The sequence below is a fragment of the Streptomyces sp. NPDC002888 genome (assembly GCF_042888465.1).
In the GTDB taxonomy this organism is placed as follows: domain Bacteria; phylum Actinomycetota; class Actinomycetes; order Streptomycetales; family Streptomycetaceae; genus Streptomyces.
Genome location: NZ_JBIAPU010000003.1, coordinates 112133 through 224469 on the forward strand (window position 1 = coordinate 112133; position 112337 = coordinate 224469).

The window sequence follows — 112337 nt, forward strand, 5'->3', positions numbered from 1 at the left end:
AGCTGCTGCCGAAGGGGACGTTCAGCAACCCGCAGGCGCGCGGTACGCACGAGGACGCCCCGCTGCCGCCGTACGCGCAGGTCGTCTTCGACGACGGCAAGGGCGCCGCGGCCGTCTCCGTCGGCCTGAACCAGGTGCAGCCGGGCGGCACCCAGGCCCGGCAGCTGGCGGATTGCCCGGACAAGCTCCTCGCGGGATACGACAGTTGTGATGTGACCAGGCTGAAGGACGGGTCCGTCGTCAAGGTCGTCAAGGGGTACGAGTACCCGGACCGGCGCGTCGACACGAAGCTGTGGGCGGCGGACCTGGTCACCCCGACCGGGCAGCACGTCTCCGTGAGCGAATGGAACTCCGCCGCCGAGAAGGGCGCCGGGATCAGCCGGGACGAACCGCCCCTCTCTCCCGCCCAGTTGAAGGAGGTCGCCTCGGCCGAGGTGTGGCGGGGGGTCGTCGACGCCATTCCGGTGGACCCTCGCAAGCCGAGCGCGGAGCCGACGCCCACCGCCGCAGAGGCCAGCGGCAGGGCGGTGTCGGAGACGCTGGTCGGGCTGCTTCCCAAGGGGCTCACGCTGGTTGAGCGAAGCCATGACGAGGGCGGGTACGCCTATGTCGTGGTCGAGGACGGCAAGGGGCAGAGCTTCGTCCAGATCAACGTGCAGCCCGACATGCGGGATGTCGCCGACCAGCTCTACGGGGCCGGCTCCGAGACCCTTCCCGACGGCACGAAGGTCAAGGAGCGGCAGGGGCCGGGCGAGAAGGCCGGGTCGGGTGTCGTGATGTGGACCGTCGACACCTTGCGGACCGACGGTATGCGCGTGGTGATCAGCGCCTTCAACGCCCGTACGCAGAACACCGACGCGACCCGTCCGGCCCCGGCCCTGTCCATGAAACAGCTCCGGGAGATCGCCCTCAGCCCGAAGTGGCAGAACCTGTAGGGGGCGTCAGAAGAACTCCGACCACGGCTGGTCCCAGATCTGCTTCACGCACAGCACCAGGAACAGCAGCCCGGCCAGCGCCAGCATCACGTTGCTCAGCGGACCGTTGCGCCACTGGCGGGGGGTGCGGGAGGAGTTGAGGAGCCAGATCAGGGTGCCGGCGAGGAAGGGGAGGAACGCCGCGCCCAGGACGCCGTAGAGGATGATCAGGCGGAAGGGCTGGCCCTGGAAGAGGAGCACGATGGGCGGGAAGGTCAGCCACAGCAGGTACGCGCGGAAGGGCCACGAACGCTCGCGCTCGCCCGACGCGACCTCCTCGCCCCCGGCCTCACCCTCGCCCCCGGCCTCCTCCCCGGCCCCGCTCTGGGTCCCGCCGCGCTTCCGGTAGCGCGACACGAAGTCCGCGAACATCAGGCTCACGCCGTGCCAGACACCGATCAGCGAGGTGTAGGAGGTGGCGAAGAAGCCGATCAGGAAGAACTTGGCGGTGGCCGAGCCGTACTCCGCCTCCAGAATGTCGGTGAGCTGGATGAGGCCCTTGTCGCCGCTGGCGATGGCGACGTTCGCCGAGTGCAGCAGCTCGGCGCCGACGAAGAGCATCGCGATCACGAAGATGCCGGTCGTGGCGTAGGCGACGCGGTTGTCGAGGCGCATGACCTTCATCCAGCCGGTGTTCGTCCAGCCCTTGGCGTTGACCCAGTAGCCGTACGCGGCGAGCGTGATGGTGCCGCCGACGCCGCCGATCAGGCCCAGCGTGTTGAGGACGGAGTCCTTCTCGTCGGGCAGGACGGGGAGCAGGCCGGCGAAGGCGTCGGGGAGGTTGGGGGTGACGCGGATCGCCAGGTACACCGTCACCACGAACATGACGCCGACCAGGACCGTCATGACCTTCTCGAAGACGGCGTACTTGTTGAACCAGACGAAGACGAGGCCCACCACGCCGCAGGCGACGGCCCACCACTTGAGGTCCATCACGTCGGGGAACAGCGCCTGCAGGGGCAGCGCGCTCGACGACATCGCCGCCGCGCCGTAGACGAAGCCCCAGATCACGACGTAGGCGGCGAAGAAGTACGTGGTCCAGCGGCCGAGGCTCGCCCAGCCGTCGAAGAGGGTGCTGCCGGTGGACAGGTGCCAGCGGCCGGCCGCCTCGGCGAGCGAGATCTTCACCAGGCAGCCGACGATCGCCGCCCACAGGAGGGTGTAGCCGAAGTTGCTGCCCGCGATGAGGGTGGCGACGAGGTCACCGGCGCCGACGCCGGTGGCTGCCACGACGATCCCGGGGCCGATGTGTCGCCAACTCGATTTACGTGGGGTGGAGTCGATGTCGGATGGTGCCTCGGTGTCGGTGGGGTTTCCCGTGGTGTCCGCCATGGTGGTCAAGAAACCGCAAAGTACGGGAACTGACAAGAGGGCTTCGCGGGGACCGATCCAGAGTCGCGGGGAACCACGCGCGGGGCGCTACGGCTGTCGCCGACCGCAGCCGTCGCCCCCACACGTGCCGAGCTCGAACCAGACGGTCTTGCCCGGCCCGTCCTGGTGGCAGCCCCAGCGCCGGGCGAGCGCGTCCACCAGGAACATCCCCCGGCCGCTCTCCGCCCCGCCCGCCTGGAGCACCTGCGGGGTGCGGCGGCCGGTGTCGGCCACCTCGCAGCGCAGGACGCCGTGCGCGGCGGACAGCGTGAGCCGGAAGCGGCTCGCGGAGTGCAGCAGGGCGTTGGTGGCCAGCTCGCTCACGAGGAGTTCCGCCGTGTCCACCAGGTCCTCCTGCTCCGCAAGGCCCCATCCCTCCAGCTGTTTGCGGACCGCCGCACGGGCCTCGCGGACGGCGGCGGGGCGGGGGGCGTACTCGACGCTCAGGTGCCCTGCCCCCATGGGCGGCTGGGGGTACGCGCCGTACTGGGGATCGGGGTCCGCAGGGCGCCCCCCGGAGAGTCGCAGCATGCTTTCAGGGTGTCCGGCGGGGGCGTACGGCACACGGGGAGGACTACCTGATTCCATACCTGCGCCGTAGCCCGTCCGGGGGCACCGCCGCGAGCTCGTGGCGGGCTCCACGGCTACGCGTACTGCAGCCGTACGGTCGTTCCTTCGCCGTCGTCGCGGATGTCGACGTAGGCGCACACCTGCCGGGCGAACCACAGGCCCTGGCCGGGCTCCAGTTCGGCGGTGGGCGGCGGGACGAAACCGGCGAGGGGGTCGTCGACGCGGTGCGGTGAGCGCAGTTCGCAGACGCAGGCGGGTGCCTCGCCCCACAGCAGGGTGGCCGTGAGCGGACCGCCGAGGTGTGCGGCCGCCTCGGTGACGGACGTGGCGAACAGCTCCGCGTCCGCCGCGGGCAGTCCCCGCCCGACCGCCCAGGCACGTACGGCGTCCCCGTCCGGGCCCGGCTCGGGGAGCTGCTCGGTGTCGTACGAGGGCGGCGGCAGCGGTACGGCGTCCAGCTCGGCGGCGATGCGGACCGGGTCCTCGTAGACGCCGGTGTCGGGGTGGGTGCGGCGGGCCGCGGCGACGACGGCGGGGCCCGCGGTGCGCATGTCGTAGGCGCACAGGGCGGTGGTCGCCAGCGGGGCGAAGAGGAGGTTGGCGAGGGCCTCGTAGCGGATCCACTCGGCGCTTTCACGGGCGGAGCGGCCGGCGCGGCCGTTCCACACCGGTTCCATGAGGAGGTGGATTCGGCCCTGGGGTCCGGCGTGCGCGGCGACGTAACCGGCGCTGCGGGCCACGGCGTTGGCGGCGGATCCGGTGTACCAGTCGGTGTGCGGGACGAAGCCGACGTCCTGCGCGTCGGTGCCGAGGGCGTCGCGCAGGAGGTCGAGCTTGTCGGGGGCGGCGATGGCCACGGGCGGGGGTTCGGCGGGGGCGGCGAGGCCCTCGTGGAGGAAGGGCAGGGCGGCGGCGAGGAAGGCTTCGTCGGAGCCGTGGACGGCGATGCGGTGGTCGAACGACCCCTGGGGCGGGGTGGGTCGGGGGATCATGGCTTTCCTTGTGGTGGGTGGTGGGCGGTGGGGCTGGGGCAGGCGGTGGGGGTCAGCGCTGTGCGGTCACCCAGGCGGCGATCTGGCTGCGGTTGCTGAAGCCGAGCTTGCTGAGGATGCGTTCCACGTGGCCTTCGGCGGTGCGGCGGGCGATCACCAGGCGGTCGGCGATCTGCTGGTTGGCGAGGCCCTGGGCGACGAGTTCGGCGACCTCGGTCTCGCGCGGGGTGAGGCGGACCCCGTCGGCGGTGCGGTGGGGTGTGGCGTGGGTGGCCCGGGTCGGTTCGGAAGGGGGCTGTGCGGAGACGTACGCGTGCCCGTGTCCCTGCCGGGGCTCGCGCTCGCGTTCCTGTTCCTGTTCCTGTTCCTGCTTCTGCTGCTGCTCGTGATCGCTCAGCGCATAGCCGACGATGTCGCGCAGTCCGAGGGCCGCGCCGCGTTCGTGGGCGCGGTGGAAGGCGGTGTGGCCCACCGCCTCGCGCACACACGTCTCGCTGCTCAGGCGGGTGGAGTTGAGGGCGGCCGAGCCGAAGCGGTTGCGGTCGACGTCGGCCCAGGCGCGGTCGGCTCCGCCGAGCAGGACGGCGGCGCGGTCGTGGTCGCCGCGCTGAGCCGCGATCCTGGCGAGCAGGTCGAGGGTGAGGCCGATGCCGAGGACGTCGTGCACGGCGAGTTTGAGGGGCAGCGCCTCCAGGGCGTGCCGCTCGGCCTCCCACCAGTTGCCCTTCACGGTGTGGGCCAGGGCCAGTATCCGCAGGACGTACGACAGCACCCATTCCTCGCCATGCTCCGTACAGAGGCGGCGGGTCTCCTCGCAGACCTCGATCGCCTCGTCGGCCTCGCCGAGGAGGGCGAGGGCGCAGGCGAGTTCGACGTGGTCGAGGCCGACGACGCTGAGGTGCTGGCCGGGGGCGCGGCCGCGAGCGACGCTGGCGCGGAAGTGGTCCAGGGCGGCCGGCAGGTCGTCGCTGAAGAGGCGGATGACACCGACGACGTACTCGGCGTGGGCGGCCTCGGCGGCGTCACCGAGCCGTCGGGCCAGGTCGCGGGCCTGTGCGGCGCGGCGCAGGCCGCGGGTGAGGTCTTCGGGGCAGCCGGCGAGCAGCCCGGACACCCAGAGGGCGCGGGCGCGTTCGCGGGTGGGGGCGGGGCTTGCGTCGAGGGCACGGTCGAGCCAGTAGCGGCCCTCGCGCGGGACGCCGCTGGCGTGCCATTGGAACCAGAGGGTGCCGGCGAGGCGCAGACCGGCGAGGGCCTCGCCGGGGGCGGTGAGGCTGAAGTCGAGGGCGGCGCGCAGGTTGTCGCGGTCGGCCCGCAGCCGCGCGACGATCGCGGGCTGGCCCGGGCCGAACCAGGCCCGTTCGAAGGCGGCGGCCCGTTCCTGCATCCAGTCCCGGTGCCGCCGCCGCGCGGCCGGCTCCTCCCCCGGCCGCTCCCGCAACCGCTCGAGCCCGTAGTGCCGCAGCGTGTCCAGCAGCCGGTACCGCACCCCGTCGGGCCCCGCCTCCCGGCACAGCACGGACTTGTCGACGAGCCCGGCGACGGCTTCGAGAACGTCCTGTGCGCGGATGAGGGGGCCGGCAGCGGGGGTTCCCCTGAGGGCTTCCCCGGGGTGCCTTGTCCCGGCGCCGCCGGTGCCGGGTCGACCGCGCTCGCTCCCGCTCCCACCCCCACCACGACCACGGCCCGCGGCCCCACCCCGGGCCCCCTGCGGCACCTCCCCGGATAACGCTCCGCCCGCCCCCGCCCCGTCGGCACCGTGGCCGTCGCGCTCGCGCTCGCCCTCGCCCTCGCCCCGGCGGTCCCGCCCGTCGGCGCCACGGCCTTCGTCCGCCGCCACCGCCTCCGCCGTCTCCAGGTCGAACGTGCCTGCCAGGACCGACAGGCGGGACCAGACCAGTTGTTCCGCGGGGGTGCACAGTTCGTGGCTCCAGGTGACCGCGGCGCGGAGGGTCTGGTGGCGAGGGAGGACGGCGGGGCTGCCGGTGGTGAGGAGGCGGTAGCGGTCGTCGAGGCGTTCGAGGAGCTGATCGACGTCGAGGACGCGCATGCGGACCGCGGCGAGTTCGATGGCGAGCGGGAGTCCGTCGAGGCGGCTGCAGAGGCGGGCGACGGCCGCGCGGTTGGCGGAGGTCAGACGGAAGCCGGGGACGACGGCGGCGGCGCGGTCGGCGAAGAGGGCGAGGGCGGGGTAGCCGTCGGCGGCGGAGAGGTCGCCGTCCGGGTCGGGGACCTGCAGGGGCCGTACCTCCATGAGGTGTTCCTCGGTGAGGCCGAGGCGGTGGCGGCTGGTGGCGAGGATGCGGACGCCCGGGGTGCCGTGCAGCAGGGCCGCGGCGAGTTGCGCGCAGGCCGGCAGCAGGTGCTCGCAGTTGTCGACGACCAACAGCAGCCGGCGGTCCCGTACCTGTTGCACCAGCGCGTCCAACGGCGGCTGTGCGGAGTGGTCGCGCAGGCCGAGCGCGTCGGCGGCGGCGAGCGGGACGAGCGCCGGGTCGTGCAGCCCGGCGAGCGGTACGAAGCGCACGCCGTCGGGGAAGGCCCGCTCCAGGCGGGCCGCCATGCGCAGCGCGAGACGGGTCTTGCCGACGCCGCCCGGGCCGGTGAGCGTGACCAGTCGAGCGCGGGCCAACAGCTCGCGCCCGGCGGCCAGTTCGCTGCGCCGGTCGACGAAGCTGGTCGTCTCCACCGGCAGGTGGCAGTCCCGTCGTGGCGCTGATCCGCCCATGATCAGCCAGTCCTTCGGGGGTGTGGGTCTCTGCGCGGACTGCCACTCTCCCCTCGGCCCTACATATATGCACCTCACCGTCACACCCGCGGGTGCACTTTGCCGGGGACCGCTCCGGGAGCTGCGGTCGCGCGTACACTGCGCGGCCGGTTTCCGCTGGTTCGTACGGTCACCCCATGGCGCACTCTTGACCTGCTCATGCCACACGCCCACGATGAGCGGCACACCCGCACCAGCACGTCGCTGAACCACCCCCCGCTCCACTCCCCACGTCCGGAAGACCCCGGACTCCCTGGAGAAACAAGGAGATTTCATGCGACTTCGCATCCGCGGCTCGGGCGCCCGAAGCGGCAGACGCACCGCCGCGCTCGCCACCCTGCTGGCCCTGGCCCTCGCCGCACCCCTCACGGCGACCGCCACCGACGCGTCCGCCGACGGCGCCCAGAAGCCGGCCGCGTCCGCCGACGACATCCGGCAGTACGAGATCCACGTCCACCAGAACACCCCGGTCACGCGCACCGCCATCGCCGCGACCGGCGTGTCCGTCGACGAGGCCGACGAGGAGACCGTCGTCGTCTCGGGCCGCGCCGACCAGATCCGCAAGCTCCGCCAACAGGGCTACGAGGTCGCCCCGTCGGGTGCCGCGCCGGACCGGGTCGCCGGGGACGAGATGCGGCTCTTCGACTTCCCGTCGGCGGACTCGAAGTACCACAACTACGCCGAGATGAGCGCGGAGATCGACCAACGGCTCGCCGCCTACCCGAACATCATGAGCAAGCGGGTGATCGGCAAGTCCTACCAGGGCCGGGACATCGTCGCCATCAAGATCAGCGACAACGTGGCGACGGACGAGTCGGAGCCGGAGGTGCTGTTCACCCACCACCAGCACGCCCGTGAACACATGACGGTCGAGATGGCGCTGTACCTCATCCGCGAACTCGGCGCGGGCTACGGCTCCGACTCCCGGATCACCAGCATGGTGAACGGCCGCGAGATCTGGATCGTGCCCGACCTCAACCCGGACGGCGGCGAGTACGACATCGCGAGCGGGTCGTACCGGTCCTGGCGCAAGAACCGGCAGCCCAACTCCGGTTCCTCGTACGTCGGTACGGATCTCAACCGCAACTGGGACTACAAGTGGGGCTGCTGCGGCGGGTCTTCGGGGTCCACGTCCTCCGAGACGTACCGGGGCAAGTCCGCCGAGTCCGCGCCCGAGGTGAAGGTCGTCGCCGACTTCGTGCGCAGCCGGGTCGTCGGCGGGAAGCAGCAGATCACGGCGGGGATCGACTTCCACACGTACAGCGAGCTGGTGTTGTGGCCGTTCGGGTACACGTACTCCGACACGGCGACCGGGATGACGGCGGACGACTACAACGCCTTCAAGACGGTCGGGCAGAAGATGGCCGCCAGCAACGGGTACACGGCGGAGCAGTCCAGCGACCTGTACATCACCGACGGGTCGATCGACGACTATCTCTGGGGCTCGCAGAAGATCTTCTCGTACACCTTCGAGATGTATCCGTCGTCCAGCTCCGGGGGTGGGTTCTACCCGCCCGACGAAGTCATCGAGCGGGAGACGTCCCGGAACCGGGATGCGGTGTTGCAGCTTCTCGAGAACGCGGACTGCATGTACAGGTCCATCGGGAAGGCCGGCCAGTACTGCAGTTAGTCAGCGTCCCCTTCTTCGAAGTAGGCGTCCAGTACCGCGTCCAGTTGTTCGTCCCACTCCTTGAACGTGCTCCTGGCCGTCGCCTCGATCTCGATCGGGAACCAGCGGCGGTCAGGGGTGTGGACGGTGACGGTGTACCGCTTGCCGAAGCGGGCGGTCTCCGTCTCCACCGCGCCGATCTCGTCCCAGCGGAACTCGCACTCCTGGTCGTCCAGGGTGAGCCGGACGCCCTTGTGATCCGCGACGATCTTCGCGCGCCGGTCCGATGCCTCGAAGACGGGACCGTCGGAGGGCTCGTCAGAAGCCTCCCCGGAGGCCTCGTCAGAAGCCTCCCCGGAGGCCTCGTCGGCGACCACCTCCTCGGCGACCACCTCATCGGCCGAGGGCGCCTCCTCGGCCTCCTCACGCTTGGCCTTCTCCGGCTCCTCGCTCGCGGGCGACGTGAGCCCGGGAATGAAGGCCGGGTCGAATCCGGCGCCCTCCAGGGGCTGGCTGCTCGAACCTATACGCTGCTCCACACCGGGCAGTATGGTCGAAGATCCTGTGCCGGACATAGTCGGCCCCTGCATCGTTATCAGGAGCCCACCTCCGACGTCGACCGTTCATCCCAGGACGGCAAGAGCGTCGACCTCGATCAGCAGCCCTTCGGGGAGTCCGACATACACCGTGGTGCGCGCGGGTGCGGCCGCCGTGAGCGCCTGCTCCTCGAAGTAGCGGTCGTAGATCTCGTTGAACTCGGCGAAGTGACCCGTGTCCGTGAGGTAGACGCGGATCATCATCACGTCGTCCCAGCTCGCGCCGCCCTCCTCGAGGATCGCCTTGACGTTGGCGAGGGTCTGGAGGGTCTGCTCGCGCAGGGTGGGGCCGGCCGGCGTGGGGGGCTTGCCCTGCTCGGCGGGCAGGAAGCCGACCTGGCCGGCGACCTGGAGGATGTTTCCCTTCTTCACGCCGTGCGAGAACCTCGCCGGAGGAGTGGTGTGGGTCTTCGGGGTCAGCGCGATCTTGTCCGTCATCGAGATTCCTCCGTGGATACCCCCGCCTTCCGGCGGGAGGGAAAGGGACTCCTTCGGAACAGGGCAGGGAAAGTCGATTCGCCCTACGGGCGGATCGGCGTCCATCGCCGACTGTCACCAGGCGGTCACACGTTAGGCTGGAGCAGTAGTAGTAGTCCTGCCGGAGTACTCCCCGCTGATGGCGTCCGCGGTGCGGCGGACCAGCGGGAGCAGGGTGAGGAGTTCGTCGGCGGTGACGACGACGTTCGGCGCGGAGACCGACATCGCGGCGACCACCCGGCCGTCGGCGCCGCGGATGGGGGCCCCGACGCAGTTGATGGACTCCTCGTGGCCGCCGAGGTCGGTGGCCCAGCCCTGTTCGCGCACCTTGTCCAACTCCCTCAGGAAGGCGGGTGCGTTGGGGGTCGAACGGGCTGTGTAGAGGGGGTAGTCGAGCTTCTCCGCGAGGGCGCGCCGCTCGTGCTCGGGGAGATCGGCGAGGAGCAGTTTCGCCACGGCGGCGACGGTGATGGCGACGGGTTTGCCGATGCGCGAGTACATGCGCACGGGGTAGCGGCTCTCCACCTTGTCGATGTACAGGACCTCTTCCTCCTCGTAGACGGCGAGGTGGACGGTGTGGCCGCAGCTGTCGTTCAGCCGTACGAGGTGGGGGTGGGCGATCTCGCGGATGTCGAGGTTCTCCATCGCCTCCTGGGCGAGGGCGATGAGGCGGGCGCCGAGGCGGTAGCGCTGGTCGGACTGGCGGTAGACGAGGCCGTGCTCGTGGAGGGTGCGCAGGAGGCGCAGGGCCGTGGACTTGTGGACGCCGAGGCGGTCGGCGACCTGTCCGAGGTCGGCGGGGCCCTCGGCGAGCAGCGGCAGGATGCTCAGGGCGCGGTCGACGGTCTGGCTCATGGGGTGCGTACCTCCTCGTCGGCCCGGTGCGCGGCCGGGGTGGTCCAGCCGGGGCCGAGTCGAAGTGTCCCCCACGCCGTGTCGTCGAGGGCGGCCAGGCGGTCGGCGTGGTCCCGGGCGGGGGGCGTGGCGAGGTCGCCGGGGGCGGTGAGGGCGGCGGCCGCCATGAGATGGCCGTGGCGCAGCCGGTCGCGCACGGGCAGCCCGCGCAGGGTGGCGGAGAGGAACCCGGCGGCGAAGGCGTCCCCGGCGCCGACGGCGGCGACGATGTCGACGCGGAGGGCGGGGACGAAGGTGACGGTGCCGTCGGCGTCCTCGATGCCCTCCGGGCCGTCAAGGGACCTGTCGTACGCGAGGGCCCCGCCCCGGCCCTGCTTGACGACCAGGAGTTCCGGTTCGGGCAGCGCGTCGCGGATGGCGCGGGCGCCGTGCAGGCCCCAGGCGGCGCGTGCCTCGTCGGCGCCGACGAAGACGATGTCGGCGCGGCGGGCGAGGTCGAGCACGACGCGCGGGCCGTCGGCGTCGGGCCACAGCCCCGGCCGGTGGTTGACGTCGAAGGAGACGAGCGGCCGGCCGGGCCGGGGTTCGGTCAGCTCCCACATGAGGGCGAGGCAGTCGTCGGAGAGCGCCGCGGTGATCCCCGACAGGTGAAGTACGCGCCCGGCGCGCACCGCCGCCAGGTCCACGGTGTCCGCCGACATCGACGAGGCGGCCGACCCGGCCCGGTAGTAGGCCACCTCGTGGGCGTCGGTGGCCCGGTCCCCCGCCGTGCGGAAGTAGATGCCGGTCGGGCGCGCGGGATCACGCCGTACGGACGCGACGTCGACGCCGTAGGACCCGATCTCCTCGACGAGGTGGTCGCCGAAGCCGTCGGCGCCGACGCTGCTGACCCAGCGTGTCGGGTGTCCGGCCGCCGCCAGCACACAGGCGACGTTGGACTCCGCGCCGCCGATGGCGCGGTCGAAGGAGGGGACATCGGCGAGGCGGCCCGGCCGGGCGGGCAGGAAGGTGACCATGGACTCGCCGAGCGCGACGACGTCGACGACGTCGGGGGCATTGCGTGGTCCGGTGGGGGTCACGATCGTCGTAGCTCCTCGGTGGGGTCACGGCGGCCTCGTTGACCCCGCGTGGCCGAGATGTTAGACAGCAGTGAGCGACATACGCAATGCGTATTGCGCTTTGTGCAACGCACCAGATCAGGAGGGTCTGCATGAGCAGCGACGCACTCGCCCGCCTTGCGGAGGAACGTGTCGACCACCGCTTCAAGGGCCTCCCCCCGGACGCGGACGGGCTCACCGTGGGCGAGTTGGCCGCCCAGCGCCGCAACCTCTTCACCGACGGCTTCACCACGCCCGTCCTCACGCTGTCCGCGGAACGTCTGGAGCACAACCTGCGGCTCATGGAGGCGTACGCGGACCGCCACGGCCTCCTGTTCGCCCCGCACGGCAAGACCTCCATGGCCCCGCAGCTCTTCCGACGCCAGATCGAGTACGGCGCGTGGGGCATCACGCTCGCGGTGCCGCACCAGGTGCGGGTGGCGCGGGCGTTCGGGATCGAGCGGGTCTTCCTCGCCAACGAGCTGGTGGACCCGGCGGCCCTGCGCCGGATCGCCGCCGACCTCGCCGCCGACCCGGCCTTCCGCTTCCTCTGCTACGTCGACTCCGTGCGCGGGGTGGAACTGATGGACGCGGCTCTCGTGGGGGCACCGCGCCCGGTGGACGTCGTGATCGAGCTCGCCGCCGGCGACGGCGCCCGCACCGGTGTGCGGACCGAGGCGGAGTGCGCGGCGGTCGCGGACGCGGTGGCGGGCGCGGCGGCCCTGCGGCTGGTGGGCGTCGCGGGGTACGAGGGCGAGGTGCCCGAGGCCGATCCCGAGCGGGTGCGCGCCTGGTTGCGGCGGCTGGTCGCGCTGGCCGCCGACTTCGACAAGGCGGGGCGGTTCACCGGCGTCGAGGAGATCGTCGCCAGCGCGGGCGGCAGCGCCTGGTTCGACGCCGTCGCCGACGTCTTCGCGGAGATCCCCGCACTCTCGGTCCCCGTACTGAAGTTGCTGCGCTCCGGAGCGTACGTCTCGCACGACGACGGCCACTACCGCAGCCTGACGCCCTTCAACCGGGTCCCCGAGGAGGGCGCGCTGGAGCCCGCGTTCCGCCTGTGGGCGCAGGTGGTGTCCCGCCCGTCCACCGAGCAGGCCTTCGCCAACGCGGGCAAGCGCGACGCGGCATACGACCTGGACCTGCCCTTCGCGCAGGCGCTCCGCCGGGACGGCACCGAGCGTCCCGCCACCGGCGTCTCGGTCACCGCCCTGGCCGACCAGCACACCTGGCTGCGCACGACCGCGGAGGCGGACCTGGAGGTCGGCGACTGGATCGGCCTCGGCCTGTCCCACCCGTGCACGTCGTTCGACAAGTGGCAGCTGATCCCGGTGACCGAGGCGGACGGCACGGTCGTCGACTACATCCGCACGTTCTTCTAGGAGGTCCGGCGTGGAAGAGGTCGTCATCCGGGACGCGGATGTCGTGGACGGCTCCGGCGCACCGTCGTACCGCGCGGACGTGGTGATCGACCGCGGTCGGATCGTGGGAATCGTCAAGGAGGCAGCGGCGGCGGGCTGCCAACGGCCGAAGGCGGTCCGGGAGGTGGACGCCGAGGGTCTGGTCCTCTCCCCCGGCTTCGTCGACATGCACGCCCACAGCGACCTCGCCCTGCTGCGCGACCCCGACCACAGCGCGAAGGCCGCGCAGGGTGTCACCCTCGAAGTCCTGGGCCAGGACGGTCTGTCGTACGCGCCCGTCGACGACCGCACGCTCGACGGGGTGCGCCGGGCGATCGCCGGCTGGAACGGCCACGGCGACGACATCGACTTCGACTGGCGGTCGGTGGGCGAGTACCTGGACCGGCTGGACCGCGGCATCGCGGTCAACGCGGCCTATCTGATCCCGCAGGGCACCGTCCGCGCGCTCGTCGTCGGCTGGGAGGACCGTGAGGCGACGCCCGAAGAGCTGGACCGGATGCGGCAGTTGGTCGCCGAGGGGCTCGAGCAGGGCGCGGTCGGCCTGTCCTCGGGGCTCACCTACACGCCCGGCATGTACGCCGCCGACGCCGAACTGACCGAGCTGTGCCGGGTGGTGGCGTCCTACGGCGGCTACTACTGCCCGCACCACCGCTCCTACGGCGCGGGCGCCCTGGAGGCGTACGCGGAGATGGTGGCGCTGACCCGGGAGGCGGGCTGCCCGCTCCATCTCGCCCACGCCACGATGAACTTCGGCGTGAACAAGGGGAGGGCGCCGGAGCTGCTGTCCCTCCTCGACGACGCGCTGGCCGCCGGTGCCGACATCACCCTCGACACGTATCCCTACACGCCCGGCAGCACCACCCTCGCCGCGCTGCTGCCGAGTTGGGCGAGCGAGGGCGGCCCGCAGGAGGTCCTGCGCCGTCTCGCGGAGGAGGAGACCGCCGAGCGGATCCGCCACCACCTGGAGGATCTCGGCGCGGACGGCTGCCACGGTGTGCCCGTCGAGTGGGACACGATCGAGGTCTCGGGCGTCGGCGGCCCCGGACTCGACGCGTACGTCGGCCGTACGGTCCAGGAGCTGGCGGACCTGCGCGGCGAGGCCCCCTGGACGACCGCCCGCCGCCTGCTGCTGGAGGACCGTCTCGCCCCGACGATCCTCCAGCACGTCGGCCACGAGGAGAACGTCCGGACCGTCATGCGCCACCGCGTCCACACGGGCGGCTCCGACGGCATCCTCCAGGGCACCAAGCCGCATCCGCGGGCGTACGGCACGTTCCCGCACTACCTCGGCCACTACGTACGGGAGCTGGAGGTCCTGTCACTGGAGGAGTGCGTCGCCCATCTGACCTCACGCCCGGCGGCCCGGCTGCGCCTGCCGGACCGGGGTCTGGTCCGTGAGGGCTACCGGGCGGACCTGGTGCTCTTCGACCCGCGGACGGTGGCGGCGGGGTCGACGTACGACGCCCCGCGCACTCTGCCCACCGGCATCCCGCACGTCCTGGTCGACGGGCGGTTCGTGATCGAGGACGGCCGCCGGACCGACGTACTGGCGGGGAGGGCGGTCCGTCGCAGTCCCATGTGACGGAACGCCCCTCCGTGTCGCGTAACGCCCTACGGCTTGGGCAGGGTGCAGCCGCTCGCGCTGAGGTTCAGCTGGTTGCGGGTCGTGAAGCAGGCCGGGAACGTGTACGTCTCCTGGGCGTAGTTGATGCCCTGACGGACGGTGACGTTGCCGCTGGCGTCGACCTCGCAGGGGTTGTTCTCCGTGCAGCGCTCGCCGTCCTCGTTGCCGGTGTTGTTGACGGCGACGACCTTGCCGGTGGCCTGGTCGACGACCGGCGAGCCCGAGGTGCCGCCGATGGTGTTGCAGGCGGAGGTGTAGCGGACCGAGTCCTTCCAGGTCCAGTCGCCCTCCTTCATGCGGTACACGAACCCGTCGATGTTGCAGCTGTAGAGCCGCTTCCAGTAGCCGGAGGCGACGGTGATCGCGGTGCCGGCGGTGGGGTGGGTGTCCTGGACGGTGAGCGCGCTGATGCCGTAGGAGCTCTTGATGGTCGCGTATGTGCTGGTGAGCTGGTAGATCGTGGCGTCCGTGTCGGTCATCGTCGAGTACGCGATCTTGCTGGCGCGCAGCGTCGCGACCCGGGTGCCGGCGGAGTTGAGCAGGCCGAAGGTGCGGCTGGACGCCTGGTTGACGATGACCTCGCCGGGCTCCGGGAAGCCCGTCTCCAGGCAGTGACCGTTGGTGAGCACCAGCGCCGGGTCGGTGTCCAGGGAGTTCGGGAAGCGGACGACGGAGCCTGAGCAGTTGCTCAGCGCGACCGTCCCCGCGAGGGTGACGGCCTTGAGGGTGGGCGACGCGGCCTTGGCGTCGGCCGCCTGCGCGGGCGCCTTCTGTGCGGTTGCCTTCTCCGCGGTGGCCGGAGCCGTGGTCATCGGCGCCGCGACCGCGGGTGCCGCGCCGGCCCCGGCGATGGCCAGGGCGAAGAACGCGGCAACGAGAGGCTTTCTCATGTGGGGGTCCCCTCTTACGACGAGGCGACCGGAGATCTTCCGGCCGCCCGCTGTTTTGTCATGCACACTTTTTGTCATGCGCATTGTGATCGCAGAGGGGTGAGTGAACAAGGAGTTGTTTCCAGCCACGTGCGCTCCCGTGGCTACTTGGGGCCCTTCGTGCCGCCCTGGCCGCGCCCCTTGCCACCCGAGTTGCCGCGCGCGGAGGCGGTCGACTCGGAGGAGGACGTGGGGGCCGGCCGCGGGGCGGTGGACGTGGCGGGGTCCTGGGCGGCCTCGGCGGTCGCCTTCGGGTCCTGGGACACCGTGGGTGAGGCGCCCGCGTCGGACGACGCGCCCGCCGCCGGGCTGTCCGAGCGCGCCGAGCCCGTGTCGGTCGGATCGGTCCCGGCCCGGCGCGTGGAGCCGGTGGACTCGTCGTCGGCGGCGGAGCGCGTACCGGCGTCCGTGCCCGGCCGCCCGCCGGACGAGGACCCGGAGAACGAGAACCCCGCGATCACGGCGGCCACCGACACCACCCCCACCGCCCCCGCGGCCACCAGCGCCCGCCGCCGCCCACCGCGCCTGCGCCGCGCCCGCCGAGCGGAACGGGTGCCGCCCGGGGCGTCGTCGCCCCGGGCGACCCCGTCGACCACCGAGCCGTCACCCACCCCGGCTCCACCGGATGCCGGGCCGTCGACCCACTCGCCCCCGCCGGATGCCGCACCGTCGACCCACCCGGCGCCCTCGGCCGCCGGGCCGTCGACCCGGTCGGCTCCCCCGGATGGCGGGCAGGGGCCCCCGTCCGGGGTCTCCAGGGCCGTTCGGGGGAGCTCCGCCGTCTCGTCGTAGGCGTTCTGCCAGCCGTGGGCGGCCGCGGGGTCGGCGTACTCGTCGTACGCGGGGGTCGTGGGGGCGTACGGGTGGTACACGTTCGGCGGTACCTGGGGCACACCGCCCTCGCCGTGCGCACCGTGGACGCCGTACGCGCCGGTCGCGCTGTTCGCGGGATTCACGCCATACGCCCCGTTCTCGTACTCAGGTGGCCTGGACATGGCGGCGCATTGTAGAGACGGGTGGGACCCGTGGGACAGCCACGGAAGATAACCACACAAATCGACGCGTCCCACGTGGTGGAAAACACGACCCACGAGGCGTTACCGGGCCGTAAGCTCCCAGACATGCAGGTGATCCAGTCGACCAAGCTCGCCAATGTCTGTTACGAGATCCGGGGCCCGGTGCTCGAGGAGGCGATGCGGCTCGAGGCGGCAGGGCACCGCATCCTCAAGCTGAACACCGGCAACCCTGCCGCGTTCGGCTTCGACTGCCCGCCCGAGATCCTGGAGGACATCCTCCGCAACGTGTCGACGGCGCACGGCTACGGCGACGCGAAGGGGCTGCTCGCCGCCCGCCGCGCCGTCGTCATGCACAACCAGACCCTCGGCATCGAGACGGACGTCGAGCACGTCTTCATCGGCAACGGCGTCTCCGAGCTGATCGTGATGGCGATGCAGGGCCTGCTGGACGACGGCGACGAGGTCCTCGTACCGGCGCCGGACTATCCGCTGTGGACGGCCGCCGTCTCCCTCTCCGGCGGCACCGCCGTGCACTACCGCTGCGACGAACAGTCCGACTGGATGCCCGACCTGGCGGACGTGGAGCGCAAGGTCACCGACCGCACCAAGGCGATCGTCATCATCAACCCGAACAACCCCACGGGCGCGGTCTACGACGAGGCCGTGCTCAAGGGGCTGACGGACATCGCCCGCCGGCACAACCTCCTCGTCTGCTCCGACGAGATCTACGACAAGATCCTCTACGACGACGCCACCCACACCCCGACCGCCGCGGTCGCCCCGGACCTGCTGACGCTGACCTTCAACGGCATGTCGAAGGCGTACCGGGTCGCGGGCTACCGGGTGGGCTGGATGTCGATCTCCGGGCCGCGCGCGCACGCCGACTCCTACATCGAGGGTCTGACGATCCTCGCGAACATGCGGCTGTGCGCGAACATGCCGGGCCAGCACGGCGTGGTCGCCGCACTCAGCGGGCGGCAGACGATCAACGACCTGGTGCTGCCGGGCGGGCGCCTGAAGGAACAACTCGACGTCGCCTACGAGATGCTGACGCAGATTCCGGGCGTGAGCTGCGTACGGCCGAAGGGGGCGCTCTACCTCTTCCCGCGCCTCGACCCCAAGGCGTTCAAGATCAAGGACGACCGGCGGATGGTCCTGGACCTGCTGCGCCGGGAGAAGATCATGGTCGTCCAGGGCACCGGCTTCAACTGGCCGGAACCCGACCACTTCCGGGTCGTCACCCTGCCGTCGGTCGGCGACCTGCGGGACGCGATCGGCCGGATCGGCCACTTCCTGGACGGATACAGCCAGCCCTGACGCTCACGCTCCGTGTAGCATCCGTCCTATTTTGTGATCGGCTCAACTTTAGACGAAATCTAAGCTAGGATGGCTTCCTGTCAGAGCACAGGAGGCCATCTCATGTACGAACCGATCCGCAGCAAGTCGGTGCACAGCACGATGGCCGGCACCACCTCCGACTTCCCCCACCGGACGCGCGAGGAGGAGCTGGACATCCAGCTCGCCGGGCATCTCGCGGCGCTGCTCGCCGTCACCGACGAGCTGCGTGCGCTCGCCCCCGACGCCGGCCTGGACACCGCGGCCGAGCGGCTCGCGCAGCAGGTGGCCCGCCTTCGGGGCGGCCGCGCGCCGGTCCGGGCAGTGGCCTCCGGCAGCCGTGAGCCCCGCCTCGCCGCGCTCCACCAGCGGGCGCACACCCTCGCGGGCCGCGCCCTGGTCGTCGCGGCATCCCGAGCGGACACCGCGGCGGCGATCCTCGCGGCGGAGCGCATGGACGCGCACTCCGCCGCGCTGTCCGAGCCGCACCACCTGAGCGGCGCCCGCTAGTCCCGCCCGGGACTCCCCCGATCGGCCCCGGTCCGCGTGCACCCGCAGCGACGCGCGGACCGGGAGCCATGCACCGCGTTGGCCTCGGCCGCGGATCTTCGGTGGTCGTCGGAATCGGAACCGATGAGCGACGGCCAACAGGCCGGGCCCCGCACGTCTTTGTGCGGGGCCCGGGTCCTCTGTTCGGTGTTCACCGCGGCCGGCCGTGACGATCGCTGGTCAGGGCACATCCAAGCCGGCCGCGGAGTTTGGTGTCGGGCCGGAGTCAGCCCAGGCGCTGCACCAGCGCGTGGTACTCGTCCCACAGCTCCTTGGGCGTGTGGTCACCGAAGGTGTTGAGGTGCTCGGGGACCAGGGAGGCCTCCTCGCGCCAGACCTCCTTGTCGACCGTGAGCAGGAACTCCAGGTCGGAGTCGGCCAGTTCGAGGCCCTTGGTGTCGATGGCGTCCTTGGCCGGCAGGATGCCGATCGGGGTCTCGACGCCCTCCGCCCTGCCCTCCAGGCGCTCGACGATCCACTTCAGGACGCGGCTGTTCTCGCCGAAGCCGGGCCAGACGAACTTGCCCGCGTCGTTCTTGCGGAACCAGTTGACGTAGTAGATCTTCGGCAGCTTCGCCTGGTCCCTGCCCTTGGCGACGTCGACCCAGTGGCCCATGTAGTCGCCCATGTTGTAGCCGCAGAACGGCAGCATGGCGAAGGGGTCGCGGCGCAGCTCGCCGACCTTGCCCTCGGCGGCGGCGGTCTTCTCGGAGGCCACGTTGGCGCCGAGGAAGACGCCGTGGTTCCAGTCGAAGGACTCCGTCACCAGCGGTACGGCGCTGGCGCGACGCCCGCCGAAGAGGATCGCCGAGATCGGCACGCCCTTGGGGTCCTCCCACTCGGGCGCGATGATCGGGCACTGCGCGGCGGGAGTGGTGAAGCGGGCGTTGGGGTGGGCGGCCGGAGTCTCGGACGCCGGCGTCCAGTCGTTGCCCTTCCAGTCCGTGAGGTGGGCCGGAGTCTCCTCCGTCATGCCCTCCCACCAGATGTCGTTGTCGTCGGTCAGCGCCACGTTCGTGAAGACGGAGTTGCCCCACAGCGTCTTCATCGCGTTGGCGTTGGTGTGCTCACCGGTGCCGGGCGCGACCCCGAAGAAGCCGGCCTCGGGGTTGATCGCGTACAGCCGGCCGTCCTCGCCGAAACGCATCCAGGCGATGTCGTCGCCGATCGTCTCGACCGTCCAGCCGGAGATCGTCGGCTCCAGCATGGCGAGGTTGGTCTTGCCGCAGGCGCTCGGGAAGGCGGCGGCGACGTACTTCGACTCACCCTGCGGCGGCGTGAGCTTGAGGATCAGCATGTGCTCGGCGAGCCAGCCCTCGTCGCGCGCCATGACGGAGGCGATGCGCAGGGCGTAGCACTTCTTGCCGAGCAGGGCGTTGCCGCCGTAGCCGGAGCCGTAGGACCAGATCTCGCGGCTCTCGGGGAAGTGCGAGATGTACTTCGTGGAGTTGCACGGCCACGGCACGTCGGCCTCGCCCTGAGCGAGCGGGGCGCCGAGGGTGTGGACGGCCTTGACGAAGAAGCCGTCGGAGCCGAGCTCGTCGAGGACCGGCTGTCCCATGCGGGTCATGGTGCGCATGGAGACGGCGACGTAGGCGGAGTCGGTGATCTCGACGCCGATCGCGGAGAGGTCCGAGCCCAGCGGGCCCATGCAGAACGGGACGACGTACATCGTCCGGCCCTTCATCGAGCCGCGGAAGACGCCCTTCTCCCCCTGGAAGATCTCCCGCATCTCCGCGGGCGCCTTCCAGTGGTTGGTCGGGCCGGCGTCCTCCTCCTTCTCGGAGCAGATGAAGGTGCGGTCCTCGACCCGGGCGACATCGGTCGGGTCGGAAGCCGCGTAGTACGAGTTGGGGCGCTTGATGGGGTCGAGTTTTTTGAAGGTGCCCTTCTCGACGAGCTCCTCGCACAGTCGCTCGTACTCGGCCTCGGATCCGTCACACCAGACCACGTTGTCCGGCTGGGTCAGTTCGGCGATCTCGTTCACCCAGGAGATCAGTTCCTGGTGCTGGGTGGGGATGACGGTGGGAGCCGCGATGTCGCGCGCCACGATAGCTCCTAAATGAGGGATTTTGTTGCCTTGTTGCCCCGTGGGGGCTGCGACCCGGATGCTTCGATGTCGATCTCTGGCGCTCATCCGGTGCCGACCGCACTCATTTGATCATCCGACGGGTCCGCCCATATGTCCAGAGGAGCGCACAGGTGAGCGGAGTGAGGATCGCCACGTGTAACGAGGTCCCTTTGCGGCCACATTGCGTTCAGCTGAAGGTCCCTTGACCCGACGTCCGGTTCAGCTTTCGGGAGCCGAACTCCCGTGAGATGATGGCCACTCTTCGTCGACTCTCGTGCCCTACTGATTCGTAACTTACGGCTCCGTAGGTACGATGCGGTTCATGACTGCGCCCGTCCCCGACGCGCCCACGGACTCGCCGGCCGCCGGCCGCGTCTCCGCTGCGCTCTCACTGCCGCATCCGATCAAGCCCAAGCTCCGTGGCTGGCTTCATCTGGGCATGTTTCCGGCCGCACTCGTCGCAGGCCTGGTGCTCACCGCCCTGGCCGACTCGCCCCGCGGGCGCATCGCCTGCGGGATCTACGCGCTGACGGCCTGCCTGCTGTTCGGCGTGAGCGCGCTGTACCACCGGGGCACCTGGAGCCCGCGCATGGACGGCGTCCTGCGCCGACTGGATCACGCCAACATCTTCCTGATCATCGCGGGCACCTACACACCCCTGACGCTGCTGCTCCTGCCGCCGAGCAAGGGCCAGTGGCTGCTGTGGGGCATCTGGGGGGCCGCGGTGGCAGGCATCGCCTTCCGGGTGTTCTGGGTCGGCGCCCCGCGCTGGCTCTACACCCCCTGCTACATCGCGATGGGCTGGGCCGCCGTCTTCTTCCTTCCGGACTTCATGCGCACCGGCGGCATCGCCGTGCTGGTCCTGGTGATCGTCGGCGGTCTCCTCTACAGCGCGGGCGGCGTGGTCTACGGCATCAAGCGCCCGAACCCCTCACCGCGCTGGTTCGGCTTCCACGAGGTCTTCCACTCCCTCACGCTCGCCGCGTTCGTCGTGCACTACGTCGGAATCTCGCTGGTGGCGTACCAGCACGCATAACTCCCCCTTCTTCGAGACGGCCACGGCTTCCCAGCCGTGGCCGTTTTTCGTGCCCGCGCGGCCCCGCCTGTTGACCGTCACTACCTTTTGGCAGTTACTCTCATTTCATGGTTACTGTCACTCAAGGCAACGACGTGCCCCCCGACCCCCGCCGCTGGTGGGCCCTCGGCGCCCTGGTCGCGAGCATGCTGACGCTCGGCTTCGACATGACGATCCTCAACGTGGCCCTGCCGACGATGGCCGGCGATCTCGGCGCCACCACCGGCGAACAGCAGTGGATGGCGGACGCCTACGTCGTCGTCTTCGCCGCGCTGATGCTCCCCGCCGGGCTGCTCGGCGACCGGTTCGGGCGGCGGCTGATGCTGATCACCGGGCTGGGGATCTTCCTCGCCGGTTCCGTGGTGGGCGCGCTGGCCGACGGCGTGAGCGCGGTCGTCGTCGCCCGCGCGGTGATGGGCGTCGGAGCGGCGCTGGTCACCCCGCTCGCGCTGTCGGTCCTGCCCTCGCTGTTCACGCCCGAAGAGCGGACCAAGGCGGTCGGCATCGTCTCGGCCGGTTCGACGCTGGGCCTGCCGCTCGGCCCGATCATCGGCGGCTGGCTCCTCGACCACTTCTGGTGGGGCTCGGTGTTCCTGATCAACGTCCCGATGGCCGCCATCGGCATCGCCGCCTGCGTCCTGCTGCTGCCCGAGACCAGCGACCCGGCCTCCCCGAAGGTCGACACCCTCTCCACCGCGCTCACCGCGGCCGGCCTCGGCGCCCTGGTCTACGCGATCATCGAGGCCCCCACCCGCGGCTGGGGCGACCCGCTGGTCCTCGGCTTGCTCGGCGGGGCCGTCGTACTGATCGCCGCGCTGGTGCTGCGCGAACGGCGGGTCGTGCGGCCCATGCTCGACATGACGCTGCTCGCCCGCCGCGGGTTCCTGTTCAACGCCCTCGCCGCGACCCTCGTCATGTTCGTCCTCTCCGGCCTGATGTTCGTCCTGCCGCCCTACCTCCAGGCCGTCCTCGGCCACGACGCCCTCGGCACCGGGGTGCGGCTGCTGCCGATGATGGGCGGTCTGATGGTCGCCGCGCGGGCCGCGCAGCCCGTCGTCGCCCGGTTCGGGGCCCGCGCCGTGGTGAGCGCGGGTCTGGCGGTGCTGGCGTTCGCCGCCGTCCTGGGCAGCCGTACGACGGTCGACTCCGGCTACGGCTTCACCGCGCTGTGGCTGTCGGTCGCCGGGGTCGGCTTCGGCTTCTCGATCGTGCCCGCGATGGCCGGTGCCCTCGGCACGCTGCCCGCCGACCGGGCCGGCAACGGCTCCGGGCTGCTGATGACGCTGCGCCAGGTCGGCGGCGCGATCGGCATCGCCCTGCTCGGCAGCCTGCTCGCGGGCGCCTTCCGCGACCGGCTCGACGTGACCGGGCTGCCCGCCGCGGCGGCCGACACCGCCGGGGACTCCGTGGTCGCCGCCCACCTGGTCGCCGAGCGGGCCGGATCGGCGGACCTGATGGCCTCCGCGGACGGCGCGTACGTGCACGGCATGGGCCTCGTCCTACTGGTGTGCGGCCTCGCCGCACTCGTCGCAGCCCTGCTGGCGGCGGCCTTCCTGCCCGGGGCACCGGAGCGGCGGCGCACCGAGAGCGCGAGCCCTGACGTGGTCGCCCTCAAGGCGGATGCCCGACAATGACCCCCATGACGGCCGCACGCACCCCCACTTCCGCCGACCGCCCCCCGCTCGGACTCCGTGAACGCAAGAAGATCAAGACCCGTGAGGCGATCCGCACCGCGACGTACGGACTGATCAAGGAGCAGGGGTACGACGCCACGACGATCGAGCAGATCGCCGACCGGGCCGAGGTGTCGCCGTCGACCGTCTTCCGTTACTTCCCGACCAAGGAGGACATCGTCCTCACGGACGAGTACGACCCGATCCTCCTCGAGGAAGTGCGGGCCCGGCCCGCGGACGAACCCTGGCCGGACACCATCCGGTACGTCATGCGGGAGGCCGTCCGCACGGGCGTCGAGGAGGACGAGGAGGTCGCGCGGCTGCGCACCCACCTGATGGTCCAGGTCCCCGCGGTGCGCTCCCGGATGATGGAGAGCATGTCGGTCACCGGCCGCATGCTCTGCACTGCGATAGGTGAGCGCACCGGCCGCGACCCCGACAGCCTCGAGGTGCGGGTCTACGCGATGTCCCTCATCGGCGGCCTGATGGAGACCTCCCTGTACTGGGCGGAGAACGGGCACCGGGACGACTTCGCCACCCTCGTCGACCGCACCCTGGAGGTCCTCCAGCACGGCCTCCCGCAGGAAAACCCCTGAGGTCACCCCCCTCCTCCGTGCGATCCTGGCCGGGTGACCGCACACGAGATCCACGTCGAAGTCGCACCCGCCCTCGCCCTGTTCGTCCCCCACGGCCGACGCCGCGGCGCCACCGCGCTCGCCGTCGACGGCGTCTCGACCCTCGGCCATGTCGTCGAGTCCCTCGGTGTGCCGCTGACCGAGGTCGGCGCCCTGGTCGTGGACGGCCGCGAGGTGGCGGTCTCGCACATCCCGGCGGACGGCGAGTCCGTGACCGTCCGGGAGGTCGACCGGCCGCAGCGGGTCCCCGGCGCTCCGCTGCGCTTCCTCCTCGACGTCCACCTCGGCACCCTCGCCCGCCGGCTGCGCCTGCTCGGCGTGGACGCGGCGTACGAGTCGACGGACATCGGCGACCCGGCCCTCGCCGCCCTCTCGGCGGCCGAACAGCGTGTCATGCTCAGCCGCGACCGGGGTCTGCTGCGCCGCCGCGAGCTGTGGGCGGGCGCCTACGTCTACAGCACCCGCCCCGAGGACCAGCTCCGCGACATCCTCGACCGCTTCGCCCCCGAGCTGCGCCCCTGGACCCGCTGCACCGCCTGCAACGGCACGCTGAAGCGGGCCACCAAGGACGAGGTCGCCGACCAGCTCAAACACGGCACCCACCGCTCGTACGACGTCTTCGCCCAGTGCCGCGCCTGCGGACGCGCGTACTGGAAGGGAGCGCACCACGAACAGCTGGAGGCCATCGTGGAGCGCGCGTTGAGCCGGGGTACTCAGGACGGTTGAGTAGGCGGGCCGATCTCCGGCGCCCGCCGGCGCGGTGGGATGAAGGCATGAACACCGCGCAGCCCTCGGCCGACCGCCACCTGACCGGATGGTCCGTGGCCGGACTCGTCCTGCTCCTGCCGACCGTCGTCGTCGCCTGGCTCGCCGTGCTCTCCACCGAGCGCGGCAGCCGCTGCCTCACCTACGGCGAGCAGTGCTCCACCGTCCCGGGCACCGTCCTGTACGGGGTCTTCTACGCGTCCCTCGCGGCCGGCGTGGTGGCGCTGGCGTGGCCCCGGACCCGGTGGACTCCCGCCAGGTCCGGGGCCGTGGCCCTGCAGTGGGGCGCGCAGCTCACGCTGGGCGCGCTGATCCTCAGCGGCGCCTGACGTCCCGCCGAGGGGCGGCCGGCGCCCCGGCCGTTTCAGCTGGTCAGCGCCGAGCGCAGCCGCTCGGGGTCGGTCGTCGGGGCGTCGCACGTGAAGTTGCGGCAGACGTACGCGGCCGGTTCGCCGCCGACGAGCGGGCGCTCGGCGAGCAACGGGAACTCGTCGCTGTCGGGTGTGCCGTACACGACGACGGCTCCGGGGGCGGTGCCCAGAAGCGCCGTACGGTGCAGGGTCCTCGTGGCGGGGTCGTCGAGCGCGGGGCCGACGACGGCGACCTCGCGCGGCCCGTCGAGCAGCGCCTCGGCTGCGGCGAGCCCCCAGCCGATGAACCGGGGCACCCGCGGCCCGAGCGCCTTGACCACGCCCAACGCCCGCTCGGCGGCGGTGCGGTGGGGCTCGGAGCCGGTCTGGGCGGCGTACCCCAGCAGGGCGCCCGCGGCGGCGGTCCAGCCGGACGGGGCCGCGTTGTCGGTCGGGTCCTGCGGCCGGCGGATCAGCTGCTCGGCGTCGGCGGCGGTGTCGTACAGCGCGCCCGACTCCGGGTCGGTGAACCGGGTGAGGACGTGGTCGAGGAGGAGCCCGGCGAACTCCAGCCAGACGCCCTCGCCGGTCACGGACGCGAGCGCGAGGAAGCCCTCGGCGACGTCGGCGTAGTCCTCCAGCACGCCCGAATTCGCGCCCGCGTGGCCGTCCTTGCTGGTCCGGGTCAGGCGGGCCCGGTCGTCGAGGTGCAGGCGGACGAGGAGGTCGGCGGCGGTGACGGCCGCGTCCACCAGGTCGGGGCGGTCGAAGTAGGCGCCGGTCTCGGCGAGGGCGGCGACGGCGAGCCCGTTCCAGGCGGCGACGATCTTGTCGTCCCGGCCGGGCGCGGGCCTGGTCTCCCGGGCCTCCCTCAGCCGCCGCTTGATCGACTCGACCTTCTCGGCGTCGACGAACCCGTCCTGCTGCGGGAGTTGCAGCACGGAGGCGCCCTCCTCGAAGGTGCCCTCCTCGGTGACGCCGAAGTAGCGCGTTGCGAGCTCGGCGTCCTCCGGGCCCAGGACGTCGGCGAGTTGCTCCGGCGTCCACACGTAGTAGGCGCCCTCGACGTGCTTGCCGGTCCCGCCCTCCCGTCGCCCACCACCGCCCTTGTGAAGACGCGCTTCGCGCGGCACCTCCTCTTCGCTGTCGGCGTCCAGGGCGGAGGCGAACCCGCCCTCGGCGGTGCGCAGTTCCCGCACCATGAAGTCGGCGGTCTCCAGCGCGACGCGGCGCGCCAGCTCGGAGCCGGTGGACCGCCACAGGTGGGCGTACACACGGCACAGCAGCGCGTTGTCGTACAGCATCTTCTCGAAGTGCGGCACCACCCAGTCCCGGTCCACCGAATAGCGCGCGAACCCGCCGCCGAGCTGGTCGTAGATCCCGCCGCGCGCCATCCGCTCGCAGGTGTCCTGAGCCATCTGCAGCGCGCCCTCGGCGCCGGTGCGCGCGTGGTGGCGCAGCAGGAACTCGATGACCATGGACGGCGGGAACTTCGGCGCCCCGCCGAACCCGCCGCGCTGCTGGTCGTACTCCCGGGTGAGTCCGAGCAGCGCCTGCGCCGGCTCCTGCTCACCGGGGGCCTGGGTGCCGCCGTAGGCGATCTCCCGCTGCGCGAGGTCCCGGACGATCTTCCCGGCGACCTCGTCGACCTCGTCCCGCCGGTCGGTCCAGGCGTGGTGGACACCCTCCAGGACCTGCTGGAAGGAGGGCATGCCGTGGCGGGGGGCCGGCGGGAAGTAGGTCCCGAAGTAGAAGGGCTCGGCCTCCGGTGTGAGGAACACCGTCATGGGCCAGCCGCCCTGCCCGGTGGCCGCCTGCACGGCCTCCATGTACACGGCGTCGACGTCCGGGCGCTCCTCGCGGTCGACCTTGACGTTCACGAAGTTCTCGTTCAGATACGCGGCCGTGGTGTCGTCCTCGAAGGACTCGTGCGCCATCACATGGCACCAGTGACAGCTCGAGTAACCGACGCTGAGCAGCACCGGCACACCCCGCTCACGGGCCTCCTCGAAGGCCTCGTCCGACCAGGGCCACCAGTCGACGGGGTTCTCTGCGTGCTGGAGGAGGTACGGGGACGTCTCATGGGCCAGTCGGTTCGCCATGGGGTCCATCCTGCCGCAGTACACCCATCGGAGCCCGTCCGCACCCTCGCGCCATTCGGCCGTCCGCAGCACACTTGACCGGGAAAGCTGTTGTTGCCGGAGGGGGACGGGACATGCGGGACGGCCATCGGACCGATGCCGAGCGGCTGTTGGCACGGGCCGTGGAGGAGGAGATGCGCCGCTCGGGCGGCCGCAGCGACGCCCAGGTGCTCATGTCAAGGGCGCGCGGCGCACTGGACACCATGGCGCAGACCGCCGCCGAGGAGTACGAGGCCTACACGCGCGCCCTCGACGAGGCGGAGGCCGGACGGCTCAGCTTCGGACAGCGCTACGCCCGGGAGGGCGGGGGCACTCCGCTGCTGGTCGCGGGGGTCGCCGCGGTCACGGCCGCCGTGGCCGACCTGGCGCTCGGCACCGGCGCGAGCACCGCGCTGGGCGCGGGCGTGACCGTCGGGGTCGTCGGCGCGGCGGCCACCGTCGTCAAGGTCGCCGGCTCACACCTGCCCGCCGCGCACCACCGCGCGGGCGCGGCCGGCCAGCCCGGCGGCCCGGAGCAGCTGCGCCTGCAGTGGCTGACGGCGCTGGAGGTACGCGGCATCCGCCCGTTTTTCGACCAGCAGCGGGTGATCAGCGCGTCCACCGGTCCGACGAAGACCGGGCCGAAGCTGCGCAGCGTGGACAAGAGCGCGGCGGCCCGCGGGCGGAAGGTTCTGGAGCAGTCGTTCGGGCAACTCCCCGAGCCGAAGGGGGCGTTCGCGGGCCGTCGGCAGGAGCTGGCGCGGATCCGGCAGTGGGTGCAGGCGGCCCGCGCGAGCACGCAGACCCGGCCGACGGTGGTCGTGCTGCACGGGACGCCCGGCAGCGGCCGGACGACCCTCGCCGTGCGGGCCGCGCACGACCTGCGGGACCAGTTCCGCGGCGCGTGCGTCGTCGATCTGCGCGGCCACAGCGCGGAGCCGCTGTCCACGCGGGACGCGCTCCTGCATCTGCTGAATCGTCTCGGCGCACCGCGGGAGCAGCTGCTGTTCCGTGAGCGGTCCTCCGCCGAGCAGCAGGTCAAGCGCCTGAGCGACCTGTACCACCAGCACCTCACCGGCCTGCCGGTCACCGTGATCCTCGACGACGCCTCCGACCCCGAGCAGGTCCGCACCCTCGTCCCCGAGCGCTCCGACAGCCTGGTCCTGGTCACCGCGCGCGGCCCGCTCGACCTGCCCGACGGCCTCCCCGCCTGGGTCCACGAACTGCCGGTGGAGGCGCTGGACGCGGCGGGCGCGGAGGAGCTCCTCGGCGCGGTCACACAGGACGACCCGGGCCCGTACGACGCCGAGTCCGCCGACCGGATCCGCGAGCTGTGCGGCGGGCTGCCGCTGGCGTTGCGCGTCGCGGGCTCGTCCCTCGGCCCGCGCTCACCGCGCGGGCTCGCCTCCGACCTGGAGGCGTACGGCCCGGTGGAGCCGGTCGAGCGCGCCCTGTGGCTGCGCTACACCGACCAGCCCGACGCGGCACGCCGGCTGCTGCGGCGCCTCGCACTGGCGGGCCGGGCGTCGCTGGGCGCGGCCGCGGCGGCGGCCCTGCTCGCCACGGACCGGCCGGAGGCCACCCGGCACCTGGTGGCCCTCGCGCAGGCCGGCCTCATCGACCATGTGCGCGGCGACCGCTACCGCCTGCACGACCTCGTGCGGGCCTTCGCCCGGGCCCGCCTCCTGGACGAGGAGGACCCCGCCGAGCGCACGGCCGCGCAGGAGCGGCTGATCGTCAGCTACGCCGAGCTCGCCGACTCCGTGCTGCGCCTGGTGGACGGCAACATGTCGACCCGCTCGGACCGCTTCAGCCCGCACGGCTTCACCTCCCTCGACGAGGCGCTGCGCTGGCTGGACGACGAGTCGAGCTTCATCACGGCGGCACTGCGGCACGCGGAGGGCGTGAACGAGGCGGCCGTGCTGAACCTGCTGGGCGCCCTGTGCGACTACTGCCTGCTGCGCGGCGACCTCTACCGGCTCGGCGAGATCAGCGAACTGGCGCAGGCCGTCGACCGGGGCCTGCTGCTGCGCTCCGTGCAGTGGCGCACCGGCATCGCGGCCCGACAGCTCGGCGAGCTGGACAAGGCCCGCACCACCCTGACCTCCGTGGTCGACCTCTACATGCAGGCCCATCACGACGCGGGGGCGGCCCGCGCCCTGTGCTCCCTCGGCATCACCCTGCACCACCAGGGCAACCTCACCGAGGCGGCAGCCAAGCTGCGGGAGGCCCTGGAGCTGCAGGCCGCCCCCGAGCTGGCCACGGACCGCGCCTGGACGATGCACGCGCTGGCCGCGGTCGAGCGGGACCGGGGACAGCCCGCCGAGGCCCTGGACCTCCTCGGCCGTTCCCTGGTCCTGCACCGCGAGGGCGGTTCGGTGCACGGCGAGGCGTGGGCGCACTTCCAGCTCGGCCAGCTCAACCTGCGCCGCGGTGACATCGAGGAGGCGGAGAGCGAGCTGCGCCAGGCCCTCGACCTGTACGGCCGCACCCGCGACGCCCGCGGCGAGGCCTGGGCGCTGACCCAGCTGGCCCGCGCCCGCCTGGTCGCCGGTGACCCGTCCCCTGCGGTGGACGGACTGCGCCGCGCGGCCGCCCGGCACCGCGACAACGAGGACGCCCGCGGCGAGGCCTGGACGGCCTACTACCTGGGGCAGGCCCTGGAGGAGACGGGCGACCTGGACCGCGCGGTCAGGGAACTCGAGCGCTCCCGCACGATGTTCTCCCGCATCCGGGACGTCTACGGCCTGGCCTGCGCCCGCCACCACTCGGCACGCGTGACCAGGGACCAGCGGGCGGTCCAGACGGGCTCGCTGCGCAACTCCGGCTTCGCCCGCCAGCTCCTCGTGGACGCCCGCGCCGACTTCCAGCGCATCGGCGTCGCCCACGGCGAGGCGTGGACCTGCCTGGAGCTCGTCATCGTCGACGCGGGCAACGCCCGTGCCCAGCAGGCGCTGTCCCTGTGCGACGAGGCCGCGGCGCTCTTCACCTCGTACGGCGACGACCGCGGCGCGGACTGGGCCCGCTTCCTGCGCTGCACCCTGCTGCCCTACGCCGCTCCCGGCGGCGTCGAGATCGGCACCGCGGTGGCCCAGGAGGAGTTGACCCAGCTGTCCCGCGCGGCACATCCCCTGCGGGACGAGAAGCTCGACGACTACGTGGAGGCGTACCAGCTGTTGCTGGAACGCGGGGTGAGCCTGGAGGCGGGGTGGCAGGCTTGGCGACTGGGCATGGTGCCGGACCGGCATGCGCGGGAGGTCATGGGGGTGGCGGTCGCCGCCACGTCGTGATGGGCCCGGGCCGAGGCGGCCCCCGTACGGTGAGGAGGGCCCGGTGAGCGGTCGCAGGTGGCCGGGGGACCCGCAGGAGCAGGCGCTGCGGCACGCCCTGGACCGTGACCGGCGGCTCGTCGTCCTGGTGCACGACCGGCCGTCCGGATCCGAGCAGCCGGCGGCGCTCGCACGGCTGGTGTCCGCAGCCGGTGCCGCGCGGGGTCTGCCCGTGCACCGCTTCGCCGTCGAGGACCGCGCCACCGCAGCGGAACCGCTGCTGCTGCGCCTGCTGTTACGGACGGGGACCCGGCCCGAGAGCCTGCGCGCGGCGCTGCTCGCCACCCCGCAGCGCCTCGCCGAGCTGACCGCGTCGACGTGCCGCGAGGCGCTGGGGGGCCCTCGATCGCTGGTCGTGCTGGACGACGTACCGAGCGGCGGGCCCGGCGACGAGCTGCTGCGGGCGGTCAGCGGTGCGTTGGAAGGCACGGGCTGCGTCGTGCTCGCCACATCGCGGACGAGTCACTCGGCCCCGGGCGCCCTCAACCAGGCGTGGGACCCACCGTCGCAGACCTCGGCCCCGTGGGCCGAGGCCCTGGACGAGATGCGCGCCGGCCCGGACGCCGAGCCGCTGTCGGTTCTCGCGGCCTGGGACGGACGGGAGTTCTCCCCGGACCTGCCACTGCCGCTGCCCGTCGAGCGCTGGACGCGCGCCGACTTGTCGCGCCTGTTCCAACGGCTCCACCGTTCAGGACTGCTCGAGGAGTCCCGCCCCGGCTGGTACGAACTGGCCTTCGAGGTACGTGAGGAGCTCAGACGCCTCCGCGGCGCCGAAGACCTCCGACGGACCGCACGGCGGCTGGACTCCGGCCTCGCGGACGACCTCACGGCCAGGACCGGTGAACTCGGGGACGCCGCCGAGCCCGTGGTCGACCTCGCGCTGCGCCTGCTGCGCTCCGACGCCCCGCGGGCGCTGGACTTCCTGGCCCGGCTGGGCGGCCAACTGGCTGCCGAGGCCGCGATCCTGCCCCTGCTGATGCTCAAGGCCGAGCTGTCGCACGTGAGCAGCGCCGCGGACGCGCTCACCCCGGCGCTCGCCGCGGCGGCCCGCCAGACCGGCCGGCCGCAGGCCGCCGAACGGGCGCTGACGGGGCTCTCCTCGCCTGCGGCCGTACGGGAACTCGCCCTCACCCGGCACCACATGGGCCTGCTGGCCGAGGCTGAGGCCACGCTCGACGCACTCCCCGCCGACGGTCCGGACGGCTGGGCCCTGCACATCCGCGCGGCGATCCGTCTCGACCGGGGTGAGGTCGACACCGTCGGGCGGCTGCTGCGGCGGGCCATCGAGGCCCACCAGGTGCGCGGCGACCGGCGGGGCGAGGCCTGGGCCGTCTTCCACTACGGGCGCCTGCGACTCCTGCGCGGCGGGCTGGAGGAAGCACGCAAACGACTCGACACGGCATGGCAGCTGTTCCGTGACACCGGCGACGTGGTGGGCGCCGCGTGGGCGGACACCGAACTGCACCGGGTGGCCGTGCTGATGCACGGGGCGCAGCCCCGGCTGCTGCAGGAACTGGCGGCCATGCCCGAGGCGCACCGCGACCACGGCGACGTCCGGGGAGAGGCCTGGGCCACGCTCGTCGCGGGCCTCGCGTACGCGGACGCGGGGCGACACCCGGCGGTGGCGGCCCTGGAGCGGGCCTGGTTCCTCTTCGAGATGCTTCCCGACCGGTTGGGGCTGGCCTGGGCGATGCACCACCGCAGCCTCCAAAGACCCGCGATCGCCCCGTTCGACCGGGTCGCCGGCACCTTCACCGGGAGCGGCAGCGAGCGCGGCCGGGCCTGGGCGGAGCTGCGGGAGGCGGTGCTGACGACGCGTCCCACGGCACGCGGGCGGCTGCTGGGCAGCGCGCACCAGCACTTCGCGACGGTCGGTGACACGGCCGGTGAGCACTGGGCGACCGTGCTCGACCGGGAGCGCGGCCCCGACGAGCGCGCCGAGTCCATCAGGGTCCTGCGCAGCTGCTATCCACCCCATTTCCTCGCCGGTGTCGACTGGCTGGGGTCGAGGATCGACATCCCCCACGCCGTCCGCCACTTCGTTCCCGTGCCCGGCACCTTCACCGTGGACGACTTCGCCGACGACATACCGCCCACCGCCTCCCGGGTGCGCCTCACCCTCCTCGACGACTTCCCGGCCGTCGAGGAGTCGGCCGCCATCATGCTGATCATCGAGCCGGGCCCGGAGCACCCCTGGGCGGCGCGGGGCGCGGCCCGTCCCCTGCTGACGGTGCGCGCGGTTCCGCTGACGCGCGCCGACGTGGAACCCGCGCACGCCGTCCCGATCAAGCGAACCGCCACGTTCCACTTCACCGCGCACCGGGCGGGGCGCCATCGCATCCGCTTCACCGTCGAGCACCAGCGGTCGGGAACCGTCCTGCAGCAGGTGGAGACGGACATCGACGTGCAGGGGGCCGCCGAGGAGACGCCCTTCGCCGACCCACAGCCGCACGCCCTGTCCGCGTCCGCCCCCGAGCCCGCCCGGAGGGCCTAGTCCAGTGGCCCGCGAACTCCCGGTCCGCGTCGTGCAGGACCCCAGCCTCGGCTTCACCCGCCTCCCCCACCTCGTCACGCCGCCCGATCTGGTGGTGGGCATCGATTCCTACGGCGAGAACGGCATCCTGGCCCGCATGCACGGCCCCGTGGTGCCCGCGCTGAGCGGCGAGCACAAGACGTTCCTGGAGGCGACTCCCGCACAGGTGCGATCCGCTGCGGCACGCCTGCGGCGCCTGTGGAAGGACGAGTTCATCGACGTGCGGCGCCTCGACGCCGAGGGCCGCCCCGCCCCGGGGCGTGCCTCCCTGCCGTACGCGACCCGTGTCGATCTCACCGGCGAGCCGCAGGACGAACTGCTCGACGCGCTCACGGAACTCGCCACGTACGGCTCCCAGTTGCTGTTCGACGTGTTGTTGGGCGGAGAGGGTGAGCAGGTCAAGCTGTTCCGCGGGCTGCTCATCGAGGTGCTGCGCGTCGGCGCCCCGCTGCGGGTGCGTTTCGACTCCGACCTGTTCGTGCCCTGGCCCATGCTCTGCCTGCCCCCGGACGCGACGGACGAGCCCGGTGTGGACGGGGTGTTCCGGCGGTTCCTCGGGCACCGCCACCAGATCGAGCAGACCGGTGGCTACTACGCCGGGATCGCGGACGGGCGTGAGCAGCCGCCGCCCGCCGTCCCGGCCGTGAGCCTGAACCACGACACCGGTATCGACGTGCGCGGCCGCACCCGGGCCGCCGATGTCGCCGCGCTGCTGGCCCGCGAGGGAGTCCTGGCCGAGCGGACGACCCGGCGGGAGCTGGAGCGGGCGCTGCGGGACACGACGCTCGACGAGCAGTTGATGTACTTCTGGTGCCACGGGCACTTCCAGGGTGCCGAGCCGGAGCCGCCGGCCCTCGTCGTCAAGCTGACGGACCAGCGCCCCATAGACGCCTACACCGTCAAGGCGCACCGCCCGGATCGCGGGGAGTGCGCGCCGTTCCGTCCGTTCGTCCTGCTCAACGCCTGCTACGCGGGGCTGCCCGGCAACGCGGACCTCGCCTATCTGGGGCACGCCCTGATCGAGACCGGGGCCCGGGGCGTCCTGGGGCCGCAGATAGAGATGCCCCAGGTGTTCGCGGCGGAGTACGCGCTGGAGTTCCTGACCCGCTATCTGCCCGGCACGGGAACGGCCGGCGAGGTGGCCCACGCCGTCGCCCGGCACTTCGCCGACGAACTGCACAACCCGCTGGGCTTCGGCTACGCCCTGCACTGCGGCATGGACGCGCGCCTGCCTCGCGCGGAGCAGCAGGCCGACGCGGACGCCGGAGAGGAACAGGAGACGGCCGTATGAGCACCGCCCCCGCCGCGCCCGAGGTGCGGTCCGTCGACCTCTGCCCGGACGGCTGGCTGCTGCAGGACACCGTGCACGGCCCGCGGCCGGTGCCCGCGCCCCGGCTCCTCGACCACTTCGCCGAGCACCTGACACCGCCCGACTGGGCCACCGACCTGCTGGTGTACGTCCACGGCTGGCGGACCGGACCGGATTCGGCGCGGGCCGCGCTGCACCGCCTGCTGACGCTCTGCGCGCTCCAGTACGACCGTGACGGGGCGGCCCGCTATCCGCGGCTGCGGCCGTGGCGGCCCTGGAGCGTGCTGGTCCGCTGGCCCTCCCACTCGATGCCCTCGCTCGGCGGCTACCGCCGTATCCGCGACCGGGCACACGCCATGAGTACGCGGGGCCACGCGGCCCAGGTGATCGGGCAGCTGCTCGGATATCTGGACCTGCACCGCACCGATCCGGCCTCGGCGCCCGTCCTCGCCAACCGCGACGGCCAGTATCTGCACCTGGTCGGGCACTCCTTCGGCTGCCGGTTCCTGTGCGAGGCGGTCCAGTGGGCGGCGGACGGGCCGCTGACGCTGGGGTGGAGCACACCGGAGCCGCCGGGGCGGCCCTTCACCGTCGACTCGATGCTGCTGCTGCAGATGGCGGCCCCGCGCGACGCCTTCTCCTCCGGCTTCCCTGCACTGGCCGAGGCGCCCCTGCGGGGGCCCGTCGTGGCGACCTACTCGCACCACGACCAGGCCACCGGCTTCTGGCACCTGCGGGCGGAGAAGCGGGTCGGCATCGGCCACGCGGGCATCGGCACCGCGCCCGCTCCGGTCTCCGCGATCCGGATGCTGTCCGGCGACCAGGGCTATCCGCTCGACGCCCTCGACCACCGCTTCGTCAGCGTCGACGCGAGCCACGTCTACGTCCGCGGGAGCGGCCCGGCGGGGGCCCACTCCGACCATCTGCGGCCGGAGACGGCACACCTGCTGATGTCGCTGGCCGATCACTCCCGCTGATCCGGGCGCGGCGCACGGCGGTGAAACGCGCCGACCCCGCGCTCGGCCTCAGCCCTGGGCGGACGAGGGCTTCCCGGTCGGCTTCCCGGTCCCCTGCGTTCCCTTGCCGGAGGCTTCCGCCCCCTCTTCCGGCGACTTCTCGAAGTCGACCTTGCCCATGTGCCGGTTCATGGACTTCATCAGGCCCCACACCGCCAGCGCCATCGCCGCGAAGACGATGAAGCCGAGGACGCCGGGGGTGACCTTGTTCTCGTCGACCTCCTTGGCGAGGGGGGCGAGGTGCGTCATTGCCAGGCTCACGCTTGCGCTCATGTCAGGCATTGTCGCGGATGCCCGCAAAGAGGTCGTCCTCGGGGAGGGAGGTATCGACGAGGGACTTCGCGAGCTCGTACTCCTCCGTCGGCCAGACCTCCCTCTGCAGCTCCATCGGCACCCGGAACCAGCCCCCGTCGGGATCGATCTGCGTGGCGTGCGCGATCAGCGCCTTGTCGCGGATCTCGAAGAAGTCGGCGCACGGGATGTGCGTGGTGAGCGTGCGCTCGGTGCGCTCGAACTCGCTCCACCGCTTCAGCCACTCCCCGTACGGCGACTCCAGACCCCGATCCAGCAACGCGTTGTGCAGCGCCTCGGTGCGGGGGCGGTTGAAGCCCTGGTTGTAGTACAGCTTCCGCGCCTGGTACGCCGGGCCGAACTCCGCCTCCGGGTACTTCTCGGTGTCCGCCGCGCCCTCGAACGCCACCATCGAGATCTTGTGGGTCATGATGTGGTCGGGGTGCGGGTAGCCACCGTTCTCGTCGTAGGTGGTGATCACCTGGGGACGGAAGGAACGGATCTGCTTCACCAGCTCACCGGCCGCCTTGTCGACGTCCTCCAGCGCGAAGCAGCCGTCGGGCAGCGGGGGCAGCGGGTCGCCCTCGGGAAGGCCGGAGTCGACGAAGCCGAGCCACTCCTGCTTGATACCGAGGATCTCGCGGGCCTCGTCCATCTCCTTCTTGCGTACCTCGTGGATGTGCTCCTCGATGTACTTGTCGCCCTGGAGCTTGGGGTTGAGGATGGAGCCGCGCTCCCCGCCCGTGCAGGTCACGACCAGCACGTCCACCCCCTCGGACACGTACTTCGCCATGGTGGCCGCGCCCTTGCTCGACTCGTCGTCGGGGTGGGCGTGAACGGCCATCAGTCGCAGCTGGTCAGTCAAGACTCAATCCTCAGTGAAGTCGGCGCCCGGTGTGAGCGGGTGCGATCGGCGCTTCTATAGTGACCGAATCGGAAGGCGAATAATTCCGGGGCCCGGATCCGGCGGACCCACCGTCGGACAGCCGTCCGCCCCAGCCGAGAGGGACGATCATGACCACGGCGAGCACGGTGAGCACGCGAGTGCCCGAGGGCCGTTACGGCCGCTCCTCGGACGAGCGCGCCGACCGCAGACTCCGGATCACCGGAGCCGTGCTGGGCGCGGCCCTGCTCGCGTTGATCGGCTACTTCGCCTACCACTACGTCGGCCAGAACAAGATCAGCGCCGAGGTCATCACGTTCGAGGCCTCCGGCACCGCGGTCGAGGTGCATCTGGAGGTCCACAAGGACTCCGACACGAGCGGCTACTGCACGATCCGCTCTCAGGCCGGGAACGGCGCCGAGGTCGGCCGCGCGGACTTCCGGTTCTCCGGCGCGGACACCCGCATCGACAAGGTCGTGACGCTCCGCACCACGTCCAAGGGGACGACGGCCGAGCTGCTCGGCTGCCACGCCGACTGATGCCATTCGCAATACATAGCCACTGACCTGCGTTGACGTAATTCTGGTGGCATATGTCCTCCCCCTTCGGCCGCTGAATTGTTAGGCTCGTGGTTTCGCCCATCCCTGGAGGAACATGCTTCCGGGTAGGGCGACGCTTTTGTAGTCCCAGTACCGACGAGGAGCACCTGTGACCCAGACCAGCGAGTCTGTCACCTGGCTGACCCAGGAGGCGTACAACAAGCTCAGGGTTGAGCTTGAGTACCTTACTGGTCCTGCGCGCACGGAGATCGCCGCCAAGATCGCGGCCGCGCGCGAGGAGGGCGACCTGCGCGAGAACGGCGGGTACCACGCTGCCAAGGAGGAGCAGGGCAAGCAGGAGCTCCGTGTGCGCCAGCTGACCCAGCTCCTCGAGAACGCCCAGGTGGGCGAGGCCCCGACCTCGACGGACGGTGCGGTGGCGCCCGGCATGGTCGTCACGATCGCCTTCGACGGCGACGAGGACGACACGATGACCTTCCTGCTCGCCTCGCGCGAGTACGCGAGCTCCGACATCGAGACCTACTCGCCGCAGTCCCCGCTGGGCTCCGGCGTGATCGGCAACAAGGTCGGCGAGGACGCGGAGTACGAGCTGCCGAACGGCAAGAAGGCCTCGGTGCGGATCCTCAAGGCGGAGCCGTACAGCGGCTGAGCCCGCACGCCCCGCAGGACCCCGACAGCCCCCGGCGCCAATGCGGCGCCGGGGGCTTCGCCATACCCCCGGAGTCCGTGCGCCGCGGTCAGGCCGCCGCCGAGCGGTACTTGCGTACCGCCAGGGTCCGGAATATGGCGACGATCAGGACCGAGTAGATCAGCGAGGCCCAGACCGGGTGCTGCATGGGCCAGGCGTCCGAGGGGGAGACCCCGGGGTTGCCGAAGAGCTCACGGCAGGCCTGGACCGTGGCGCTGAACGGGTTCCAGTCGGCGACATGCTGCAGCCAGGGCGTCATCTTGCTGGAGTCCACGAACGCGTTCGAGACGAAGGTGACCGGAAAGAGCCAGACCAGCCCGCCCGAGGTGGCCGCCTCCGGCGTCCGCACGGAGAGGCCGATCAGCGCGCCGATCCAGGTGAAGGCGTACCCCAGCAGAAGCAGCAGGCCGAAGGCGCCGAGCACCTCGCCCACGCTGGTGTGGGTGCGCCAGCCGACCAGCAGGGCGACCACGGCCAGCACGACCAGCGTGAGCGCCGTCTGCACCAGGTCGGCGAGGGTGCGCCCGGTCAGGACCGCCCCCCGCGCCATCGGCAGTGAGCGGAACCGGTCGATCAGCCCCTTGTGCATGTCGTCGGCGATGCCCGCGCCGGCGCCCGCGGTGGCGAACGTGACGGTCTGCGCGAAGATGCCCGCCATGAGGAACTCGCGGTAGACGCCGGGGTCGGTGGTGCCGCCGATGTTCATGGAGCCGCCGAACACGTACGCGAAGAGCACGACGAACATGATGGGCTGAATCAGCCCAAAGATAATCATTTCCGGAATTCTGGACATCCGGATCAGGTTGCGTTTCGCCACGACCAAGGAGTCCCGGACGGACTGGGTGACCGGATTGCCCGGCGGGGCGACCCGCACGGTGTCGGTGACGGCGCTCATCGGGTGGCCTCCTTGTCGTTCTCCGCCTTCGTCTCGGCGACATGACCTGTCAGGGACAGGAACACGTCGTCGAGGGTCGGTCGGCGCAGCCCGATGTCGTCGATCTCGATACCGCGGGCGTCCAGCTCCCGGATGACCTCGGCGAGGAGCTTGGCGCCGCCGGTGACGGGGGTGGTGATCCTGCGGGTGTGGTCCTCGACGGTGGTGTCGCCCTTGCCGAAGCCGCGCAGACTGTGTTTGTCCAGGATGGCCGCGGCGGCCGCTATCCGTTCGCGCTCGTGCACGACGACTTCGACGCGCTCGCCGCCGGTACGGGCCTTGAGCTCGTCGGAGGTGCCGCGGGCGATGACACGGCCGTGGTCGACCACCGCGATGTCGTGCGCGAGATGGTCGGCCTCTTCGAGGTACTGGGTGGTCAGCAGCAGCGTCGTACCGCCGGAGACCAGTCGCTTGATGACCTCCCACAGCATCTGGCGGTTGCGTGGATCGAGGCCGGTGGTCGGCTCGTCCATGAACATCACGGGCGGGGAGACGACCAGCGCCGCCGCCAGGTCGAGCCGGCGGCGCATGCCTCCGGAGTAGGTCTTGGTGGGGCGGTCGGCGGCGTCCGCGAGGTCGAACTGCTCGAGCAGCTCAGTGGCCCGGGCCTTGGCGGCCTTCGCCTTCATCTGGTACAGCTGTCCGACCATCTGGAGGTTCTCGCGGCCGGTCAGGTACTCGTCGACCGCGGCGAACTGGCCGGACAGGCCGATCGAGCGCCGTACCTCGTTGGGGTGCTTGAGCACGTCGACGCCGGCGACGACGGCCTTGCCGCTGTCGGGGCGCAGCAGGGTCGTCAGACAGCGGACGGTCGTCGTCTTGCCCGCGCCGTTCGGCCCGAGCAGGCCCAGGACGGTGCCCTCGGGGACATCGAGGTCGACGCCGTCCAGAGCTTTTACGTCGCCGAAGGTCTTCACCAGACCTTCGGCGTAGATGGCGCCTGGCATATGAGTCTCCACGTCGTCGGGGATTTCTCAGGAAGCCTTGGTTCAGGAGTCTTGGTTCAAGAATCCTGGTTCAGTAATCTTGGTTCGCGACACACCATAACGCGATGTATCGCGTCACTCAATGGATTTGTCGGACCGCGACCCGATCGGGTGACAAGAGGGCCCTGACCTCAGTCGATGACCGTGTAGCCCGCCTCGTGCAGGGACTGCTCGACCTCGGCGCAGTGCGCCGGACCCTTCGTCTCCAGATGCAGCTCGACCTCCGCCTCCGTGAGCCCGAGCCGCGGGTGCGTCCGGACATGGCTCACGTCCAGGACATTGGCGTCGACCGCTGACAACACCCCGAGAAGCGCCGCGAGGGCGCCCGGCCGGTCCGTCAGCCGGACCCGGACGGCCAGGTAGCGGCCCTGCGCCGACATCCCGTGGCGCAGGATCCGCTGGAGCAGCAGCGGGTCGACGTTGCCGCCGGACAGCACCGCCACCACCGGCCCGTCGAAGGAGCCGGGGTCGCTCAGCAGCGCCGCGACCGGGCTGGCCCCGGCCGGCTCCACGACCAGCTTGGCGCGCTCCATGCACAGCAGCAGCGCGGTGGACAGCTCGTCCTCCGTCACCGTACGGACCTCGTCCACCAGGTCCCCGACGATCCCGAACGGCACGTCGCCGGGCCGCCCCACCTTGATGCCGTCGGCCATCGTCGCCGGGTGCTCGATCGCCAGCGGACGGCCCGCCGCCAGCGAGGGCGGGTACGCGGCCGCGCCCGCCGCCTGCACGCCGACGATCCGTACGTCGGGCCGCAGTGCCTTCACCGCGACCGCGATACCGGCCGCCAGACCGCCACCGCCGATCCCGACGACGATCGTGCGCACCTCCGGGCACTGCTCCAGGATCTCCAGGCCGACCGTGCCCTGACCCGCGATGATGTCGGCGTGGTCGAAGGGGTGGATGAACACCGCGCCCGTCTCGGCCGCGTACTCCTGCGCGGCGGCCAGCGTCTCGTCGACCACCTGGCCGTGCAGGCGCACCTCGGCGCCGTAGTCCCGGGTGGCGCTGATCTTCGGCAGCGGGGCGCCCTTCGGCATGAACACCGTGGAGTGCACGCCCAGCAGCGAGGACGCGAGGGCCACGCCCTGCGCGTGGTTGCCGGCGCTCGCGGCGACGACTCCGGCGGCCCGCTCCTCCGGCAGCAGCCCGGCGATACGGACGTACGCGCCGCGCAGCTTGAACGAACCCGTCCGCTGCAGGTTCTCGCACTTGAAGTGCACCGGCGCGCCCACCAGCTGCGACAGCCGTCGGCTGCCCTCCATCCCGGTCACCCGCGCCACCCCCGCGAGCATCTTCCGGGCGCCGCGCACATCGTCGAGAGTGACGGGACGCAAGGAGTCAGCCGTGCTGTAGCTCATGACTCAAGCATCGCAGTTCACAGGCGCGGACCGCGGTTGTGACCAACCACCGAGACCGGTTTGCGCAGCGCCCGTACGGCCCGCCTTCCAGCCGCGTAACCTGTCCCCCAACTCCAGCACTCTTCAATGAAGTGAGCCCCCGGCCATGCCGACAACACCTGAAATGTCGATGGACATGACGACCTTTGGTGACACCGGTCTCCTCGACACGCTGCAGCACGAGGTGGCGGTCTTCGCCCGCCGTGCCGAACAGACCCGGCTCGGCGGCGTCGGGCAGGTGCGCAACTCCATGGACCGCGCCGCGTACCTCCTGCTCAACCGGCTCGACAAGGAGGGCCCGATGGGCGTCAAGGCGCTCGCCGCGAGTATGGGCATCGACTCCTCGACGGTCACCCGGCAGGTGGCTCCGCTCGTCGACACCGGCCTGGTCAAGCGCACCTCGCACCCCGAGGACGGGCGGGCGGTCGTGCTCCAGCTGTCCCCGCGCGGGCTGTCTCGGCTGGAGGAGGTGCGCTCCTCCCGACGTCAGCTGATGGCCGAGCTGACACACGACTGGGCGCCCGAGGAGCGCGAGGCGTTCTGCACGCTCCTGACGCGCTTCAACACCGCGCTGTCCGCCCGGATGGCGGTCCAGGGGCTGCCCGGGGCGGAGCCGCCGTCCCCGTCCTGAGCCCAGGCGAATCCCGCCGTGCGCGGCCCTTGACCGGCGGGCCGCCCCTGACCTCATATGAGACACGTGTGAACCGGGTGCGAAGCCGGGTTCCTCCGAGGTCGTCCTCAGGCGGGAGGCGTGATGGGACAACGGCAGGCGGCCCAGAGCGCCCGTCGGGCCAGGGAGTTCGAGGCGTTCGTCGCGGGTGCGGCGGGCCGGCTGCTGCACACGGCGACGCTGCTCACCGCGGAGACACCGGACGACAACCCGCGCGCGCGGCGCCTGCTGACCCTGGCCCTCGCCCACACGTACGCGTGCTGGGACCGGCTGCGCGGTGAGGACCCCTACGACCGCGCCCGCCAGCACGTGGCCACCCGCTTCGCACGCGGCGCCTGGCACCAGTACGGCGCCTTCCCCCGCGCCCGCACCCATCCCGGCGGCCCCCTGGCCCCGCTCGGCCCCCAGGAGCGCCTGGTCCTGGTGCTGCGGCTGTACGAAGGGGTCGCCGAGCAGCAGGTCGCGGCCCTGCTCGGTCTGCCCGCGGAACGCGTCCACGCGATCTGCGACCGGGCGACGGCCACCCTGCTGCATCCGCCCCGCAAGCCGGCCGCGGCGGTGGTCGGGGCGAAGGTGGCGCCGTCATGAGCCCGGAAGAGACCGGGACCGTGCGGCGACCGGGTGTCCGACCGGGTGACGGGAGGCGGCGGTGAACCGGGCCCAACGGGAGACCGCCGTACGGCGGATCATGGAGCGGACGCCGCCGCGGGTGCCGCCGGACCTGCACGCGGAGGTCCTGCGCCGCGGCGGGCGCATGCTGCGCCGCAGGGTCCTCGCCCGCCGCCTGATGTGGCTGCTGCTGGTCGCCGCGACGGTGGCGTTCGTCGTGTGGGCGCTGACGGCCCGCCCCTGGGTGGAGCCGCCGTCGGAGACGACTCCACCGCTCACGGGCTGGTGAGGCCCCTTCCGGGACCTGCCCGAGGGACGGTCTAGCCGAGTGCCTGCTGGAGGTCCTCCAGCAGGTCTTCGACGTTCTCGATGCCCACGGACAGGCGTACGAGGTCGGCGGGGACCTCGAGGGCCGAGCCGGCCACGGACGCGTGCGTCATGCGCCCCGGGTGCTCGATCAGCGACTCGACACCGCCCAGCGACTCGCCCAGCGTGAACACCTCGGCGCGGTTGCAGACCTCGACGGCCGCCTCCTCGCCGCCCTCCACGCGGAAGGAGACCATGCCGCCGAACGCCTTCATCTGCTTGGCGGCGACCTCGTGACCGGGGTGCTCCGGCAGCCCCGGGTACAGGACGCTCGTCACGCGCGCGTGCCGGGTGAGCATGTCGGCGACCTTGGTGGCGTTCTCGCTGTGCCGGTCCATACGCACCGACAGCGTCTTGGCGCCGCGCAGCACCAGCCAGGAGTCGAAGGGCCCGGCGACCGCGCCCATCGCGTTCTGGTGGTACGCCAGCTCCTCGCCCAGCTCCTGGTCGCCGACGACCAGCGCGCCGCCGACGACGTCGGAGTGGCCGCCCATGTACTTGGTCAGGGAGTGCACCACGATGTCCGCGCCGAGCGACAGCGGCTGCTGCAGGTACGGCGTGGCGAAGGTGTTGTCGACGACGAGCCTCGCGCCCGCGTCCCGGGCGATCTGGGCGACGGCGGCGATGTCGGTGATGCCGAGCAGCGGGTTGGAGGGGGTCTCCACCCACACGACCTTGGTCTTCGGCGTGATGGCGGCCCGCACCGCGGAGGGGTCGCTGGTGTCGGCCACCGACCACTCCACGCCCCAGCGGGCGACCACCTTCGCGAAGAGGCGGAACGTGCCGCCGTAGGCGTCGTTGGGGATGACCACGTGGTCGCCGGGGCTGAGCAGCGTGCGCAACAGGCAGTCCTCGGCCGCCAGTCCCGACGCGAACGCGAGGCCGCGGCGGCCGCCCTCCAGGGCGGCGAGGTTCTCTTCCAGGGCGGTCCTGGTCGGGTTGGCGCTGCGGCTGTACTCGTAGCCGCCGCGCAGGCCGCCGACGCCGTCCTGCTTGTAGGTCGAGACCTGGTAGATCGGCGGGACGACCGCGCCGGTGAGGGGATCCGCGGTATTGCCCGCGTGGATCGCAAGGGTCTCGAAGTGCTGACTGATGTGCCTGTCGCTCATGGGCACCGAGGGTAGTGCGCTCGCGGCCCCTGCGGCGTACGGCGGAGTTTTCCACAGGCCGCGGATCACGTTGGCCAATTGTCGGCGGCGTCTGGAACCCTTGAGACATGGAGATTCTCTGGGTCCTGATGGCCCTGGTCATGATCGGTTTCGTGCTGCTGCCGGTCATGAGGCGCAGGCGCGGCATGATCGAGCAGGTTCCGCCGGGCCATCCCGACGCGGCGGACCCCGCGAACTACGGGTTCGTCCGTCAGGAGGAGCTGGACATCCGCATGCCCGGCCCCGACCAGGACCTGCTCGACGTCCTGGACCTGGTGCAGCGCACGCAGGACTACCGGGCGGCCGCGCAGCTGCTCTCGGCTACGGAGACGGAGGGCGAGTCGCGCTGGCAGCGCGTGCAGGCCTTCGCCGGGGCCGCCTCGCTGGAGCTGCAGCAGCGGCCCGGCGGGGTGAGCGAGGCGCCGGGCGGGCAGTGGCTGCGGGTGTGGCGGGCCGAGGCGCCCAAGGACGCGGGCGGGGCCGCGGTGCACGCCGAGTTCCTGGTGCAGCAGGCGTGGCGCACGGCGACGCCGGGCACGGACGCGTTCCGGATCATCATGGAGGAAGCGCGGGACGCCTGCGGGCAGGCTGCGCTGCTGTCCCCCGGTGATCCGATCCCGTACATCGTCGAGCTGTCGGTGGCCCGCGGTCTGGCGTACTCGCAGTCCGAGTTCGAGCAGCTCTGGCTGCAGATCCTGGACCGCGCGCCGGCGCACATGGGAGCGAACCTGGCGGCACTGCACTACTGGTGCGAGAAGTGGCACGGCTCGCGCGAGTCGGCGTACTCGTTCGCGGAGGCCGCGGCGGCGAGGGCTCCGCAGGGCTCCCTGCTGGCGGCGATGCCGTTGTTCGCGGTCTTCGAGCACCTGCCCGAGGTGAACCTGGTCTCCGGCTTCTACCGCAGCGAGGTCGTCTCGAAGGCGGTCCACGGCGCGCTCTACGCGGTGCACTCGGCGCGCTCCGACGACCCGATGCTCGCGCACGTCCGCCATCTGCTGGTGTTCTTCCTGGTGCGCGCCGAGCGCTGGTCGGAGGCCATGAACCAGCTGATACACGTCGACGGGCACGTGGGCGCCCTGCCGTGGACCCTGTCCGCCGACCCCGCCGCGGAGTTCGCCGTCTACCGGGCACTGGCGGTGGCGGGCTTCGAGGCGAACGGGGGCAGCCCGGCGACGCTGCCGCACTGAACCGAGCGGCCCCGGGGCCGGAATGCGCGCGTCGCGACTGCACAGCTTCGTCATGGTGCCCCTCAAGGCCGGCGAAGGTGCGAAGTCGCCCGGTGAGCCCTGCCTTTGACCTTGACACAGTGACAAGGCCTTCACTGCTTGCCAAGGAGGTGGTCTCGATGACCATGACGAGGCAGGACGAGGATGCGATACGAGCGCTCCAGGGGCTGGAGGACGGCCGTTCGTCCGTGCGGCTGCGGGCGGCCCTGGCGGTCGGCACGACGCCGGATCCGCGTTTCGTCGACAAGCTCATCGAGCGATGCGCGGTCGAGCCCGAGTTCTTCGTCCGCGACATGCTGACCTGGGCGCTCACCCGCCACCCGCTTTCCATGACGCTCCCCGGGCTGCTCCGCGAAGTCCGCTCGGAGCGTGCGCAGGCACGGAGCCAGGCGCTGCACACGCTGTCCAAGATCGGGGACCGGCAGGCGTGGCCGGCGATCACACGGGCGCTCCTGTCCGACGCCGACGACGAAGTGGCGCGGAGCGCCTGGCGGACCGCGGTCGTGCTCGTGCCGGAAGGCGAGGAGTCCGGGTTGGCCGCGGTGCTGGCGACGCAGCTCGGGCGCGGTGAGCGGGAGACGCAGCTGAGTCTCAGCCGGGCGCTGGTCGCGCTGGGTGAGGTCGTTCTGCCGGCTCTGCGTGCTGCGACGACGGCTCCTGACCGGCGCGTGCGCACGCACGCTGTCGCCACGGAACGGCTGCTGCGCGACCCGGACGCCGGATTCGAGTTCGCGGTCGAGGAGGCGAAGCGCGTCGTGGCCCTCGGCGGGTCCGGCCAGGAGGGACGGTAGGACGTGTTGATCGGTGAGGTGGCGCGGCGGTCCGGGGTCAGTGCCCGCATGCTCAGGCATTACGAGTCGCTCGGCCTGATGCGGCCTTCGGGTCGTACGGGCTCCGGCTACCGGGAGTACTCCGGCGAGGACATCCGGCGGATCTTCCACATCGAGAGCCTGCGGTCGCTGGGGCTGTCGCTGCGTGAGATCGGGCGCGCGCTCGACGATCCCGGCTTCACGCCCTCGGCGCTCGTCGACGACCTCATCCGTCAGGCGCGCGAACGTATCGCGGCCGAGACCGAGCTGCTCACGCGGCTCCGCCGGATCGATGCCGCGGAACCCGCCGGCTGGGAGGACGTCCTCCAGGCCGTCGCGTTCCTCCAGGCGCTGGGGTCGAAGAGCGCTGCCGCGCGTCAGCGCGCGGCCCTCTCCTCGGTCGACGAGGTTCCGGTGCCGGTGGAGGCCCTGGTCGAGGCGGTACTGAGGGAGACGGATCCGAACGTCGCCGGAGCCCTTCGATGGGCGCTGGCGCGATCGGGCGACGGCGGCACGGCACTGCTGGCTCAGGGCCTCGGCTCACCGGTGGCCGCGGTGCGGGAACGTGCCGTTCAGTCCCTGGCCGAGATGCCCGGTGGTGAGGCCACCGCCCGGCTGCGGGACGCCCTCGCGAACCCCGATGGCGTGGTCCGCGGCCATGCGGCTCTCGCGCTCGGGACGCGTGGAGTGGCCGATGCGGTCCCGACGCTCATCGGCATGATCGTGGAGGGAAGGAACGACACCGATGCAGCCGACGCACTGAGCGTGCTGGCGAGCGACACCGCGACGGCGGATCGGATCGCCACCGGGCTCGTCGACCGCCTCACCCACGACAGCACTGAAGCGCCTGCACGCGTACGGCTGACACAGGCGCTGGCGGACATCCCGGGGACCACCGCGTCCCGTGCCCTCGTGGAGCTGTCGCATGACGGGGACCGTGCCGTCGCGCTGACTTCGGTGTACCTTCTCCAGCTGCGCGACGCACGGTGACGGATCTCTCCTGGGGTACCGCGTACGCGGCCCGCGGGGCGACGGTCCCGGACTTGTCGGGCGTAACGGCAAGCGCGGCCCGGCTGCGGAGCCTCTGCCAGTCAGCCTCTGCCAGTGAGCCTCCGCCTTCCCCGGGCCGCCTCGCGGTCAGCCCTCGGCGCGGGCGGGCAGCCGCCATCCCGGGCGCGGGAAGTGGCAGGTGTACCCGTCCGGGTAACGCTGCAGGTAGTCCTGATGCTCGGGCTCGGCCTCCCAGAAGGGGCCGACCGGCTCCACCTCGGTGACGACCTTGCCCGGCCACAGGCCGGAGGCGTCCACATCCGCGATCGTGTCCTCGGCGATCCGCTTCTGCTCGTCATCCACGTAGTAGATCGCCGAGCGGTAGCTGAGGCCGATGTCGTTGCCCTGGCGGTTCTTTGTGCTCGGGTCGTGGATCTGGAAGAAGAGCTCCAGGATCGCGCGGAAGTCGGTCTTCGCGGGGTCGAAAAGGATCTCAATGGCCTCCGCGTGCGTGCCGTGGTTACGGTACGTCGCGTTCGGCACGTCACCCCCGGTGTATCCCACCCGGGTCGCCGTCACGCCCGGAAGTCGGCGGATCAGCTCCTCCATCCCCCAGAAGCATCCGCCAGCCAGCACGGCCCTCTGCGTCTGCGCCGCCATTACGGCCCCTCCAATATCTGTCAGCTCGGTCACGCGGGCTGCTCGGCTCGCACACCACCGGCATCTCCTGCCCACTGTCCTCAACGTGCGAGGGTTACCAACGATTCCGTACCGTCCAACCCGCCCTGGGGTCGACGGCACGGGCTCAGGCAACCGGGCCACCGGCGTCTCATCAGCTGGGGGCCTCGATGGTGAGGACTCGGTCGCGCAGCACGGGAAGTTCGGTGCGGATCCGGGCGACCTGGGCCATGTCGACGTCCACCGTCACCGTCTCCTCGGCGGTGCGGGCCTCGCCCAGGACGGTCCCCCAGGGGGTGGGGCTGTTGCCGCTGAGGTGCACTTGAGCTTGTTCTGGTGAGCGGGAGTGAGTGCTGGTGGTTTGTGTCGTGCCGCGGCCTTGGGGCTTTGCGTCCACCTGTCGGCGGGAACCGGCATTCTCATATCGAATGCGTGACCTTGTCCGGGCGGTGTCGTTGGACGCGGTGACAGGGTTTTCGGGGTGGGGCCGTACGGGGGTGGCAGGGAGGGCGGATTGCGGGCACTGGCGGAGCCGTTCGTCGCCTCCGGCCCGGCCGGTGCGGCCATCCGTACCAGGCTGAAGCATCTGACGCCCGGGGACGAGAAGGCGCTGTGCCTGGTCGGTGCGTATCTGGGGTGGCTGGCCTCGAAGGACCTCAAGGCGCGCTGCCGGGACGGCCTGGAGCATTCCGCGGATACGTGGGCGGTGCGCAAGCGGGAACTGACGCCGTTGTCGTCGTCGCGCTGGGCGGGCAGCATCACCAAGGCTTCGCACGACCAGTGGGCGCTGGCCCGCCGTGGCCGGCTCGCGCACATTCAGAACCTGGAAGCGGGCATCCGCACCATCACGCACCGGCTGTCCCTCCCACTCGGCGAGAAAGGCTCCAAGAAGGCGCCCGGCGGCTACCGTTCCCGGCAGGAGCGGCACGCCAAGGCCCGGCGTCTGCGCGTGCTTGAGGACCGCCTGGATGCCGAGCGGGCCGACCGTGACACCGGGCGCGTACACGTGGTGCGCGGCGGCAAGCAACTGGCCCGCACCCGTCACCACCTTCACGCCGCCCGGCTCACCGAACACGAGTGGCGCAGGCGGTGGGAAGCGGAACGCTGGTTCTGCCAGGCGGATGGTGAGTCCGGCAAGCGCTAGGGCAACGAGACCATCCGGGTCAGCCCTCAGGGCGAGGTGAGCATCAAGCTCCCCGCACCGCTCGCGCATCTGGCGAACGCCCCACATGGCCCAGGAAGAACTCCTGACCACGGCTGTCCTCGCGATGGCGGAGCGCGGTGCCACCCGGGCTCCCGGTATGCGAACCCTGGCGGGCCGGGGGCAGCGCTGCCCGCCGCGCTCGCGCTCTGCTGAACGAGGCGTTTCTCGAACCGCTCTCGGCCCATGACCTGGCCGAGTCAGCGGGGTGCAGTCGCTTCGCCCTGTACCGCGCCTTCCGAGAGGCCTACGGTATGCCGCCCAGCGACTACCAGCGCCTTCTACGGCTCCGCCATGGGCGGCGCCTGCTGACCGGCGGCCTGGCGCCGGCGGACGCCGCGGCATCCGCCGGCTTCTCCGATCAGGCGCACTTCAACCGCTGGTTCAAGCGAACGTACGGCATCACTCCGGGTACCTTCCGGCGCGCCGTTTCGTGACAGTGGGGATCAGGTCCGCGATCCGTTCGAGCTGGTCGTGCTGGGAGCGCATGCCCTGGGCGCCGATACGGGTGACGATGTGCCGGGCGCCGGCGGCCGTGTACTGTCCCAGACGCTCGATGACCTGGGCAGCGGAGCCGGTGACGACTGCTTGGATCTTCTCCAGTTCCTCGACCGGCATGCCGTAGGTGGCCCGAGCGTAGGCGTCGAATTCCCGGCGGCCACGTTCCTCGTCGTCGTCGATCCGTACCGAGACGAACAGCGCGGGAGTGATGTCCTCGGTCGCTCGGCCGGCGTCGGTGGCCGCTGCGCGGAGGTCGGACAGGCCGGCCGCGTAGTCGGCGGGGTCAGGTGGGTAGGGCAGCCATCCGTCGTACATCCGGCCGGTCCGGGCCAGTGCCGAGGGGGTCGCGCCGCCCAGCCAGATGGGTGGGCCGCCGGGCCGGAACGGTCTGGTCGTGGGTGGGATGTCGTCGAGTCGGAGGATCTCGCCGTGGAAGTGGCCGGCGCCGTCCCACAGGGCCCGCCACAGGGCGACGGTCTCGTCCAGGCGGGCGAAGCGGCGTTCCCAGGGCACCCCGGACAGCGTGTACAGGGGCCGTCCGAAACGGCCGGGGAAGCCCGCGCCGACTGCCATGGTGAGTCGGCCGCCGGACAGCAGGTCGATCGACGCCAGTGACTGTGCGGCCTGGACCGGTCGGCGCAGGAACGGCATCAGTGCGGCCGTCCCCAGGGTCACGGCGTCCGTCGCCGGGGCGAGCGCGGCCAGCATCGTGAGGGCCTCGACGCGCGGGCTGATCAGGGAGTCGTTGACGAAGAGGGAGGAGAAGCCGGAGCGTTCGGCCCGGCGGCCGAAGCCGATCAGGTCCCGGGGGTCGTCGGACTCGTCCCACTGGGCGGTTCCGGTCGGAAGCAGTACACCGATGTCCATGCCGCCGATGGTCGTGACCCGGGGGGAGTACGGACAATTCCCTGCGGGGAATGGCCTCGCATCGCCGCCGCCGTTACAACAGGGCCGTGGACTTCCCTCGTGCGCTTCGTGACCGTCGTACCCGCCGTCATCTCAGCCAGCTCGATCTCGCGCTGCGGGCGGGCACCACCCAACGGCACCTCAGTTTCATCGAGTCCGGCAGGTCCGTCCCCGGCCGGAACATGGTCGTGCGCCTGGCCGAGTCGCTGGAGCTGCCGCTGCGGGAACGCAACGAGCTGCTGATGGCCGCCGGGTACGCGCCCGCCTACCCGGAGAGTTCGCTCGACGACCCGGTTCTGGCCCCGGTGCGTACGGCGATCGACCACATCCTGCGCGGTCATCTGCCGTATCCGGCGCTGGTGGTGGACCAGCGGGGTGACCTGATCGCCGCGAACACCGCGTTCGACGTGATCACCGAGGGTGCGGCCCCGGAGCTCGTGGGGCCGGGCACGAACGTCTACCGCCTGGCGCTGCACCCTGACGGTCTGGCTCCCCGTATCGACAACCTCGCGGAATGGGCGCGGCACATCCTGGCGCGGCTCGACCATCTGGTGGAGTTGCGCGCCGAGCTCACCACGTACGTTCCCGAGCTGGAGCCGTCGGCCGGGCTGCTCGGTTTCGCGGTGCCGCTCCGTCTGCGGTCCTCGTACGGTGAGCTGCGCCTGATGACGACGGTGACGACCTTCGCCACCGCCGTCGACGTGACGCTCGCCGAGCTGAAGCTGGAGGCGTTCCTGCCCGCCGATCCGGCGACCGCGGACGCCCTCGCGGCGGCGGCTGGGGCCGCCGCCGCGGGTCAGGCCCCCGGGCACATGTAGTCGGCCTTGATCCGGCCTTGGTCGTCGAGGACGAGGAATTCCAGGCCGCCGCCCAGCACGTCGCCGGTTTCCGCGTGCACCGACTCCCAGCCGAACTTCACCACGCCGTGGAGGCGTACCGCATCGGGGCGGGTCCGGAAGGTGATCCCCTGCTGTGCGACGAACTGCTCGTAGCCGCACGTCACTCGGGTCTCGATGGCGTCGTGTCCCCGGGCTCGATCATGTACCTCTCCTCGCCGGGAATCTCGTTCCGGAGCAGATCCTGCGGCGCCGAGCGGGCGCCGGCAATTCCCTTCAGGGAATGCGCCCTTGATCGTCAGGCGTGCCGGCGCCGGAATTCGGTTGCCTCTCCTTGCCGGAGCGGGCTCAATGGCGCACATGGCTGACGTTCAGGGCTCCTACGACGATCTGTTCACCGCGGTGCCCCACGCGCTGTCCGCGCTGCTGGACGAGGGGGACGTGGGTGGTTCGGTGGCGGTCTTCGTGGACGGGGAGCCGGTGGTGGACGTGTGGGGCGGGTTCGCCGACGCGGAGCGCGCGGTGCCGTGGGAGCGGGACACGATCGTCAATGTCTTCTCCGTCACGAAGACGATGACGGCGCTGTGCGCGCTGGTGCTGGCCGACCGCGGTGACCTCGATGTGGCCGCGCCGGTCGCCCGGTACTGGCCGGAGTTCGCGGCGGCGGGCAAGGAGAGGGTGCTGATGCGGCACCTGCTCGCGCACACGGCGGGCCTGCCCGACTGGGACGGGCCGGTGGACGAGCTCTACGACTGGCCGTCCGCCACGGCGCGGCTGGCGGGACAGGCGCCGCAGTGGGAGCCGGGCAGCGCGGCCGGGTACCACTCGCTCACGCAAGGGTTCCTGGTGGGTGAGGTCGTACGCCGGATCACCGGTCGGAGCGTGGGCGAGTTCCTCGCCGAGGAGGTGGCCGGACCGCTGGGCGCGGACTTCCGTATCGGGCTGCCGGCCGAGCACGACCACCGGGTGGCGCCGACGGTCCCGCCACCGGGCCGGGACGAGGACTGCACCGCCAGTGCGCCCGGCGGCAGCGCGACCCCGAGCGCCGCGACCGCGATACGGGTCCGCGACGGCAACAGTGTGGCCTGGCGTCGCGCGCAGATCCCCGCGGCGAGCGGATTCGGCAACGCCCGCTCGGTCGCCCTCGTCCAGTCCGTGATGGCCTGCGGCGGGTCCGTGCGCGGGGTGCGGCTGCTGTCGCGGGCCGGCTGTGACCGTGCGTGGGAGGAGCAGTTCAGCGGCGAGGACCGCCTCCTGGGCATGCCGATCAGCTGGGGTCTGGGCTACGGGCGGTTCGGCAGCACCTACGGGTGGGGCGGTTGGGGCGGCTCGACGGTCATGATCGAACCCGAGTCGCGTATGGCGGTCGCGTACGTGACGAACCAGATGCGCGAACCCGCGCAGGACACTCGGGGAGTGGAGCTCGTGATGGCCGCCTATGACGGCCTCAAAGGGCTGAGGGCGTGATGTGAAAGGCCGCGACCGGGCCATGCTCCCGAGTCGCGGCCTTTTACTTCACGTGCGAGCCTGAATTCATGATCAGTGCGTCAGCTGTACGGCTCGAGGCATCTGTGGATCCTCGGCTGTCCCGGTGGATGTGGCTGGTGAAGTGGCTTCTCGCGATCCCGCACTACATCGTGCTGTTCTTCCTGTGGATCGCGTTCACCGTCGTGACTGTGATCGCGTTCTTCGCCATTCTTTTCACCGCCCGGTATCCCCGCTCCCTCTTCGACTTCAGTGTCGGTGTACTGAGGTGGAACTGGCGTGTCAGTTATTACGCCCACACCGCGCTCGGTACCGATCAGTACCCGCCGTTCACCCTCGCGGACGTGCCCGACTATCCGGCGCGTTTCGACGTCGCCTATCCCGAGCGGCTCTCCCGCGGCCTGGTCCTGGTGAAATGGTGGCTGCTGGTGATTCCGCAGTACATCGTCGTCGGGATTTTCCTCGGGAACTGGGGGTGGGGAGGAGGCGATCATTGGGGTGGCGGCGGACTGATTTACTTTCTCTCCCTGGTCGCCGTGATCATCCTGGCGTTCACCGCCCGCTACCCGATGTACCTCTTCGACTTCCTGATCGGCCTGGCGCGCTGGGTCGCGCGGGTGGCCGCCTACGCCGCGCTGCTGACCGACGAGTATCCGCCGTTCCGTCTCGACATGGGCGGGCAGGACGTTCCGCAGGCCTCCCCGCCGGACTCCCCGCTGACGAAGCGCCCGTAGCACGCTGAGCTACCTCGGACACGTCAGGCAGACGCAGGCAAGTCCACCGGCACCCCAGCCCGAACCACCCCCGGCCAGTGTGACTTGAGTACCAATAGGGTGACCTCCATGTCTGCCCCGTTGAGTCCCACGAGAGCCAGAGCCGCGCTCCGCACATCGGCGCGCACCTCCGTGGATGTGCTGCTGGTCATCGTGATGCTCTCGGCGACGCTGTGGCTCCTGGGCCAGATGTGGTCCGTCGTCTGGCCGCTCGTCGTCGGCCTGCTCCTCACGACGCTGACCTGGCCCCTGGCGCGCTTCCTACGGCGTCACGGGTGGCCTCCGGCCCTGGCCGCGTCGGCGGTGACCGTGCTGTTCCTGCTGGTGGCCGTCGGCGTCGTGGCGCTGATCGCGGTGCCGGTGGCGTCCCAGTCCGGCGAGCTGACCGACGGTGTCGTCGAAGGCATCCAGCGGCTGCGCGAGTGGGCCGCCGGGCCGCCGCTGAACATCGGCGACGACCAGATCACCAAGGCCATGGACACCGCGGTCGCCCGCGCCCAGGACGGCGTCGGCAGCATGGTCACCGCTGTGGTCACGGGGGTGAGCACCGTGGTCAACGGCTTGATCACCGCCATCCTGGCGCTCTTCCTGATGTTCTTCTTCCTCAAGGACGGCCCGCGGTTCCTGCCGTGGCTGGCCCGCCAGTTGCCCGGCCGGCTCGCCACCGACATCCCGACCGTGGCCGCGCGCAGCTGGGACACCCTGGGCGCGTTCGTCCGTTCCCAGGCGGCCGTCGGTTTGCTCGACGCCGTGGCGATCGGCCTCGGCCTGTGGATCGTGGGGGTACCGCTGGTGCTGCCGCTGGCGGTGCTGACCTTCGTCTCCGCGTTCGTCCCCATCATCGGCGCCCTGTTCGCCGGTTTCGTCGCGGTGCTCATCGCGCTGGTCTCGAACGGCCTCACCGACGCGCTGATCGTGCTGGGCATCATCGTCCTGGTGCAGCAGCTCGAGGGCAACGTGTTCCAGCCCATGATCCAGAGCCGTGGGCTCGGCCTGCACGCGGCGGTGATCCTGCTGGCGGTGACGTTGGGCGGCAACCTGGCCGGCATCGTGGGCAGCCTGCTGGCCGTGCCGGTCGCGGCGCTGATCGCGGTGGTCTGGAACTACGTGCGGGAGCAGCTCAGCGTCCCGCCAGGGGAGTTGGAGAACTCCCCCACGACATCCACACACTCGTGAGCCGTGGCGCCCTCGGCCCCGCACCCCAGATGCTTATAGGATTTTTGATCTGTATGTGATCCCGATACGACGGGGCGGGGGATGCGGTATGGCGGGGCAGGGCACCGGCGCGGGCCAGGAGGGTGGCCCCGACCTGAAGGTGTCGTCGACGGATCTGACCAAGCTCTCCGGCGACCTCGACGACATGCAGGATCACCTGGACAAGCAGGTCAAGCGGATGGACGCGATCGTCGACCGCATCGAGGCCGGCTGGCGCGGCCCGGCGGCGACGGCGTACCGCGAGTTCCACCGGGCGGCGGCCGAGGACGCCGTACGCATCCGTGAAGTGATGCAGCTGCTGGAGGAAGCGGTGCGGCTCAGCCGGGACGGCTTCAGCAAGCACGACCTGGACGTGCTCGGGCAGATGCGGGCCATCCACGTGGACGTCGACAACGAGGTCGACAAGCTCTCCACGCCGAACACCGACGCGGGGACGGGCGGCACACCCGCGCCGCCCCGCAGCAGCTTCGACTCGTTCTGAGCCGAACCGTCACACACCCGTCGTGCAACGGCAGTTGACGACGCCAAGGGGGCAGCATGACGACCGGGCCCGCCGACGACGATCACATCGCCGTCTCCTTCACCACGCTCCACGATCTCGCCGCCGAGCTCGAGGACATCCTCAAGAAGCTCAACGGCAAACTGGACGATCTCTACGACCGCGTCGAACCCGTCGTCCTGTCGTGGCACGGCGAGGCACGCGAGGTGTTCGTCGACAAGCTCGACGAGTGGGACCACTCGGCCCAGGACCTCCAGGCGGCCCAGAAGTGGCTGCACGCCTACGTCACCACCGGCCACACCAACTACGCGGCGGCACACCGGGCGGTCCTGCGTGGTTGGGGGGCCGCCTGATGGCGGGGCGTCCCAGCGACGCCGAACGCAAGCAGGAACGCGATCAGTTGCAGCCGGCGGCACCGCCCGACGCCGGCAGTGGGTTCGACGTGCAGCCACCGCACCTCTTCTACTCGGCGGCGGTGATGCGCGACGGGCAGTTCGACTACGACAAGGGCGCCACGAAACTGGTGGACGCGCTGGGCGAGTTCAGCCAGTCGGCGGGCACCGGGTGGGGCCCGGACGCCTTCGCCGCGGCGTACATGAAGATCGCCGAGAAGTTCATCAAGGTCTGGTCGGCCAGCGTCCTGAGCGTCGGCGGCGTCGCGGTCGGCCTGTCCACGACGGCCAACACCTACCAGCAGGCGGACTGGCACGCGCGCGGCATGGTGGGACCGCCGCCGCGCCGCTCTCCCCCGGCCGTCATCGACAAGAGGCCCGACTACGGGAAGCTCAACGACATCAAGTGGACCGGGACCGGAGAGGACGCCGACTCCTGGGCGCTCTCCGGGGCGCTCGGCGAGATCCCGGACTTCCTCGCCGACGTCATCCGGCCGGCCATCGAGTACGGGCTGAACCTCGGCAAGACCCACGAGATCACCCCCGGCGCCCGTGAGGACGACCTCAAGGGCATGGCCACGGCGTGGCGGGACGCCTCGAGCACCGCCCTGAAGGCCGGGGACAACTTCACCTCGGCCATCGACTACATCACGGACCCGCAGGGCAACAACGAGTGGCAGAGCGCGATGAAGTCGTTCTGCCAGTCGATCTGGGGGACCACCGCCTGGGGCAAGAGCCGCAACGCGGAGGGGAACATCGCCCAGGCCCACCAGGGCGGGCGCAGTTGGAAGACGGCGAACGTGCCGCCCTCGCAGCGCCGGCCGATCCTGGAGGTGCTGCACCACACCGCCGACACGCTCCAGAAGACCTGCGACGACCTGGCCCAGGCCGCGAACACCTGCCGGGAGACCACCACCAACCTCGCCAAGCAGGCGGCCAAGGGGATGGTGCAGGACCTGACGACCGGGCTCGACGCGCTGGAGCTGCTGCAACTCGCGGGCACCGCCATGTTCGGCAAGCTGGTGATGACCTTCCGCGAGCACATGAACCGCGAGGCCGCGGACAAGGCCGTGGAGATCTACCAGCAGAAGTTCAGCGACGCCGCCACCACGCTCCTCGCGCTGGAGTGGGAGCTGGACGAGGCGCTCAGGAGCGCGCCCACGTTCCTCGCGGAGGAGGCCAGGGCCGAGGCGTTCGCCGGGCGCTCGCTCAACGAGTTCAAGAAGGAGCACAAGCTGCCGCCCGGGACGGCGCCGGTCCCGTACAAGTACACGCTCGACCTGGCGATGGCCGAGGACCTCGGCGGCGGCCACACCATCGACAAGCACGTCGGCAAGACCGACGCCCAGCTGCTGCAGCGCCTGCGCGACCAGGCCAACGGCGCGGGCGTGCCCACCATCCCGGCGGCGTCCAGCTTCCCGGACCTGCCCTCGGCGCAGAAGTACACCCAGGAGTGCATCCGCCGGAACACCGGCAACATCGACACCTGGCTGGCGACCGGCCCGCCGCCGCAGCCGCCGAGCAAGATCTTCGAGGTCGGGTCGGTGGGCGGAAACGGCCTGCCGGGCGTCAATCAAGTGACGGGGCGTACGTCGGTGGTGTCGGGCGGCCAGGCGGGGCCGGTGACCGATGCGTACGGGGTGCAGACCCGCCTCAAGTACGACGCGAGCCTGGACCCGCCCTTCGTGGTGGTCACCTCCATGCCGAAGTGACGGACACGCCGAAGTGACGGACGCCGACATAGGCTGGAGCCCCAGTGACACCCACGGACTCACCCTTCCCGGAAGACCCGACAGACCCGATGACAGCACCGGACGCAGCCGCCTGGGCGGACGCCCTGACGATGTACGAGCGGCGCTACTCCGTCGTCGCGGTGGGACCGCGCACCCACGAGGACTGGTCCCTGGACGTGCTCGCGCTGCTGCGCAAGGAGGTCTCGGACCCCCGTTCCTGGCGGTCCCTGGAGTTCTACGCGGAGGGCGACGAGGAGTGGCGCGCGGACTGGCTGGCTCCGTTCGCGGAGCCGGACCCCTTCGCGGAGCCGGGCCCCGGCCGGCGGTCCACGCTGCTGCGCATCCCGCGCGCGTCGGCCGCCCGCCTGCTCGTCGCCCTGTCGACGAACTGGCTGGACGTCACCTCCGAGCCCGATTTCGAAGCCCGGCGCCCCGACCTCGAGGCGAAGGCGGACGTGCTCCTGTCCCGCTTCCCCGAGCCCGCCACCGAGTTCTACGCCAACGCCGGGTACGACATGGGCGACGCCCCGGACTTCTACCTCCCCCTCATCGGCTGGGACCCCTTCAGCGAGCACGAGCGGGACATCGGCCTGATCGCGGTCTCCGACACGGAGGTCGGCGTCTTCTGGTCCTTCGACGCCACGTGAGCGCAGAGCCACCAAGGGAACGGGACGGACGGACTCGATGAACGACACCGGCAACACCGACGACACCACGGGGGTGGGGCCCGCTGCCCCGGCCCTGGTGCCCACGCGCAGCGCCACGTACCCCGACCGCGAAACCGCCCAGTGGGCCACCCAGCAGGTCGTCACCGCCAACGAGCAGCTCATCCACCGCTGGCTCGCCCGGTCCACACGCCCCCGCCTGACCATCGAGGCGTCCTGGCCGTCCCGCCCCGAACCGGTCGGCCGGGTGCTCCTGCAGGCGATGATGCTGGCCGGACGGGACCCCGTCGACGTCCGCGCCGCCCGAGTGATCCTCGAGCGGGACACCGCACGGCCGCACGGCTTCACCGTGCACGCCACTTTCCCTGTCTACCTGTAGCAACCCGTAGAGGCTGACCCCAGTGCCCCTGAGCCCCCTCGAACACGACCGTCGCTACGGCGAACTCGACCAGGTCATGCGCGCCTACACCGGCCAGCCCGCCGACGACACCCCCGACCAACCCAGCAACGCCCTCACCGCCTACCTCCGCCAGACCTGGCACACCCGCCCCTGGGCGCTCGCCACCGCCGAACGCCAACTGCGCGACTACGCCGAGCACCCGCCCGGACGGCTGCGGCAACGCCTGGGCGAGTTCTACGCGATCCCCGACACCGGCCTGCCCGACGACGAGATCCAGCCCTGGCTGCGCTGCCTCGCCGACCACATCCGGCACAGCATCGAGCAGGGCGAGGTCCCACCGCCGGCCACCCCCGCCACCCACTGGGAATGGCACGCCCGCTTCCCCGAACTCGGCCAACTCCTCGGCGGCTGGTTCTCCCAGGACATGCCCGACGAGTACGACGACCACGACACCGCCCTCGCCGACTACCGCACCTCCACCCACCCCCACCTCGTCGCCCGCGTCATCGGCGAACTCCACGAACTGCTCGCCCTCCACCTCGACGAGTCCGACTACGCCCTCGCCCTGTCGGAGCTGGGCATGGAGATCGACCCACCGACCCCGTACTCACCCAGCTCCTGGCTCGCCCTGACGGCGGATCACCTCACACCCTGAGCTCACGCGCTCGAAAACCAATGGCCGCCCGCATCGACGGCCCCCACCCTGTACCCCATGGAACAACCACAACGCGGGATCCGTGCGGTCCACACGGCGTCCACGATCACCGTCTACCAGGCATATTCCCCTGAACTCGGCCTGCCCGCCGCCCGAGAGGGCCGGTTCCCGGGCGCCTGGAAACGGGACCGGATGACGTGGATCAAGCCGAGCTTCCTGTGGATGATGTACCGCTGCGGCTGGGGCACGAAAGCCGGTCAGGAGACCGTCCTGGCCGTGGAGATCGCCCGGGACGGCTTCGAGTGGGCCCTGCGCAACGCCTGCCTGTCGAGCTACGTCCGCGACGTGCACCCCGACCACGCCACCTGGCAGCGCCAACTGAAGCGCGCCCCCGCCCGCGTCCAGTGGGACCCCGAACGCGACCTGCACCTCCAGCCCCTCCCCCACCGCGCCCTCCAACTCGGCCTCTCCGGCGAGGCCGTACGCCGCTACGCCGACGAGTGGACCACCGCCATCACCGACGTGACCCCGCTCGCCCACGAGATCCACGAGCTCGTAAGCAGCGGCGACCTCGACGCGGCGGCCCGCCTGCTCCCGCAGGAGCGCCCCTACCCTGTCGCGGACGAACTGCTGACCCACCTGCGTGTGTCCTGCCCAAAGGTCGAGGGGGGATCATGGGCAGGTGATGAAGTGGACGAAGGAGGAGCTCTCCCCCTATCAGCGGGCCCTGCGGGACCGGTTTCTCGCGGTTCCGGTGCTTTCCGCGCCTGAGCCCTGGGAGTCGGTGTTCACGTCCTGTGCGGCGGTCGGTGGGCTTCTCGGGATCGGTTTCGCGGTGCACCCCGACAGCGGCCATGACCTGGTGATGGTCGTTTCGCAGGACGGCCACGGCCTCTTCGACGCCGTCACGGGAGAGAAGATCGCCCGAGACCGGGATCCCGATCCGCAGGACAGCACTCCTGATTCGGCACCCGATCTGTCGTGCCCGGGGCTGGGGCCGATCGCCGGCAGCAGGGTTCATATCGCCGGACTCTTCGGTGGCGGGCTCCACTCCACCACCGGCGACGGCTGGACCGTGGAGGTCGTCACCCCGGCCTGGCCGAACGAGCGTGTCCTGCTCTCCCACGGCGACGGAATGCCGCACCGCGGACCGCATGGAGAACGGTGGTGGCATGTCTTCCACTCCAACTACTCCGAACTCCGCGCCGTCGGGTTCTCCCCCTCCGGGCAGACCCTCGCCGTCGCCACCAGCAGTGATGTGACCCTCTGGACGCGCCGAACCACCACAGCCGCGGCGGCATCGTCGAGCACTGACTGAGGCGGACAGTGCGCTACAGATCGGGGCAGCGGTCGTCGGATCCCTCGATGGGCGGGCCGACGGCGCCCGTCACGGTCACCGTCACCGTCACCGACTTCACGTCCCAGAGGGTGAGCAGATGCGCCCGGGCGACGGTGCAGATCACCTGGTCCGCGGCGAGGGAGGACAACTCCGCCGTGTACCAGGGCAGTTCGACCGACAGGCTGTCGCCCCGCGTCGTCACCTCCATAGTCTCCGTCGGGGTCTCGGCAGCCTCCGCCGCGGTGGGGTTGCCGTCCTGTGTCACGGCAGGGGCGGGAGCCCGCGAGAAGAGTCCCGGCTGCCGGGCCAGTCGGGTGGTCAGGCTCTTGCGCCGCTCCTGCGGAGTCGGGCCCTTGAGCAGTGCCTCGACGGCCGCCCTGACATCACCGGCCTCGGGTACCTTGCGCGGTATCGCGACCAGGGTCCCGTTCCTGACGAAGTAGACCGGAGTGGTCGGCGCGATTCCGCTCGCGGGTGCACCCGCCTCCACCACGCCGGTCGCGGGGATGCCGCAGGAGGAGAGCGCGAGTGCCGCCGGGACGACCAGCAGCGCGGCACGGTGCACGGGCCTCATGAGGGGTCCTCCGGCGTCGACTCGTCCCGCCACAGCGGGAGTTCTACGGTGAAGACGGCGCCGCCTGTGGGACGGTTGGCCACTCGGACGGTGCCGCCGTGCATCCGGACGTTCTCCTCCGTGATCGCGAGGCCCAGCCCGCTGCCCTCGGTACGGGTGCGCGCGCTGTCGGACTTGTAGAAGCGCTCGAAGACATGCGGCAGCACGTCGTCGGGGATGCCGGGCCCGCTGTCCGCGACCTCGATGACCGCCGACGGCCGCGCACCGGGCGGTCCGCCCGCCGACAGCCTGAGGTACACCGGTCGGGCGCCGTGCCGGAGGGCGTTGCCGACCAGGTTGGCCACGACCACGTCCAGCCGACGCGGGTCGACGCGCCCCCGGAGCTCGTCGGGCCCCGGCAGCCGGGTCTCCACCGTGTCCGACCAGCCGCGGGAGGAGAGTGTGGCCCGGATCGACTCGGCGAGGTCGATCTCGTCCAGGTGCAGGACCGCCGCGCCCGCGTCGAAGCGGGAGATCTCCATCAGGTCCTCCACCAGACGGGCCAGTTTCACGGTCTCCTCGCTGATCAGCCGTACCGCGGTGGCCGTGTCGGGATCGAGGCGGGCGGCCTCCTCGTCGAGGATGTCGGTGACCGCCGACATGGCGGCCAGCGGGGTGCGCAGCTCATGGGAGACGTCCGCAGCGAAGCGCCGGGCCCGCGCCTCCATGGAGCGCAGCTCGGCGACGGACTGTTCCAGGGCCGCCGCGGTCTCGTTGAACGTGTGGGACAGATCGGCGAGTTCGTCGGAGCCGTTGACGTCGAGCCGGGTGTCGAGGTGCCCCTCGGCGATGCTTCGGGTGGCGTGACGCAGCGCGCGGACCGGTCGCAGTACCCCGCGAGCTGCGAGCAGGGCGAGCAGCACGGCGATGCCGAGGGCCGGTACGGTCGCCCGCTCGATGGCGGTGACCAGCGCGTCGACGGACGCCTGCTCGTAGGCCTGGGGCACGGTCAGGAAGACCTGGACCCCGGAGAGCGTCGGAATGCGCATCTCGGAGGCGAAGGTGACCGACATGCCGACGACCAGGGAGGTGCGTCCACCGCTGCGCACCCGCTGGAACACGGTGGCCAGGCTGGACCCGACGGCCTCGCGGACGGCGGGCGTCAGCTCGTCGAAGGGGTCGCCCGGGACCGAGGTTTCGCTGAGCCCCTGGTACGTGGCCAGTACGCGCCAGGTCCCCGACGGTTCCGCGCGTGCCACGTCCGCCGCGAACTTCCGCAGCACCTCCCGGCTCGGGGGGTAGCCGAGTTCGGGGGCGAGCCGGCTGACCTGGGTGCGCAGTTGCCGGATCACGGTGTCCTGGCTCTGCTGGAGCACGCCGTTGCGGGCCTCGCGGAAGGTCAGGGCGCCGGTCGTCGTGGTGGCCAGGGCGGCGACGAGCCCGAACGCCACCACAAGCCGCATCCGCAGGCCGCGCAGCGGAATCCGCGCGGGAAGCTTCACCCTGCCCCTGCCCCTGGTCGCCGGATTCTTCACAGCCCCCGCCTCGACGGAACGTCTCACCGGGACGCGAACCGGTAGCCGAAGCCGCGCACGGTCTGGATGTAGCGCGGTTCGCGCGGCGGCTCGCCCATCTTGGCGCGCAGCCGTTTGACGCAGGCGTCCACCAGGCGGGCGTCGCCGTGATAGCTGTGCTCCCAGACCGCCTCCAGCAACTGCTGCCTGCTGAACACCTGCCCCGGCGAGGCGGAGAGAGTCAGCAGGAGCCGGAGCTCGGACGGAGCGAGGACGACCGGTGCGCCCCCGACGGTGACGGACAGCCCGGCCCGGTCGATGGCCAGGTCCCCGTGTGTGTCGATCTTCGGCAGTTCGCGGTCGCCCGGAGGTCCGCCCGCCCGGCGCAGCACGGCGCGGATTCGGGCCTCCAGCACCCTGGCCTGCACCGGCTTGACGACGTAGTCATCGGCGCCCGCCTCCAAGCCGACAACGATGTCCACGTCATCGCCCCGTGCGGTCGCCATGATGATCGGCAGGGTCTGGTCGACGGAGCGGATGCCGTGGCACACCTCCAGGCCGGTCATACCCGGCAGCATCAGATCGAGGACCACGACGTCGGGCCGGAAGGACAGCAGGTTCGCCATGCCGTCCTCTCCGGTCGCGGCGCCGGCGACGTCATGGCCCTGGCGGCGCAAGGCCAGGGCCACTCCTTCCCGTACGGCGCGGTCGTCTTCGATCAGCAGAACACGTGGCATGGACTCAGTATCAGGACCTCTCGGCCCGGCCCGGAGCCCTGTTACCGGATGATCACACAGCCCGAGACGGCAATTCGTTACCTTTTCGTTACCATCTGAGCCAGATCCCATCACATGGTGAACACAATCTGATCAACCATGACCGCGCACAAAGCAACGCCTTCCCACTCCCGTCGCCATCGGCGCGGCCCCGCGCACGCCCCCGGGCGGCGTCGCGGGAAGGGGCCCCTGTGGGCAGGTCTGGCCGCGCTGACCGTCCTCGGTGCCGCCGGGTTCGCGGCCGTGGGGTGGGCGCAGTCGGACAGAACGGAGTTACCGGCCGAGGCCCGCTCCACCGAACAGGCCGAGCCCACCGCCCGGGCCGAGCCCACCCCCGCCCCGTCCCGGACAACGCACAGCCCCGACTCCCCGACCGGCTCGTCCAGTGCGTCCAGCTCGCCCAGCGCGTCCCCCCGGCCTTCCCGGAGCAGCACCACCATCCCCGCGACCGGGCCGGGCACGTTCATCACGGCGTCCGGCGGGAGCGGCAAGGTGGGCAAGGGGAGGTCGCTGCGCTACCGGGTCGATGTCGAGACGGGGCTCGCGCTCTCCGCCGCGGACGTGGCCGAGCAGGTGGAGCGCATTCTGGCCGACCCGCGGGGCTGGACGGCGGACGGCACCTCCGCGTTCCAGCGGGTCTCGGGCGGGACCACCGACTTCGTCGTCCGGGTGGCGACGCCGGGGACCGTGGACAAGATATGCGGGCAGTACGGGCTGGACACCGGCGGTGAGTACAACTGCAACGTGAGCAAGAACGTCATGGTCAACCTCAGGCGCTGGGAGCTGGCGACGCAGTTCTACGCCAAGGACATCCCCTCCTACCGGGCGCTCATCCTCAATCACGAGGTCGGCCACTTCCTCGGCCACGGCCACGTCGGCTGCCCCGGCGCCGGAAAACCCGCCCCGGCGATGATGCAGCAGATCAAGGGCATGCACGGCTGCGTCCCCAATGTCTGGCCCTACGACGCCCAGGGGCAGCTCATCACCGGACCCGCCGTGCCCTGAGCCGCGGGAATAAGATCTCCCGCCGGTGGTCGACACAGCTCACGGGGGGCAAACATGGAGAGACCGGACGACCGCATCGCATCCGCCCTGCGCTTCGCCGCGGAACTCGTCGCCTGGGTGGCCACCCCGTGGGCCCTGTCCGCGTACTCATGGCTGCTCGCGGTCTTGGCGGTGGTGGTACTGATCGGCCTGCCGACCGTCTTCTCCACTCCGGGAGACAAGGCACAGGTGATCGTCCCTGTCCCGGGCACGGTCACGATCCTGCTCGTGCTGCTCCAGCTCGCCGCCGCCGTGATCGCCGCATGGTCGGCATGGCCGGTTTACGCGGCCGTGCTCGTGTCCCTCCTCGTGGCCATCACCCTCGTCACAGAACGCCGGCGCTGGCGGTGGCTTCTGCGCGGCTGAAAATTTCCGGCGGCAGCGATGAGTCTCCGCGTGTGCGGGCGTCTACAGGTGCGACAGTCCCGAGCGGCACAGGAAAATCAGGAGACGAGAATGAGCACCGAGCAGACCACCCTGGCCGGCGGCTTCTCCTACACGCTGACCCGAACGCTTCAGGCCCCCGCGGTGAAGGTGTGGCGGGCGTGGACCACCCCCGAGCAGTATGCCCAGTGGGCTTACGCCGCTGTCGGCTCCGTCGAGATGGACGTACGGCCGGGCGGAGCGTGGAAGGCCACGATGGTCACGCCCGACGGCGGACAGTTCCCGCTGACCGGCTCCTATCTCGAGGTCGTCGAGAACCGCCTCCTGGTGGTCGGCATGGACGTACCCGGCAGGCCCGCGCCCGCGGCCATGACCATGGAACTCGACGAACAGGACGGCCACCACACGCGGATCGAGCTCCGCCAGACCTGCGACACCGCCGAGGAACGGGACATGGCCGAGCAGGGCAGCACCATGCTCCTCGACAGCCTGGGCGTCTTCCTGACCGATGGGGCGAGTGGCTGAAACCCGCTCAGAAACCACCCTTGGGCCGGGGCCACGAGAAGGTGACACTTCGCCACCACCCCGGCCCCCGGCCGTTCTTCGGCCGTTGACCTGCTGCGGTAACCCGTCAACCTGCTGTAATAAGGGGGTATGACGCGGGGAGATGACGCAGACCCGATTCCCGGCCTTGACGGAGTTGAGCGTCAGGCGGCGGCGCTCAGGCTGTGGGAGGCGTGGCGGGACCAGGGGCACAGAGCGGCCGTGCTGACGGGAATGTCGGGGGTCGGGAAGACGCGGGCCGTGGTGGGCCCGTTGGTGGACCGGGCGGCGCGTGCGGGTGTGCCGACCGCGAGCATCGATGTGCCCGTCGACGCCGCGGACTTGAACGCCGTACTGGTGAGCCGTCTCGTGGAGCAGTTGGAGGACGGCAACCACGGCGATCTCGTGGCCTCGATCCCGGAGAAGGCCGACTTCGCCACAGCGGTGCGGGAGGTGCTGCGTCACGGTGCGCTGGTCGTCGTCGACGAGTTCCAGCGCATGCTCGACGCCGGAGGCCAACTGCGGCAGCCCTGGGCCAGGATGGTGGAGAGGCTCGCGAAGCGGCCACCGGACGGCGGGTGTCTGTGGCTGGTGTCGAACCGCTGGGTCGACGCCTACTGGACCGAGTCCTTCCATGTGGAGGAGTTGCCGATCCCGGACGGTGACGACGCCACCAGGATCGTCCTGAACAGCCTTCCCGCGCAGGATGCCGACGTCCGGTTCCCCGTCGGGCGGCGCGTGGAGGTGGTCCGCCGCCTCGGCGCGAACCCGCGTGTCCTGCGCCTGCTCGGGTTCCTTCTCAAGAAGCACCCCCTTGACGACCTTCTTCCGCCCACCGCGGTCCTGCCCAAGGCACCCTTCCGGATGCAGCTCGTCGAGGACATCGAGCGCCAACTGCTCGCCAAGGCGGCCGAGGGCCTCTCCGACGAGACGCGAGCGTTCCTGCGGGACCTGTCCGTCCTGCGGGACTGGGCACCGTGGCCGCTCATCGAGACGATGGGCGACAGCCGGGGTGACCTGGAGCCGCGGGTGGACGAGCTGCTCGAACGGTATCTCCTCAACACCCGTACCTCCGCCGGGCAGAGCGGCTCGGGCCGGCACACCCTGTACCAGGTCCATCCCCTGGTCCGGGAGGCCGACGGCGTGCGCATGCAGCGGGACGGCGAGGCCTGGCGGGCGGCGCACCGCCGTGCCGGCGAGTGGTACGCCCGGCCGCTGTACGCGGCCGCCGGGGTCCGCACCCGTGATCTGGTACTCGCCGGCGCCCTCGACAACGCGCGGTTCCATCTGACGGAGGCCGCCGCCGAGGACGTCCTCGCGGACGCGATGCGGTCCGTCGACGGGTACGTCGAGCGCCGGTACAACTGGACCTCGCCCCGCCCGTCCTCGGACGGGGAACGTGACGCCAGGATCGCGCTGTTGAGGGTCTATCTCGCCCACTCGGACGCCCCCGCCACCCACTTCCGCCTCGCGACGCTCCTCAGGGACCGGGGTGGGCGCGACGAACTCGCCGAAGCCCTGCGGCACGCCGAGCGCGCCACGGTGGGTGAGGACCATGCCGAGCCCTGGGTGCTGTGGGTGCTGCTCGTGCGGGCGGTCGAGGGACTCGATGCCGCGTTGGCCGCGGCACGCAGGGCCACCGAAAGCGTGGCACCGGCCAAGAACCTCTTCAACGCCTACCAGTTGCTGGGCACGTTCCTGCGCGACAAGGGGCAGATCAACGAGGCGATCGAGGTCCTGAAGGAGGGGACCAGGCTCTCGGAGGGCAACAAGTACCGGCTCGCGGAGCTGGCGATCCGCTACGCCGCGGGCGAGCCCACCGCCGAACCGCTGAACGACGTACGCGACTGGCTGGCGCAACAGGAAGGGCTGACGTCGGGACTGGGGCTCACGGAGACACTGCTGCTGGAACGTCAGGGCCTGTGGCGGGACGCCGCGGAACTCGTGAGCCGGGTCTGTACGGAGATTCCCTCCTACCTCGCCCCCGCCATGCACGAGGTGATGTGCCGGCTCGGTGCCGGAGAGGTGGGCCGGGCGCAGACGGCGCTCGACAGGATCTCCCCGAGGCTCAAGGCGGGAGACAACCTGACCTGGCTGGCCGTGGCCGTCGCGCTGCTGGCCGACGACCTGCCGCGGGCCGCCCAGCTGCTCGGCGTCTACCTCGACACGACGACGCCCCCGACCACGGCCGACGAGATTCGCGCCGTACTGCTGCACGACTGGGACCACTGGCTGGGGCAGTTCGGGGAGGCGCCGCCCGCGCTGATCTTCCCCATCCTGCCCCCCGCGATCACCGGCCTCCCCACCACCGTGATCCGTCCCCAGCACGGCGGCCCGGTCCTCCCCCAGCACCAGAAAGCGAGCGACGCGCCCATGGCGGACGACCGGATCCGTTTCCTCTCCCTGGCCACCGAGTGGTCCTCGGCGCACGGCGGTCTGAGCACGTTCAACCGGCAGCTCTGCTCGGCGCTGGCGGCGGCCGGGGCGCAGGTCTTCTGTGTCGTGCTGACGGCGTCACCGGACGAGCGCGAGAAGGCGGCGGCGGTGGGCGTCACGCTCGTCGAGGCACGGGTGATGCCCGGGGTCTCCGGCGTGCAACGGCTCTTCCTGAAGCCCGAGCTCCCCGGCGGAGCCGAGCCGCACTTCGTCATCGGGCACGGACGCATCACCGGTCCCGCCGCACAGAATCTCGGCGACGCCTTCCCGCACGCCAGGCGTCTGCACTTCATCCACATGATCCCGGACGAGATCGAGCGGCTGAAACTCGACCGCGGCGAGGACATCGGCGTCCTGGCGGAGGAACGGCAGGAGATCGAGCTGGGGTTGGGCGCGGGGGCGCATCGCACCGTCGTGGTGGGACCGCGGATGCACAACTGGTTCCTGCGTGATCTGGAGGCACGTGGGGTCGACAGGCGAAAGATCCTCCGTTTCGACCCCGGGTTCGACGCCGAGACCACGGACGTCCGTACGCCGCCGTCGGGCGCGCCGTGGATGACGCTGCTGTTCGGGCGGGCCGAGGACCACCGGCTCAAGGGCCTCGATCTGGCCGCCCGGGCCTTCTCGCTGGCGCGAAAGAGCCGCGCGGCCGGTGCGACGGCCGTCGAACTGCTGATCCGCGGCGCCCCCGAGAACACGTCGAGGGAGCTCGAGGAGCAGATGCGCCTCTGGGCGGACGACCCGGCTCTGTCGGTCCGGGTGCGGCCGTACTCGACCCGGCAGGAACGGCTGACGGCCGACCTGCGGAGCGCGAGTCTGGTACTCATGCCGTCCCGCGGCGAGGGTTTCGGGCTCGTCGGTGTGGAGGCCATCGTCGCGGGGACGCCGGTGCTCGTCAGCAGTGCCAGCGGGCTGGGTGAGCTGCTGCGCGAACTCCTCACCCCGGACGAAGCGGCCCGCGTCGTGGTGGAGACGACCGGGGACGACGCCCGGGACGTCGAGGCGTGGAGCGACAGCGTCAAGGCGGTACTGCGCCACCGGGAGGGGGCGTTCACCGAGGCCTCCAAGCTCCGCAACGACCTCGCGGCGCGCTGGACGTGGTCCGACGCGGTGTCCGGACTGCTGGCCGCGCTGGACGACCCGGCCGGCTGAGTCCGGTTCCCACGGGGGCGTGTTCGACCGGTCAGCTCCCGCTGCCGTACGGCCGAGTCAGGATCTCCAGGTTGTGGCCGTTGGGGTCGTCGAAGTAGGCGCCCCGGCCGCCGTCGTTGTGGTTGATCTCGCCTGGGTGATGGTGGAACGGGTCCGCCCAGTACGTCAGACCGGCCGAGCGGACGCGGCCGAAGATCGTGTCGAAGTCGTCCTCCGACACCAGGAACGCGTAGTGCTGCGGCGTGATGTCCTCGGGTGTCTCCGCGTAGTCCAGGGTCACGCCGCCTGGGATCTCCACGGGGACGAACGGGCCGAACGGCTCGCTCACCTCCAGGCCGAGGATGTCGGCGAGGAAGCGGGCCGAGGTCTTCTTGTCGTGCGCGGCGACGATGGTGTGGTTGAGCTGGACGGTCATGGTGAGGGCCTCCTCGTGCGAGGTGCGAGGTGCGAGCGCCGTGGACTCCTCCCTGTCCACGCTAGTGCCCCGACAGGCAACGTTCGCCCCGTACGCCCACATCCGGACGCACACCACCGACAGGGTCCCCGGCGCGGACGTACGCGCGCACGCCGGGGACCCGAGGAGCGATCAGATGGTCGCCGTGTCGATCACGAACCGGTACCGCACATCGCTGCCCAGCACCCGCTCGTACGCCTCGTTGATCTGGTCCGCGCGGATCAGCTCGATCTCCGCCCCGAAGCCGTGCTCGGCGCAGAAGTCCAGCATCTCCTGGGTCTCCTGGATACCGCCGATGCCGGACCCTGCGAGGGTCTTGCGGCCGGCGATCACCGAGAACAGGTTGAGGGCGACGGGCTCCTCGGGCGCGCCCACGTTGACGAAGGCGCCGTCGGTGCGCAGCAGGGACAGGAAGGCGTCCAGGTCGAGCGGGGCGGAGACGGTCGACAGGATCAGGTCGAAGGTGCCGGCCAGCTTCTTGAAGGTCTCCGGGTCGCTGGTGGCGTAGTAGTGGTCGGCGCCCAGCTTCAGGCCGTCGTCCTTCTTGCGCAGCGACTGCGACAGGACCGTCACCTCCGCGCCCAGCGCGTGCGCGATCTTGACGCCCATGTGGCCGAGGCCGCCCATGCCGAGGATCGCGACCTTCTTGCCGGGGCCGGCGTTCCAGTGGCGGAGCGGGGAGTACGTGGTGATGCCGGCGCACAGCAGGGGCGCGGCCTCGTCGAGCTTCAGGCCGTCGGGGACGCGCAGCACGAAGTTCTCGTCGACGACGATCTTCTCGGCGTAGCCGCCGTAGGTCGGCTCGCCGTTCTTGTCGAGAGCGTTGTACGTGCCGACGCTGCCGCCGGTGCAGTACTGCTCCAGGCCGGCCTTGCAGTTGTCGCACTCGCGGCAGGAGTCGACCAGGCAGCCGACGCCCACGCGGTCGCCGACGGCGAACTTGGTGACGCCGGGGCCGACCTCGGAGACGACTCCGGCTATCTCGTGGCCGGGGACCATCGGGAAGATCGCCTCGCCCCAGCCCTCGCGGGCCTGGTGGATGTCGGAGTGGCAGATACCGGAGAACTTGATGTCGATCAGGACGTCGAACTCGCCGACCGTGCGGCGCTCGATCGTCGTGCGCTCCAGCGGAGCCTTGGCGGCGGGTGCGGCGTACGCAGCAACAGTGGTCATGCCGGGGGTTCTCCTAGCAAAGGGTGTGGTGCTCCGTGCCCGGCTGCCTTCTGCCGGGCATGGCGCCCAGCCTGTCAGAGCCACAAGGATCCACCCAGGTCACGGCTCTGCCTACGTCCACTGTGCCTACTACTGGCGGGGGCAGGATCGGGTGCGTACGACCGTGAATACTGGGACGCATGGACGAACAGCCCGAATCCGTCACCGAGCCCGCGGTTGCCGGGGCGCTGGACCGGCGTGCCGAGCTCAGCGAGTTCCTGCGCTCCCGGCGGGCCCGGCTGAAGCCGGAGGACGTGGGGCTGCCGGACTTCGGACGGCACCGCAGGGTGCCGGGGCTGCGGCGCGAGGAGCTGGCGCAGCTGGCCGGGGTGTCCGTGGCGTACTACACGCGCCTGGAGCAGGGCAACGGACGGAACGTGTCGGCTGAGGTGCTGGACTCCATCGCCCGCGCGCTCAGGCTGACCGACGCCGAGCACTCCCACCTCACGCATCTGGCGAAGCCGAAGCAGCACAAGAAGAAGTCGACGGCGCGGGCGCAACAGACGCGGGCGTCGCTGCGGCAGCTGCTGGACGCGATCGACGGCGTCCCGGCGTACATCGGGGGACGGCGCTCGGACATCCTGGCGTGGAACCGGATGGCGGCGGCGCTGTTCGGCGACTGGGCGGAGCTGCCGCCGGCGGAGCGCAACTGGGCGCGGATGGTCTTCCTGCGGCCCGAGTACCGCGAGCTGTTCGTGGACTGGGAGCAGAAGGCGATCGACATGGTCAGCTATCTGCGCATGGACGCGGGCTGCCATCCGGACGACCCGAAGCTGTCCGCCCTGGTGGGCGAGCTCTCCGTGAAGAGCGAGGAGTTCCGGCGGCTGTGGGCCACCCACGACGTCAAGGAGAAGGGCTACGGCGTCAAACGGATGCATCACCCCCTCGTCGGCGACCTGACCCTCTCCTTCGAGTCGTTCCGCCTGGCCGATGACAGCGAGCAGACGCTGATCACGTACCACGCGGAGCCCGGCTCACCCTCTGCCGAGGCGCTGCGCCTGCTGGCGAGCTGGGGCACGGACGCGACCCGGGCGGGCGCGGGGTCGGCGAAGCCTCAGGGCTGACGCCGCCCCCCCCTCCCACGACGTCTCACCCCTGGTACGGCGGCGCGGCCCCCCAGTTCCACTTCGGCACGGGCTGCTCCGTCGGCCGCTCGGCGTTCGGGCCCGAGAAGTACACCGCCAAGCGTGTGCCCCACTCGATGTACGCGAGGAACGCGGCGCGGAACTCGGCGTCCGTCGGCAGGCCCGCCTCGTCGGCCGCGTCCTGGATGAGGTTGACCCAGCGGCGGCGCTGGGCCTCGGTGATGTTCTTGCCGAAGTGCTTGGCGACCATGTGGCTGTGCCCGCCCTGGGTCGCCGAGTACGCCTGCGGCCCGCCGAAGACCTCCGCGAGCCAGAGGGCGACGTGCTCGGCGTGTTCGGGGGCGAGGCCGGCGAAGACCGGTGCGAGGACGTCGTCCTTGAGCACCTTGCCGTAGAACACCTCGGTCAGCCCGGAGAAGGCCTCCGCGCCACCCGCCCAGTCGTACAGCGTCGGGACGGCCGAGCCCGTGCCGCGTACGTCCGTGGGCCGGTAGTGGCGCATCTCCTCGATGGCGCTGACGTAGGGCCGGATCTCGGCGAGGAAGGGCGGGAAGTGCTCGGACATGCGGAATCCTTGGAGGTGGTCCTCGGCCGAGGTCCAGGTGATGCGCAGGATGTAGTGGTCGGGTTCCTCCTCGCAGCGAGCGAGTTCGTAGTCGACGCACTGGGGCGAGGCCGCCAGCGGGGTCGCCGCCCGCGCGTAGGCGGCGAGGAATTCGGCGGACCGTTCCTCGGGGACGCGGTACCGGATGTATTCGACTGTCTGAGCCGTCATGGGATCACGCAAGCACGAAGGGCCCGCCGGACGCTTTCCTTCCGGCGGGCCGTTCGCTGTGGGCTCAGCGAAACGCTTCGCGAAAGCGCCGGGGCCGCAGTCCACGCCGAACTCCACGGAGGCCCCCTTGAGCGTCGTTCCTGCTCGTCGACTGGGCCCAGGGCCCGGCCGGTACCGTTACGCACGTGGGAGGGGTGATTGGCGGATCTGTGCCACATCAGCGGCTCAACAGCCCGTACGAGTCGGGCAGAGGCTGGCACACATCACCCGGAAAGCGACTCGGAGGAACGCACGTGACCACGCAGCCCGACCACGGGGGCAGGAGCTGATCCCCCGCCCCTAGCGGACACCCGAAGCCGTCCGTACCGCCCTCGCCCGAGTCGCCCCCCACCGGCTCGACGGCATGGAGCAGCTGGTGGCCGAGTACTCACCGCAGTAAGCGGCTCAGGAGTTGGCGTTCTCCTTGACGGTGATGTTGCCCTTGCGGATGGTGGCCAGACGGGGGGCCTTCTTCGCGATCGCGGAGTCGTGGGTGACCATGATGAAGGTCAGCCCGAGCTCCTTCCACATGCGCTCCAGCACGTCCATCACCTCGTCGCGCATGCCCTCGTCGAGGTTGCCGGTGGGCTCGTCGGCGAGCAGCACCTTCGGCTGCTTCACGAGCGCGCGGGCGATGGCGACGCGTTGCTGCTGACCGCCGGACATCTCCCCGGGCAGATGCCCGAGCCGCTCACCCAGCCCCACCGACGTCAACGCCTCCGCGGCCCGCTCCCGCCGCTCCTTCCCCTTCACCCCGAGCGGTACGAGCGCGGTCTCGACGTTCTCCTGCGCTGTCAGTGTCGGAATGAGGTTGAACGACTGGAAGACGAAGCCGATGTTCTCGCTGCGCACCCGGGTGAGCTTCGCCTCGGACAGCTTGGCGAGATCGACCCCGTCGAGGACGACCTCGCCGGAGGTGGGCCGGTCGAGTGCGCCCAGCATCTGCAACAGCGTGGACTTGCCCCCGCCGGTGGGACCTTGGATGACCAGCCGGTCGCCGTCGGAGATCGTGAGATCGATCCCGTCGAGCGCGTGAACGGCTTCCTTGCCGCGCGTGTACCGCTTGGTGACGCTTCTGAGTTCGTACATGGGGACTACAACTCCTGTGATGTGTGAGGGCGTTGAGAGGTCGGCGAGCTGCTACTCGACACGCCTCAGCGCGTCCGCCGGCCGCAGCCGCGACGCCCGCCAGCCGCCGAACGCCCCCGCGATCAGCCCACCGGCCACAGCCAGCCCCACCGCGAGCGCAACGGTCGTCAGGCTCACCGGCGCACTCAGCGCGACATCCAGCGTCCTTGCCGCCGCCTGCCGGCCAGGCCCACCGAAGCCCCCGCCCCCGCCGGGACCTCCCGCGCCCGCAGCGCCACCGCCACCGCCGAGCTGCGCCTGCAACGTGGGACTGATCGCCGTCACCGCGTACGCCCCGGCCAACCCGAGCGCGATCCCGAGCACCCCGCCCAGCAAGCCGTTCACCATCGCCTCACCGACCACCTGCCGGGTCACCCGCCCCGACTTCCACCCGAGCGCCTTCAGCGTCCCGAACTCCCGCACGCGCCGCGACACCGCCGACGAGGTGAGCAGACCGGCGACCAGGAACGCGGCCACCAGCACCGCGATGGACAGCCACTTGCCGACGTTGGTGGCGAGGCTCGACGCCGTGGAGAGGGACCCGGACACCGTGTCCGCGAGATCCGCGGAGGTCGTCACCGTCGTACCCGACACGTTCTTCTGGATCGCGGACTTGACCCCGTCGATCTTCTGCGAGTCGGTCGCCTTGACGTAGATCGTGGTGACCTTGTCCTTGGAGTCGCTCAGCGTCTGCGCCTGCTTCAGCGGGATGTAGAGGTTGGCCGCCGCGTCCCCGCTGTCGGCCGTCGCGACGCCGACGACCGTGAACTTGACGCTCTTGATGGTGACCGTGCTGCCGGCCTTGAGCTTCTTCTCCTTGGCGTACGCCGAGTCGACCACGGCGACCTTCGCGTTGGTCTCGGACGTCTTGAACGTACGACCGCTGGTGATCTTCGAGGAGGTCAGCGGGCCGAGTTCCGGCTTGGTGACGTCCGCGCCGAAGACGGAATAGCTGTTGACGTCGAAGTTCGCGCCGCCGCCCCGCACTTCACCCTGCGGCTGGCCGCCTCCCTGTCCCCCGCCGGGACCGCCCTGCCCCGTACCGCCGTTGCCGTTCTGCTGGAACTGGCCGCGGGTGAACTCACCGCTGACCTTGACGACCTGCAGGCTGAGCCCGCCGACCGCCTCCGAGACACCGCTCTGCTGACCGACCTTGCTCACGGTCGAGGTGGACAGCGTCTGGAAACCCCGGACCATCACTCGGTCGGTGCTCTGCTCCGCGCCCTCGCCGTCGTCCTGCGCGTCGAACTGGAAGCGCGGCCGCTCCGACGCGTTGGCGGTGGGCTCGGCGGCCTTGGTGACCGTCATGTCGGTGCCCAGCCCGTACAGCGACTGGAGGACCTTGTCCTGGGCCTTCCCCATGCCGGAGGACACGGAGTTGACCACGATGACCAGCGCGATGCCCAGCGCGAGTCCGGAGGCGACGACGAGGGCCGCCTTTCTGCGGCGGCGCAGTTCGCGCCTCAGGTAGGTGAAGAACATGCGCCGCAAGTTAGGGACACACCGTGATGAAGGGATAAGGCCGGAATAAGAGAAGGATGAGAAGGCTGTGGACGGCCCCCAAAACACCGATGCCGCCCACAGGGGCGGCATCGGCGAGTCACAGGAAGGGCGTCACACCCGGTGTCAGGCGGAGGAACCGGCCTTCCACTGCTCCCAGCTCATGTTCCAGCCGTTCAGGCCGTTGTCCGGCGCGACGGTCTTGTCGCCGGTGTTCTGGACGATCACGACGTCACCGACCATCGAGTTGTTGTAGAACCACGCGCCCGGCGTGTTCGGGTCGTCGGCACCCTTGGCGTCCTGCAGACCCACACAGCCGTGGCTGGTGTTCACCGCGCCGAAGATGGACTTCGCGCCCCAGTAGTTGCCGTGCACGAAGGTGCCGGAGTTGGTCAGGCGGATGGCGTGCGGCACGTCCTTGATGTCGTACTCGCCCTTGCCGTCGTCGTCGGTGAAGCCCACGGTCGCGCCGTTCATGCGCGTCTCCTTGAACTTCTCCGACATCACCATGATGCCCTCGTAGGTCTTGTTGGTGGGCGAACCGGCGGAGATCGGGATGGTCCTGACGGTCTTGCCGTCCTGCGTGACCTTCATCTGCTTGGTCTTCGCGTCGACAGTCGTGACCTGGTTGCGGCCGATCTTGAAGGTGACCGTCTTCTGCTGCACGCCGTAGACACCGTTGGCGCCCTCCACTCCGTCGAGCGCGAGCTTCAGCGTGACGGTGGAGTTCTCCTTCCAGTAGTCGTCCGGACGGCAGTCCATGCGCAGGCCGCTGAACCAGTGGCAGGCGACCTCCTGGCCGCCGGTGGTGCTGACCGTGATGCCCTTCTGGACGGCGGCCCGGTTGGTGATCTCCTTGTTGAAGTTGATCGACACGGGCATGCCGACGCCGACGGTCGAGCCGTCCTCCGGCGTGAAGTTGCCTATGAAGCTGTTGGCCGGCGAGACCGTGGTGAAGGAGGCGTTCTCGTGGGCCTCGCGGCCGTCGGAGTCCTTCGCGCTGGCCGTCAGCTTGTAGGTGGTGGAACGCTCCAGCTGGCCGCTGGGCTTCCAACTGGTCTTGTCCGCGGACAGCTGGCCGGGGACGGCGCCGCCGTCGGCGGTCGTCATGGTCACCTCGGTGAGCTTGCCCTTGCTGACCGTGACGGCTGCGGAGTTGTTGATGGAGGCGTTGGAGGAGCCGTCCTTGGGCGTGATCTTGATCGCCGCCTCGGACGCCTTCTGGGCCGCCGCCTCGTCGGCCTTGGCCTGCGAGGTGTCGTTCCCCCCCTTGCCCGAGGTGTCGGCGTCGCTGTCGGAACACGCCGAGAGCACCAACACACCGCCGAGCAGTGCGGACGCGGCCATCAGGGCCCTGCGCCGCTTACTGTTCGTCATCACTCGCTTCTCCATGGTTGCCGAATCCCCAAAAAGCCCGAGAGTCCCCGTTAAGAATCTTCAACGCTACGACCGGTTCGTCCCGTTCCACATTCCTCGTATGTGTGGGGCACGCCACTCCTCCGATGCGGGCGGTCCGCCGGGGCCAGTGGTGCGGCTGTCGGTCAGTGCGCTCCTTGAGACGACGAAACCCCGGGCGGCGGTTGCCGTCCGGGGTCACGAATTCCCCGAGACGCTCAGTCGATGCCCCCCGCGCGACCAACGCCCTCGTCGCCGTCGTCGTCCACCTCCACATCATCGTCGTCGAGGTCCCACTCCCGCGAGTCCGGGTCGTAGTCGATCGGCTCACTCGACCAGGACGCCTGCTGCAGTTCGACCCCGGGCACCTCGCTGACCAGGTCGAACGGTTCGACGAGATACGCGATGGCCTCCGCGGTGTCTTCCGTCACAGCGCTCTCGGCGTGTGCCCGCTCCGCCGCCGGCATCTCCTGGTCGTCGGCGAGGCGTCGCAGCGCGGCCTTGGTCAGCGCGTTCTCGTCGTCGATTTCGAGGACGAGCTCCACGCGAAGGCGGACAAATCGTGATGTCTCTGGTGTGCTCATGGCGTGAGCGTAAGGCCCGTCGGTTCCGTGACTTTCCTGTGACCCGCACCTTTCACTAACATCGCCCCACACGGCCAATTCGCCAGCGCCACAAGGGGATCGATATTCCGTGTCACCTGCTCGCCGTTCGTTGCTGACCGCCACCGCCGCGGGGACCCTCCTCGGGGCCCTGTGGTTCGTCCCGTCCGCCAACGCGACGCAGGGGGCCACCGCCAGAACGGAGGCCCCCGCGACTACGACGACGCAGGTCACCCGGCAGGCGAGGGCGGCCTCCGAGGTCACCGCGACGGACACGGCGGTCACGACGGCCGACACCGCGAACGGCACCCGGCTCGCCGACACGGGAAGCTTCGACACCACTCCGTACATCGCCGGCGGCACGATCTCCCTCGCGCTGGGCGCCGGGTTCGTCGTCTATTCGGTACGCCGGGAACGCCTCGGTTTTTGAAATGGCTTGACGCTTCCTTGACCTGGACCTCATAGTCCGCCCATGAAGAGATCATCGGGGGCGCGGCTGTGCGCCACGGCTGCACTGGGCGCACTGTCGCTCACCCTCCTCACCGCCTGTTCCGACGAGGGGTCGGACGACTCCAAGGAATCCACGGGTTCCTCCTCCTCGTCGTCGGCCCCGGCCGCGAAGGCGCGCACGGCCGCCGAGTTGGAGAAGCTGCTCCTCGCCCAGGGCGACGTCAAGGGCTACAAGGTCGCCTCGGCCGATGACACCCTGCCGAAGTCGAAGAGCGACGTGAAGGCCGACAAGGCCGAGTGCGCGCCGCTGGCCTACGCCATGTCCGGTCTCGCCCCCGGCGAGACGGAGGCGAACGCGAGCAACACCGTCACGCAGGACGCCGCGGGCACCTCCTCCAAGGCCCCCAAGGACGTCAGCGAGGCCGACATCGAGAGCGCCTTCAAGGTCGACATGACCTTCGTGGGTCTCTCCTCGTACGACGGTGACGGCGCCGAGAAGGCCCTCAAGGCCGTCTCCGACGGCGTCAAGGCCTGCTCCGGCGGGTTCGGCATCGCGGCCCAGGGCGAGAAGCAGAAGATCACCAAGGTCGCCGAGGGCAAGGCCTCCGGCACCGGTGACGAGTCGGTGGCCTTCTCCGTGGGCTCCGACATGGACGGCCAGGGCACGGCCACCTTCAACACCGAGGTGGTGCGCGTCAGCAACACCGTCGCCACGTACTACACGGTCAACTTCGCCAATCTGGAGACCGGCAAGGCGGCCGAGATCCCGACGGCCGTGATCGAGGGCCAGGCGGCCAAGCTCAAGTGACGTTTCCGGGGCCCTGCCGTCACGCTCGACGGCAGGGCCCCGGCCTGTCTGTCCTCCGGGTGGGCGCTACTGGAGCGGCCCGGTGACCGTCTCCACCGTCGCGACGAGGCGTCCGTCGCGCACGAAGACGTCCGCCGCCGCGAGGTCGGGCGCGAGGAACCGGTCGGGGCCGGCCCCCTGGACCCCCGCCGCGCGTACGCCGTCGATGACCGCCCGGGTGGCGGGCGCCGGGGTCAGGCCCTCGCGCAGCTCGACGGCACGGGTGGCGGCGTACAGCTCGATGGCGAGCACGCGCGTGAGATTGTCGACGGCGGTGCGCAGCTTGCGGGCCGCGGACCAGCCCATCGAGACGTGGTCCTCCTGCATCGCCGAGGAGGGGATCGAGTCCGCGGACGCCGGTACGGCCAGCCGCTTCATCTCGCTCACCAGCGCGGCCTGCGTGTACTGCGCGATCATCAGCCCGGAGTCGACGCCGGCGTCGTCCGCGAGGAACGGCGGCAGACCGTGGCTGCGGTTCTTGTCGAGCAGCCGGTCGGTGCGGCGCTCGGCGATGGAGGCGAGGTCGGCGGCGGCGATGGCGAGGAAGTCGAGGACGTAGGCCACCGGGGCGCCGTGGAAGTTGCCGTTGGACTCCACGCGCCCGTCGGGGAGTACGACGGGATTGTCGACGGCCGACGCCAGCTCGCGCTCGGCGACCAGGCGGGCATGCGCGAGCGTGTCGCGTCCGGCGCCGGCGACCTGCGGGGCGCACCGCACCGAGTAGGCGTCCTGGACGCGCGGGGCGTCGTCCTGGTGGTGACCGGTGAGCTCCGACCCCTTCAGCACGGCCAGCATGTTGGCAGCGGACGCGCCCTGTCCCGGGTGCGGGCGGATGGCGTGCAGTTCGGGTGCGAGGACCTTGTCCGTGCCGAGGAGGGCCTCCAGGCTGAGGGCCGCGGTGACGTCGGCGGACTTGTACAACGCCTCCAGGTCGGCGAGGGCCATGACCAGCATGCCGAGCATGCCGTCGGTGCCGTTGAGGAGGGCGAGGCCCTCCTTCTCGCGCAGTTCCACGGGGGCGATGCCGTGCTCGGCGAGGAGCTCGCCGGCGGGCCGTACGACGCCGTCCGGGCCCTCGGCGTCCCCCTCCCCCATGAGCGCGAGGGCGCAGTGGGACAGCGGAGCCAGGTCGCCGGAGCAGCCGAGGGAGCCGTACTCGTGGACGACCGGGGTGATGCCCGCGTTGAGCAGGTCGGCCATGGTCTGCGCGACCTCGGGGCGGACGCCGGTGTGCCCGGAGCAGACGGTCTTCAGCCGCAGGAACATCAGCGCCCGGACGACCTCACGCTCCACCCGGGGGCCCATGCCGGCGGCATGCGAGCGGACGATGTTGCGCTGCAGCTGAGCGCGCAGCTCCTGGCTGATGTGCCGGGTCGCCAGGGCGCCGAAGCCGGTGCTCACGCCGTAGACGGGTTCCGGCTTGGCCGCGAGCTGGTCCACGATCGCGCGGGCCGCGGCGAGGGCCGCCACCGCCTCCCCGGAGAGCTCGACCCGGGCGCCGCCGCGCGCCACGGCGAGCACGTCGGACGCGGTCACGCCGGACGTCCCCACCACCACAGTGTGCATATCCATATTCAGGAGCGTACGCAGTGAATTCGAAGATGTCACCAGTGGGTGGCCGGTTCGCCCCTTACCGCACGGCATACGACGTACGGGCTCAGCGGCGCCCGCGGAAGCGTCGCCGCTCGGCACCCGGCTCCGGCGGGGGCTGGTCGGCGAGGCGTACGACGGGGTCGTCGGGCCCCTCCCGGCCGGCGACGACCGGTCTGGCCGCCCGTACGGCCTTGGCCCGGTACTGCGCCGCGTCGGCGAGCCGGAACAGGCGGCGGGCGTCGCGCACCGGCCCGATGGGATCCTCCGTGGAGGCGACTCCACAGGCCACCCCGTCCCCGAGCTCCAACTCGTCGGCACGCAGGCAGAGTTCCCCGGCCACCTTCACCACGTCGTCGGCGGGCGGGCCGACCGCGAGCAGACAGAACTCGTCACCGCCGAGGCGGGCGGCCAGCGCGCCCGGCAGCATCGCCCCGCACAGGGACAGCACCGACCCGAACCGCTCCAGGAGCCGGTCGCCGACGGCGTGCCCCTGCGTGTCGTTGACACGCTTGAGCCCGTTGAGGTCACAGACGACGAGGCTGACGACGACATCCTGTGCGCGGTGCCGTTCGATCGCCTCGTCCAGGCGTACGTCGACGGCGCGGCGGTTGGCGAGACCGGTCAGCGCGTCGGTGAAGGCGAGGCGGCGGGCCTCCTCCAGGCGCTCGGTCTGCGCGATCCCGGCGGCGACGACGGAGGCCAGGACGGTGGCGAAGTCGGCGTCGGCCCGGTCGAAGACGGGCGTGCCGCTGGAGCGGGCGACGTACAGCTCGCCCCAGGCGCGGCCGTGCAGGACGATCGGGGCGACGACGCAGGAGCCCCGGCCCCGGCGGCGCAGGGCGGCGACCCGCTGGTGGCAGTAGCCGGGCCGGCCCGCGGCGGGGCCGCCGGCGGTCTCGACCCAGGCGTTGGGCTCACCGCCGCCGGCCCAGCGCTCATGCAGGAACTCGGTGATCTCCGGGAACTGGTGCACGGGGTAGGCCTCCCCCTCGGGGAACTCCTCCTCACCCGAGGCCCGGTCCCCCACGTTCACCAGGACCCGCAGCCGCCCCAGCTCCCGCTCCCACACCGACAGCGCGGCAAAGCTCCCGGCAAGCGCCCTGCACGCTCCCAGCGCCGCCGCCCGCCACGACTCCCGCGGACTGTGCGCAGCAGCCATCCCCTGCGCCAGCGCCACCACGGCCGCGAGCCGTCTGTCCTCACCCATCACTCCAGGCTAGGGATATTCCCACCAAATGGGGACACGGGTGCGGCCGCACGGGGCGGAGAGCGGAAGCTGCGGAAGCTGCGGAAGCTGCGGGCAATCGTGCCGCTGGGGCGGCACGGGTGGGCGCAGCGGCACCCCGCAAGCGCCGGGCCGCGCAACCCACCCCCGGACCACACCGACCCCGCCCACGGTCAAGTACAGGCCCACACCGACCCCGCCCACGGTCAAGCCCAGACCCACACCGACCCCGCCCACGGTCAAGCCCAGACCCACACCGACCCCGCCCACTGACAAGCACAGCCCACCTACTCCCCCGGCCACACAGGCTTCCGCTTCTCGTTGAACGCCGCCACCCCCTCCGCCCGGTCCCCCGAGAACGCCACCGCCCGCCACGCCGCATCCTCGACCTCCAACCCGGCCCGCAGATCCAACCCCTGCCCGAGCCGCAACGCCCGCTTCGCCGCCCGCAACCCCACCGGCGAGTTCCCCGCGATCCGGGACGCCATGGCCAGCGCCTCCTCCCGGTCCCGCCCCTCCTCCACCAGCACGTCCACCAGCCCCGACTCCCGTGCCTCGCCCGCCTCCACCCGCCGCGCCGTGAAGATCAGCTCCGCCGCCCGCGCCGCCCCGACCCGCCGAGGCAACAGCTGCGTACCGCCCCCGCCGGGGATGACGCCCACGGACACCTCGGGCAGCCCCACCACGGCCGTACGGTCGGCCACGATCACGTCGCACGCCAGCGCCAGCTCGAACCCCCCGCCCAGCGCGAACCCGTGCACCGCCGCGACCGTCGGCACGGGAATCTCCAGCACCCCGGTGTACGCCCCCCGCGCCACCGGCCGCTGCCGCACCAGCTCGGCGTCGCTGAACGAGTTGCGCTCCTTCAGATCCGCCCCGACACAGAACGCCCGCTCGTGCGTCGACGTCAGCACGACGACCCGTACGTCCCGGTCCTCCCCCAGCGCCGCGCACGCCGCGGCGACGGACCGGGCCATCTCGCTGGAGACGGCGTTCATGGCCTTGGGCCGGTCGAGGGCGAGCTCCGCCACATGTCCGTCCCCGTGCCGCCGCACCAGGACGAACTCCCCGAACCGCTCCTCACTCATGACACCCTCCCGGTTAACGACGGTTAACAGTTTCGACTCGCCCGATCATCGCAGCCCGACCCCGCCGGGGAAAGAGCGGCACCGCCGACACCCGCGGCGCCCCACGACCGGTTCCGCCGCACCGCCCAACAACCACCGCCCAACAACCACCGCCCAACAACCACCGCCCCACAACCCGTCAACCCGTTCGAGTGACATCCCGCCCATCTCCCACCCCACCCCCCACGGGAGCGCATAACGTGCGCTCCGCACGGCGCAGGGGGGCGCGAGCGCCTCGGGGAGGGATCAGAGGAATCACGATGACGCACACCAAGGAGCACCGCAGGGCGAGGCTGGAGAGCCTGGACGGCCCGGAAGGCGGAGAGGTTCAGGAGAACTGGGGGATGTGGATCCCCCGCGTCCGAGGTCGTCACCGTCGCCCCCGCCCCCGCAAGGTCCTGCTCGCCGTCGGCGGCCTCGCCCTGGCCGCCGGCGTACTGGGCCTCGTACGCGTGACACCGGACTCGGGCGTCGCCGGCCTCGGCACGGCTGAGGCCGAGCCCCGCCCGGACCCGGACACCGACACGGCGGCGGAAACCGACAGCGACCGGTCGGCCAACGCGGCCGCCACCGTCCCGGCCGCCCCCAGGACGAGCCCTTCAGCGGCCGCCGCCATGGGCCGGACCGACGCCGCGCCGCCCCCGGCCGCGGGCCGGACCCCCACCCCGTACGCAAGCACCACACCGCCACCCGGACCGGCCCACACCCCCGGCGCGCCGACCGCCCCCAAGCCTGCCGTGACCCCTCGACCGGCGGCCCCGACGCACACGGCGACCCCCCAGCCCGCACCCCCGGCACACCCCGCGCCCGCGCCGTCCCGGACCACCACCCCACCCACCACCCCACCCGCGGCCCCACCGCCGAGCGAGCCGGAGCGGTCGGACGTCGGCGACGTCTGCGTCCCGGTCATCGGCCTGTGCCTGAACCCGCTGAAGGCCACGGTCCACTGAACGCGCGAGCGCCCTGGGCACCGCACGCGCGGGCGCTCGGGCTACGAGTTCCCGCCGGGCCTGCGCCGCAGCAGCCAGGGCTCGACCACGCCGAGTCCACGCACCGGCCGCTGCCACGTCGGCTGGAGCGCGAAGCGGTACGTCGGCGGCTCCTCGCCCTCCTTCTCGGCGGCGGCCGCCTCCTCCGCGGCCGCGGTCTCCGAGGCCGGCGCCTCCCGGGTGCGGATCAGCTCCTCGGCGAAGGCGCTGTCGACGAGGACGGCGTCGCGCGGAGCTATCGACGTCAACCGGGAGGCGAGGTTCACCGTCGTTCCGAAGACATCGCCCATCCGGGTGGTCACCGTGCCGAACGCCATGCCGACGCGGAGCTCCGGCATCGTCTCGTCGTTGGCCATCGTCTCGATGAGCCGCAGCCCGATCTCGGCGGCGATGCCGGAGTCGTCCGCGGCGTACAGCACCTCGTCGCCGAGGGTCTTGATGAGCCGTCCGCCGTGTGCGGCGACCAGGTCGGCGGCCGTCGTCTCGAAGGCCTCGACGAGTTCGCCGAGCTCCTCCTCCTCCATACGACGGGTCAGCCGCGTGAACCCGACGAGGTCGGCGAAGCCGACAGCGAGGCGCCGGTCGACCATCTCCTCGTCGTCCGCGGCCTGCACGACCCGGCCGGCCGAGGCGGCGAGCTGACGGCGCCAGACGTAGACGAGGAACTCCTCCAGCTCCGGCAGCAGCAGCTCGACGATGGGGTACGTGACCTCGGTACGGGTCATGCCGGGCTCGGGCGGCTCGGTCAGCCCCTCCAGGAAGGAATCGATCTGCCACTCCGCCAACCGGGCGGTGGTCTGCCCCGTCGACCGCGCGACCTGCACCGCCATGGCCTCACTGAGCAGTCCCGCCTCGACGAGACCGGAGAGGCGGCGCAGAGCGAGTACGTCGGCCTCCGTGAGGGCCCTGGCCTGACCGATGTCGGCGAAGCCCATGGCACGCCAGAAGCGGGTGGCCAGTTCCACGGAGACGCCGGCGCTGCGGGCCGCCTGGAAAGGGGTGTAGCGCCGCTCCGCACCCAGGATGAGCTGTTCGAGGCGGAGCGCGAGGGGGTCCTCGTCGTTCTCGGTGCTCTCGGTGCCGTCGGGCGCTGGGTTCTGACCCATGCCGGAGCCCGTGTCGTCGACGGTCACGCCTGCTGCCCTTCCGATCTGCCGCGGTCAGGTATCGACCGGCCTCAACTCTACGGCAGGTGTGCGCCAGCTCACTCCGTCAGGTCCGGCCGAGCCGCCCAGCTGCCCTGGCTGCCCCAGCTGCGGGCATGCGTGCCGCCTGGGGCGGCACGGGTGGGCGCAGCGGCGCCGGGCCGCGCGACCCATCCCCGCCCAGCCCCAGCGTGCCCCGCACCCACGAACTCACGCAGGCCGAAGGTGCACGATGTCCCCCGCCCCCACCGGCTCCTGCACACCCGCCTCCGTGGCGATGACGAGCCTGCCGTCGCTGTCCACCGCCACCGCCTCCCCCACCAGGGCCCGGTCCCCGGGCAGCTCCGCCCGCACGACCCTCCCCAGCGTCGAGCACCCCGCCACATACGTGTCCTGAAGGCGACTCACCGCCGGATCGCCCCCGGCCGCCCGCCACCGCCCGTACCAGTCCTCCAGCGACCGCAGCACCGCCCGCAGCAGGGGATCCCGGTCCGTGCTGATGGCCCCGGCCAGCGCCAGCGACCCCGCCTGCGGCACCGGTAGCTCCTCCGCGCGCAGGGAGACGTTGATGCCGACGCCGATGACGACCCCGTCGTCCCCGGCCCGCTCCGCGAGGATCCCGCCGGCCTTCCGTTCCTCGCCTCCGACACTCACGAGCAGGTCATTGGGCCATTTGAGTGACGTGTCGACGCCCGCCGCCCGCGACAGCCCCGTGGCGACGGCGACTCCGGTGAGCAGCGGCAGCCACCCCCAGTGGGTCACGGGCACCTCGGTGGGCCGCAGCAGCACGGAGAAGAACAGGCCCGAACGCGCCGGAGCGGTCCACTGGCGGTCCAGGCGCCCGCGTCCCGCCGTCTGTTCCTCGGCGACGAGCACCGCGCCCTCCGCGGCCTTGCCCTGGTCCGCCAGGGCCACCAGGTCGGCGTTGGTGGAGCCGGTGCGCCGGACGAGCTGAACGTCCGTCCACAGGCCCCCCTCCCGCACGAGCCCCCGCCGCAGAGCCGAGGCGTTGAGGGGCGGACGGTCCAGGTCGGACCAGCGGTTGTCGTCTGAAGCATCTTGCGGCGTCATGCAAGCCACCCTAGGTGTGGCCAACGCCGCACTGCCGATTGATGAGGCCCCCACTACTCTACGGATGAGTAACCGTCCCCCCTTTTGAGCAGGCAGGGAGCCGCATCCCGATGTCCGAGCCGGAAGAGCGTCACGAGATCCAAGGGATCGACATCCACACGACCGCGGGCAAGCTCGCGGATCTCCAGCGCCGCATCGAGGAAGCGACGCACGCCGGCTCCGCACGCGCCGTGGAGAAGCAGCACTCCAAGGGCAAGCTGACGGCCCGTGAGCGCATCGAGCTGCTCCTCGACGAGGGCTCCTTCGTGGAGCTCGACGAGTTCGCCCGGCACCGCTCCACCAACTTCGGGCTCGACAAGAACCGCCCGTACGGCGACGGGGTCGTGACCGGGTACGGGACCGTCGACGGCCGCCCGGTGGCGGTCTTCTCGCAGGACTTCACCGTCTTCGGCGGAGCCCTCGGCGAGGTCTACGGCCAGAAGATCGTCAAGGTGATGGACTTCGCCCTGAAGACCGGCTGCCCGGTCGTCGGCATCAACGACTCCGGCGGCGCACGCATCCAGGAGGGCGTCGCCTCCCTCGGCGCGTACGGCGAGATCTTCCGCCGCAACACCCACGCCTCCGGTGTGATCCCGCAGATCAGCCTGGTCGTCGGCCCGTGCGCGGGCGGCGCGGTCTACTCCCCCGCCATCACCGACTTCACGATCATGGTCGACCAGACCTCGCACATGTTCATCACCGGTCCGGACGTCATCAAGACGGTCACCGGCGAGGACGTAGGCTTCGAGGAGCTCGGCGGGGCACGGACCCACAACTCCGCCTCCGGCGTGGCCCACCACATGGCCGGGGACGAGAAGGACGCCATCGAGTACGTCAAGCAGCTGCTGTCGTACCTGCCGTCCAACAACCTCTCCGAGGCCCCGGCCTTCCCGGAGGAGGCGGACCTCTCCCTCACCGACGAGGACCGCGAGCTGGACACGCTGGTCCCGGACAGCGCGAACCAGCCGTACGACATGCACACGGTGATCGAGCACATCCTGGACGACGCCGAGTTCTTCGAGACGCAGCCGCTGTTCGCGCCGAACATCCTCACCGGATTCGGCCGGGTCGAGGGCCAGCCGGTGGGCATCGTCGCCAACCAGCCCATGCAGTTCGCGGGGTGCCTCGACATCACGGCGAGCGAGAAGGCCGCGCGGTTCGTGCGGACCTGCGACGCCTTCAACGTCCCCGTCATCACCTTCGTCGACGTCCCCGGCTTCCTGCCCGGCGTCGACCAGGAACACGACGGCATCATCCGCCGCGGGGCCAAGCTGATCTACGCCTACGCGGAGGCGACGGTTCCGCTGATCACCGTGATCACGCGGAAGGCCTTCGGCGGCGCCTACGACGTCATGGGCTCCAAGCACCTCGGCGCCGACCTCAACCTGGCCTGGCCCACCGCCCAGATCGCGGTGATGGGCGCCCAGGGCGCCGTCAACATCCTGCACCGCCGGACCATCGCCGAGGCCGAGGCGAGCGGCGAGGACGTCGAGGCGGTCCGGGCGCGGCTCATCCGGGAGTACGAGGACACCCTGCTCAACCCGTACGTCGCGGCCGAGCGCGGCTACGTCGACGCGGTGATCATGCCGTCCGACACCCGCCACCACGTCGTACGCGGGCTGCGTCAGCTGCGTACGAAGCGGGAATCCCTGCCTCCGAAGAAGCACGGCAACATCCCCCTGTAAGGAGACGCTGTGACGATCAAGGTCATACGGGGCAATCCGACCCCTGAGGAGCTGGCCGCCGCCCTGGCGGTGGTCCGCGCCCGCGCCGCGGCGGCGGCAGCAACACCGCCCGGCGCGGAGGCCCCGAGGGCCGCGTGGTCCGACCCGCAGAGGATCGCGGCCCACCGCCTGCCCCACCCCGGGCAAGCATCATGGGCCCGCACGTACTGGCCGGGCTAGGACATCCGGGGGCGCGGGGCTGCATGAGTATGCGGCTCCGCCGCGTGAGCGCACGGAAGAACGACACGGGGCGCCAATTTGAGTACGGCTACTCAGGCGCCCCGCCCCGTTCAAGCCCCACGCTGGTGGCATGCTGTGGTCCGACCCCGAGAACGAGCCGCCCAAGGAACTGCGTGACACGCAGGAGATGTTGCGGCGGCTGGGGCTTCTCATAGCGCTGGCGATGGTGCTCGCGATGATCGTCATCGGAGTGAGCGGCGCGAGGTGAGCCCGAGCGGGCGACACGGATACGCTGACCGCATGACTGATCAGCCGCGCCGCCGACTCGTCCTCGCCTCCCAGTCACCCGCCCGGCTCGGTCTGCTGCGCCAGGCCGGACTGGACCCCGAGGTGATCGTGAGCGGCGTCGACGAGGACGCCGTCACCGCCCCCACCCCCGCCGAACTGGCCCTCGCCCTCGCCGAGGCGAAGGCCTCCGTCGTGGCCGCGAAGCCCGAGGTCAAGGGTGCCCTGGTGATCGGCTGCGACTCGGTGCTCGACCTGGACGGCGAGGCCCTCGGCAAGCCGGCCGACGCCGAGGAGGCGACGGCCCGCTGGAAGTCCATGCGGGGACGCGCCGGGACACTCCAGACGGGCCACTGCGTCTGGGACACGGCGAGCGGACGCCACACCTCCGCCACGGCCTCCACCGTCGTCCACTTCGGCGAGCCGACGGACGAGGAGATCGCCGCCTACGTCGCCTCGGGCGAACCCCTCTACGTCGCCGGGGCCTTCACCCTCGACGGCCGCTCGGCCCCGTTCATCGACGGCATCGACGGCGACCACGGCAACGTGATCGGCATCAGCCTGCCCCTGCTGCGGCGGCTGCTGGCGGAACTGGGCGTGGGCATCACCGACCTGTGGACGCCCCGGGCACAGTGATCAGGACGCGCTGGGCGCCGGCGGGGGCGTGAGCGGGGAGCCGCCGTCGCCGCTCGGGGCGCCCTGGGGCCCCTCGACGGCGGGCCCGGGCTGACGGTCGTACGTCATCAGCAGCAGCACGATGAGCGCCAGTACGACCACCATGAACAGGAACTGGACCCAGCCCAGCAGGCCCCACGCGAACGCGCCGAGGAGGCCGTGCACCACGGCCGCGCTGATCAGGAGGATGCGGCCGAAGCCGGCCGGGGCGCGGTCGCGCAGGGCGACCAGGAGGGCCACCAGGCCGCAGAAGGCGAAGTAGAGCCCGAAGACGATCCCGCCGATCTTCGAGGACGTGGACATCACGTCCGGGTCGAGGCCGGCCAGCGACATGTCCTGCCGGTCGACGACCACCCCGAGGAACCAGTTCACCGCGGCGACACCGAACGCCTCGCCGAAGAGCACGACCGCAACCACCCACGCCACCGGCCTGCGTACCACCGGTCCACCCACTTCCGAGCCGTAGAGCTGTTCGAGAGTTGTTCTAGCGTCGTCCGAGCAAGCCTGCCGTTACCTCACGTACGTTCGAGGCATCGCGAACGCTACTAACCGGTAAACCGAGGGACAAGGGTTCTGCGGCGGGCAAAGAATCATTGGGCCATTCGTAGGGACTCCACAAAGAAACCGAGTGGCCCGCAGCACGCCTTCACAGAGACCTTGACCACATGAGGGGGCTAGGGTTTCCGGGAGGAGTCCTGCGCACCGAGGTGCGACATGGGATTTCGCGGGTCGAGCGGGCCACGTATCACGCTCCGTGTGGGCAAGCTCACCACTGGGGACGGGTCGAAGTGCCGTGTCGGCAGTCCCTAAACTCGGCTTGTTTCAAGGAGGGAGCCTCATCGTGCGCAAGGTGCTCATCGCCAACCGTGGCGAAATCGCTGTCCGCGTGGCCCGGGCCTGCCGGGATGCCGGCATCGCGAGCGTGGCCGTCTACGCCGACCCGGACCGGGACGCTCTGCATGTCCGCGCTGCGGATGAGGCGTTCGCCCTGGGCGGTGACACCCCGGGCACCAGCTACCTCGACATCGAGAAGGTGTTGAACGCCGCCCGGGAGTCGGGGGCGGATGCCATCCATCCGGGCTACGGCTTCCTTTCGGAGAACGCCGACTTCGCCCAGGCGGTCCTGGACGCGGGCCTGATCTGGATCGGCCCGCCGCCGCAGGCCATCCGCGACCTCGGCGACAAGGTGGCGGCCCGTCACATCGCCCAGCGCGCGGGCGCCCCGCTCGTCGCGGGCACCCCCGACCCGGTGTCGGGCGCGGAGGAGGTCGTGGCCTTCGCCGAGGAGCACGGTCTGCCGATCGCGATCAAGGCGGCCTTCGGTGGTGGCGGCCGCGGTCTGAAGGTCGCCCGGACGCTGGAAGAGGTCCCCGAGCTGTACGAGTCGGCCGTCCGTGAGGCGGTCGCCGCCTTCGGCCGGGGCGAGTGCTTCGTGGAGCGCTACCTGGACAAGCCGCGGCACGTCGAGACGCAGTGCCTCGCCGACAGCCACGGCAACGTGGTCGTGGTCTCCACGCGTGACTGCTCCCTCCAGCGCCGCCACCAGAAGCTGGTCGAGGAGGCGCCCGCGCCCTTCCTCTCCGACGAGCAGGTCGCCCAGCTGTACTCCTCCTCGAAGGCCATCCTGAAGGAGGCCGGCTACGTCGGCGCCGGCACGGTGGAGTTCCTCGTCGGCCTCGACGGGACGATCTCCTTCCTGGAGGTCAACACCCGCCTCCAGGTGGAGCACCCGGTCACCGAGGAGGTCGCCGGTATCGACCTGGTGCGCGAGATGTTCCGCATCGCCGACGGCGAGGAGCTCGGCTACGGCGACCCGGAGCTGCGCGGCCACTCCTTCGAGTTCCGCATCAACGGCGAGGACCCGGGCCGCAACTTCCTCCCGGCTCCCGGCACGGTCACCACGTTCGCTGCGCCGTCCGGCCCGGGCGTCCGCCTGGACGCGGGCGTGGAGTCGGGCAGCGTGATCGGCCCGGCGTGGGACTCGCTCCTCGCCAAGCTGATCGTCACGGGCGCCACGCGTGCTCAGGCCCTGCAGCGCGCGGCCCGGGCCCTGGAGGAGTTCCAGGTCGAGGGCATGGCCACGGCGATCCCGTTCCACCGCGCGGTGGTGAAGGACCCGGCGTTCGCCCCCGAGCTCACCGGCTCCACCGACCCGTTCACGGTCCACACCCGCTGGATCGAGACCGAGTTCGTCAACGAGATCAAGGCCTTCGCCGCGCCGGCCGACACCGAGGCGGACGAGGAGTCGGGCCGTGAGACGGTCGTCGTCGAGGTGGGCGGCAAGCGTCTGGAGGTCTCCCTCCCGGCATCCCTCGGCATGACGCTGGCCCGCACCGGTCTCGCGGCGGGCGCCAAGCCCAAACGCCGCGCGGCCAAGAAGTCCGGTCCCGTCGCCTCCGGCGACACCCTCGCCTCCCCGATGCAGGGCACCATCGTCAAGGTCGCCGTCGAGGAGGGCCAGGAGGTCAAGGAAGGCGACCTCGTCGTCGTCCTCGAGGCCATGAAGATGGAACAGCCTCTCAACGCCCACAAGTCCGGCACCATCAAGGGCCTGACGGCGGACGTCGGCGCGTCGATCACCTCCGGCGCGTCGATCTGCGAGATCAAGGACTGACCCGCACGACACCCGAAGCGCCCGGCGGGCCTGCTGCTGCAGGCCCGCCGGGCGCTTCGTCTTTCTCCCCGTCCGGCGCCATGGCCGCCGACGGGGAGGCTCACGCCGAGGAAGGGCGACGACCAGCACGGGGTTTCCCGCGCGCACCGGCGTTGCCGACCTGCCAGACCGGCGCCCCGGCCCCAAGCCGGCGTACGCGGCCTGAGGGCCGCACGAGCGGGCGCAGGCGATCACGAGGCCCGGGCGCCCACGCAGGCAGCCACGAGCCTTCACAGCCGACCGCAGGCCCTGCCCGGCCACAGGCCAACACCGACACCCGCAGCCTCAGCCAGCCAGCCAGCCACGGGCCTACCCCCCGGCGCCCCGCCCCATGGGCACAGCCCTGCCGGCCGACCCACTTGTCGTAGGACACCGCACCGTGCCTGCCGCTCTCCCCCGGAGGGCTCAGCGGCGGCGGAGGTCGGCTACTCGGTGGCGGTCGGTGGGCTGGTCGCCGAGGGTGGTGGCGCGCAGGCCCGGGCCGGGGGCCTGGCCTCGGCGGGGGGCAGGGAGGGGGAGGTCTCGTCGGGAGCGGGGCGGAGCGGGGTCAGCGGCCGCGTTTCCCGGGCCTCCCGACGCGCCGGCGACGGCGATCTGCACGCCCTGGTCCGCGAGAGCCTGGAGTTCGGTGGCCGCCCGGTCGTCGTGGACGGGGGGCTCGTCGGTGATCAGGCGGGTGATCAGGTCGGTGGGGACCGTCTGGAACATGGTGTCCGTGCCCAGCTTGGTGTGGTCCGCCAGCACGACGACCTCCGCGGCGGCCTGGACGAGCGCACGGTCGACGGAAGCCGACAGCATGTTGGACGTGGACAGGCCGCGTTCGGCGGTCAGTCCGCTCCCGGAGAGGAAGGCCCGGGAGACCCGAAGTCCCTGGAGGGACTGCTCGGCACCGGAGCCCACCAGGGCGTAGTTGGAGCCGCGCAGGGTGCCTCCGGTCATGACGACCTCGACCCGGTTGGCATGGGCCAACGCCTGTGCCACCAACAGGGAGTTGGTGACGACGGTCAGTCCGGGGACACGGGCGAGTCTGCGGGCCAGCTCCTGGGTGGTGGTTCCCGCCCCGACCACGATGGCCTCGCCCTCTTCGACGAAGTTGGCGGCGAGGTCGGCGATGGCCGTCTTCTCGGCGGTCGCGAGATGAGATTTTTGCGGAAAGCCGGACTCCCGCGTGAATCCGCCCGGCAGTACCGCACCGCCGTGGCGGCGGTCGAGGAGTCCTTCTGCCTCCAGTGCCCGCACGTCCCGCCGTACGGTCACTTCGGAGGTCTGGACGACACGGGCGAGCTCACGGAGCGACACGGCCCCGTTCGCTCGCACCATTTCGAGGATCAATTGGCGACGTTCAGCAGCGAACACGAAACTGACAGTAACCCCAGCGACCGTCTGCTTTCAGCAGTTTGCGCCGAATAGCAGAAGTTGTTCGCACACAGGGGCGGGAGGTGATATAGGAGCCCACTCCCGTCGCCTATGCCGCCCGCATGGTCGACAACTCCCCGTGACCAGCGGGGAGTCGGATTCGGCCGTCAGACCGCGTCGCCCGCCTTGCGCGTGTGCAACTGCCGTGCCACCTCCGCGATCGACCCCGAAAGGGACGGGTACACGGTGAACGCGTTCGCGATCTGTTCGACCGTCAGATTGTTGTCGACGGCGATCGAGATGGGGTGGATCAGTTCCGAGGCGCGCGGCGCCACGACCACACCGCCGACGACGATCCCGGTGCCCGGACGGCAGAAGATCTTCACGAAGCCGTCCCGGATGCCCTGCATCTTCGCGCGCGGGTTGCGCAGCAGCGGCAGCTTGACGGCCCGCGCGTCGATCTTGCCGCCGTCGACGTCGGCCTGCGAGTAGCCGACGGTGGCGATCTCGGGGTCGGTGAAGACGTTGGAGGAGACCGTCTTCAGGTTCAGCGGGGCCACCGCGTCGCCGAGGAAGTGGTACATGGCGATGCGTCCCTGCATGGCGGCGACGGACGCGAGGGCGAACACACCGGTCACGTCACCGGCCGCGTACACGCCCGGAGCCGTCGTCCTGGACACCTTGTCGGTCCAGATGTGTCCGGACTCGCGCACCCGGACCCCGGCCTCCTCCAGGCCGAGCGCGGCGCTGTTGGGGATGGCACCGACGGCCATGAGGCAGTGCGAGCCGGTGATGACCCGTCCGTCGGCGAGGGTGACCTCGACGCGGTCGCCGACACGCTTGGCGGACTGGGCGCGGGAGCGGGCCATGACGTTCATGCCACGGCGGCGGAAGACGTCCTCGAGGACGGCCGCGGCGTCCGGGTCCTCGCCGGGCAGCACGCGGTCGCGGGAGGAGACGAGGGTGACCTTGGAGCCCAGCGCCTGGTACGCGCCGGCGAACTCGGCACCGGTGACACCCGAGCCGACCACGATGAGCTCCTCGGGCAGCTCGGTGAGGTCGTAGACCTGGGTCCAGTTGAGGATGCGCTCGCCGTCGGGCTGGGCGTCGGGCAGCTCGCGCGGGTGACCCCCGGTGGCGATGAGCACGGCGTCGGCGGTGAGGGTCTCCTCGGTGCCGTCCGCCGCCCGCACCACGACCTTCCGCGAGCCGTCGAGGGCCTGCATGCCCTCCAGCCGGCCGCGGCCGCGCAGGACCCGGGCGCCCGCGCGGGTGACGGAGGCGGTGATGTCGTGGGACTGCGCGAGCGCGAGCCGCTTCACACGCCGGTTGACCTTGTCTAGGTCGACGCCGACGACCCGCGCGGCCTGCTCCATCGGCGGGGTGTCGTCGGCGACGATGATGCCCAGCTCCTCGTAGGAGGAGTCGAAGGTGGTCATCACCTCGGCCGTGGCGATCAAGGTCTTCGACGGCACGCAGTCGGTGAGCACCGACGCCCCGCCCAGACCGTCGCTGTCGACGACGGTCACCTCCGCGCCGAGCTGAGCGGCGACCAGCGCCGCTTCGTATCCGCCGGGTCCGCCACCGATGATCACGATCCGAGTCACGTACCCCATTGTCCCGCACCGCCCCGGGGCGGCACCGCGTGGGGGGCGGCCCGAGACACCACTGTTACGGGAGAGGCGAGCGGGTCGCTGCCGTACTCTCGACGCATGTCGCTCTACGCCGCTTACGCCGGCAACCTCGACGCCCGACTGATGACGCGCCGTGCCCCGCACTCGCCGCTGCGCGCCACCGGCTGGCTGAACGGCTGGCGGCTGACCTTCGGCGGCGAGCAGCTGGGCTGGGAGGGCGCGCTGGCCACGATCGTCGAGGCGCCGGCCGCGCAGGTCTTCGTCGCGCTGTACGACATCGCCGAGATGGACGAGGAGTCGCTGGACCGCTGGGAGGGCGTGGGCCTCGACATCTACCGGCGGATGCGGGTGCGGGTGCACACGCTCGACGGCCAGGAGGCGGCCTGGCTGTACGTCCTGAACGGCTACGAGGGCGGACTCCCCTCGGCCCGTTACCTCGGGGAGGTCGCCGACGCGGCGGAGTCGGCGGGGGCGCCGCACGACTACGTCATGGAGCTGCGCAAGCGCCCCTGCTGAGCGGCCACCCACCGAGCCACTCACGAGCCGGCTGACGACGACGCTGCCGAAGCAACTGACGAGGCAACTGACGAAGCCGCTGGTTGGAAACGACAAGACAACGATCGCCATCGCGTTCGCTCTGTCATCTACGCGCGTAGGCCCGAACCGGCTAGGCTCGTCGCGTGAACGCATCTCTTCTTCCGGACGACATCCAGGGCGACCCCCACGCCGCCGCCGCCGACGCCGCCGCGCGCCTGCGCGAACTGACCGGCGCCGAGACCCACGACGTCGCCCTCGTGATGGGCTCCGGCTGGGCGCCGGCCGTGGACGCCCTGGGCGCGCCCGACGCCGAACTCCAGGTCACCGAGCTGCCCGGCTTCCCCCCGCCGGCGGTGGAGGGGCACGGCGGCAAGATCCGCTCGTACCGGATGGGAAACAAGCGGGCCCTGGTCTTCCTGGGCCGCACCCACTACTACGAGGGGCGCGGGGTCGCCGCCGTCGCGCACGGGGTGCGGACCGCGGTGTCGGCCGGCTGCAAGACGATCGTCCTGACCAACGGCTGCGGCGGTCTGCGCGAGGGCATGCGCCCCGGCCAGCCGGTCCTGATCAGCGACCACATCAACCTCACGGCCACGTCCCCGATCGTCGGCGCGAACTTCGTGGACCTGACCGACCTGTACTCGCCCCGGCTGCGCGCCCTGTGCAAGGAGGTCGACGCGACCCTGGAGGAGGGCGTCTACGCCCAGTTCCCCGGCCCGCACTACGAGACCCCGGCCGAGATCCGCATGGCCCGCAGCATCGGGGCGGACCTCGTCGGCATGTCCACGGTGCTGGAGGCCATCGCGGCGCGTGAGGCGGGCGCCGAGGTGCTGGGTATCTCCCTCGTGACCAACCTCGCCGCCGGCATGACCGGCGAGCCCCTCAACCACGAGGAGGTCCTCCAGGCGGGCCGCGACTCGGCGACCCGGATGGGCTCGCTGCTGGCGCAGGTTCTGGACCGACTGTAGGGCCGGCCACTTCGAGACGCCGGTCAGGCAATCTCAGCCCGTCCGGCGCTTGAGGACGAGGCCGTCCAGGCCGAAGGAGGGTCTGGGGGCGCAGCTCCCAGGGCCCGGACCACAAGACGACGAGAGGCTGACCCCGACGTGCACGACGACGACCTGACCGCCCGCGCCAAGGCATGGCTCGCCGAGGACCCCGACGCCGAGACCCGCGCGGAACTCGCCGAGCTCATCGACGCCGGCGCCCACACCGAACTCGCCGCCCGCTTCAGCGGCACCCTCCAGTTCGGTACGGCGGGTCTGCGCGGCGAACTCGGCGCCGGCCCGATGCGCATGAACCGCTCGGTCGTGATCCGCGCCGCCGCCGGTCTCGCCGCGTACCTCAAGGGGCAGGGCCGCACCGACGGTCTCGTCGTCGTCGGCTACGACGCCCGCCACAAGTCCGCCGACTTCGCCCGCGACACCGCCGCCGTGATGACCGGCGCGGGCCTGCGCGCCGCCGTCCTCCCGCGGCCCCTGCCGACCCCGGTCCTCGCCTACGCCATAAGGCACCTGGGCGCGGTCGCGGGCGTCGAGGTCACCGCCAGCCACAACCCGCCCCGCGACAACGGCTACAAGGTCTACCTCGGCGACGGCTCCCAGATCGTCCCGCCCGCCGACGCGGAGATCGCCGCCGAGATCGACGCGATCGGCAGCCTGAACGACGTCCCCCGGCCCGACTCGGGCTGGGAGATCCTCGACGACTCCGTCCTCGACGCCTACCTGGCCCGCACGGACGCCGTACTGGCCGCCGGCTCCCCCCGTACCGCCCGCACCGTCTACACGGCGATGCACGGCGTCGGCAAGGACGTCCTCCTCGCCGCGTTCGCCCGCGCGGGCTTCCCGGAGCCGGTCCTCGTCGCCGAGCAGGCCGAGCCCGACCCGGACTTCCCGACCGTCTCCTTCCCCAACCCGGAAGAGCCCGGCGCGATGGACCTCGCCTTCGCGAAGGCCCGGGAGACGGACCCGGACCTGGTCATCGCCAACGACCCGGACGCCGACCGCTGTGCCGTGGCCGTCAAGGACGACCCGGAAGGGGACTGGCGCATGCTGCGCGGCGACGAGGTCGGCGCGCTCCTCGCCGCCCATCTGGTCGCCCGCGGCGCCCAGGGCACCTTCGCCGAGTCCATCGTCTCCTCCTCCCTCCTGGGCCGGATCGCCGAGAAGGCCGGGCTGCCGTACGAGGAGACCCTCACCGGCTTCAAGTGGATCGCCCGCGTCGAGGGGCTGCGCTACGGCTACGAGGAGGCCCTCGGCTACTGCGTCGACCCGGACGGCGTACGCGACAAGGACGGCATCACCGCCGCGCTCCTGATCACGGAGCTCGCCGCGGAGCTGAAGGAGCAGGGCCGCACCCTGCTCGACCTCCTCGACGACCTGGCCGTGGAGCACGGCCTGCACGCCACCGACCAGCTCTCGGTGCGCGTCCAGGACCTGTCGGTCATCGCCGACGCCATGACCCGGCTGCGCGAGCAGCCGCCCACCGAGCTCGCGGGCCTGCCGATCGTCTCGGCCGAGGACCTCACCCAGGGCACCGCCGAGCTGCCCCCGACCGACGGCCTGCGCTACACCCTCGACGGCGCCCGCGTCATCGTCCGCCCCAGCGGCACGGAGCCCAAGCTGAAGTGCTACCTGGAGGTCGTCGTCCCGGTCGACGCGCACGCCGCCCTCCCGTCGGCCCGCGCCACGGCGGCCGACCTGCTGGCGACCATCAAGCGGGACCTGTCGGCGGCGGCCGGCATCTGAGCGAACCGCCCGGCTCTCCAGGTATGACGACAAGGCCCAGGTCTGTGACCTGGGCCTTGAGCGTGGAGGGTACGGAGGGTGTCGCGAGTCTCCGTGCTCCCTGAGGCGTAGACCCGATACTCCGGTGCCATCCTCTGGGCGCATGCTCCGTCCGCTCGGCGGTGGAACCAGGTTCGGCCCACGGAGGGATCCGCGGTGATCCCCGTGACTGGGACTCTCGTAGCCGAACCGGCCGACCACCGGCCCGCCGAGTCCCAGGACCGCGCATGCAGACGCTCCCGCACGTCAAGGAACCCACAGCCGCCGACGCCGGGCGGTTCCGCGCCGCATGGCGGGCCGCCCACGAGCCGGCCGCCGGAGTGTCCCGGCGGATGCGATCAGTGGCGTACGCCGTCCCGCTGGCCGTCCTGCCGTCCAGCATCTGGCGGCTCCCCGCCGTGTTCGACGCCGGGGCCGGGCCCGGTGAGAAGGCGTACGTGATCCTGCTGTCGGTCGTCTCCGAGGCCCTCGCGTTCACCGCGGTCGGGCTGATCGCACGGTGGGGCGAGGTGTTCCCGCGCTGGACACCGTTCCTGCGGGGCCGCCGGGTCCCGACGACGGCAGCGGTCGTCCCGGCAGCCATCGGCGCCACGATCCTCACCCTCGGCACCCTCCTGACGCTCGTCACCCAGCTCATGGGCACCACGATCCGGGGCGACGACCTGCCCGCCGGCTCCCCCAGCGAGGTCGGAGGCTGGGAGACCGCCTGGTTCTGCGTCTGCTACGCGCCGCTGCTCCTGTGGGGGCCACTGCTGGCCGTACTGACCGTCGCGTACTCCAAGCGCCGCCGCGCGCCCCGGACCGTACTCGCGGCGGCCTGAGCCCCAGCTTGTGCGCATCGCTTCTGGGGCGAAGCAGATGGCTGAGACAGCCCGCCGAGACAGCCGACGGGCCAGGGACGCGTCCTCACCGCGCTCGCCCTCGCCCCGTTCATCCACAGCCGGCACGGTCTCCTGCCTCGCTCGATGCTCGACGCGCCCCCGAGCACGCACCCCATCGGGTGATTTCCCCGCGACAGCTGACGCGCGCTCCCCGCCCGGCCTTCCTCCCCGGGAAACGGTGGACCGGTACCGCCCGCCGAGTCCTGGAGCCCCCGCCGTGTCCTCGACCGCCCCCGAAACCGCCCGCAGCGGCCTCGTCCCGGGCACCCGGAGACGCCCCCGCACTCCCGCGCCCGGCCTCCCCCTCCCGACCGTCGGCCGCGCGGCCCCGGCCCTGCTCGCCTACACCGCCGTACGCGCCGCCGGTCTCCTCGTCCTCGCGGTCTGGGCGCACCGCAAGCACCACGGCGTCTGGCCGATCCTGGCGACGCGGTGGGACGCCGACTGGTACCTCGGCATCGCCGACCACGGGTACGCCGACGCGCTGGGCACGGCGTACAACGCCAACAACCTCGCGTTCTTCCCGCTCCACCCGGTCCTGGTGAAGGCGGTCGCGGGCGTCACCCCCGGCTCGCGTGCCACCGTCGGCCTGTGCCTCGCCGTCGTGGCCTCGCTGCTGGCGGCCTGGGGGATCTTCGCCGTCGGCGACCGCCTGCACGGGCGTCGCGTCGGCGTCCTGCTCACCGTTTTGTGGGCCGCGCTCCCGGTCGGCCTGGTGCAGTGGATGGGCTACACGGAGTCCCTCTTCACGGCCCTCGCCGCCTGGACCCTGTACGCCGTCCTCACCGACCGCTGGCCGTGGGCGGGCGCCCTGGCCGCGCTGGCCGGACTGACCCGCCCGACCGGCATCGCGCTGGCCGCCGCGGTCACCGTCACGGCCCTGCTGTCCCTGCGCGGCCGCCCCTCCACGCTGGCGGCCGCCCTCCTGGCGCCGCTCGGCTGGTGCGCGTACATCGGCTGGGTCGGCCTCAGGCTGAGCCGCTGGGACGGCTACTTCGCCGTACAGCGGCTGTGGCACAACGAGTGGGACGGCGGCCGGGAGACCCTGCGCAGGATGCGGGAGCTGCTGGCGTACGACTCGACGCCCGAGCTGTTCCTGGTGCTGGTGACGGTGACGCTGATCGCGTCGGTGGTCCTCTTCGGCCTCGCGGTGGCGGACCGGCAGCCGCTGGCGCTGCTGGTCTTCACGGGCGTCCTGCTGGCGATCGTGCTGGGCAGCGGCGGCGTCTACTTCCCCCGCGCCCGCTTCCTCCTCCCGGCCTTCCCCCTGCTCCTCCCCCTTGCCCTGCACCTCTCCCGCGCCTCCCGCCGCTACCGGGTGCTGGCCCTGACGGCGGCCGTGGCGGGCTCGGCGTACTGCGGCGCGTACATGGCACTGGTGTGGCCGAGCGCGCCATGAGCCGAGCGTGCCCTGATGGGGCCCAAGGGGTCCTTAAGGGGTCCTTGCACTATGCCCGCCCGGGTCGCGCGTTCATAGTGCAAGGACCCCTAAGGCAGGAGGACCAGCGCCGCCGCCCACGCCACCGCGACGACCGCCGCGAGCGGCCACAGCGGCCGCCCGCGCTGCCGCTCGTCGCTCTCGTCGGCCGGCCGGGCCGAGGGCTCGCGCCACATCGCGGCGACCTCGGCGGCCGTCCGCTCGTGCGGATGCAGCAGGCCGGCCCTCCGCTCCAGCCACGGCCAACGGGCCGAGGGCACCGTCCACGCGTCGAAGGACGCTCGGTGACTGTCGATCTTCAGCTCACTTCCCTTGGCCCGGACGACCCTGATGTGGTCCCAGGCGACGTGCTGGGTCCGACGCAGCCCGTTGACCCACAGACCGGTGCTGTCGGCGGTGACGCGCCAGGCGAGCAGGTTCGGCAGCATGAACACGGCTACAACGCCCGCGACGACACCGGGGACGTAGCGCCAAGGACCGGTCTCGCCCCAGATCAGGACGGCGCACCACAGCAGTCCCAGCGCGGCGAAGAGCCGGTCGGCCCACCCGGCGCGCCAGTGCCGCACGGCCACGGGGTGCGCGCCGCGCGGTCCCTCGGCGACGGCGGTCGCGGCCACCAGCCGCAGTTCCTCCTGCCGGGCCTCGCCCACAGCGGTCCGCTTCCGGTGGGCGATCCACTGCCGTACCAAACCGTCGGACAGGGGACGTACCGGCCCAGCCGACCGCTCCACCACGGGCGGCTCGTCCGGCTCCTCGGCGGCGCCGACCAGCACGACCTCGGCGCCGTCGTAGGGCAGCCCGTACAGGACGGCCTCACGCAGGGGGCCCGGCGTGTTGTCGTCGAGACGGTCGAGAAACTCGGCCAGTTCCTGCTCGTCGGCCTCGGGATCGTTCGGTTCGTCGGAGGCCTCGCCCCCGGGCTCCTCCTCGTCGACCTCCGTGGTCGCGACGGTGAACAGGGGCCGCAGCGCCGCCGTGTCGTCAGCCGCGTACACCTCGGCGTCGACGTCGGCGTTCTCCCGCACCAGCACCCGCAGCACGGGCGCGGGCGCCCGGCGCAGGGCTGTGTCGCGGCCGCGGCCCAGGGCGGCGGAAAGGACGACGGTGACGCCGAGACCGACGACGTACCAGCCGAGCACGGGAACCGACTGCCGGCCCTCGGCCGGGTCCCAGAGCCCAGCGGTGGCGACCAGCACGACACCGGCGACGACCAGGACGAACCCGAACAGGCCGAGTGCCTGCCCGCGCCGCACCGGGCCCCCCGCGACCGGCAGCTCGGCCGTCACGCCCCCGGTGGCGGCGAGCACCGCCGCCCGCTGCCGCTTCCGCTCGGCCAGCCGCAGCTCGGCGGTCCCCCACAGCAGCGCCGACGCCAGTACGAGCCCCAGAGCCGGCGCCCACGACAACGCATCCCCGTACACGAGAACCAGCCCGACGGACACCGGCGCCGAGACCCGGGCCGCCTCGGGCCGCGCCGCCGGCCAGACGAGCTGCAGCGCGCAGCCCGCGGCGCCCCAGGCGGGCAGGTCGGTGAAGTGGGCCAGGAGCCCGGCGGCCACAGCGGCGAGCAGCAGCAGCGCCGCCACGGCCGACATCCGCAGCCGCATCGGCACCCAGCGCGGCGGCAACGCCTCCGTCCAGTGACGCGCCTGTTCCGAGTCCCAGGGCAGACAGCCGTCGGGTATCGCGGAGGGCGGCAGCGGCAAGGGGCGGCCGGAAGCCGTGTTCATGTCTTCTCTCCGTATCCGGCCACGCCAGGCGCCCCGAAGGGCGCGGGGAACCGCGCGATCAACCACAGCGGACCCTCAGCCGCCGTACAACCCTCAGCGGCCGTACAGCTCGGCCTGCTACAACCCCCAGCGGCCGTACAGAAGAGTCACCCCGCCGCCAGCAGAATCGCCAACAATACCGCCCCCGCCACCGCGGGCCCCGCGATCTCCCACGCCCACCGCACGGTCACCTCGCCCTGCGCGGTCTCCTCCTTCTCCCGGGCCTCCCAGAGGTCCCGCAGGTCGTCCATGACCTTGTCGGTCTCGGCCCGCATGGGTCCGTCCGGCACGGTCTGGCCCCGGCCCCCGCCCGAGAAGCCGCCCAGGCCGGCGCCGAGGCCCCGGGCCGGACGGCCGCGGCCGTCCCCCTCCGCCGCCGCCCGGGCCTGCCGCCGGGCCGCCTTCTTGCGGCTACGCAGCGAGACGGGGACGGACCACAGCTGGTACTTGGTCCCGGACTTGGTGACGACCTCGTTGGAGTAGCCGGAGCGCAGCGAGGCGACCTGCCCCCACGGCAGCACGATCACGCGGAACGGGTTGCGGACGCGCAGCCGCTCCTCGTTGGCGAACACGGCGGGCCGCAGCGTGAAGGCGACGACCAGCGGGACCAGGAGGATCAGCGTGGCGAGGGCCAGCCACGGCGTACGGTCGCGCCCCGCGACGATCGCGTCGATGCCGAGCCAGCCCACGATGACGAGCAGCAGGACACCACCGGCGATGCCCGCGGGCGACCGGTAGATCCGGTCCTTGGATACGGGCACCGGAGGCTGCGGCGCGGGAGACTGGTCGTCGGGGGTCGTCATGGTCCCGATTCTGCACGACGAGGTGAACGGCGCTCATGCGTGGTGGCACAGCACGGAACGAGCACCCGGGGCTGTACAGCCGCTACGCGCGTAGATATGCTCGTCTGGTGACCATGCCCACCAATGCACCCACCGCAGCAAACGCTCTGGCGGACGTCACCGCGTCCGACAGCTCACTGCGCCGCTTCCTCCACGGGCTGCCCGGCGTCGACGCGGTCGGCCTGGAGGCGCGCGCCGCCTCCCTCGGCACCCGTTCCATCAAGACGACCGCGAAGGCGTACGCCATCGACCTCGCCATCTCGATGGTCGACCTCACGACGCTGGAAGGCGCGGACACCCCGGGCAAGGTCCGGGCGCTCGGCGCCAAGGCGGTCCACCCCGACCCGACCGACCGCACCACCCCGTCCACTGCCGCGGTCTGCGTCTACCCCGACATGGTGGCCGCCGCCAAGCAGGCAGTCGCGGGCTCGAGCGTGAAGGTCGCCTCGGTCGCCACCGCCTTCCCCGCGGGCCGCGCCGCCCTCGACGTGAAGCTGTCCGACGTGCGCGACGCCGTCGCCGCGGGCGCCGACGAGATCGACATGGTCATCGACCGCGGGGCGTTCCTCGCGGGCAGGTACATGAAGGTGTACGACGAGATCGTCGCCGTGCGGGAGACCTGCGGCGCGAACGCCCGTCTGAAGGTCATCTTCGAGACCGGCGAGCTCTCGACGTACGACAACATCCGCCGGGCCAGCTGGCTCGGCATGCTGGCCGGGGCCGACTTCATCAAGACCTCGACCGGCAAGGTGGCGGTGAACGCCACTCCCGCGAACACGCTCCTGATGCTGGAGGCCGTCCGCGACTTCCGCGCGCAGACCGGGGTACAGGTCGGTGTGAAGCCCGCCGGCGGCATCCGCACCAGCAAGGACGCGATCAAGTTCCTCGTCGTGGTCAACGAGACCGCCGGCGAGGACTGGCTGGACAACCACTGGTTCCGCTTCGGCGCCTCCTCGCTCCTGAACGACCTGCTGATGCAGCGCCAGAAGTTGGCCACCGGCCGCTACTCCGGCCCCGACTACGTGACGGTGGACTGATCACCATGGCATCCGTTTTCGAATACGCCCCGGCTCCCGAGTCGCGCGCGATCGCAGACATCGCGCCCTCGTACGGCCTGTTCATCGACGGCGAGTTCACGGAGGCGGCCGACGGCAGGGTCTTCAAGACCGTCTCGCCGTCCACCGAGGAGGTCCTCTCCGAGATCGCGCAGGCCGGTGCGGAGGACGTCGACCGTGCCGTGAAGGCGGCCCGCAAGGCCTTCGAGAAGTGGTCGGCGCTGCCCGGCACCGAGCGCGCCAAGTACCTGTTCCGCATCGCCCGGATCATCCAGGAGCGCAGCCGCGAGCTGGCCGTCCTGGAGACGCTGGACAACGGCAAGCCCATCAAGGAGACGCGCGACGCCGACCTCCCCCTGGTCGCCGCCCACTTCTTCTACTACGCGGGCTGGGCCGACAAGCTCGACCACGCCGGCTTTGGGCCCAGCCCGAAGCCGCTGGGCGTCGCGGGCCAGGTCATCCCCTGGAACTTCCCCCTGCTGATGCTGGCGTGGAAGATCGCCCCGGCGCTGGCCACGGGCAACACGGTCGTCCTGAAGCCGGCGGAGACCACTCCGCTGTCGGCGTTGTTCTTCGCGGACATCTGCCGCCAGGCGGGCCTGCCCAGGGGCGTCGTCAACATCCTCCCGGGTTACGGCGACACGGGCGCCGCGCTCGTCGCGCACCCGGACGTCAACAAGGTCGCCTTCACCGGCTCCACGGCCGTCGGCAAGGAGATCGCCCGCACGGTCGCGGGCAGCCGCAAGAAGCTCACCCTCGAACTGGGCGGCAAGGGCGCGAACATCGTCTTCGACGACGCCCCGATCGACCAGGCCGTCGAGGGCATCGTGAGCGGCATCTTCTTCAACCAGGGCCAGGTCTGCTGCGCGGGCTCCCGCCTGCTGGTCCAGGAGTCGATCCAGGACGAGCTGCTGGACTCCCTCAAGCGCAGGCTCTCCACCCTCCGCCTCGGCGACCCCCTCGACAAGAACACCGACATCGGCGCGATCAACTCCGAGGAACAGCTCACCCGCATCACCTCGCTCGTCGAGCAGGGCGAGGCGGAGGGCGCCGAGCGCTGGTCCCCGGCCTGCGAACTGCCCTCGGCCGGCTACTGGTTCGCCCCGACGCTCTTCACGAACGTCACCCAGGCGCACACCATCGCCCGCGACGAGATCTTCGGCCCGGTGCTGTCGGTCCTCACCTTCCGCACCCCGGACGAGGCCGTCGCCAAGGCCAACAACACCCCGTACGGCCTCTCCGCGGGCGTGTGGACGGAGAAGGGCTCCCGCATCCTGGCGGTGGCGAACAAGCTCCGCGCGGGTGTCGTCTGGTCCAACACGTTCAACAAGTTCGACCCGGCCTCGCCGTTCGGCGGGTACAAGGAGTCGGGCTTCGGCCGCGAGGGCGGCCGCCACGGCCTGGAGGCGTACCTCGATGTCTGACGCACGACTGTCGGTGTTCAAGACCTACAAGCTGTACGTCGGCGGGAAGTTCCCGCGTTCCGAGAGCGGCCGGGTGTACGAGGTGACCGACGCAAAGGGCAAGTGGCTGGCGAACGCGCCCCTCTCCTCCCGCAAGGACGCCCGGGACGCGGTGGTGGCCGCCCGCAAGGCGTTCGGCGCCTGGTCCGGCGCGACGGCGTACAACCGGGGCCAGATCCTCTACCGCGTGGCGGAGATGCTGGAGGGCCGCAAGGCGCAGTTCGTCCACGAAGTGGCCGACGCCGAGGGTCTGTCGAAGTCGAAGGCCGCCGAGCAGGTGGAGGCGACGATCGACCGCTGGGTCTGGTACGCGGGCTGGACCGACAAGATCGCCCAGGTGATCGGTGGCGGCAACCCGGTCGCGGGCCCGTTCTTCAACCTCTCCTCCCCGGAGCCGACGGGCGTCGTGGCCGTCGTGGCCCCTCAGGAGTCGTCGTTCCTGGGCCTGGTCTCGGTGCTCGCCCCGGTGATCGCCACCGGCAACACGGCGGTCGTGGTGGCCTCCGAGAAGTCCCCGCTCCCCGCCCTCTCCCTGGGCGAGGTGCTCGCCACCTCCGACGTGCCCGGCGGTGTCGTCAACGTCCTCTCCGGCCGTACGGCGGAGATCGCGACGCCGCTCGCCGCCCACCAGGACGTCAACGCGATCGACCTCGCGGGCGCCGATGAGGTGCTGGCGAAGGAGCTGGAGATCGCGGCCGCGGACAATCTGAAGCGCGTCCTGCGTCCACAGCCTGTGGATTACACGCGGACTCCCGGCACCGACCGCATGACCGCCTTCCTGGAGACGAAGACGGTCTGGCACCCGACGGGCTCCCTGGGCGCCTCGGGCTCGTCGTACTGACAGCCCCCGGAACGAGCAGGCCGCACCCTTCTCCGTCCGGAGGGGTGCGGCCTGCTTCTCCTGCGCGCGGCTCAGCCGCCCAGCGACCCCGTCCCCTGCCCCGGTACCGGAATCGCCCCGACCGACTCCGCCTGTGCCACCGGCCTCGTCAAGGCCCGTGAGTCCAGCGGCTGGAAGTCGGCGGCCTGAGTGCCGACGCCGTTGTCGAGGGGGTCGACGCCGGTGCCGGCGAGCGGATTCGGCTTGAGGTCCGCGACCGTGCCCGTGACATGGCCGGCCGTTTCGGTCAGGGTCTGCAGGCCGGCCTGCGGGTCGACCTTTTCGAGCGCGGCGGCAGGCGAAGGGCGCAGGCCCAGGTCGGGTGCCTCGGCGGCGGCCGCGGTCGTCGCGCTCGCACCCAACGCCACTCCCGCCGTCGCGAGGGCGGCCAGGGCACGTCGGGCTTTCGGGGTCCGGGGAGAGGCGTGTCGGGCCATCGCGATGCCCACTTTCTACTGCGTAAGGTAACCAGGTCGGCACTCAGGGTAGTTGACGTGTGACGCGGGCTTCAAAGCGGACCCGCGGTGTCGTCGGGGTGCCTTCCATGCCTCACACTGGTGTCCCGTGAGTTCCCATCCGCCCATATCGGCGCGCGTCGTGCTGCTCTGCGGCCCCTCCGGCTCCGGCAAGTCCCTTCTCGCGGCCCGCTCCGGCCTCCCGGTGCTGCGGCTCGACGACTTCTACAAGGAGGGCGACGACCCCACGCTCCCGCTGGTACTGGGCAGCTCCGACATCGACTGGGACCACCCCGGCTCCTGGGACACGGACACGGCCGTCGCCGCGATCGTGGAGCTGTGCCGCAGCGGTCGTACGAACGTCCCCGTGTACGACATCTCGCTGAGCGCCCGCACCGGTGCGGAGGCCGTCGAGATCGGGCGGACCCCGCTGTTCATCGCGGAGGGCATCTTCGCCGCCGAGATCGTGAACCGCTGCCGTGAACTGGGCGTCCTCGCCGACGCGCTGTGCCTGAGCCGCGGCCCGGTGACGACGTTCCGGCGGCGCTTCCTGCGGGACCTGAAGGAGGGCCGCAAGTCGGTGCCGTTCCTGCTGCGTCGCGGCTGGCGCCTGATGCGCGCCGAGCGTTCCATCGTGGCCCGCCAGACGGCACTGGGCGCGTACGCCTGCGACCGGGACGAGGCGATGGGCCGGCTGGCGGCCGCGGCGGCGGGGCGCTCCTCGCAGACGCGGACGCCGGCCTGACCCGCAAGGGCGCACACAAAAGCGGGACTGGACGGACCCCCCGGCCCTCCAGTCCCGCTCCCTTTTCCCCGTGTCCCCCGTGCGCCCCCCGTGTGTCCCCCCCCCTTGTTACTGCTCCCCCGTGCCCCCCGGCCCTCAGGCGACGAGCTCGCCGAAGGCGTCCTCCTCGTCACGGCCGAAGCTGAGGACCTCGTCCTCGCGCAGCCGGCGGAGCGACCGCCAGATGCTGGACTTCACCGTGCCGACACTGATGTCGAGGATCTCCGAGATCTCCGGGTCCGTGCGGCCCTCGTAGTAGCGCAGGACCAGCATGGTGCGCTGGAGTTCGGGCAGCCGGGCCAGCGCCTGCCACAGGACCGCGCGCAGTTCGGTGCCGCGCATCGCGTCCGTGTCGCCGGGCGTCTCCGGCAGCTCCTCGGTCGGGTACTCGTTCAGCTTGCGGCGGCGCCACGCGCTGATGTGCAGGTTGGTCATGGTGCGGCGGAGGTATCCGCCGACGGCCGCCTTGTCACTGATCCGGTCCCACGCCTTGTACGTCGAGAACAGTGCGCTCTGCAGCAGGTCCTCGGCCTCGAAGCGGTCGCCGGTCAGGTGGTAGGCGGTTGCGTACAGGGAGGCGCGGCGCTCCTGGACGTAGGCGGTGAACTCCGCCTCCGACAGCGAACGACGCTCCCCCGTGTCCTCCCTGTACGCGGCTCCCCCGACAGTGCCCGTAGCGGCTGCCGCCGCGGGCTTGTTGCTCTCCCCCGTGAGCGCGTCAACCACCGTCATGTACGTGGTGTGCTGACGCCCGGTGCCGCGAGCGCACCCCCGCCCGCTCACGGCACCGGACTTCTCGGAACCCCGGCCCCCGTTCACGTCGTGGAGTCGCGTGACCACTGCCCTGGTGCTGATGCCGTGCAGCGTGTTCATCTCGCGCCCCCCGTCGTGGACTTCCGGTGTTCGGTCCTGCTTTCTTGCCTGTGCCGAGAAGCTTGCCGAGCCCACTTCATGGCCGTGTCCGCCGACTGTCACAGAGCTGTCACAGGGGTCGCCGTCCCGCGAGGCTGACAGGATCCGGACAGTCCGGTCACAGAGAGAGGCAGTACGGGCACGTAGCCGTACAGGTGTCGCTACTGCGGCCTGCCATGGGCCAGAATGAGCCCGTGCCTTCCCTGTTGCTGATCGAGGACGACGACGCCATCCGTACGGCCCTGGAGCTCTCACTGACGCGCCAGGGGCACCGTGTGGCGACCGCTGCGAGCGGTGAGGACGGTCTGAAGCTGTTGCGTGAGCAGCGGCCGGATCTGATCGTGCTGGACGTGATGCTGCCCGGCATCGACGGGTTCGAGGTGTGCCGGCGCATCCGGCGCACGGACCAGTTGCCGATCATTCTGCTGACCGCCCGTAGCGACGACATCGACGTGGTCGTCGGGCTGGAGTCCGGTGCCGACGACTATGTGGTCAAGCCCGTCCAGGGGCGGGTGCTCGACGCCCGGATCCGGGCGGTGCTGAGGCGCGGCGAGCGGGAGTCCAACGACGCGGCGGCGTTCGGCAGCCTGGTCATCGACCGTGCGGCGATGACGGTGACGAAGAACGGCCAGGACCTGCAGCTCACGCCGACCGAGCTGCGGCTGCTGTTGGAGCTGAGCCGGCGGCCGGGGCAGGCGCTGTCCCGGCAGCAGTTGCTGCGGCTGGTGTGGGAGCACGACTATCTCGGTGACTCGCGGCTCGTCGACGCGTGCGTGCAGCGGCTGCGCGCCAAGGTCGAGGACGTGCCGTCGTCGCCGACGCTGATCCGTACCGTGCGTGGCGTGGGCTACCGGCTGGACTCTCCTCAGTGACACAAGGCAAGCAGGGGGGCCGCGGCTGGTCCGCGGTACGCAGGGGAAATCTGTCACGGCTGCGCTTCACCAGCCTGCGGCTGCGGCTGGTCGTCGTCTTCGGGCTGGTCGCGCTGACCGCCGCCGTGTCCGCGTCCGGGATCGCCTACTGGCTCAACCGGGAGGCGGTGCTCACCCGTACCCAGGGCGCGGTGCTGCGGGACTTCGAGCAGGAGATGCAGAACCGCGCGGGCGCGCTGCCCGAGCACCCGTCGCAGGACGAGCTCCAGCACACCGCGGGGCAGATGGCCAACAGCAGCCAGCGCTTCAGCGTGCTGCTCGTCGCCCAGGACACCGGCGGCAAGACCGTCTACGGCAGTTCCGGCGGCCTGAACGGCTTCTCGCTGGAGGACGTTCCCCGGTCGCTGCGGACCGCCGTGACCCGGCAGCAGGACATCACCGACGGCAACAAGTCGCCGTACCACCTGTACTGGCAGCGGGTCGTCGACGACGGGACGCCCTACCTTCTCGCCGGTACGCGTGTGATAGGCGGCGGGCCGACCGGTTACATGCTGAAGTCGCTGGAGCCGGAGGCGAAGGACCTCAACTCGCTGGCCTGGTCGCTGGGGATCGCCACCGGGCTGGCCCTGATAGGCGCCGCGCTGCTCGCGCAGGCCGCCGCCACGACCGTACTGAAGCCGGTGCACCGGCTGGGGATCGCCGCGCGCAGGCTGGGCGAGGGCAAGCTGGACACCCGGCTGAGAGTGTCGGGGACGGACGAACTGGCCGATCTGTCGCGGACGTTCAACCTGGCGGCCGAGGCGCTGGAGAAACGGGTGGCGGACATGTCCGCCCGGGACGACGCCTCCCGCAGGTTCGTGGCGGACATGTCGCACGAGCTGCGGACGCCGCTCACCGCCATCACCGCCGTCACGGAGGTGCTGGAGGAGGAGCTGGACTCCGAGGCGGGCAGCATGGACCCGATGATCGAGCCCGCGGTGCGGCTGGTGGTGAGCGAGACGCGGCGGCTGAACGATCTCGTCGAGAACCTGATGGAGGTCACCCGCTTCGACGCGGGCACCGCCCGGCTGGTCCTCGACTATGTGGACATCGCCGACCAGATCACCGCCTGCATCGACGCCCGTGCCTGGCTGGACGCGGTGGAGCTGGACGCCGAGCGCGGCATCCACGTCCGGCTCGACCCGCGCCGTCTGGACGTGATCCTCGCCAACCTCATCGGCAACGCGCTCAAGCACGGCGGGTCGCCGGTGCGAGTGTCGGTACGGCTGGAGGACGAGTGGCTCGTGATCGCGGTGCGCGACCACGGGCCCGGCATCCCCGAGGACGTCCTGCCGCACGTCTTCGACCGGTTCTACAAGGCCAGCGCCTCCCGGCCGCGCTCCGAGGGCAGCGGCCTGGGGCTGTCCATCGCCCTGGAGAACGCCCACATCCACGGCGGCGAGATCACCGCCGCCAACTCCCCCGAGGGCGGCGCGGTGTTCACGCTGCGGCTGCCGCGGGACACCTCCGAGCTGGCGGAGCAGGGCGAGAAGAACGTCGAGAAGGACTCGGAGGACCCCTCGTGAAGGTGCGCCGCCTGCTCGCGCTTCCGCTGCTCGCCGGGCTGCTCACCGGGTGCGGGATAAGGGCCACGGAGGTTCCGACGGACTTCGGTGCGGCGCCCTCGCGGGTGCGCTGCTCGCTCACCGGTCCGGAGATCTCGACGCAGTCCTCGCGCGGGGTCCCCGTGCGGGTGTTCCTGCTGTGCGGTTCGTCGCTGGTGGCCGTCGACCGGGCCGTGCGTGTCCCGGACGGTACGGCGGACACGAAGCGGCGCGTGCTGGTGGCGCAGGGGCTGCTGGACCAGCTCGCCGAGACGCCGGCGCCCGCCGAGAAGGAGGCCGGGTACACGACGGACGTGCGCGGCGGCATGTCCGTGCGCGGGCCCGAGCCGGAGGACCCGGAGGACACGCTGCGGCTGAGCACCCCGCCCGGCGACCTCACCTCCTACGCCCTCGCGCAGATCGTCTGCACGTTCTCCGACTCGGCGGCCGCGGAGGGCGACGGCTCCGTCATCCTCGGCGGCCCCGCCGCCGACCCGCTGCGCCGCTACGAGTGCACCGACGAGGTCCGCTCCCGCCCGGGCACCAAGGAGCCTCCGTCTTCGCCACTCACCGACGGCTGAGGGCACTCTCGCGGCCCGGCCCGGCCCGGCCCGGTGCGGCCCGGCCCGGTGCGGCCCGGTGCGGCGCGGCCCGGTGCGGCCCAGCGCGGCCCGGTGCGGCCCAGCACCCAGGCGAGTGAGCCGAAGGGGCGCGCCGGTGTCGAGAGCCCGATCGCGCGGAGGCCCGAAGGGTCGAGCACGTTCGGGCTCTCGACACCGGCAAAAGGCGCCCCGGAGGTGAACCGAGCCACAAAAAGGAGTGCGCGGAACCGGAGGTGCCGGGCGGTGCGTCTAGGGGGTCGTGCAGCGTCAAGGCTCCATCGGCGGCAGCGCCGCGATCCGCATCCGTGTGACAGGGGGTGTCCTCCTGGTCGCACACCTCGTGTTCGTCGCCTGGTTGACGCTGCGGCCACTGGACGTCCCCTGGGTGATGCCCGCCAACCTGCATCCGTTCGCCGGGATCCGCGCCGATCTCGCGCTGGGCGGGCCCGAGGCGGCCCGGCGTATCGGTGAGGGGCTCGCGCTGCTCGCTCCGCTGGGCGTGCTGCTGCCGCTGGCGCACGGCAGGACCGCCGTCTCGCCGCTGTCGTCCCTGGTCCGTACGGTCACCGTGGGGGCGCTGCTGTCCCTGGGCATCGAGCTGTTGCAGACCGGGGTGCCGGGGCAGGTCGTGGACGTCGATTCGGTGCTGCTGAACACCGTGGGCGTGGCCCTCGCGCACCTCGCGATGGTTCCGGCGGGCCGCCTCTGGCTGCGCCGCAGGGTGGAGCGGCGCAAGCGAGCGGTGGTCCGGCAGGAGGACGCGGCTCAGGGTCGGACCCCGACGATTCCCAGGGTCGGAATCGCACCGTAGAGCGACGCTTCGTCCCCTTCGTCTGCGTACCGTGGAAGACAGATGAGGCAGCCGACCGGATGCTTCACAGGAGACTCTTCCGAAGGAGCCGCAGATGACCGCCCTTGCCCGCCCCACGGACGGCCGCATGATCGGCGGAGTGTGCGCAGCGCTGGCACGGCGCTTCGGCACCTCCGCGACGACGATGCGGGTGATATTCCTGGTGTCCTGCCTGCTGCCGGGCCCGCAGTTCCTGCTCTACCTCGCCCTGTGGATCCTGCTGCCCTCGGAGGACAAGGCAGCCCGCCAGGCCTGGTGAGTCCGCCGCGCATGAACGCCGTTGGGGCGCTTCCGGTACGTGACGGGAGCGCCCCAACGGCGTGTGCGGGTTCGTACGGCTCAGCCCAGCGGGATGCCGTTCACGAGGCCGTGCGCGGGCAGGCCCTGGAGAACCGGCAGGCCGCCGAGGAGCCCGGCAACCGGCTTGGTCGGGCCGTCGGCCAGGGCCGGCTGGGCGGCGGCCGTGCCCGTGCCGAGCGCCGTCTGCCCCTTGGTCAGCGCCTCACCGGCGCCCGGCAGCGCCTTGGAGGCGGTCTCCGTCGGCAGCGTCTTGGTGACACCGTCCAGGGCCTGGCCGGCGTCCGGGACGGCCGGGGCGGCGCTGGCGGCACCCGCACCGGCGGCGACGAAGGCGGCACCGAGGGCGGCGACACCGAGGGTCTTGGCAGCAGACTGCTTCATAAAAATGCGTCCTCGAATGGGATGACGGGGAACTGAGCGGTGACCGACCGTAAACACGCGACCGCACCCGCCGCAAACATCGAAATGCGGACGGATTGTGAATACGTCTCCGCATTTCGATCCCGCACTATCCGCCGATCACTCCTCCGATCCAACAGAACCGCTGGTGGAAGCAGTCTGCTGGAACAGCCATTCGGATTTCAGCTCCGCGTATCCGGGCTTGATCACGTCATTGATCATCGCGAGTCGTTCATCGAAAGGAATGAACGCTGATTTCATCGCATTGACGGAGAACCACTGGATGTCGTCGAGCGTGTAACCGAATGCATCGACAAGGTGCTCGAATTCCTGGCTCATACTCGTCCCTGACATCAGACGGTTGTCCGTGTTCACGGTCGCCCGGAAGTGGAGCCGGCGCAGCAGTCCGATGGGGTGCTCGGCGTACGAGGCCGCCGCCCCGGTCTGGAGG

General features: G+C 71.3%; 108 protein-coding genes and 2 pseudogenes (2 of these 110 running past the window's edge). 64 read left to right on the plus strand and 46 right to left on the minus strand.

Going from position 1 to position 112337, the window contains the following annotated elements:
- A protein-coding gene (locus tag ACFYWX_RS06030; RefSeq protein WP_389422757.1) for a hypothetical protein crosses the window boundary here: on the plus strand, positions 1-935 show its 3' portion. It extends 346 nt beyond the left edge of the window; the window shows 935 of its 1281 coding nt (coding positions 347-1281); its start codon lies beyond the left edge, outside the window; it ends in the stop codon at positions 933-935.
- A gap of 6 nt (positions 936-941) precedes the next feature.
- Here the strand turns inward: ACFYWX_RS06030 and ACFYWX_RS06035 are convergent, their stop codons facing one another.
- From ACFYWX_RS06035 to ACFYWX_RS06050, 4 genes are all read right to left on the minus strand, one after another.
- Entirely contained in the window at positions 942-2306 is a 1365-nt protein-coding gene (locus tag ACFYWX_RS06035) for an Nramp family divalent metal transporter (protein ID WP_389422758.1), read from the minus strand.
- 87 nt (positions 2307-2393) lie between these two features.
- On the minus strand, positions 2394-2876 hold the full coding sequence (locus ACFYWX_RS06040) for an ATP-binding protein (RefSeq protein ID WP_389422759.1): 483 nt from the start codon (positions 2874-2876) through the stop codon (positions 2394-2396).
- Positions 2877-2989: 113 nt separating this feature from the next.
- Positions 2990-3907 (minus strand): anti-sigma factor RsbA family regulatory protein, encoded by a 918-nt coding sequence (locus tag ACFYWX_RS06045; protein ID WP_389422760.1) that lies wholly within the window; start codon positions 3905-3907, stop codon positions 2990-2992.
- Between the two features lie 52 nt (positions 3908-3959).
- A complete protein-coding gene (locus ACFYWX_RS06050; protein WP_389422761.1) occupies positions 3960-6635 on the minus strand; it encodes an ATP-binding protein in 2676 nt (891 codons plus the stop codon).
- Between the two features lie 313 nt (positions 6636-6948).
- Between ACFYWX_RS06050 and ACFYWX_RS06055 the strand changes: the two genes are divergently transcribed.
- Entirely contained in the window at positions 6949-8304 is a 1356-nt protein-coding gene (locus ACFYWX_RS06055; RefSeq protein ID WP_389422762.1) for a M14 family metallopeptidase, read from the plus strand.
- Here the strand turns inward: ACFYWX_RS06055 and ACFYWX_RS06060 are convergent.
- The 4 genes from ACFYWX_RS06060 to ACFYWX_RS06075 all read right to left on the minus strand — a co-directional run bounded on the left by ACFYWX_RS06060 (position 8301) and on the right by ACFYWX_RS06075 (position 11290).
- Positions 8301-8822 carry a hypothetical protein gene (locus tag ACFYWX_RS06060; protein ID WP_389422763.1) on the minus strand — a complete coding sequence of 174 codons (522 nt, stop codon included), beginning with the start codon at positions 8820-8822 and terminating at the stop codon, positions 8301-8303. The genes ACFYWX_RS06055 and ACFYWX_RS06060 overlap by 4 nt on opposite strands.
- Positions 8823-8906: 84 nt before the next feature.
- Complete coding sequence (locus tag ACFYWX_RS06065) at positions 8907-9317, minus strand: RidA family protein (protein ID WP_389422764.1); 411 nt, start codon at positions 9315-9317, stop codon at positions 8907-8909.
- Between the two features lie 132 nt (positions 9318-9449).
- Positions 9450-10211 (minus strand): IclR family transcriptional regulator, encoded by a 762-nt coding sequence (locus tag ACFYWX_RS06070; RefSeq protein WP_389422765.1) that lies wholly within the window; start codon positions 10209-10211, stop codon positions 9450-9452.
- On the minus strand, positions 10208-11290 hold the full coding sequence (locus ACFYWX_RS06075) for a sugar kinase (protein ID WP_389422766.1): 1083 nt from the start codon (positions 11288-11290) through the stop codon (positions 10208-10210). Before ACFYWX_RS06075 ends, ACFYWX_RS06070 begins: the two co-directional genes overlap by 4 nt.
- A gap of 131 nt (positions 11291-11421) precedes the next feature.
- Between ACFYWX_RS06075 and ACFYWX_RS06080 the strand changes: the two genes are divergently transcribed.
- Together ACFYWX_RS06080 and ACFYWX_RS06085 are read left to right on the plus strand one after the other, a co-directional pair.
- Positions 11422-12687, plus strand: coding sequence for an amino acid deaminase (locus ACFYWX_RS06080; RefSeq protein ID WP_389422767.1), 1266 nt, complete (start codon positions 11422-11424; stop codon positions 12685-12687).
- Between the two features lie 10 nt (positions 12688-12697).
- A complete protein-coding gene (locus ACFYWX_RS06085; protein WP_389422768.1) occupies positions 12698-14308 on the plus strand; it encodes an amidohydrolase family protein in 1611 nt (536 codons plus the stop codon).
- Between the two features lie 29 nt (positions 14309-14337).
- Here the strand turns inward: ACFYWX_RS06085 and ACFYWX_RS06090 are convergent, their stop codons facing one another.
- Both ACFYWX_RS06090 and ACFYWX_RS06095 read right to left on the minus strand, forming a co-directional pair.
- On the minus strand, positions 14338-15240 hold the full coding sequence (locus ACFYWX_RS06090) for a serine protease (RefSeq protein WP_389422769.1): 903 nt from the start codon (positions 15238-15240) through the stop codon (positions 14338-14340).
- A 143-nt stretch (positions 15241-15383) separates the two neighbouring features.
- A complete protein-coding gene (locus tag ACFYWX_RS06095) occupies positions 15384-16274 on the minus strand; it encodes a hypothetical protein (RefSeq protein WP_389422770.1) in 891 nt (296 codons plus the stop codon).
- Between the two features lie 126 nt (positions 16275-16400).
- On the opposite strand from ACFYWX_RS06095, the gene ACFYWX_RS06100 reads away from it, so the two are divergent.
- Together ACFYWX_RS06100 and ACFYWX_RS06105 are read left to right on the plus strand one after the other, a co-directional pair.
- The gene (locus ACFYWX_RS06100; RefSeq protein ID WP_389422771.1) at positions 16401-17612 is read left to right on the plus strand and encodes a pyridoxal phosphate-dependent aminotransferase; all 1212 of its coding nucleotides are present in this window, start codon (positions 16401-16403) and stop codon (positions 17610-17612) included.
- Between the two features lie 102 nt (positions 17613-17714).
- The gene (locus ACFYWX_RS06105; protein ID WP_389422772.1) at positions 17715-18140 is read left to right on the plus strand and encodes a hypothetical protein; all 426 of its coding nucleotides are present in this window, start codon (positions 17715-17717) and stop codon (positions 18138-18140) included.
- Positions 18141-18405: 265 nt separating this feature from the next.
- Here the strand turns inward: ACFYWX_RS06105 and ACFYWX_RS06110 are convergent, their stop codons facing one another.
- Positions 18406-20229, minus strand: a complete 1824-nt coding sequence (locus ACFYWX_RS06110) for a phosphoenolpyruvate carboxykinase (GTP) (protein ID WP_389422773.1) — start codon at positions 20227-20229, stop codon at positions 18406-18408.
- 343 nt (positions 20230-20572) lie between these two features.
- Here ACFYWX_RS06110 and ACFYWX_RS06115 point away from each other — a divergent pair, with 343 nt between their 5' ends.
- The 5 genes from ACFYWX_RS06115 to ACFYWX_RS06135 all read left to right on the plus strand — a co-directional run bounded on the left by ACFYWX_RS06115 (position 20573) and on the right by ACFYWX_RS06135 (position 24727).
- Positions 20573-21286 carry a hemolysin III family protein gene (locus ACFYWX_RS06115; protein ID WP_389422774.1) on the plus strand — a complete coding sequence of 238 codons (714 nt, stop codon included), beginning with the start codon at positions 20573-20575 and terminating at the stop codon, positions 21284-21286.
- 107 nt (positions 21287-21393) lie between these two features.
- Complete coding sequence (locus tag ACFYWX_RS06120) at positions 21394-22959, plus strand: DHA2 family efflux MFS transporter permease subunit (protein WP_389422775.1); 1566 nt, start codon at positions 21394-21396, stop codon at positions 22957-22959.
- Positions 22956-23594 carry a TetR/AcrR family transcriptional regulator gene (locus ACFYWX_RS06125; protein ID WP_389422776.1) on the plus strand — a complete coding sequence of 213 codons (639 nt, stop codon included), beginning with the start codon at positions 22956-22958 and terminating at the stop codon, positions 23592-23594. Before ACFYWX_RS06120 ends, ACFYWX_RS06125 begins: the two co-directional genes overlap by 4 nt.
- Positions 23595-23627: 33 nt before the next feature.
- On the plus strand, positions 23628-24359 hold the full coding sequence (locus tag ACFYWX_RS06130) for a Mut7-C RNAse domain-containing protein (protein ID WP_389422777.1): 732 nt from the start codon (positions 23628-23630) through the stop codon (positions 24357-24359).
- Positions 24360-24406: 47 nt separating this feature from the next.
- A complete protein-coding gene (locus tag ACFYWX_RS06135) occupies positions 24407-24727 on the plus strand; it encodes a hypothetical protein (protein WP_389422778.1) in 321 nt (106 codons plus the stop codon).
- Between the two features lie 35 nt (positions 24728-24762).
- Here ACFYWX_RS06135 and ACFYWX_RS06140 read toward each other — a convergent pair whose 3' ends face one another.
- Positions 24763-26850: a thioredoxin domain-containing protein gene (locus ACFYWX_RS06140; protein WP_389422779.1), complete on the minus strand. Its 2088-nt coding sequence runs from the start codon at positions 26848-26850 to the stop codon at positions 24763-24765.
- Between the two features lie 113 nt (positions 26851-26963).
- Between ACFYWX_RS06140 and ACFYWX_RS06145 the strand changes: the two genes are divergently transcribed.
- The 4 genes from ACFYWX_RS06145 to ACFYWX_RS06160 are packed head-to-tail and all read left to right on the plus strand — an operon-like array spanning position 26964 to position 35016.
- A complete protein-coding gene (locus ACFYWX_RS06145; protein ID WP_389422780.1) occupies positions 26964-30158 on the plus strand; it encodes a tetratricopeptide repeat protein in 3195 nt (1064 codons plus the stop codon).
- A 43-nt stretch (positions 30159-30201) separates the two neighbouring features.
- Positions 30202-32691: a hypothetical protein gene (locus ACFYWX_RS06150; RefSeq protein WP_389422781.1), complete on the plus strand. Its 2490-nt coding sequence runs from the start codon at positions 30202-30204 to the stop codon at positions 32689-32691.
- Between the two features lie 4 nt (positions 32692-32695).
- A complete protein-coding gene (locus ACFYWX_RS06155) occupies positions 32696-34021 on the plus strand; it encodes a CHAT domain-containing protein (RefSeq protein ID WP_389422782.1) in 1326 nt (441 codons plus the stop codon).
- Positions 34018-35016 carry a hypothetical protein gene (locus tag ACFYWX_RS06160; protein ID WP_389422783.1) on the plus strand — a complete coding sequence of 333 codons (999 nt, stop codon included), beginning with the start codon at positions 34018-34020 and terminating at the stop codon, positions 35014-35016. The genes ACFYWX_RS06155 and ACFYWX_RS06160 overlap by 4 nt, the downstream gene beginning before the upstream one ends.
- Before the next feature lie 48 nt (positions 35017-35064).
- Here ACFYWX_RS06160 and ACFYWX_RS06165 read toward each other — a convergent pair whose 3' ends face one another.
- Positions 35065-35337, minus strand: coding sequence for a hypothetical protein (locus ACFYWX_RS06165; protein ID WP_389422784.1), 273 nt, complete (start codon positions 35335-35337; stop codon positions 35065-35067).
- A complete protein-coding gene (gene mca, locus ACFYWX_RS06170) occupies positions 35330-36190 on the minus strand; it encodes a mycothiol conjugate amidase Mca (RefSeq protein ID WP_389423058.1) in 861 nt (286 codons plus the stop codon). Before mca ends, ACFYWX_RS06165 begins: the two co-directional genes overlap by 8 nt.
- A gap of 170 nt (positions 36191-36360) precedes the next feature.
- Here mca and ACFYWX_RS06175 point away from each other — a divergent pair, with 170 nt between their 5' ends.
- Together ACFYWX_RS06175 and greA are read left to right on the plus strand one after the other, a co-directional pair.
- Entirely contained in the window at positions 36361-36768 is a 408-nt protein-coding gene (locus ACFYWX_RS06175) for a DUF4307 domain-containing protein (protein ID WP_389422785.1), read from the plus strand.
- Between the two features lie 169 nt (positions 36769-36937).
- Entirely contained in the window at positions 36938-37438 is a 501-nt protein-coding gene (gene greA / locus ACFYWX_RS06180; RefSeq protein WP_389422786.1) for a transcription elongation factor GreA, read from the plus strand.
- An 88-nt stretch (positions 37439-37526) separates the two neighbouring features.
- Here the strand turns inward: greA and ACFYWX_RS06185 are convergent, their stop codons facing one another.
- The 3 genes from ACFYWX_RS06185 to ilvA all read right to left on the minus strand — a co-directional run bounded on the left by ACFYWX_RS06185 (position 37527) and on the right by ilvA (position 40758).
- Positions 37527-38372, minus strand: coding sequence for an ABC transporter permease (locus ACFYWX_RS06185; RefSeq protein ID WP_389422787.1), 846 nt, complete (start codon positions 38370-38372; stop codon positions 37527-37529).
- Positions 38369-39358, minus strand: a complete 990-nt coding sequence (locus ACFYWX_RS06190) for an ATP-binding cassette domain-containing protein (protein WP_389422788.1) — start codon at positions 39356-39358, stop codon at positions 38369-38371. Before ACFYWX_RS06190 ends, ACFYWX_RS06185 begins: the two co-directional genes overlap by 4 nt.
- A 170-nt stretch (positions 39359-39528) precedes the next feature.
- A complete protein-coding gene (gene ilvA, locus ACFYWX_RS06195; RefSeq protein WP_389422789.1) occupies positions 39529-40758 on the minus strand; it encodes a threonine ammonia-lyase in 1230 nt (409 codons plus the stop codon).
- Positions 40759-40921: 163 nt separating this feature from the next.
- Here ilvA and ACFYWX_RS06200 point away from each other — a divergent pair, with 163 nt between their 5' ends.
- The 3 genes from ACFYWX_RS06200 (at position 40922) to ACFYWX_RS06210 (ending at position 42365) form a co-directional block, all read left to right on the plus strand.
- Positions 40922-41428, plus strand: coding sequence for a MarR family winged helix-turn-helix transcriptional regulator (locus ACFYWX_RS06200; protein WP_389423059.1), 507 nt, complete (start codon positions 40922-40924; stop codon positions 41426-41428).
- A 123-nt stretch (positions 41429-41551) separates the two neighbouring features.
- Positions 41552-42055, plus strand: a complete 504-nt coding sequence (locus tag ACFYWX_RS06205; protein ID WP_389422790.1) for a sigma factor-like helix-turn-helix DNA-binding protein — start codon at positions 41552-41554, stop codon at positions 42053-42055.
- Positions 42056-42116: 61 nt separating this feature from the next.
- Positions 42117-42365: a hypothetical protein gene (locus ACFYWX_RS06210; RefSeq protein ID WP_389422791.1), complete on the plus strand. Its 249-nt coding sequence runs from the start codon at positions 42117-42119 to the stop codon at positions 42363-42365.
- A 31-nt stretch (positions 42366-42396) separates the two neighbouring features.
- On the opposite strand, the gene ACFYWX_RS06215 is transcribed toward ACFYWX_RS06210, so the two are convergent.
- The gene (locus ACFYWX_RS06215) at positions 42397-43551 is read right to left on the minus strand and encodes a cystathionine gamma-synthase (RefSeq protein WP_389422792.1); all 1155 of its coding nucleotides are present in this window, start codon (positions 43549-43551) and stop codon (positions 42397-42399) included.
- A 107-nt stretch (positions 43552-43658) separates the two neighbouring features.
- Between ACFYWX_RS06215 and ACFYWX_RS06220 the strand changes: the two genes are divergently transcribed.
- The 3 genes from ACFYWX_RS06220 (at position 43659) to ACFYWX_RS06230 (ending at position 46615) form a co-directional block, all read left to right on the plus strand.
- Positions 43659-44777 (plus strand): hypothetical protein, encoded by a 1119-nt coding sequence (locus ACFYWX_RS06220; protein ID WP_389422793.1) that lies wholly within the window; start codon positions 43659-43661, stop codon positions 44775-44777.
- 158 nt (positions 44778-44935) lie between these two features.
- Complete coding sequence (locus ACFYWX_RS06225) at positions 44936-45607, plus strand: HEAT repeat domain-containing protein (protein WP_389422794.1); 672 nt, start codon at positions 44936-44938, stop codon at positions 45605-45607.
- Between the two features lie 3 nt (positions 45608-45610).
- Positions 45611-46615: a MerR family transcriptional regulator gene (locus ACFYWX_RS06230; RefSeq protein ID WP_389422795.1), complete on the plus strand. Its 1005-nt coding sequence runs from the start codon at positions 45611-45613 to the stop codon at positions 46613-46615.
- Positions 46616-46762: 147 nt separating this feature from the next.
- Here the strand turns inward: ACFYWX_RS06230 and msrA are convergent, their stop codons facing one another.
- Positions 46763-47275 (minus strand): peptide-methionine (S)-S-oxide reductase MsrA, encoded by a 513-nt coding sequence (gene msrA, locus ACFYWX_RS06235; RefSeq protein ID WP_389422796.1) that lies wholly within the window; start codon positions 47273-47275, stop codon positions 46763-46765.
- Positions 47276-47447: 172 nt separating this feature from the next.
- Positions 47448-47615 (minus strand): hypothetical protein, encoded by a 168-nt coding sequence (locus ACFYWX_RS06240; RefSeq protein WP_389422797.1) that lies wholly within the window; start codon positions 47613-47615, stop codon positions 47448-47450.
- A gap of 159 nt (positions 47616-47774) precedes the next feature.
- Here ACFYWX_RS06240 and ACFYWX_RS06245 point away from each other — a divergent pair.
- Together ACFYWX_RS06245 and ACFYWX_RS06250 are read left to right on the plus strand one after the other, a co-directional pair.
- A pseudogene (locus tag ACFYWX_RS06245) lies at positions 47775-48527 on the plus strand (IS200/IS605 family accessory protein TnpB-related protein); the annotation flags it as partial.
- A gap of 47 nt (positions 48528-48574) precedes the next feature.
- A complete protein-coding gene (locus ACFYWX_RS06250; RefSeq protein WP_389422798.1) occupies positions 48575-48931 on the plus strand; it encodes a helix-turn-helix domain-containing protein in 357 nt (118 codons plus the stop codon).
- On the opposite strand, the gene ACFYWX_RS06255 is transcribed toward ACFYWX_RS06250, so the two are convergent.
- A complete protein-coding gene (locus ACFYWX_RS06255) occupies positions 48897-49862 on the minus strand; it encodes an LLM class flavin-dependent oxidoreductase (protein ID WP_389422799.1) in 966 nt (321 codons plus the stop codon). The two genes, ACFYWX_RS06250 and ACFYWX_RS06255, sit on opposite strands and share 35 nt — an antisense overlap.
- An 86-nt stretch (positions 49863-49948) precedes the next feature.
- Here ACFYWX_RS06255 and ACFYWX_RS06260 point away from each other — a divergent pair, with 86 nt between their 5' ends.
- Complete coding sequence (locus tag ACFYWX_RS06260; protein WP_389422800.1) at positions 49949-50719, plus strand: helix-turn-helix domain-containing protein; 771 nt, start codon at positions 49949-49951, stop codon at positions 50717-50719.
- On the opposite strand, the gene ACFYWX_RS06265 is transcribed toward ACFYWX_RS06260, so the two are convergent.
- The gene (locus tag ACFYWX_RS06265; RefSeq protein ID WP_389422801.1) at positions 50698-50904 is read right to left on the minus strand and encodes a hypothetical protein; all 207 of its coding nucleotides are present in this window, start codon (positions 50902-50904) and stop codon (positions 50698-50700) included. The two genes, ACFYWX_RS06260 and ACFYWX_RS06265, sit on opposite strands and share 22 nt — an antisense overlap.
- Positions 50905-51097: 193 nt before the next feature.
- On the opposite strand from ACFYWX_RS06265, the gene ACFYWX_RS06270 reads away from it, so the two are divergent.
- The 11 genes and pseudogenes from ACFYWX_RS06270 to ACFYWX_RS06320 all read left to right on the plus strand — a co-directional run bounded on the left by ACFYWX_RS06270 (position 51098) and on the right by ACFYWX_RS06320 (position 59872).
- Positions 51098-52204, plus strand: a complete 1107-nt coding sequence (locus ACFYWX_RS06270; protein WP_389422802.1) for a serine hydrolase domain-containing protein — start codon at positions 51098-51100, stop codon at positions 52202-52204.
- A 68-nt stretch (positions 52205-52272) separates the two neighbouring features.
- Positions 52273-52956: a DUF4389 domain-containing protein gene (locus tag ACFYWX_RS06275; protein ID WP_389422803.1), complete on the plus strand. Its 684-nt coding sequence runs from the start codon at positions 52273-52275 to the stop codon at positions 52954-52956.
- A gap of 108 nt (positions 52957-53064) precedes the next feature.
- Positions 53065-54171 carry an AI-2E family transporter gene (locus tag ACFYWX_RS06280; protein WP_389422804.1) on the plus strand — a complete coding sequence of 369 codons (1107 nt, stop codon included), beginning with the start codon at positions 53065-53067 and terminating at the stop codon, positions 54169-54171.
- An 88-nt stretch (positions 54172-54259) separates the two neighbouring features.
- Positions 54260-54691, plus strand: coding sequence for a WXG100 family type VII secretion target (locus ACFYWX_RS06285; protein ID WP_389422805.1), 432 nt, complete (start codon positions 54260-54262; stop codon positions 54689-54691).
- 56 nt (positions 54692-54747) lie between these two features.
- Entirely contained in the window at positions 54748-55062 is a 315-nt protein-coding gene (locus tag ACFYWX_RS06290) for a WXG100 family type VII secretion target (RefSeq protein WP_389422806.1), read from the plus strand.
- The gene (locus ACFYWX_RS06295) at positions 55062-56813 is read left to right on the plus strand and encodes an RNase A-like domain-containing protein (protein ID WP_389422807.1); all 1752 of its coding nucleotides are present in this window, start codon (positions 55062-55064) and stop codon (positions 56811-56813) included. Before ACFYWX_RS06290 ends, ACFYWX_RS06295 begins: the two co-directional genes overlap by 1 nt.
- A gap of 89 nt (positions 56814-56902) precedes the next feature.
- Positions 56903-57481, plus strand: coding sequence for a hypothetical protein (locus ACFYWX_RS06300; protein WP_389422808.1), 579 nt, complete (start codon positions 56903-56905; stop codon positions 57479-57481).
- A 37-nt stretch (positions 57482-57518) separates the two neighbouring features.
- Positions 57519-57878 carry an RNase A-like domain-containing protein gene (locus tag ACFYWX_RS06305; RefSeq protein ID WP_389422809.1) on the plus strand — a complete coding sequence of 120 codons (360 nt, stop codon included), beginning with the start codon at positions 57519-57521 and terminating at the stop codon, positions 57876-57878.
- 22 nt (positions 57879-57900) lie between these two features.
- Positions 57901-58554 (plus strand): contact-dependent growth inhibition system immunity protein, encoded by a 654-nt coding sequence (locus ACFYWX_RS06310; protein WP_389422810.1) that lies wholly within the window; start codon positions 57901-57903, stop codon positions 58552-58554.
- Between the two features lie 57 nt (positions 58555-58611).
- Positions 58612-59199 (plus strand): annotated as a pseudogene (locus tag ACFYWX_RS06315) (DUF4291 domain-containing protein); the annotation flags it as partial.
- A 40-nt stretch (positions 59200-59239) separates the two neighbouring features.
- The gene (locus ACFYWX_RS06320; RefSeq protein ID WP_389422811.1) at positions 59240-59872 is read left to right on the plus strand and encodes a hypothetical protein; all 633 of its coding nucleotides are present in this window, start codon (positions 59240-59242) and stop codon (positions 59870-59872) included.
- A 13-nt stretch (positions 59873-59885) separates the two neighbouring features.
- Here ACFYWX_RS06320 and ACFYWX_RS06325 read toward each other — a convergent pair whose 3' ends face one another.
- The 3 genes from ACFYWX_RS06325 to ACFYWX_RS06335 all read right to left on the minus strand — a co-directional run bounded on the left by ACFYWX_RS06325 (position 59886) and on the right by ACFYWX_RS06335 (position 62697).
- Entirely contained in the window at positions 59886-60467 is a 582-nt protein-coding gene (locus ACFYWX_RS06325) for a hypothetical protein (protein WP_389422812.1), read from the minus strand.
- Positions 60464-61909, minus strand: coding sequence for a sensor histidine kinase (locus tag ACFYWX_RS06330; RefSeq protein WP_389423060.1), 1446 nt, complete (start codon positions 61907-61909; stop codon positions 60464-60466). The genes ACFYWX_RS06325 and ACFYWX_RS06330 overlap by 4 nt, the downstream gene beginning before the upstream one ends.
- Before the next feature lie 95 nt (positions 61910-62004).
- Positions 62005-62697: a response regulator gene (locus tag ACFYWX_RS06335; RefSeq protein ID WP_389422813.1), complete on the minus strand. Its 693-nt coding sequence runs from the start codon at positions 62695-62697 to the stop codon at positions 62005-62007.
- Between the two features lie 138 nt (positions 62698-62835).
- Between ACFYWX_RS06335 and ACFYWX_RS06340 the strand changes: the two genes are divergently transcribed.
- From ACFYWX_RS06340 to ACFYWX_RS06355, 4 genes are all read left to right on the plus strand, one after another.
- Positions 62836-63741 (plus strand): DUF3152 domain-containing protein, encoded by a 906-nt coding sequence (locus tag ACFYWX_RS06340; protein ID WP_389422814.1) that lies wholly within the window; start codon positions 62836-62838, stop codon positions 63739-63741.
- Between the two features lie 54 nt (positions 63742-63795).
- On the plus strand, positions 63796-64146 hold the full coding sequence (locus tag ACFYWX_RS06345) for a hypothetical protein (protein ID WP_389422815.1): 351 nt from the start codon (positions 63796-63798) through the stop codon (positions 64144-64146).
- A gap of 90 nt (positions 64147-64236) precedes the next feature.
- A complete protein-coding gene (locus tag ACFYWX_RS06350; RefSeq protein WP_389422816.1) occupies positions 64237-64689 on the plus strand; it encodes an SRPBCC domain-containing protein in 453 nt (150 codons plus the stop codon).
- A gap of 129 nt (positions 64690-64818) precedes the next feature.
- Complete coding sequence (locus ACFYWX_RS06355) at positions 64819-68295, plus strand: glycosyltransferase (RefSeq protein ID WP_389422817.1); 3477 nt, start codon at positions 64819-64821, stop codon at positions 68293-68295.
- 31 nt (positions 68296-68326) lie between these two features.
- On the opposite strand, the gene ACFYWX_RS06360 is transcribed toward ACFYWX_RS06355, so the two are convergent.
- Together ACFYWX_RS06360 and ACFYWX_RS06365 are read right to left on the minus strand one after the other, a co-directional pair.
- Positions 68327-68710, minus strand: coding sequence for a VOC family protein (locus ACFYWX_RS06360; protein WP_389422818.1), 384 nt, complete (start codon positions 68708-68710; stop codon positions 68327-68329).
- Positions 68711-68881: 171 nt separating this feature from the next.
- The gene (locus ACFYWX_RS06365) at positions 68882-69922 is read right to left on the minus strand and encodes an NAD(P)-dependent alcohol dehydrogenase (protein ID WP_389422819.1); all 1041 of its coding nucleotides are present in this window, start codon (positions 69920-69922) and stop codon (positions 68882-68884) included.
- Between the two features lie 179 nt (positions 69923-70101).
- Here ACFYWX_RS06365 and ACFYWX_RS06370 point away from each other — a divergent pair, with 179 nt between their 5' ends.
- Entirely contained in the window at positions 70102-71025 is a 924-nt protein-coding gene (locus tag ACFYWX_RS06370) for a helix-turn-helix domain-containing protein (protein WP_389422820.1), read from the plus strand.
- 25 nt (positions 71026-71050) lie between these two features.
- On the opposite strand, the gene ACFYWX_RS06375 is transcribed toward ACFYWX_RS06370, so the two are convergent.
- The 5 genes from ACFYWX_RS06375 to ACFYWX_RS06395 form a co-directional block, all read right to left on the minus strand.
- Complete coding sequence (locus ACFYWX_RS06375; protein WP_389422821.1) at positions 71051-71821, minus strand: group II truncated hemoglobin; 771 nt, start codon at positions 71819-71821, stop codon at positions 71051-71053.
- A 444-nt stretch (positions 71822-72265) separates the two neighbouring features.
- On the minus strand, positions 72266-72949 hold the full coding sequence (locus ACFYWX_RS06380) for an ABC transporter ATP-binding protein (RefSeq protein ID WP_389422822.1): 684 nt from the start codon (positions 72947-72949) through the stop codon (positions 72266-72268).
- Between the two features lie 51 nt (positions 72950-73000).
- A complete protein-coding gene (locus ACFYWX_RS06385) occupies positions 73001-74470 on the minus strand; it encodes an ABC transporter permease (RefSeq protein ID WP_389422823.1) in 1470 nt (489 codons plus the stop codon).
- Positions 74471-74614: 144 nt separating this feature from the next.
- The gene (locus ACFYWX_RS06390; protein WP_389422824.1) at positions 74615-75865 is read right to left on the minus strand and encodes an Ig-like domain-containing protein; all 1251 of its coding nucleotides are present in this window, start codon (positions 75863-75865) and stop codon (positions 74615-74617) included.
- 236 nt (positions 75866-76101) lie between these two features.
- On the minus strand, positions 76102-76467 hold the full coding sequence (locus ACFYWX_RS06395) for a hypothetical protein (protein WP_389422825.1): 366 nt from the start codon (positions 76465-76467) through the stop codon (positions 76102-76104).
- Between the two features lie 109 nt (positions 76468-76576).
- Here ACFYWX_RS06395 and ACFYWX_RS06400 point away from each other — a divergent pair, with 109 nt between their 5' ends.
- Together ACFYWX_RS06400 and ACFYWX_RS06405 are read left to right on the plus strand one after the other, a co-directional pair.
- Positions 76577-76915, plus strand: a complete 339-nt coding sequence (locus tag ACFYWX_RS06400) for an LAETG motif-containing sortase-dependent surface protein (protein ID WP_389422826.1) — start codon at positions 76577-76579, stop codon at positions 76913-76915.
- A gap of 42 nt (positions 76916-76957) precedes the next feature.
- Positions 76958-77743, plus strand: a complete 786-nt coding sequence (locus ACFYWX_RS06405) for a hypothetical protein (protein ID WP_389422827.1) — start codon at positions 76958-76960, stop codon at positions 77741-77743.
- Positions 77744-77809: 66 nt separating this feature from the next.
- On the opposite strand, the gene hutH is transcribed toward ACFYWX_RS06405, so the two are convergent.
- From hutH to ACFYWX_RS06420, 3 genes are all read right to left on the minus strand, one after another.
- Entirely contained in the window at positions 77810-79348 is a 1539-nt protein-coding gene (hutH, locus tag ACFYWX_RS06410; protein ID WP_389423061.1) for a histidine ammonia-lyase, read from the minus strand.
- Between the two features lie 91 nt (positions 79349-79439).
- Entirely contained in the window at positions 79440-80582 is a 1143-nt protein-coding gene (locus tag ACFYWX_RS06415) for a diguanylate cyclase domain-containing protein (protein WP_389422828.1), read from the minus strand.
- Between the two features lie 305 nt (positions 80583-80887).
- Positions 80888-81688 (minus strand): enoyl-CoA hydratase/isomerase family protein, encoded by an 801-nt coding sequence (locus tag ACFYWX_RS06420; RefSeq protein WP_389422829.1) that lies wholly within the window; start codon positions 81686-81688, stop codon positions 80888-80890.
- Between the two features lie 299 nt (positions 81689-81987).
- Here ACFYWX_RS06420 and ACFYWX_RS06425 point away from each other — a divergent pair, with 299 nt between their 5' ends.
- Entirely contained in the window at positions 81988-82677 is a 690-nt protein-coding gene (locus ACFYWX_RS06425) for a hypothetical protein (protein ID WP_389422830.1), read from the plus strand.
- Positions 82678-82718: 41 nt separating this feature from the next.
- Here ACFYWX_RS06425 and ACFYWX_RS06430 read toward each other — a convergent pair whose 3' ends face one another.
- A complete protein-coding gene (locus ACFYWX_RS06430; protein ID WP_389422831.1) occupies positions 82719-83849 on the minus strand; it encodes an adenylate/guanylate cyclase domain-containing protein in 1131 nt (376 codons plus the stop codon).
- A gap of 222 nt (positions 83850-84071) precedes the next feature.
- Positions 84072-84932 carry a biotin--[acetyl-CoA-carboxylase] ligase gene (locus tag ACFYWX_RS06435; RefSeq protein ID WP_389422832.1) on the minus strand — a complete coding sequence of 287 codons (861 nt, stop codon included), beginning with the start codon at positions 84930-84932 and terminating at the stop codon, positions 84072-84074.
- 110 nt (positions 84933-85042) lie between these two features.
- On the opposite strand from ACFYWX_RS06435, the gene ACFYWX_RS06440 reads away from it, so the two are divergent.
- The 4 genes from ACFYWX_RS06440 (at position 85043) to ACFYWX_RS06455 (ending at position 87796) form a co-directional block, all read left to right on the plus strand.
- Positions 85043-86656: an acyl-CoA carboxylase subunit beta gene (locus ACFYWX_RS06440; protein ID WP_389422833.1), complete on the plus strand. Its 1614-nt coding sequence runs from the start codon at positions 85043-85045 to the stop codon at positions 86654-86656.
- A gap of 9 nt (positions 86657-86665) precedes the next feature.
- A complete protein-coding gene (locus ACFYWX_RS06445) occupies positions 86666-86875 on the plus strand; it encodes an acyl-CoA carboxylase epsilon subunit (protein ID WP_389422834.1) in 210 nt (69 codons plus the stop codon).
- Between the two features lie 130 nt (positions 86876-87005).
- The gene (gene mmpB / locus ACFYWX_RS06450) at positions 87006-87143 is read left to right on the plus strand and encodes a morphogenic membrane protein MmpB (protein WP_389422835.1); all 138 of its coding nucleotides are present in this window, start codon (positions 87006-87008) and stop codon (positions 87141-87143) included.
- Between the two features lie 32 nt (positions 87144-87175).
- Positions 87176-87796, plus strand: coding sequence for a Maf family protein (locus ACFYWX_RS06455; protein ID WP_389422836.1), 621 nt, complete (start codon positions 87176-87178; stop codon positions 87794-87796).
- On the opposite strand, the gene ACFYWX_RS06460 is transcribed toward ACFYWX_RS06455, so the two are convergent.
- Positions 87797-88276 (minus strand): hypothetical protein, encoded by a 480-nt coding sequence (locus ACFYWX_RS06460; protein WP_389423062.1) that lies wholly within the window; start codon positions 88274-88276, stop codon positions 87797-87799.
- Between the two features lie 400 nt (positions 88277-88676).
- Here ACFYWX_RS06460 and ACFYWX_RS06465 point away from each other — a divergent pair, with 400 nt between their 5' ends.
- On the plus strand, positions 88677-90449 hold the full coding sequence (locus tag ACFYWX_RS06465; protein WP_389422837.1) for an acetyl/propionyl/methylcrotonyl-CoA carboxylase subunit alpha: 1773 nt from the start codon (positions 88677-88679) through the stop codon (positions 90447-90449).
- Between the two features lie 444 nt (positions 90450-90893).
- On the opposite strand, the gene ACFYWX_RS06470 is transcribed toward ACFYWX_RS06465, so the two are convergent.
- Together ACFYWX_RS06470 and ACFYWX_RS06475 are read right to left on the minus strand one after the other, a co-directional pair.
- Positions 90894-91844 (minus strand): DeoR/GlpR family DNA-binding transcription regulator, encoded by a 951-nt coding sequence (locus tag ACFYWX_RS06470; RefSeq protein WP_389422838.1) that lies wholly within the window; start codon positions 91842-91844, stop codon positions 90894-90896.
- Positions 91845-92011: 167 nt separating this feature from the next.
- Positions 92012-93460, minus strand: a complete 1449-nt coding sequence (locus tag ACFYWX_RS06475; RefSeq protein WP_389422839.1) for an NAD(P)H-quinone dehydrogenase — start codon at positions 93458-93460, stop codon at positions 92012-92014.
- Between the two features lie 96 nt (positions 93461-93556).
- Here ACFYWX_RS06475 and ACFYWX_RS06480 point away from each other — a divergent pair, with 96 nt between their 5' ends.
- The 5 genes from ACFYWX_RS06480 to ACFYWX_RS06500 all read left to right on the plus strand — a co-directional run bounded on the left by ACFYWX_RS06480 (position 93557) and on the right by ACFYWX_RS06500 (position 99081).
- Positions 93557-93994 carry a gamma-glutamylcyclotransferase gene (locus ACFYWX_RS06480; protein ID WP_389422840.1) on the plus strand — a complete coding sequence of 146 codons (438 nt, stop codon included), beginning with the start codon at positions 93557-93559 and terminating at the stop codon, positions 93992-93994.
- A gap of 164 nt (positions 93995-94158) precedes the next feature.
- Positions 94159-94983: a purine-nucleoside phosphorylase gene (locus ACFYWX_RS06485; RefSeq protein WP_389422841.1), complete on the plus strand. Its 825-nt coding sequence runs from the start codon at positions 94159-94161 to the stop codon at positions 94981-94983.
- 138 nt (positions 94984-95121) lie between these two features.
- Positions 95122-96762, plus strand: coding sequence for a phospho-sugar mutase (locus tag ACFYWX_RS06490; RefSeq protein WP_389422842.1), 1641 nt, complete (start codon positions 95122-95124; stop codon positions 96760-96762).
- 266 nt (positions 96763-97028) lie between these two features.
- Entirely contained in the window at positions 97029-97622 is a 594-nt protein-coding gene (locus tag ACFYWX_RS06495) for a hypothetical protein (protein ID WP_389422843.1), read from the plus strand.
- Positions 97623-97899: 277 nt separating this feature from the next.
- On the plus strand, positions 97900-99081 hold the full coding sequence (locus ACFYWX_RS06500) for a glycosyltransferase family 39 protein (RefSeq protein WP_389422844.1): 1182 nt from the start codon (positions 97900-97902) through the stop codon (positions 99079-99081).
- A gap of 89 nt (positions 99082-99170) precedes the next feature.
- Here ACFYWX_RS06500 and ACFYWX_RS06505 read toward each other — a convergent pair whose 3' ends face one another.
- Together ACFYWX_RS06505 and ACFYWX_RS06510 are read right to left on the minus strand one after the other, a co-directional pair.
- Complete coding sequence (locus ACFYWX_RS06505; RefSeq protein ID WP_389422845.1) at positions 99171-100850, minus strand: hypothetical protein; 1680 nt, start codon at positions 100848-100850, stop codon at positions 99171-99173.
- A gap of 146 nt (positions 100851-100996) precedes the next feature.
- Positions 100997-101692, minus strand: coding sequence for a PH domain-containing protein (locus ACFYWX_RS06510; protein WP_389422846.1), 696 nt, complete (start codon positions 101690-101692; stop codon positions 100997-100999).
- A 113-nt stretch (positions 101693-101805) separates the two neighbouring features.
- Between ACFYWX_RS06510 and deoC the strand changes: the two genes are divergently transcribed.
- The 3 genes from deoC to ACFYWX_RS06525 are packed head-to-tail and all read left to right on the plus strand — an operon-like array spanning position 101806 to position 105090.
- Positions 101806-102768: a deoxyribose-phosphate aldolase gene (gene deoC, locus ACFYWX_RS06515; RefSeq protein WP_389423063.1), complete on the plus strand. Its 963-nt coding sequence runs from the start codon at positions 101806-101808 to the stop codon at positions 102766-102768.
- A gap of 5 nt (positions 102769-102773) precedes the next feature.
- Positions 102774-104210: an aldehyde dehydrogenase family protein gene (locus tag ACFYWX_RS06520; RefSeq protein ID WP_389422847.1), complete on the plus strand. Its 1437-nt coding sequence runs from the start codon at positions 102774-102776 to the stop codon at positions 104208-104210.
- The gene (locus ACFYWX_RS06525; protein ID WP_389422848.1) at positions 104203-105090 is read left to right on the plus strand and encodes an aldehyde dehydrogenase family protein; all 888 of its coding nucleotides are present in this window, start codon (positions 104203-104205) and stop codon (positions 105088-105090) included. Before ACFYWX_RS06520 ends, ACFYWX_RS06525 begins: the two co-directional genes overlap by 8 nt.
- Positions 105091-105161: 71 nt before the next feature.
- Here the strand turns inward: ACFYWX_RS06525 and ACFYWX_RS06530 are convergent, their stop codons facing one another.
- Positions 105162-105566: a hypothetical protein gene (locus ACFYWX_RS06530; protein WP_389422849.1), complete on the minus strand. Its 405-nt coding sequence runs from the start codon at positions 105564-105566 to the stop codon at positions 105162-105164.
- A 127-nt stretch (positions 105567-105693) separates the two neighbouring features.
- Here ACFYWX_RS06530 and ACFYWX_RS06535 point away from each other — a divergent pair, with 127 nt between their 5' ends.
- Positions 105694-106329: a uridine kinase gene (locus tag ACFYWX_RS06535; protein ID WP_389422850.1), complete on the plus strand. Its 636-nt coding sequence runs from the start codon at positions 105694-105696 to the stop codon at positions 106327-106329.
- 135 nt (positions 106330-106464) lie between these two features.
- Here ACFYWX_RS06535 and ACFYWX_RS06540 read toward each other — a convergent pair whose 3' ends face one another.
- Positions 106465-107241 (minus strand): SigE family RNA polymerase sigma factor, encoded by a 777-nt coding sequence (locus ACFYWX_RS06540; RefSeq protein WP_389422851.1) that lies wholly within the window; start codon positions 107239-107241, stop codon positions 106465-106467.
- A gap of 233 nt (positions 107242-107474) precedes the next feature.
- Here ACFYWX_RS06540 and afsQ1 point away from each other — a divergent pair, with 233 nt between their 5' ends.
- From afsQ1 to ACFYWX_RS06565, 5 genes are all read left to right on the plus strand, one after another.
- Positions 107475-108152, plus strand: a complete 678-nt coding sequence (gene afsQ1, locus ACFYWX_RS06545) for a two-component system response regulator AfsQ1 (protein WP_389422852.1) — start codon at positions 107475-107477, stop codon at positions 108150-108152.
- The gene (locus ACFYWX_RS06550; RefSeq protein WP_389422853.1) at positions 108149-109717 is read left to right on the plus strand and encodes a sensor histidine kinase; all 1569 of its coding nucleotides are present in this window, start codon (positions 108149-108151) and stop codon (positions 109715-109717) included. The genes afsQ1 and ACFYWX_RS06550 overlap by 4 nt, the downstream gene beginning before the upstream one ends.
- On the plus strand, positions 109714-110316 hold the full coding sequence (locus ACFYWX_RS06555; protein WP_389422854.1) for a hypothetical protein: 603 nt from the start codon (positions 109714-109716) through the stop codon (positions 110314-110316). The genes ACFYWX_RS06550 and ACFYWX_RS06555 overlap by 4 nt, the downstream gene beginning before the upstream one ends.
- A 280-nt stretch (positions 110317-110596) precedes the next feature.
- Positions 110597-111148 (plus strand): VanZ family protein, encoded by a 552-nt coding sequence (locus ACFYWX_RS06560; RefSeq protein ID WP_389422855.1) that lies wholly within the window; start codon positions 110597-110599, stop codon positions 111146-111148.
- Positions 111149-111242: 94 nt separating this feature from the next.
- Positions 111243-111446 (plus strand): PspC domain-containing protein, encoded by a 204-nt coding sequence (locus tag ACFYWX_RS06565; RefSeq protein ID WP_389422856.1) that lies wholly within the window; start codon positions 111243-111245, stop codon positions 111444-111446.
- Positions 111447-111526: 80 nt separating this feature from the next.
- Here the strand turns inward: ACFYWX_RS06565 and ACFYWX_RS06570 are convergent, their stop codons facing one another.
- Entirely contained in the window at positions 111527-111868 is a 342-nt protein-coding gene (locus ACFYWX_RS06570; protein WP_389422857.1) for an ATP-binding protein, read from the minus strand.
- 138 nt (positions 111869-112006) lie between these two features.
- Positions 112007-112337, minus strand: the 3' portion of a protein-coding gene (locus ACFYWX_RS06575) for an adenosine deaminase (RefSeq protein WP_389422858.1). Its footprint extends 833 nt past the window's final position; the window shows 331 of its 1164 coding nt (coding positions 834-1164); its start codon lies beyond the right edge, outside the window; its stop codon occupies positions 112007-112009.

Coding starts and splice junctions, on each gene's coding strand:
- ACFYWX_RS06035 (WP_389422758.1), bottom strand. CDS start 2,306: ATGGCGGACACCACGGGAAACCCCACCGACACCGAGGCACCATCCGAC.
- ACFYWX_RS06040 (WP_389422759.1), bottom strand. CDS start 2,876: ATGCTGCGACTCTCCGGGGGGCGCCCTGCGGACCCCGATCCCCAGTAC.
- ACFYWX_RS06045 (WP_389422760.1), bottom strand. CDS start 3,907: ATGATCCCCCGACCCACCCCGCCCCAGGGGTCGTTCGACCACCGCATC.
- ACFYWX_RS06050 (WP_389422761.1), bottom strand. CDS start 6,635: ATGGGCGGATCAGCGCCACGACGGGACTGCCACCTGCCGGTGGAGACG.
- ACFYWX_RS06055 (WP_389422762.1), top strand. CDS start 6,949: ATGCGACTTCGCATCCGCGGCTCGGGCGCCCGAAGCGGCAGACGCACC.
- ACFYWX_RS06065 (WP_389422764.1), bottom strand. CDS start 9,317: ATGACGGACAAGATCGCGCTGACCCCGAAGACCCACACCACTCCTCCG.
- ACFYWX_RS06070 (WP_389422765.1), bottom strand. CDS start 10,211: ATGAGCCAGACCGTCGACCGCGCCCTGAGCATCCTGCCGCTGCTCGCC.
- ACFYWX_RS06080 (WP_389422767.1), top strand. CDS start 11,422: ATGAGCAGCGACGCACTCGCCCGCCTTGCGGAGGAACGTGTCGACCAC.
- ACFYWX_RS06090 (WP_389422769.1), bottom strand. CDS start 15,240: ATGAGAAAGCCTCTCGTTGCCGCGTTCTTCGCCCTGGCCATCGCCGGG.
- ACFYWX_RS06095 (WP_389422770.1), bottom strand. CDS start 16,274: ATGTCCAGGCCACCTGAGTACGAGAACGGGGCGTATGGCGTGAATCCC.
- ACFYWX_RS06100 (WP_389422771.1), top strand. CDS start 16,401: ATGCAGGTGATCCAGTCGACCAAGCTCGCCAATGTCTGTTACGAGATC.
- ACFYWX_RS06105 (WP_389422772.1), top strand. CDS start 17,715: ATGTACGAACCGATCCGCAGCAAGTCGGTGCACAGCACGATGGCCGGC.
- ACFYWX_RS06115 (WP_389422774.1), top strand. CDS start 20,573: ATGACTGCGCCCGTCCCCGACGCGCCCACGGACTCGCCGGCCGCCGGC.
- ACFYWX_RS06120 (WP_389422775.1), top strand. CDS start 21,394: ATGGTTACTGTCACTCAAGGCAACGACGTGCCCCCCGACCCCCGCCGC.
- ACFYWX_RS06125 (WP_389422776.1), top strand. CDS start 22,956: ATGACCCCCATGACGGCCGCACGCACCCCCACTTCCGCCGACCGCCCC.
- ACFYWX_RS06135 (WP_389422778.1), top strand. CDS start 24,407: ATGAACACCGCGCAGCCCTCGGCCGACCGCCACCTGACCGGATGGTCC.
- ACFYWX_RS06140 (WP_389422779.1), bottom strand. CDS start 26,850: ATGGCGAACCGACTGGCCCATGAGACGTCCCCGTACCTCCTCCAGCAC.
- ACFYWX_RS06145 (WP_389422780.1), top strand. CDS start 26,964: ATGCGGGACGGCCATCGGACCGATGCCGAGCGGCTGTTGGCACGGGCC.
- ACFYWX_RS06160 (WP_389422783.1), top strand. CDS start 34,018: ATGAGCACCGCCCCCGCCGCGCCCGAGGTGCGGTCCGTCGACCTCTGC.
- ACFYWX_RS06165 (WP_389422784.1), bottom strand. CDS start 35,337: ATGCCTGACATGAGCGCAAGCGTGAGCCTGGCAATGACGCACCTCGCC.
- mca (WP_389423058.1), bottom strand. CDS start 36,190: ATGGCCGTTCACGCCCACCCCGACGACGAGTCGAGCAAGGGCGCGGCC.
- ACFYWX_RS06175 (WP_389422785.1), top strand. CDS start 36,361: ATGACCACGGCGAGCACGGTGAGCACGCGAGTGCCCGAGGGCCGTTAC.
- ACFYWX_RS06185 (WP_389422787.1), bottom strand. CDS start 38,372: ATGAGCGCCGTCACCGACACCGTGCGGGTCGCCCCGCCGGGCAATCCG.
- ACFYWX_RS06190 (WP_389422788.1), bottom strand. CDS start 39,358: ATGCCAGGCGCCATCTACGCCGAAGGTCTGGTGAAGACCTTCGGCGAC.
- ilvA (WP_389422789.1), bottom strand. CDS start 40,758: ATGAGCTACAGCACGGCTGACTCCTTGCGTCCCGTCACTCTCGACGAT.
- ACFYWX_RS06200 (WP_389423059.1), top strand. CDS start 40,922: ATGTCGATGGACATGACGACCTTTGGTGACACCGGTCTCCTCGACACG.
- ACFYWX_RS06205 (WP_389422790.1), top strand. CDS start 41,552: ATGGGACAACGGCAGGCGGCCCAGAGCGCCCGTCGGGCCAGGGAGTTC.
- ACFYWX_RS06215 (WP_389422792.1), bottom strand. CDS start 43,551: ATGAGCGACAGGCACATCAGTCAGCACTTCGAGACCCTTGCGATCCAC.
- ACFYWX_RS06220 (WP_389422793.1), top strand. CDS start 43,659: ATGGAGATTCTCTGGGTCCTGATGGCCCTGGTCATGATCGGTTTCGTG.
- ACFYWX_RS06225 (WP_389422794.1), top strand. CDS start 44,936: ATGACCATGACGAGGCAGGACGAGGATGCGATACGAGCGCTCCAGGGG.
- msrA (WP_389422796.1), bottom strand. CDS start 47,275: ATGGCGGCGCAGACGCAGAGGGCCGTGCTGGCTGGCGGATGCTTCTGG.
- ACFYWX_RS06255 (WP_389422799.1), bottom strand. CDS start 49,862: ATGGACATCGGTGTACTGCTTCCGACCGGAACCGCCCAGTGGGACGAG.
- ACFYWX_RS06270 (WP_389422802.1), top strand. CDS start 51,098: ATGGCTGACGTTCAGGGCTCCTACGACGATCTGTTCACCGCGGTGCCC.
- ACFYWX_RS06275 (WP_389422803.1), top strand. CDS start 52,273: ATGATCAGTGCGTCAGCTGTACGGCTCGAGGCATCTGTGGATCCTCGG.
- ACFYWX_RS06280 (WP_389422804.1), top strand. CDS start 53,065: ATGTCTGCCCCGTTGAGTCCCACGAGAGCCAGAGCCGCGCTCCGCACA.
- ACFYWX_RS06285 (WP_389422805.1), top strand. CDS start 54,260: ATGGCGGGGCAGGGCACCGGCGCGGGCCAGGAGGGTGGCCCCGACCTG.
- ACFYWX_RS06290 (WP_389422806.1), top strand. CDS start 54,748: ATGACGACCGGGCCCGCCGACGACGATCACATCGCCGTCTCCTTCACC.
- ACFYWX_RS06295 (WP_389422807.1), top strand. CDS start 55,062: ATGGCGGGGCGTCCCAGCGACGCCGAACGCAAGCAGGAACGCGATCAG.
- ACFYWX_RS06300 (WP_389422808.1), top strand. CDS start 56,903: ATGACAGCACCGGACGCAGCCGCCTGGGCGGACGCCCTGACGATGTAC.
- ACFYWX_RS06305 (WP_389422809.1), top strand. CDS start 57,519: ATGAACGACACCGGCAACACCGACGACACCACGGGGGTGGGGCCCGCT.
- ACFYWX_RS06320 (WP_389422811.1), top strand. CDS start 59,240: ATGAAGTGGACGAAGGAGGAGCTCTCCCCCTATCAGCGGGCCCTGCGG.
- ACFYWX_RS06325 (WP_389422812.1), bottom strand. CDS start 60,467: ATGAGGCCCGTGCACCGTGCCGCGCTGCTGGTCGTCCCGGCGGCACTC.
- ACFYWX_RS06330 (WP_389423060.1), bottom strand. CDS start 61,909: ATGCGGCTTGTGGTGGCGTTCGGGCTCGTCGCCGCCCTGGCCACCACG.
- ACFYWX_RS06335 (WP_389422813.1), bottom strand. CDS start 62,697: ATGCCACGTGTTCTGCTGATCGAAGACGACCGCGCCGTACGGGAAGGA.
- ACFYWX_RS06340 (WP_389422814.1), top strand. CDS start 62,836: ATGACCGCGCACAAAGCAACGCCTTCCCACTCCCGTCGCCATCGGCGC.
- ACFYWX_RS06345 (WP_389422815.1), top strand. CDS start 63,796: ATGGAGAGACCGGACGACCGCATCGCATCCGCCCTGCGCTTCGCCGCG.
- ACFYWX_RS06350 (WP_389422816.1), top strand. CDS start 64,237: ATGAGCACCGAGCAGACCACCCTGGCCGGCGGCTTCTCCTACACGCTG.
- ACFYWX_RS06355 (WP_389422817.1), top strand. CDS start 64,819: ATGACGCGGGGAGATGACGCAGACCCGATTCCCGGCCTTGACGGAGTT.
- ACFYWX_RS06360 (WP_389422818.1), bottom strand. CDS start 68,710: ATGACCGTCCAGCTCAACCACACCATCGTCGCCGCGCACGACAAGAAG.
- ACFYWX_RS06365 (WP_389422819.1), bottom strand. CDS start 69,922: ATGACCACTGTTGCTGCGTACGCCGCACCCGCCGCCAAGGCTCCGCTG.
- ACFYWX_RS06370 (WP_389422820.1), top strand. CDS start 70,102: ATGGACGAACAGCCCGAATCCGTCACCGAGCCCGCGGTTGCCGGGGCG.
- ACFYWX_RS06375 (WP_389422821.1), bottom strand. CDS start 71,821: ATGACGGCTCAGACAGTCGAATACATCCGGTACCGCGTCCCCGAGGAA.
- ACFYWX_RS06380 (WP_389422822.1), bottom strand. CDS start 72,949: ATGTACGAACTCAGAAGCGTCACCAAGCGGTACACGCGCGGCAAGGAA.
- ACFYWX_RS06385 (WP_389422823.1), bottom strand. CDS start 74,470: ATGTTCTTCACCTACCTGAGGCGCGAACTGCGCCGCCGCAGAAAGGCG.
- ACFYWX_RS06390 (WP_389422824.1), bottom strand. CDS start 75,865: ATGACGAACAGTAAGCGGCGCAGGGCCCTGATGGCCGCGTCCGCACTG.
- ACFYWX_RS06395 (WP_389422825.1), bottom strand. CDS start 76,467: ATGAGCACACCAGAGACATCACGATTTGTCCGCCTTCGCGTGGAGCTC.
- ACFYWX_RS06405 (WP_389422827.1), top strand. CDS start 76,958: ATGAAGAGATCATCGGGGGCGCGGCTGTGCGCCACGGCTGCACTGGGC.
- hutH (WP_389423061.1), bottom strand. CDS start 79,348: ATGCACACTGTGGTGGTGGGGACGTCCGGCGTGACCGCGTCCGACGTG.
- ACFYWX_RS06415 (WP_389422828.1), bottom strand. CDS start 80,582: ATGGGTGAGGACAGACGGCTCGCGGCCGTGGTGGCGCTGGCGCAGGGG.
- ACFYWX_RS06420 (WP_389422829.1), bottom strand. CDS start 81,688: ATGAGTGAGGAGCGGTTCGGGGAGTTCGTCCTGGTGCGGCGGCACGGG.
- ACFYWX_RS06425 (WP_389422830.1), top strand. CDS start 81,988: ATGACGCACACCAAGGAGCACCGCAGGGCGAGGCTGGAGAGCCTGGAC.
- ACFYWX_RS06435 (WP_389422832.1), bottom strand. CDS start 84,932: ATGACGCCGCAAGATGCTTCAGACGACAACCGCTGGTCCGACCTGGAC.
- ACFYWX_RS06440 (WP_389422833.1), top strand. CDS start 85,043: ATGTCCGAGCCGGAAGAGCGTCACGAGATCCAAGGGATCGACATCCAC.
- mmpB (WP_389422835.1), top strand. CDS start 87,006: ATGCTGTGGTCCGACCCCGAGAACGAGCCGCCCAAGGAACTGCGTGAC.
- ACFYWX_RS06455 (WP_389422836.1), top strand. CDS start 87,176: ATGACTGATCAGCCGCGCCGCCGACTCGTCCTCGCCTCCCAGTCACCC.
- ACFYWX_RS06475 (WP_389422839.1), bottom strand. CDS start 93,460: ATGGGGTACGTGACTCGGATCGTGATCATCGGTGGCGGACCCGGCGGA.
- ACFYWX_RS06480 (WP_389422840.1), top strand. CDS start 93,557: ATGTCGCTCTACGCCGCTTACGCCGGCAACCTCGACGCCCGACTGATG.
- ACFYWX_RS06495 (WP_389422843.1), top strand. CDS start 97,029: ATGCAGACGCTCCCGCACGTCAAGGAACCCACAGCCGCCGACGCCGGG.
- ACFYWX_RS06505 (WP_389422845.1), bottom strand. CDS start 100,850: ATGAACACGGCTTCCGGCCGCCCCTTGCCGCTGCCGCCCTCCGCGATA.
- ACFYWX_RS06510 (WP_389422846.1), bottom strand. CDS start 101,692: ATGACGACCCCCGACGACCAGTCTCCCGCGCCGCAGCCTCCGGTGCCC.
- deoC (WP_389423063.1), top strand. CDS start 101,806: ATGCCCACCAATGCACCCACCGCAGCAAACGCTCTGGCGGACGTCACC.
- ACFYWX_RS06520 (WP_389422847.1), top strand. CDS start 102,774: ATGGCATCCGTTTTCGAATACGCCCCGGCTCCCGAGTCGCGCGCGATC.
- ACFYWX_RS06525 (WP_389422848.1), top strand. CDS start 104,203: ATGTCTGACGCACGACTGTCGGTGTTCAAGACCTACAAGCTGTACGTC.
- ACFYWX_RS06530 (WP_389422849.1), bottom strand. CDS start 105,566: ATGGCCCGACACGCCTCTCCCCGGACCCCGAAAGCCCGACGTGCCCTG.
- ACFYWX_RS06540 (WP_389422851.1), bottom strand. CDS start 107,241: ATGAACACGCTGCACGGCATCAGCACCAGGGCAGTGGTCACGCGACTC.
- ACFYWX_RS06565 (WP_389422856.1), top strand. CDS start 111,243: ATGACCGCCCTTGCCCGCCCCACGGACGGCCGCATGATCGGCGGAGTG.
- ACFYWX_RS06570 (WP_389422857.1), bottom strand. CDS start 111,868: ATGAAGCAGTCTGCTGCCAAGACCCTCGGTGTCGCCGCCCTCGGTGCC.